Source organism: Ruegeria sp. AWH4_226 (genome assembly GCF_056159225.1).
In genome coordinates this window covers 1,931,686-2,040,988 of sequence record NZ_JBSWUU010000001.1, presented here as the reverse complement: position 1 = coordinate 2,040,988, position 109,303 = coordinate 1,931,686, and the positions used below count along the sequence as shown (strand labels likewise).

Below are 109,303 nucleotides of genomic sequence, written 5' to 3'. Positions count from 1 at the left end.
ACGACCTATCCCTCGGCGGATCAACGTATAGAGTTGGGAGAGGTAGGCGTGCACGCGGACGGAAATGATCTGGCCATCGTGACCTATGGCAATGGGCATTACTTGTCCAAGCAGGCGCTGCCTGAACTGGAAGCGGCCGGTATAAAAGCCCGCATTATCGACCAGCGCTGGCTTGCGCCACTGCCGGTTGATGCTCTGCGTTCGGCCATTAAGCCCTGCGCGCATGTTCTGATCGTCGATGAATGCCGACGAACCGGCAGTCAGTCCGAGGCGCTGATGACCTTCTTTACAGAAGAAAACCCATCGACCCCCATCGCGCGTGTCGTGGCCGAGGATAGTTTTATCGCAACAGGCCCGGCCTATGCCGCCCCGTTGCCCTCCAAGGACAGCATCGTCGCGGCCGCGCTCACGCTAACCGGAGGCCGCGCATGACCCGCACTGCCGTCATCATCTGTCCCGGTCGGGGCACTTACAACAAGCCCGAACTTGGCTATCTGCACCGGCATCACGCGCAGCGGATGGACCTGTTCCACAGCTTCGACGCCATCCGCACCGAGGCGGGGCAAGAGACCGTGACCGCGCTTGATGGTGCGGATCGTTACACGGTGAGCAAGTATTCTCGCGGGGATGTGGCCTCACCCCTGATCTATGCGGCATCGCTGGCGGACGCTCAGGCGCTGGGCGAAGATATCAATGTGGTCGCTGTCACGGGCAATTCGATGGGCTGGTACATTGCGCTGGCGGCGGGTGGTGCGTTGTCTCCGCAGGACGGGTTTCGTGTTGTGAATACAATGGGAACGCTGATGCAAGAGCAGTTGATCGGCGGGCAATTGGTTTATCCGTTCGTTGGCGACACGTGGCAGGCGGATGCCACCCGAAAGGCCGAACTTCTGGCACAAGTGGCGGATATTAACGCAACCGACGGGTGTGATCTGGCCTTATCCATTGATCTGGGCGGGATGCTTGTGCTGGCCGGGAATGAGGCGGGGCTGAAAGCCTTTGAGACCGCGCACCCCACGGTGCAGGATCGCTTTCCGATGCGGCTTGCCAACCACGCCGCATTCCACACCTCATTGCAGACCCCGGTTGCGGCAAAAGGCCGATCGAGGCTGAGCCCAGATATGTTTGGTCAGCCTGACCTTCCGCTGATCGACGGGCGCGGCAAAATCTGGTGGCCGGGCGCGACGGATACGCGGGCGCTTTGGGACTATACGCTGGGCCATCAAGTGACCGAAACATATGACTTTACGCGCGCCATTCAGACGGCCGCGCGCGAGTTTGCGCCAGACCTGTTCATCGTCACCGGCCCTGGCGCGACTTTGGGCGGGGCGGTGGCGCAGTCTCTGGTTCTGGCTGACTGGCGCGGGATGTCCGACAAACCGGCTTTTCAGGCGCTGCAACAGACAGAGCCCTTCCTGATATCGATGGGGCGCGAGGATCAAAGAGCCCTTGTCACCGGCTGATCCAGCCCTGATGATCCGCGCCAATTCAAGGAGTTCAGCGTGCCTGACCACGACCAATCCCTGTGGTTGAAAACCTGCCGAGAGCATGTGGAAAGCCACCCCCTGACCGATGATCTGACGGTTGATCTGGCCGTAATCGGCGGCGGCTACACTGGGTGTTCGGCAGCATTGACGGCGGCGCGCTCCGGAGCATCGGTATGTTTGCTTGAGGCGCAGGGTATCGGCCATGGCGGGTCAGGTCGAAATGTTGGCTTGGTGAATGCGGGGCTGTGGTTGCCGCCTGCCGATATTCGCGCACGTCTGGGTGATGAAGCCGGGGATCGGCTGATCGCCCTTTTAGCAGCGGCTCCGGCAGAGGTTTTTGACCTGATCGAACAAAACGGCATCGACTGCGCGCCCGTGCGCAACGGGACACTTAACCTAGCGCATTCCGCTTCAGGGCTGCGTGATTTGCAGAAGCGCCACGCGCAACTTAGTGCGACCGGCGCACCGGTTGAACTGCTGTCGGGGCCACAGGCGGCGCAACGTACTGGCAGCGCGGCATTCTACGGAGCGTTGTTCGATCCACGCGCCGGTACGATCCAACCGCTTGGCTACGTCCGTGGTCTGGCCCGCGCTGCTGCCGAGGCAGGGGCGAGAATTGTTTCGCAATGCCCCATTGAAACCATGCAATTCGACCAAGGGATTTGGACGCTAAAAACGCGTCAGGGCAAACTTCGCGCCAAATCCGTGATCCAAGCCACCAACGCGTATCATCGGAGTCTTGCGGCCTCATCCCCTGACTACGTGCCGGTCTACTTTTTTCAATTCGCGACCTCTCCGCTGCCGGAAAAATTGCGCGCGGGTATCTTGCCGGGGGGTGAGGGGTGTTGGGACACCGGGCTGATCATGACCTCTATCCGCTTGGATGCCGAAGGACGCTTGATAATCGGAGCCATGGGCGATCTGGGGCATGCAGGCCGCTCCGTGCATACGGCATGGATCAGGCGCAAACTCGCTGCGCTCTATCCACAGCTTGCAGGGCAGCCGCTAACCGAAGGCTGGCACGGGCGGATTGCCATGACCTTGGACCACATTCCCAAGATCACGCAAATCGGTCCCAATGCTTTGTCGGTGCACGGCTATTCCGGTCGCGGAATTGCGCCCGGCACCGCGTTTGGCCGATTGATGGCCGAAAGCCTGTTGCAAAACGACCTGTCCACGCTGCCTGTGCCTGCGGTATCAGAATATCGCGAAAACTGGACAGGCCTGCGCCGTGCCTATTTCGAAGCAGGCGCCACATTGATGCATTTTGTCAAAACGCGCTTCTGACTAGCCGCACGTTCACTCTTGAAGCGTGCCCGCGATAGCCTCGATCCGATTGCGCAACCAGCGATGGGCCGGATCATTGGCCGAGCGCTGATGCCACACCATGTAGATCGCAACGGGCTCACATTCGAACGGCAGAGGGGCACACTCCAGCGCCGCCAGCGGCCCGCGTTTCATAAGCGCCGTGTCGGTTGAGATCAGGTCGCTGCCTTTCACAAATGACGGGATGGCATTGAAATGTGGAAGAATGACGGTGGGTGGCCTGATCTGGCTTTGATCCACACCGCGCATTACCGCGCGGGAACTGCGCCCGTCGGCAAAACGCACCTCGACATGATCTGCCTGACAATAGGCGGGCCAACTGTCGGGCGGGCTGCGCTGATCGGCGTCGTAATAGATCATGAGTGGACTGATCAGAACGCGTTTCTGAAAGATATCCGGCCCGTCTGGTGGCAGCGGGGTCAACATCAACTGGCACCGGTCATTGCGCAGCAGGTCCGCATGGGGAACACCCGACGGAATAAAGCTCAACCGCAGCCGCACACCTTCGCGCCGAGTCGTTTGCAGCAGCGATGGAAAGATCAACTCGCGCGGCATGTCGTTGGCTGCGATCTGGATGTTGATTTCTTCTGCCAGCGGGTCGAACGGGCGGTCATCGGTCAGGCCCCGCATCCCGTCCAACACACTCTGTACTGGCTCTTGCAGCGACAAAGCGCGCTCGGTTGGCATCAACCCGTGACCCGACCGCACAAACAGGGGATCACCCAGCACCCGCCGCAACTTGGCCAGCGTGTGGCTGATCGCCGATTGCGTCACGCCAAGCCGGTCGGCGGCTTTTGAAACCGAGCTTTCCTGAAGAATGATCAGGAATGTGCGCAGGACCTTGCCGTCCAGGTCAGTGAAATCAGTTTTGCTCATATCGTATATGACTATTCATGAGTGGATTTACTGTTCATGGCGCATTAGGTGACATTCAGCAAGCAGGAGGCACGCGATGGGGGTCCGTTTTTTCTCGGACAAGAACCGGCCGGTCCATATGGGCCAGTATCCGTTGGAGCGGTTGGCGCGACAGGCCCATATGCGAGACCTGTCTCATGCGCGCGCCATGCCAGAGCTTAGTTTTCACCGACCGGATCAGCCGCACAGCATCGTCAACGCGATGGGTGAGTTTCAGGCGATGCTGGATACGATCCGCGATGGGTTCGTGAATCCGGTTGTCTCGGAGATTCCGCAAGACCCGTCCGAACGCTCCAATCACCTTAAGGCGTTTGGCTACTTCAACGACGCGTCCATGATGGGGTGCGGCCCCGTTCCGCCCCAGGCGCTGCTGTCGGAGCCGCGCCGCAACCCTGATATCGACCGTTTGGCGCACGCGTTGAAAACGCGGCAGACCAAAACGCTGGCCTCGGGGATTGATCTGATCATGGCCGACCTGAAGGAAAGCATGGAGGCCGCGCCCAGGCCGATGGACGCGCATAAGCATGCCATCGTCTTCCTGTACGAACACAACCGCGACCCGGACCCGGACGAGCCCGGAGTCGAATGGATCATGGACGCGCAGGATCACCGTGCCTGTTTGTTGGCCGCTGAAAATGCGGTGGTGATCGCAAACTATATCCGCTTACTGGGCTTTGACGCGCGGGCGCACACGGTGATGTCGTCCGAGGTTGATCTGGGGCGACTGGCTGTGGCGGCGGGTCTCGCCTCGGTCGAGGGTGGCGACATCGTCGCCCCGTGGCTAGGCAAACGGTTCGGACTGGCCGCTGTGTCGACCGAGATGGAGATCGCGCATGATCAACCTTTGCAGCCCATGGCGCAACAGCCGTGGTTTCGCACGCAGGGGCCGGCCTGGTGGGTGGGGGCAGGCTTTGCCAAAAACGCGCTGAATCGCGATCCCTATGCCAAGCGGCGCTATGTGGATGGGGCGCACCCGTTCGAAAAGCTCAAGCGTGTTGACAACCCAACAACCTATATCGACGAAGAAAATGTTGCGCGCGTCCCCAAGCGCGCGGACATGTTCGCCCGCGCGCAGTTCGGTGACATGGGCAAGCCGTTACAGAACGCCGCCAAGGGCGGGTATTACGTACGCAAAGCCGCCCCCAGTTTTGCTCAGCGCCGCGCGCTCGGCGCATTTGTTCTGTTGCAGGACGGAGAGAGTGCGGACACCACGCGCCCGTCGTCTGACGCCGAACGCAACGCGGCGAATATCAAGGCAGCAACCTATTTTCTGGGCGTCGACGCTGTGGGTCTCAGCCGTTGTCCGCAATGGGCATGGTATTCCCACGATGCCACGGGGGAAGAGATAATCCCTCCTCATGATCAGGCCATCAGCATGATCATCGACCAGGGGTATGAAACGATGGAGGGCGCCAGCGGTGACGACTGGATCAGCGTCGCCCAATCCATGCGCGCCTATCTGCGGTTCTCGCTTCTGGGCGGGGTGATCGCGCAGCAGATCCGCAACCTTGGTTACAAAGCCAAAGCTCATACCGTGATGGACGGAGAGGTATTGCAACCGCCCTTGCTGCTACTGTCGGGGTTGGGCGAGGTTAGCCGGATCGGAGAGGTCATCCTGAACCCCTATCTTGGCCCGCGCCTGAAATCCGGTGCGGTGACGACTGATATGCCGATGACCCATGACAAGCCGATTGATTTTGGGCTGCAAAGCTTTTGCGAAAGCTGCAACAAATGCGCGCGGGAATGCCCTTCTGGCGCGATCACTGCCGGGCCGAAGCTTATGTTCAACGGCTATGAAATCTGGAAGTCCGATAGCCAGAAATGCGCGACGTACCGTGTGACCACACCGGGTGGGGCGATGTGCGGCCGGTGCATGAAGACATGCCCCTGGAACCTTGAGGGCATCTTTAAGGAACGTCCCTTCCGCTGGGCGGCCATGAACATTCCGCAGGCTGCACCTGCTTTGGCGCGGCTGGACGACGCCGTTGGGAACGGTGGTCTGAACGACACAAAGAAATGGTGGTGGGATATCGAGCTTCAGCCAGACGGGTCATACCGCCCGACAACCCACCCACTGAACCGGCGTGATCTGCAAAAGGATCTGGATCTGAAATACGAGGACCAGACACTGGCCGTGTATCCCGCCTATCTGGCACCGCACCCGTGGCCCTATCCATTTGCCATGGACCGCGAGGCCGGGATTGCTGCGTATCAGGCGATGGTGTCAGCCGAGGAGTACAAAGCCCGTAAGGCAGCCGGGGACTTGTCGGTCATCCACCGCTATACCATCGCCGGGGACGCGCCAGTCATGAGGGTTGCCGTTTCCAAGGTCGACAAGATGACAGCGGATGTAACCAAGTACGAATTTTCGACCCTGGATGGCGCGCCCTTGCCCGTCTGGACCGCTGGAGCACATCTGGACGTGCTGGTTGCCCCGGAATTTCTGCGGCAATACTCTATGTCCGGCGATCCGTCTGATCCGTCCGTTTATCAAATCGGCGTCTTGCGCGAGGATGAAGGGCGCGGAGGTTCAGCCTTGCTGCACCGGATTTTCACTAAAGGGCGCAAGGTCTTCATCTCGAAACCCATCAACCATTTCGAGTTGGATGAGACGGCCACTAAGACCTTCCTGATGGGCGGTGGAATCGGCATCACCCCGATGATCGCCTTCGCCCACCGTTTGCACAGCTTGGGAAAAGAGTTTGAGCTGCACTACTCCGCCAGCACCCGCGCCGGCGCTGGCTATCTGGACGATCTGGCCGCGATGCCATGGGCAGATCGCGTGCACTTTCACGTCTCGGACGAGGGGACACGGGCCGATCTGGATCAAATCCTGTCGGGCTACAGGGCGGGTTGGCACGTTTATACCTGCGGCCCGGACCGTTACATGGACGGTGTGATGCAGGCTGCAGACCGGCAGGGCTTCCCCGAGGATGCGCGACATCTGGAGTATTTCTCGGTTCCGGAACAGCCGGATTATGAAAACCATCCGTTTATTCTGAAACTGGCGAAATCGGGCCGGGAATTGAAGGTGCCTGCCGACAAAGATGCGGCACAGGTCCTGAACGATGCAGGTATTCACGTGGATGTAAAATGCGCAGACGGTATTTGCGGTGTGTGCAAATGCGGTGTGTTATCCGGTGAAATCGAACACCGCGATTTTGTTCTGTCCAACAAGCAACGCGAAAGCGCAGTTATCCTGTGTCAGAGCCGTGCAGCGCAGCCGGATGGCGTGATTGAGCTTGACCTTTGACGCAAGGTTTGGAAACGACATTCTGTAACGCAAAATTTGGTCGTTCCTGCCATGGACGCCGGTAGCTTGCTGCTCTAACGTCCCCCTGGACCCAGTGAACCCTGATTAACAGGTGCGAGGAAATTCATGAACTATCACAGCCCAGCCAGCTTTGCCGAGGCGTCGGCTCTGGCCGCGAACGCGACGGGCATCACACGGTTTCTGGCGGGGGGCACAGATGTTCTGGTGCAGCTGCGCTCGGACGTTGTGACGCCTGATACGCTGATCGACATCAAGAAAATTGACGGTGTACACGACATCACCCGCAACGCCGATGGCAGTTGGACGCTGGGTGTTGCCGCCACTGGTGCCGAGATGACCGAGCATGCCGATCTTGGCCGTGACTGGCCCGGTCTGGTCGAAGCGATGGATCTGATCGGATCGACCCAAGTGCAGGGGCGCGCAACGCTGACCGGCAACCTGTGTAATGGCTCACCGGCGGCGGATTCGGTGCCCGCAATGATTGCGGCAGGCGTGACTGTCACGGTGACCGGGCCGAGCGGAGACCGTGAGGTGGCCGTAGAAGACATTCCAACTGGCCCCGGTAAAACGTCGCTGGCGAAAGGAGAGGTGATTTCCGCCGTCAACATCCCCGCGCGGGGCGAGAATGGCGGCGACGCCTATCTACGCTTCATCCCGCGGACCGAGATGGACATCGCCGTGGTCGGCGTTGGCGTGAACCTGCGCCTGGACGGGGACATAATCACCGAAGCCCGCGTCTCACTGGGGGCGGTTGCGCCGACCGTTCTGCTGGTTGAAGACTGCGCCAAGGCCATCATTGGCAGCGCATTGGATGACACGGCGCTGGATGCGTTGGCCGTCGCGGCCTCCGCCGCCTGCAATCCGATAGATGACAAGCGCGGCACGATCGCCTTTCGCACCGAGGTCGCTGGCGTTCTGGCCAAGCGCGCCGCGAAAATCGCCTATGCCCGCGCCAAGGGAGAAGACGCATGAGCAAGCTCCACGTATCCACCACCGTCAACGGCGACACGGTAGAATTCCTGTGCGATCCGCGCGAAACCCTGTTGGACTGCCTGCGCGACAAGCTGAACCTGACAGGCGCAAAAGAAGGGTGCGGCACCGGCGATTGTGGTGCCTGCTCGGTTACTGTTGATGGTCGTCTGGTCTGTTCCTGCCTGGTGCTGGGAGTCGAAGCGGACGGTAAGAGTATCGAAACCGTCGAGGGCATTGCGGACGGCGACATCCTGCATCCGCTGCAGAAGAAGTTCATCGAACATGCTGCGCTTCAATGCGGTATCTGCACGCCGGGTATTCTGGTTGCGGCAAAATCGCTGTTGGAAAAGAATCCCAACCCGACCGAGGAAGAAACCCGGTATTGGCTGGCAGGCAATCTCTGCCGCTGTACCGGTTATGACAAGATCATTCGTGCCGTGATGGAAACGGCGGAAGAACTGCGGGAGGCTTCGTAATGGCACTCGACGATCGCAAATCCGAATTCACGTTTGTTGGCACCCGTCCCGACCGTCCTGACGGGCTGGACAAGGTTACAGGCCGCGCCAAGTTCGGGGCGGATATGTCCGCGCCCGGTATGTTGCACGGTGCGATCCTGCGGTCGCCTCATGCGCATGCACGGATTGTAAAGATCGACATATCGAAGGCCGAGGCGCATAAAGACGTCAAAGCCGTCGTCACCCGCGCAGATTTCGCTGACGTGCCTTTCAAACCCGGTTTGGAAGGTGAGTTCTGGAATGTTCTGGAAAACGTCATGGCGGGCGAAAAGGCTCTGTATGACGGGCACGCGGTGGCGGCTGTGGCGGCATCCTCTGCGCTGGCGGCGCGTGATGCGCTAAAGCTGATCGAGGTTGAATATGAGGTCCTGCCGCACGTCACGGATGTTGACAAAGCGATGGCCCCCGATGCGCCGGTGATCCGCGAAGGTGCGGCTGATTACTCTGTCCCCGAAGGGATGCACCCAAACGTCGTTCGCTATCACGAAAGCGGCCACGGTGATGTTGAGGCGGGCTTTGCCGAGGCTGATCTGATCATCGAAGACAGCTTTATCACTGAGGCGACCCACCAAGGCTATATCGAACCACACGCCTGTCTCGGCATGTTGGGCAATGATGGCAAGGGTGAGCTGTGGTGCACCACTCAAGGTCATTGGATTGCGCAAAAAACCTGCGCTGCATTGCTGGGGATCGAGACGTCGCAACTGCGCGTGACCGCCTCGGAAATCGGCGGTGGCTTCGGCGGTAAGACAACCGTGTTTATCGAGCCTGTCGCGCTTGCGCTCAGCCGCAAGGCCAACCGTCCGGTCAAGATCGTCATGACCCGGTCCGAAGTCTTCCGGGCAACCGGCCCGACCGCGTCTGCCTCGATGGATGTCAAAATCGGCATGAAGAAGGACGGCACCATCTCGGCGGCTCAGGGCGTGTTCCGCCTTCAGGGTGGGGCGTTCCCGGGTGCGCCGGGTGACATGACCGCGATGTGTGCATTTGCGCCTTACAACCTGACCAACGTCAAGCAGATTGGCTATGACGTCATGTCTAGCCGGCCAAAACAGGCCGCTTACCGCGCGCCGGGTGCGCCCATGGGGGCGTTCGCGGTGGAATCCGTGCTTGATGAGCTGTGCAAGAAGCTGGGCCTTGACCCCGTTGACGTCCGCCTGAAAAACGCGGCTCATGAGGGTACAAAGGCCAGCTATGGACCGCGTTATGAGCGGATCGGTCTGGTTGAAACGCTTGAGGCCGCGAAGGCGCATCCCCATTACACGGCACCGCTTAAACCGGGGCAGGGGCGCGGAATCTCGTGCGGGTTCTGGTTCAACCACGGTGGTGAGACGTCTGTTTCACTGGCACTGTCCGAGGATGGCTCGGCGCAGTTGATGGTCGGCACGCCCGATATTGGCGGTTCGCGCGCCTCTATGGCGCTGATGGCGGCTGAGGTGTTGGGCATTCCCTATGAAAACATCCGCGTCACCATCGCAGACACCGCGACGCTGGGCTACAACGACGTCTCGCACGGCTCGCGCGTGACATACGCGTCGGGCCTGGCGACGATCAAGGCCGCGAAACACGCGGTTGAGAAGCTGTGCGAACGTGCAGCAGCCAAATGGGATATTCCGGTTGAAGCGGTGAAGTGGGAAAATGGATGCGCGGTGCCTTCTGGCCCCAACGCAGGCGATTTCGATCCGATGCCGCTGGCGGACATTACGGCCGATATGGGCCGCACCGGGGGTCCGATCTCGGGCCATTTTGAGGCCACCCCGGAAGGTGCGGGCGTGTCCTTTGGCACCCATATCGTGGATGCTGAGGTTGATCCAGAAACCGGCAAAACCTCGATCACGCGCTATACGGTGATTCAGGATGCAGGTAAGGCGATTCACCCGACCTATGTCGAGGGTCAGTTTCAGGGCGGTGCCGCGCAAGGCATCGGCTGGGCGCTGAATGAAGAATACATCTATGGCGAAGACGGTCGCCTGCAGAACTCGATCTTCCTTGACTATCGCATCCCGGTCGCGAGTGACCTGCCGATGATCGACACGGTTATTGTCGAAGTGCCAAACCCCGGCCATCCATTTGGTGTGCGGGGCGTGGGTGAGACGGGCATCGTGCCGCCCTTGGCTGCCATTGCAAACGCGGTGTCACACGCTGCGGGCGTTCGGATGAAGCAATTGCCAATGTCGCCGCCGCGTATTCTGGCCGCGCTCAAGGACAATGGTTGAGGTCCGCCTCTGGTCCGGTCTCCGGTCTTTGACCGGGGGCCAGCAGGTGGTGGAGGTTGAGGCCAAAACCACCGGTGAGTTGCTTCGCGAGCTGGTAAAGGCGCATCCGCAACTGCAAGGGCCGATTGATGCGGGCGTCTCAATAGCGATTGACGGTCGCGTTATCGCCAGCGGGCTGACGGAAACCATCCCCGAAGGCAGCGAAGTCTATCTTATGCAGCGGCTGCGGGGCGGCTAAGCCTTAGGCGACCACGGCTCGCGGCCGACCATACGGTCGGCTTCGGCGGTGATGTCGTTCATATGCTGTTCAAGGCTGAGACGCAGTTCTTCGATTTGCGCGTCGGACGCTTTGCGCGGAACGGTTTCCGTCCATTCCCGGCACAGAAAAACACCCTTGTTCCGCCACGGGCGTGGCATCAGCAGACGGTCCCATGTCCCCGCTTCTTTGGCATATTGCGCGGAAAAAGTGATCCCGAAGATGCGCTTGCCCGAGGTGCGCGCCCAAACCAGAGGCACGGTCGACAGCACCCGTTCAGGTCCGCGTGGTCCGTCGGCGGCAATACCGATGGAAATCCCCTCATTCATCTTGCCCAGAACTTCGCGCGACACGGCAATGTTGCTTTTGTGCTTGCTGGCCATGGCAATCGTGTCCATGCCGAACAGTTTCTGCACCCGCCCCACCATGCTGCCCGCGCGCGCGGATGAGGTGATCGAGCAGATGCGCCCTTTATCCAGCGGAAAGAAATAGGGCGACTGCGCCAGCCGCTGATGCCACAGCACCACGATGACAGGTTCACCCTGTTCGACAAGCTGGTCGAGGTCTTCGTAGCCGATGCGCTGCCAGCTGGTGTTGCGATTGACCAGCCGGATATAGCCCGCAATACGGCGCGCCGCCCAGTTCAGAACGGCTTCGCTGTCGGCGATCTTTTTGCGGATGCTCACAGATTGGTCCCTCTTGCTGACCGGACCGTGTCTTATAGAACTCAACGCGCGGCGCAACTTGTTTGTCACATGCAGAAGTCGGGCAGAATCTGAAAAAGCCTCTTGAGTCCGCCGCGCGGCTGGCATATCTGAGGCGCATCTTAGGGGTATAGCTCAGTTGGTAGAGCGACGGTCTCCAAAACCGTAGGTCGCGGGTTCGAACCCTGCTGCCCCTGCCATTTCAACCAATCACAAAATCGGTGCCAACCTGTCAACTCTCGAGGCTAGGCTTTTCGGCGGTGTGTGAGTGTCTTCATTGCCGCGCAATATTTATTCCATGGAGAAACCCGCAATGGTGTCAGCCTATAGGTCGATCTCGGTTTCCTACGGTGGCGGAATGACATATGGTTACGTGTATTACGAACACGCGTAAGAGGACCCATGTCGCGCTTCGATGGATATTTCCTGCGGCAATTGCTGATTCTGTTTGGCTTTTTCACCCTGGTTCTGGTCGGCGTGTTCTGGATTACCCGATCCGTCAGCCTGTTTGACCGCGTCATCAGTGGCGGACAATCCGCAATGGTGTTCCTTGAGTTTTCGGCGCTGACCCTGCCGACACTGATCCGGACCGTAATGCCCATGGCGGTTTTTGCCGCCGCTGTTTATGCCACCAACCGCCTGAGCCGCGAGAGCGAGATGACGGTGATGCTGGCCACCGGTTCCAGCCCCTGGCGTCTGGCGCGTGCGGTGTTTCTGTTCGGCCTTGTGGCGGGTCTGATGATGGCGGTCATCAGCGTCTTTCTACGCCCGGCATCGGTTGAGCAGCTTGAACAGCGGCAGGCCGAGGTTGCCGGGGACGTAACCGCACAATTGCTGAACGAGGGGGAATTCCTGCACCCTACCTTCGGCGTCACTGTTTATATCGGTGGTATAGATTTGGATGGCACACTGTCCGAGGTGTTTGTTTCGGATCGGCGGGACGCGCTGAACCCGGTCAGCTATTCCTCGAAAACGGCCTATCTGGTGAACAATGAAACCGGTATTCACCTGGTGATGCTGGACGGAATCGCATTGCGGCTGGATCGGCAAAGCCGCACCTTGTCGTCGACCCTGTTTGAGGACGCGTCTTATGACATTTCGGCGCTTGCGAACACGAACACCATGGCCGAGCGCAGCCTTGAGGCGATCCCAACCATCGAACTTCTGCGGGATCGTGATGCCATTAGCACGGCCGAGGGCTTCACCACGGGCGAATTGGTCGATGAATTGCATCAGCGGTTCTCATGGGTTGCCATTTGCGTCGCCGTGGCGCTTGCCGGCTACGCAACGCTGATGTTGGGAAGCTTTTCGCGCTTTGGCCTCTGGCCGCAAATTCTTGTAGCCTTCACCATTCTCGTCTTGCTTGAAGGCGTTCGGGGCTTTGTTTCCCCGGTCGTGATCGACGAACCCCAGCTATGGATGCTTTTGTATCTGCCAGCGGCTATGGGCATTGGCATCTCGTGCCTGTTTTTGCTGGTGGCCGGGCGGCCCTTGATGCGAAGGCGTCACCGGGACACGCAAGGCACGGTCGCGCAGGTTTAGGGTGGTGAACGCAGGTCGGTCAGACAGGTCAGGATATCGTTGCTGGTAGAACTGCCCCGTCGCGTCACGAGGTGAAGTGGCAGCATGAGGTCGACGCTGCCTGCCACGGGGATCAGATTGTTGGAGCGCAAGTGGTCTCTGACCACGTATTCGGGGAAATAGCCGGTGCCACCCCGCTGCAGAACATAGCGCAAAGCCATCAGGCAGTTCCCCAAGAACACGGTTTGGCCGGCTGCCTGCCGCGCGGCAGAGCGCACGTGGTCCTGATAGACCTCGCCCAGTTCCAGATTGACGAAAACGGGATCGTCCGTTGCCGGGGTTTTCACAAGCAACAGACGCTCAGGGTGCAGTTCATGTGATTCAATGCGCGAGTCATTTGGTTGTTCGTGAGTGAGAGCGGCATCAAGAACATGGGTGGCGACCGCGTCGATCATGTTCAGGTCGTGATCAAAGTTCAGCGTCAGCAGAAGTTGGCCCAGCTTTTGTTCAAACTGCACGGCAAGATCGACCAGCAATGGGTCCCAGATACTCAGTTGCGCGCCAAGGCGTAAAGCGACCCGGTTCTGCGTCTGCGCGGGCAGATCGCGTGCTGCAAAGGACCACAGCGACACCATTTGCTCTGCATAGGGCCGAAACTGCCTACCGAATTCGGTGAGGTTAGTACCGCCCGCGCCGCGGGTGAACAGGGGCTTACCGGTTTCTTCTTCGATCTGTCGGATACGTGCGCTGACGGCGGTCTGAGTTACGTTCATTTTGCGCGCGGCGGCGTGGAAGCCGCCCGTATCAGCGACGCAAAGAAAGGTTTCGATTGCTTTGAGTTGCATACTGAAAGTATTTTTTCATCGTTCTGATAAAATCAAATCATTTTTTTGAGTATTCGATCTGCATTATGCTGTCGCCAGCAGACGAGCCAAAGGACCACGCCATGCTAGACAAAAGCCACAAACCCACCTGGACCAGTTTTGAAGAGGCATCCAGGGCCGATTGGGACGCCGTGATGGAGTATGAAGAGGCTTACAATGCCGCTTTGCCCGATCGGATTCTGGACGCGATCCGGTCTTTGGATGAGGACTGGACGCCCTATCCGGTGAACCGATATCAACACAGCTTGCAGGCCGCCACGCGGGCCTATGAGGATGGTGCGGATGATGAACTGGTTGTCGCAGCCCTGATCCACGACACTGGCGACATTCTTTCGCCTTACAATCACGGCGAACTGTCGGCGGCGATGATGAAGCCGTATGTCAGCGAGAAAACCTATTGGATTCTCAAGCACCATTGCGTCTTTCAGGGGTACTACTACAACCATCATCTGGGCGGTGATCGCAACGCCCGCGACAAGTATCGCGACAGTCCTTATTGGGAGGATTGCCGCTATTTCTGCCATGAATACGATCAGAAAGCCTTTGACCCGAACTATCCAACCAAACCGCTGGACTTCTTCGAACCCATGTTGCGTCGCGTGTTGAGCAAGGGCGAGGGGCATATGGAGTTGAACGAAACGGCCGAAGATTAACAGGCGGCCATCAGGCGATACACGATTTGCGCCGCGGTAAAGTCCCAGGCGGCGTTGCCGTCGGGGGCCAATTCGACCACGTCAAAGCCCACACATGTGCGGCCTTTCAGAGCGTGTTCGACCAATCGCAGCGCCTGATAGTACCCCAATCCGCCCGGTACAGGGGTCCCAGTGGCGGGCATGAGCGACGGGTCCAAGCCGTCTACATCGAAACTGACATAAACCAGCTTGGGAAAGTCCTCGGGCAGGTCGATGGCATGGATGCCGCCTGTGACCAGTTCTTCGGCATCCACATGGAAAACATGGTTTTTCAGGCGGCTCTGTGCCTCTTCGGCGGAAAACGCGCGGACGCCGAACTGGGCGAGGCGGATGCCTTGTTCGGCCAGTAGATGCATCACCGATGCGTGCGAGTGTTTTTCGCCCTGATAAGCGTTGCGTAGGTCGGCATGGGCGTCGATCTGGACAATACCAATCGGTTGAGTCAGCGCACGCGCAACGCCCATCACCGCACCGTAGCTCAGCGAATGCTCTCCACCCAGTGTTACAGGGACTTTGCCCGCACGAACGGCAGCCTCGGTCCGCTGGGCGAGGCGCGCCATCACGTCGGGCATGGGGCCGATGCAATCCAGCGGTTTTTCGGTGAATATCCCCTCGACGCAGGGTTCAGCATGGCCGGTGATGCGTTCAAGTTCATTGCTGGCCTCGATGATCGCGCCTGGGCCTTTGGCGGTGCCAGACCCGTAAGAGACGGTCCGCTCAAGCGGCACAGGGATCACCCGGAACCGGGCGTCTTCGGTACGCTCAGATGCGGTCAGTTCACTATCGAGGAAGGTGTTCATGAGAGTCTGCTCTTAAAGTCGTCATAGCCGAATTGTTTGACGATTTTCAGTTCGTCCGTTTCGCTGTTCCACAGCGCGATGGTCGGCAATGGAACACCGTTGAATGTGTTGGTTTTGACCATCGAATAATGCGCCTGATCTAGGAAGGCAAAGCGCTGTCCGATTTCCAGCGGTTTGTCCCATGTGTAATCCCCGATCACGTCGCCCGCCAGACAGGATGGACCACCCAACCGATAGGTGTGGCCCGCGTCGGCCTCATCCATCAGGGCGGGGCGATAAGGGGCTTCGATCACGTCGGGCATGTGGCAGGTTGCCGAAATGTCGGTGATCGCAAGGTTCATGCCGTTGGTCGGCAGGTCGAGGATTTCGCCGACCAAGATGCCTGCGTCCAACGCGATGGCCTCGCCGGGTTCCAAATAGACCTCGACGCCGTATTTCTCTCGAATGGTCTGGATAAAGGCGACCAGCTCGTCGCGGTCATAGTCATCTCGGGTGATGTGATGGCCGCCGCCGAAATTCAGCCATTTCAACTGGCCGATGTAAGGCGCGATTTTGGGTTCAACGGCCGCCCACGTGCGCTGCAAGGGGTCAAACCCCTGTTCACAAAGCGTGTGCATGTGCAGACCATCCACTCCGTTCATGGCGTCGGCAGTTAATTGGCTAACTGGTGTGCCTAAACGCGAACAGGGCGCACAGGGATCGTATCTTGGAATCTCGCCCTCGGAATGTTCCGGATTGATACGCAGGCCGACCTGAACGCCCGCCGCATGCGCCTTGGCCAGAAAGCGAGCCTTCTGGGCCGGAGAATTGAAGATGATGTGGTCGGACAGCGAAAGGATTTCATCTATCTCGGCGTCTTTGTACCCGGCGCAAAAGGTTGCGACTTCGCCACCGTATTCTTCGCGACCTAAGCGAGCCTCGTAGATGCCGCTAGCGCAGGTTCCGTCCAAATACTGGCGCACCAAAGGGGCCAGCGAATACATCGAAAACGCCTTGAGCGCGCTGAGGATATGCGCACCGGATCGGGTGCCGACATCTGCAAGGATGCGTAAGTTCCGCTCGACAGCTTTCTCATTAACCACAAAGCAAGGCGAGGGCACGCGGCCAAGGTCGAAATTGCGGAAGGCACCGGCGTCTCCGGCCTGTGTTGTCATCATGTCGGACATGTCCGGCGTCTCCGATTGTTGAAAGGCCGGGGGGCTCTGCCCCCCGAACCCCCCGGGATAATTTTGGCCAGATGAAACAGAGCGGCCGTGCAGACCGTCCTGGGCGATCAGAATTCGACCGGGCCGTCGAGCTCGTGGACCTGCCAGGGCAGGCCATGTTCGTTCAGCATATCCATGAAGTCGTCGGGGTCGAGCTGTTCCATGTTCCACACACCTGGATCGGTCCAGTTGCCTTTCAGCACCTGAGCCGCGCCGATCATGGCGGGGACGCCGGTGGTGTAGCTGACCGCCTGGCTGCCGACCTCGGCATAGCATTCTTCGTGGTCGCAGATGTTGTAGATGTAATAGGTCTTCTCGCCTGACCCGCCCTTGGCCTGGCCAGTGGCGATATCGCCGATACAGGCCTTGCCCTTGGTTTCCGCGCCCAGATCGCCGGGATCGGGCAGCAGGGTTTTCAGGAACTGGATCGGGATGATTTCCTTGCCGTCATGCATCACCGGATCAATGCGGGTCATCCCGACATTCTGCAGCACTTTGGCGTGGGTGATATAGGCGTCCCCGAAGGTCATCCAGAACCGCGCGCGCTCGATCTCGGGGAAGTGGGTCGAGAGCGATTCCAGTTCCTCGTGATACATCAGGTACATGTTTTTGGGGCCGATGGCGGGGAAGTCGAACTCGACCTTGTGGGTCATGGCGGGGCTGTGATGCCATTTGCCACCTTCCCAGTGGCGGACCTCGGCCAAAACTTCGCGCAGGTTGATTTCCGGGTTGAAGTTGGTGGCAAACTCCTGATCGTTCGAGCCGCCATTGGCGTCCAGCACGTCGATCTGGCGGATCGTATCCAGCTTGTGTTTTTTCAGCCATTTGGCGAAGACGGATGTCACACCCGGATCAAAGCCCGACCCGAGGATGGCCGTCAGGCCCGCCTGCTTGAACTTATCCTGATAGGCCCATTGCCAGTGGTATTCGAACTTGGCCTCATCCTCGGGCTCATAATTCGCGGTATCTAGATAGTGGATGCCCGCCTCAAGGCACGCATCCATCAGCACAAGATCCTGATAGGGAAGGGCAAGGTTCACGAGGATTTCAGCGCCTGTGTCTTTGATCAGCTTGACCGTGTCGGCAACGTTGTAGGCATCCAGTTCGGCGGTCTTGATATCCACGCCCACGCGCTCTTTCACCGATTTGGCGATGGCGTCGCATTTTGCCTTGGTTCGGCTTGCCAGAGTGATTTCGGTAAAGATGTCCGAATTCATCGCCATCTTATGCACGGCGGCGTGCGATACACCGCCCGCGCCGACAACCAGTGTTTTACCCATGGGAAAAATCTCCTTTCACCGGGGGTTATTCGTAATAGGTGTAGCCGTTGATCGAGTCGCGATACGCGCCCATCAGGGTTTTGCGATCCTTGGCCATCAGAGTACCGGTCGAGATCGCCTCGTCCACCATTTTGCGGAAAGCCGCGACACAGTCCTGCGGGTCGAATTCGACATATGACAGGACCTGGCTTATCGTGTCGCCCTCTTGTTCGTGCAGCAGGTCAAAGCCACCGTCGGGGCGCAGGTCGATGGTGACAACGTTGGTGTCGCCGAACAGATTGTGCAGATCGCCCAGCGTTTCCTGATAGGCGCCGACAAAGAAGACGCCCATGAAGTAATCATCGTCTTCGGGCAGGGAATGCACCGGCAGGCTGGGCGACACACCGTCGGCCAGGATAAACCGGTCGATCTTGCCGTCGCTGTCGCAGGTGATGTCGGAAAGAACCGCACGGCGATCAGGTGTCTGGTTCAGATTTTGTAGCGGTACGATCGGGTGCAGCTGATCGATAGCCCAGACATCGGGCAGCGATTGGAACAGCGAGAAGTTGCAATGGTAGATATCGGCCACTTTCTCAAGCTGCTCGTCCACATCGGTTTCCAGACCATCAGTTGCAGCCAGCGCCTTGAGACGGGCCATGAGCGACAGGTAGATGCGTTCGGCGCGGGCCATCTGGCGCAGGTCCACGTATCCACGGCGGAACAGGGCGCGTAATTCGTTGCGATAGAAAGTGGCATCGTTCCAGCATTCCTGTAGCCGGTCGCTGCTGAGGTACCCATGAACAGCCGCCAGATCGGAAACAAGATGGTGATCTTCGGCCTCCACCCCAGGTCCGTTTGGTGCATCATAAAGGGTGCTTTCCAGCACGTTGAAGACCAGCATCGAAGATGTCGCCACCACAGCGCGCCCGCTTTCGGTGACAAGCGTGGGATGGTCCACTTCGGCCTCATCCATTGCATAGGCCACGGTTTCGACCACGTTGGCGCAGTATTCCTCGACCGTGTAGTTGATTGAGTTCTCGGCCGCCTTCTTCTCGCCGGTGTAATCGACACCCATGCCGCCACCAAGGTCCAGATGCGTCAGCGGTACGCCCTCGCGCGTCATTTCGGTGAAGTAGCGACAGGCCTCACCCACGGCGCGGCGCACATCGTTGACGTCCTGCACCTGAGACCCAAGATGTGAGTGCTGCAATTTCAGGCAATGCAGCAGACCTGCTGCTTGCAGCTTATCGATCGTGGCGACAAGCTGGTCTGTGTTCATGCCAAAGGCCGAACGGTCACCCGAGCTTTCTTCCCACTTACCGCTGATCTGGTTGGTCAGTTTGACCCGGACACCGATAAGGGGTTCGATGCCCAATTCATTATAAACCTCGATCACCGTGTCAGCCTCTTTCGGGCTTTCCAGAACGATGACCGTGTTGAAACCAATCTTGCGGCTGAGGATTGCCAGTTGGATGAACTCGGCATCCTTTACACCGTTGCACACGATCAGCGCCTCAGAGGCCAGACGGTGGGCCAACGCAACCACGAGTTCGGGTTTGGAACCGGCTTCCAGACCGTAATTGTACTTTTTCCCGAATTCGACGATGCGGTCCACGACCTGCGCCTGCTGGTTCACCTTGATTGGAAATACGCCGCGATAGCTGCCTTTGTAGCCGACGCGCGCGATGGCGTCGCTGAAGCTTTCGTTTAGATGTGCGATCTCGTGTTGCAGATAGGATGAAACACGTAAGACCATCGGTGCCTTGATGCCGCGCTGGTCCAGATCACGCAGGATACCGGGTAGGCTGATCGCCGCCGCTTCGGGTGCCATGGGATTGCGCAGACCGATCTCGCCCTGCTCCGTCACCTCGATGAGGCCTTTGCCCCATTTATCAACCCCGTAGATAGAATGCGGTGCGTCGGGCGTCTGTTTCAATCAAGTCAGTCCTTTAAGTGAGGGTACCAATTCAGCGCCCGCCAATACGGCAGCAGTTTGATTCGTCCAAGTGTAATCTATGTGACAGGATTTTCGGAATTTATATGGGAGTGCGAATTGGGATCAGGTGATTGTCCCATTGGCAGTCCGACCGGGCGGAAACGTGGACGCCGGACGTCAATGCTCCAACAAGTCCGGTCCCGGTGGTAAAAACGAAACCATCTGGACCCGGGCCGAGGCCACAAACGTCCTGCAGTGGATAAATCCCGGTCAATCGGCCATCTGCGACGTTGAACTGATGTAGTACATTGCCACGCGGACAGGTGATGGCAACAAAGGCACCGCTGCCGGAAAAAGCAATGCTGCCAGCATATCCTTGCAAGGTACTTTGGTCTGCGTCAGAGGCTGACAGCAGCCGAGGAGCCTCCCCTTGCTGGTGCAGGCCGAGCAGCGCAGGGTGGTGCGTCTTGTCCCCTTGCCATTGCATCGCAAATGCAACCAGACCATCGGGCCGGACGCTGAGATGCCGGATCGAGTTCTTATGCAGCGCATCTGCCAACTGAACTTGCTCAAGGACGTTGCCAGACAGATCCAGGTAGGACAGCAGTGGTTGCATCGTCGGCAAGTTTAGCTTTGTGCGCCCTGTCTCGGGGTGGGTTTCGATACCACCATTGGCCACGACAAGGGTTTGGCCGTCCGGCATCAGACGCATGTCATGTGGTCCGATCCCGCCCGAGGAAAACTCGCCGATGCGCGTGTAATCGTCGGTATTCCAGACGCCGATCACGCCCTCGCCTGCCTCATAGTTGTTTTCGGTGGTGAACAGGCGGGTGCCGTCCGTGGAAAAAACACCATGACCATAAAAGTGATGACCCCTCGGGGCGTTCAGCCGGATGACCTCGGTTCCCTCTATGCAGTCGATGACCACGGCGAAGGTGCCGGGGCGTCGGGCAAAGGCGACGGCCTGCGCGCGGTGCGGATGCGCTGCGGCAGCGTGTCCGCGGGCGGGCAGGGGAATCGAAAACAGGATATCTCCGCCTGTTTCCAGCCCGGCCAGACGATAACTACCGTCCGGGAACAACGCCGCGGCCAGATAATCCGGCCCGCCGACCGCAGCCCAGCCCCGGATCGGCGCAAGGCTGACGGCAGTCAGTCCAGCCAGGAAATGGCGTCGGCTGTGCATCGATCAATCCCCATCAAGTGAGTTGAAGCCCGCGCTGATACCAAGCGTCGGTCCAAGCTCGGTCGAGGCAATGGTACGGATGTTATTTATCGATTGCTGCAGTGCCTCTACCCGGAAACGACCCGCGGGAGTGGCCACCCCGGCAAAACTTGGATCCTCAAGCGATTGCGCGCGGGCAATTGCATCGTCGAATGCTCGGTCGAAATCGGCAGCGATATCGGGATTATCCGCGGATAAGCGCGCAGCAAGGTCCTGTAATGCGATTAGCGACAGTTCCACATGTCGAAGTGACCGTTCAGACCGGCGCGCCTCGGCCCGGTTGGGGCGGGGGCGATCAAATGTTCCCAACGGGCGGCCAAGCCGGGTATCGCCTGTAAACTCCAACCCGGTTGTCAGAGCCTTGTAAAGTTCCTGCATAGCCTCATCGCCGGACCGATACGGGCTGTTGCCGCCCGGCTGTGTCAGAAATATCGCATAGCTTTCCCAATCGGAGTCGATCGCGTTAGCGTTTCGATTAATGTCCGCGGTGACCGCCTGTATTAAATCACAACGATAGGCTGGGGCTCCCTGATCTGCGAACCGAGGGTCGTACAGCATCAATTCCAGAGCAAAAAACCCTCGGCCTGCAACCGAGGTTTCGGCAAATTCGTCAGGGTTTCGAACTGCGGTGTCCTCGATGTCGATCAACCTTGTCAATGCTTTTGGGGTATGCCCTTTTGGGTCCGGCCAGAATGCCATGGCAAAGGCGCGGTCATCTACCTCGGACGGTCCGATCCGGAGGTGGCTGACTGAGATCCAATCGTCAAATGCCGTATTGAACGCGTCGCGCAAGTCGGACGAGGTGGGTTCACAATCCTCTTGCGCCGCCTGCGCCAAAAGATCAGTTGATCCGGAAAGGGCTGCAAAGCCTGGCACGATATGCCCTTCGACTGCATCGGCCAGAATTGGTCCACGGTCCTTCGCAAAGGCGGACAGTGGCAGCAACACGGCAAGGGTATAGGCATGAATACGCATAGGTCAGAGGCTTTCTAAAAAACGGATAAGGGCGTCACGGTCGGGTTTTGGCATGGCAACCACCTTGTCGCGGGCTGCCTGTGCTTCGCCACCGTGCCACAAAATAGCTTCCAGCAGCGTTTGCGCGCGACCGTCATGCAGGAACTGGGTATGACCCGAGACCTGCTTGGTCAGCCCAATGCCCCACAGCGGGGGTGTGCGCCACTCGCGGCCTGTCGCGCGACCCTCGGGGCGGTTGTCGGCCAATCCTTCTCCCATGTCATGCAGCAACAGATCGGAATAAGGCCAAATCAGCTGAAAGCTGTGTTCGGACCGGTCCGGCATACGATGGGTGACAAAGGCGGGCGTATGACATGATGCGCAGCCTGTGTCGTGAAAAACCTGCTTTCCACGCAGCACCCGCGGGTCGTCCACATCACGTCGCGCCGGGACGCCCAGATTGCGGCTGTAGAAGGCGACAAGGCCCATCCCCTCATGGCCGATCTCAAACACGCGGTCATCACCATCGCCATGCACTGCGTCAACGCAGTCAATCTGCGCTGCGGTACAATCGCCATGAGCCGCAGGATAGAGCGGGCTGGAGATTCCGATGTCTCCAGCGAAAGCCGATGCGGATTGGTCCATTATCGTCGGCATTCCAGCCTTGTGTCCGAACCGCCCGATCATCGGCGCGCCATATTCGATCGCCCACACGATATTCGGACGACCTGATATCCCGTCACCATCCTCGTCCTCGGGGTCGGCATTGGCCAGCAAATCTTCAACCGGGATCGCCTCAAGCAATCCCAGGCCGATCATCTGAGGCGCCACGCGCGGGCTGAGCATCGCCTCGGGGTGCAGCGGGCCGTAGCCCAGGTCGGCCGCGGTGTAGGTCGGCTTGCGTAGTGTGACGACCTCACCATCTGAAAGGGTCACGGGCACGTCTTCGTACACGATGTCCAAACGGTATTCGGCCGGGTGGCCGGGCAGGGCCAAATCCTGCATTTGTCCGCCATAGGTCGGCTCGGGCTGTGTGGCGATGTAATCTTCGATCTCAGCGTAGTCTGCGCCACCGGGGATCGACACGCGCAGGAACATAGAAATTGCGTTGTCATTCGGGCCGTTGGGCGTGTGCCCGCGCCCGTCCTTTATATGACAGCGCTGGCATGATCGCGCATTGTACAGCGGCCCCAGACCATCCGAAGCCAGCGTCGATGCGGGAGAAGATACCCAAATTTTCTTGAACAATCCGTTGCCGACCTTGAAGTCCAGCTCTTGCTCAAAACTCAGGTTGGCTGAGGGTTGAGAGAACGCATCCGCATCGGTCCGGGCGCGGACGGTGGCGGCCCCTGCAGACAGTTCCTCGTATTGTTGCGGGGTGCTGAAATCGTCGGGCGCAGCGGTGACGCCGGCGATACGCGCGCGTTCATCCTTGGTGCGGGGTTCGAAATTCAGGTGGAGATCTTGCAGCTCGGCTGCGGGGGTTTGCGTGGCCGCAAGAGCGGCCACCGACAGAGCAACAAGACTACTCGCCCTCGTCCATTTTCGATGCGTTAAGTTGCGCATAATTGGCTTCGCCGATCCTTTCGTACAGGTCGAGCTGTGTTTCGAGGAAGTCAATATGGCCCTCTTCATCGCTGATCAGGTCCTCGAACAGGGACATCGATACATAGTCACCTGCCTCGCGGCAGTATTCGCGTGCCTCGACATACAGGGTTCGCGCGTCATGTTCGGCGGCAAGATCGCATTCAAGCGTTTCCTTGGGGGTCTGACCGATCCTCAGAGGGTCAAGTTTCTGCAGGTTGGGATGGCCTTCCAGAAAGATGATGCGTTCAATCAGCTTGTCTGCGTGCCCCATTTCTTCGATGGATTCTTCACGGCTTTTCTGGGCCATATGGCCTAGGCCCCAGTCCTCCTGCAAGCGATAGTGCAACCAATACTGGCTGACGGCTGTCAACTCATGCCGCAGAGACTTGTTGAGATAGTCTATGACCTTGGGATCGCCCTTCATCTGCACTCTCCTGTGATGCCTCGGTGCGCAACGCACGAAGCTGGATGGGTACTTCCAGATTATCGTTCGATCTCATCGTGTCCAGAAAAAGCGGCATGCATCCGCCGCAATCCGCTGATTTTCCAAGGGCATGGTAGATCTTGCCGGGCGTAATGATCGCCTCCGAGTCCGAGGTCCGCATCCAGTCGATTGCGGCCCGGATATCGTGATCAGTTATGTTTGTGCAGTGGCATACGATCATGGCGATTCGGTGCTCAGAATATTTCTTACTTAATTAGTCAGTTTTATAATCCGGGTCCAGTCGAAATTGCAGTGACCGGCAGGCCGGACGCATGATTTTGCTCATGCATCCGGCCTTAGTAGCGCCTACGTGGTCCTTACTGAAACACCGCGTCGGGATTATCGAGGCTGTCGGATCCTTCGAAGTCGATCTGATCCAGCTCCAATGCGTTCACGACGCGTTCGATGCTTCTGGTCTGGTCAACCAGACCGTTGACACCGCCCATGATCAATTGCTCGCCGCCTTCGTTGCCGCGCTCAAGCATCTGGTCATAGGCAAACCCGGCCTCAGCGGTTGATTTGATCCGTCCCAAAGCTTGCATCGTGTTGGCCAACTTGGTTTTCATTTCGGCGTCCAGAGCCGGGTCAGATGCGATCACCAGGTCAGACAACGAGGCACCGGACACCGGGGTGCCGTCGATACGCGTGTAACTTCCCAGATAAATGTTCTGAATGCCCAAGCCATCGTAGTAGTGGCTGTTATGGGTGTTGTCCGAGAAGCAATCATGTTCTTCCTCGGGATCGTTCAGCATCAGGCCAAGGCGCATGCGCTCGCCAGCCTGTTCACCATACGACAGTGATCCCATACCGGTCAGGATGGCCGAGACGCCCGCAGTTTCATCAGCGGTCAGCGCTGCGCGTGCTTCGCCGCCTTCGGCCCATTGCGCGGTCATCCACTCCAGATCGCTGACAAGCAGGTCGGTTGCGGCACTCAGGTACTGAGCGCGGCGATCGCAGTTGCCGCCGGTGCAGTCGTCACCCTGAACATAGTCGGTGTAAGGACGGTTGCCCGCGCCCGGTCCGTGGCCGTTCAGGTCTTGTCCCCATAGCAGGAATTCGATCGCGTGATAGCCCGTAGCTACGTTTGCCTCGATCCCGTCGGCCTCGTGCAGCGTCTCGCCCAGCAGTTCCGGGGTGATCTGACTGGCGTCGATAGCTACACCTGAAAGTTCGAACGAGGGGTTGGCGATCACGTTCAGCGCGGCGAATTCGTTTTCATCGGTCGGACCGCCATACGAGGCGTGTACATAGTCAATCAGCCCTTCATCCAGAGGCCATGCGTTCACCTTGCCTTCCCAATCATCGACGATTGCATTGCCGAAACGGTAAACCTCGGTCTGCTGATACGGAACGCGAGCGGCAATCCAGGCTGCACGGGCTGCATTCAGCGTGGCATCAGACGGCTCAGCGATCAGGGCGTTCACGGCTTCTTGCAGCGTTTTGGCCGCGATCAGGCTGTCATCGTATTTCGCCTCGGCGATGTTGGCGTAGGTGTTCAGAACATCAGCCTTGGACGGCGCATCCGCTGCACTGGCTGCAGAGGCTATGCCGAGTGTCAGAATGCTGGTGGCGGTAAAAAATCGGGTCATTTGGGTGACACCTTCCTGTCAGAAACAAATTCACAGTCGTCGATAACGACGCGTACGGCGCATTAACTGAGTGAAATAGTCAGTTATGTCAACCTAAGTTTTCTATTCGGAGCGACCTGCCCGATCGCTTTTCCCATATTTTGGCATTTCGGCCCAAATAGAGCTAAGGTTGCTCGAAAGAACCAAGAATGCGCGTGAACTTAAAATGCGTAGCATAGAGCACACGATTCCTTGTTGGGCGGTGTCAGACTATGAGAAGCCCTGCTGTCTATCTGGCCCTGATATTAGGGGCGCAATTGTTGTATCCCGATGAGGCTTTCGCGCAGGAAACTGGCGCGGGCCGCATGGAGATTTTCTTTTCTGATACGGCTTTTTCGGTGTCACTGAACTTGCCAGCTACAGAAATTCTTGGGGCTGAACAATCATCGGGAGACAAGGCAGCCCAGACGCCGATTGCGGTGGCGATTTCTGATCTGTCCGAACCGCTGAAACTTTTCGTGGTTGCTGATGAAGCGGGATGTTTCACTGCGGTGGTCAATGTCTCGCTGTCAGCCGTCGGGCTAGGGCAGACCACGGACAACGCGCAGGATTTACGTGGAAACCAAAACGATTTTCAGGCTGAATACCAGATACGATGCCAGAACATCCAAGCAGTCGAGACCATGCGTTTTGAATTCTTTGATCGCTTCCAGAATGTTGAAAAACTGGTTGTTTATTTCAATCGTTCCGGTCACCGAGGTTCTCAGGAAGTATCGCGGACTGCGCGTGATTTGTCGTTCTGATGTGCGCGCGCAACCACATCTGGCCAAATATCGAAGTTTTACGTGAACTATGCCGATAGTATCATGAAAAATCTTGGTGGAGCCTAGGGGAGTCGAACCCCTGACCTCTTGCATGCCATGCAAGCGCTCTCCCAACTGAGCTAAGGCCCCATTCAGGCACTGCCGCAGCAGTGGACGGACGTTTATGAGACGGCGGCTACGAGTGCAAGTACAAAAATGGTAATCCGCAAAACTTTCCGCAGTGCGTCCGTTGGTGGGTATGAGGCGACAAGCGCCGCCTCTGACCGTTTTTAGTTCTCGTCTTCCGACGACATGTCGGTGATATCCTCCAGCGAGACGTTGTCACTATCGTCATCATCATCGTCCAGCAGATCGTCGTCCAGATCGACGTCAACATTGTCGTCATCATCCAGAACCAGATCATCATCCGACGATTCTTTGCGCGCTTTGGCCGATGCGGCGTCTTCCGCGTCTGCGGCGATCATCCGGCTTTTGCCGGTCTCAAGCTCCACGATCTCGCCGGTATAGGGGCTGATGATCGGGTCCTTGTTCAGGTCGTAAAACCGCTTGCCAGTGGTCGGGCAAACGCGCTTTACGCCCCATTCTTCCTTGGGCATGTCAAATCCCCTTGATATCAGGTGAGTCGTAATAATGATTCAGGTCACGTGCCACATGCGGCGGGCACTGTCAAAGCCTTTGAGCAGGAGAAACAGGCATATGGGAGATCACGCATTGCCGGGAAAGCCTCCGGTGCCGCTGACGCTGCGTAAATCGGCGCGGGCGCGGCGGATCAGCCTTCGGATTTCCCAATTGGACGGACGGGTTACGCTGACCTACCCGCAAGGCGTTCCTGAGGCAGAAGCGTTGAGTTTTGCGCGCACGAAAGAAGAGTGGATACGCCAACATTTAGACGACCGACCCGACCCGGCGGTGGTTCAATTCGGTCAAACCATCCCCATTGAGGGTCTGGAGCGACGAATCGTTCCTGCACAGGGACGACGTGTCCAACTGCAAGGCGACGAGATTGCGGTTCCGAAAGGCGCAGAAGCGCGGCGTCTGGCACGCTTTCTTAAGGAATTGGCGCGGGACCGTTTGACCGGGGCCTGCGATGACTATGCGGCAATGCTGGGCCGGTCCTACTCTGGCCTGACCATCCGCGATACGCGATCGCGCTGGGGGTCTTGCAGCTCAGCCGGGGGGCTGATGTTCTCATGGCGTCTGATCCTGGCACCGTCCGACATCCTGCACTACGTGGCGGCGCACGAGGTCGCACACCTGATTGAGATGAACCATTCACCCGCATTCTGGGCGCAGGTCGAGCGGATTTTCGGCGACTACAGCGACCAGCGGCGATGGTTGCGCGACAACGGGGCAAAGCTGCATCAATACAGATTTGACGCGGTCATGAGTTGACCCTGCCGTTATTTGTGATCACATAAGCGGATGTTGACCACGCGCACTTCTGAATCCCAGACCGCCACGCATGACCGCGTGTATCGCACCCTGCGCGCCCGCATCATGCATGGTGAGATTGCGCCGGGGCAGGCGTTGACGCTGCGTGGGATCGGCAAGGAATTCGGCGTGTCGATGACCCCGGCGCGTGAGACTGTGCGTCGGTTGGCCGCCGAAGGGGCTCTGTTCCTGTCCTCCTCGGGCCGTGTTTCGACGCCAGAGTTGACCAATGACCGGATCGAAGAACTTGCCGCCCTGCGCGCGCTGCTTGAGGTCGAACTGGCCAGCCGTGCCCTGCCAAGGGCGCATATGGCTTTGATCGATCGCCTGCAAAGCATCAACGTAACCGTGGCTGAGATGGTCACTAAACGGGATGCCGTCGGCTATATCCGCAGCAATCTGGAGTTTCACCGCACGCTTTATCTGCGGGCGCAAGCCCCAGCGATGTTGGCGATTGCGGAAACTGTCTGGCTGCAACTTGGCCCCACGATGCGCGCGCTTTACGGCCGGTTGCGGCGTACTGAACCGCCGCATAACCATAAGCTGATCATTGCCGCCCTTCAGGCCGGGGATGAGCCCGGATTGCGTCTGGCGGTTCGTTCGGACGTGACACAGGGCCTGCGCTTGCTGGTCAGCTAGGCGGCTTGTTGCCGAAGCTCTGAGATTGCGTCTGTTTGGCGTCGTGGTTCTGGTTTGAAGGCCGGGTCTGCGCTACGCTGGACCAAATCAAAACAAGAGCAGATTTCAGCCATGATCAATCGACGGATTTTTTCTTTGGGCCTCGGGTCGACCCTGTTGGCCGCCTGTTCCACCGGAAGCTCAACCAATACGCCAGCTTCGCGGATGCAGGCCGTTCCCAACGCCGGATGGGACGCATGGGTGGCCGGGTTCAAGGGCCGAGCTGCGGCGCAGGGGATCTCGCAATCAACGATCAACACCGCCTTTCGGGGCGCTGGCTATTTGCCCGATGTGATCGAGCGGGACCGCAATCAGGTCGAATTCAAACGATCGCTTGAGGATTACCTGGCCATCGCGGCCTCGGATGAGCGGATCGAGACTGGCAAGCAAATGCTGGTGCGGCACGCCGGAACCCTGTCGCAGATCGAGGCGAAATACGGCGTCGACAAAGAGGTGATCGTGGCCGTATGGGGTTTGGAAAGCCGGTACGGCGCGCGGCGCGGGGATGTGCCTGTGGTGTCGGCAGTTTCGACGCTGGCTTATGACGGGCGGCGCGGTGCGTTTTTCGAAAAGCAGTTGGTGGCTGCCCTGAAGATCATTCAGGACGGAGACACCACCCCCGCGAACATGACCGGCAGCTGGGCCGGGGCGATGGGGCACACGCAGTTCATTCCGACGTCGTATCTGGCCTATGCCGTGGATTTCACCGGTGACGGGCGGCGCGACATCTGGTCTGAGGACCCGACGGATTCGCTGGCGTCAACCGCCGCCTATCTGTCCCGCGCGGGTTGGGTGCGCGGACAGCCCTGGGGGGGCGAGGTTGGTACGGTTTCGGGCACGCCTGCCGCGGTGTTGCAACCACAGAAGCCCGGGCCGCGCATTGCGGTGTTCCGTAATTTCCAGGTGATCAAGCGCTACAACAATTCGGACAGCTACGCGATAGGCGTCGGACATCTATCTGACCGCATCGCCGGTGGCCCGCCGTTTCAAGCCTCGTTCGGACCGGATGCGACGGGTCTGACGCTAGAGGATCGTAAAGACCTTCAGCGCCGCCTGACTTCGGCTGGCTATGACACACAGGGTGCAGACGGGGTAATTGGAAAAAACACCAAATCGGCCATCAGCGCCTATCAACGTGCCTCCGGTCTGCCGGTGACTGGCGAACCTTCGGTCGCGTTGTTGCGCAGCTTGGGCGGCTGACGGGTTACGCCGCCAACCCTTTTGAGCCGATATCCAGAAACTTTTGTCGGCGGTCCTTGATCAGGGCTGCCGCGTCTTTGCCGTCTAACTCTTTCAGCATCTGGGTAACTGCGTCTCGGACAGAGTCCATGGTGGCGGGGCGATCACGATGGGCGCCGCCCTTTGGTTCCTTGATGATAAGATCACAAACACCCAGCTTGTGCAGGTCTTGCGCGGTCAGGCGCAGCGCCTCGGCGGCTTCCCGCATTTTCTCGGCATCCTTCCACAGGATCGATGCGCAGCCTTCGGGTGAGATCACCGAATAGACCGAATGTTCCAGCATCGCGACACGGTTCGCCGTGGCAAAGGCCACAGCTCCGCCTGAACCGCCTTCGCCGATGATGACTGATACCAACGGCACACCGATCTTCAGGCACATCTCGGTCGAGCGTGCGATGGCCTCTGACTGGCCGCGTTCTTCGGCCCCTTTGCCGGGGTAGGCGCCTGCCGTGTCGATCAGGGTAATCACGGGCAAGCCAAAACGCCCGGCCATCTCCATAAGACGCACGGCTTTGCGATAGCCTTCGGGCCGGGCCATGCCAAAATTGCGTTCAATGCGCGATTTGGTGTCTGACCCTTTCTCATGTCCGATGACCATGACAGGTTGGTCATTGAACCGGGCCAAGCCGCCGATCACTGCCAGATCGTCGGCGAAGTTCCGATCGCCCGCAAGGGGCGTGAACTCGGTAAACAGCGCCTCGACGTAATCCTTGCAGTGAGGGCGTTCCGGGTGGCGCGCCACTTGGCATTTCCGCCACGGAGTCAGATCGCCGTAAAGCTCGTCCAGCAGCTTGGCAGCCTTGGCATCCAGGGCCGCAGCCTCTTCGGACACATCCATTTCTTCGTTGGCACGGGCCAGCGCGCGCAACTCTTCGGCCTTGCCTTCGATCTCGGCCAGGGGTTTCTCGAAATCCAGATACTGGGTCATGACGCCTCTTAACGCGGAATTACCCTGCTATATGACCTGACGTCGCCCGGGATGCAACTCAGCAAGATTTGTGGGCCTGGAATATGCCACCACAGTTGGGCAAAGGAAGGAAGGGATGCAAATGGCAACCAGCTATGAAGATCGCATTCTGCGCGTGTTAGCCTATATCCACGATCACCCCGCCGGGGATCTGTCGCTGGATGCGTTGGCAGACATTGCTGCTATGTCCCGGTTTCACTGGCATCGCGTTTTTCGCGCCCTGACTGGTGAAACCTGCGCTCAGGCAGTGCGCCGGATACGGCTGCACCGCGCTGCCGTAGGCCTTGTGCAATCCGACATGCCGCTGACGCAGATCGCGTCTGATGTTGGCTATCCCAATCAAAACTCTTTTGCGCGGGCCTTTTCCGAGGCCTACGGCAGCAGCCCTGCTGCTTTTCGAAAGGCGGGCCAGTTTCTGCCCGCACATCCACGTTTCAAAACCGGAGATTACCCAATGTATCCAATAACAACCCGCACCGAGCCCTCTCGTCGATTGATCGCCCTGCCGCATAAAGGAGCCTACGCAGAGATTGGAAAAAGCTTTGAGACTTTCGGTGCCTTATGTGAGTCCCGCCGGTTGTGGCCCCAGATCGGAGTAATGATCGGTGTCTACTTCGATAGCCCCGAGACGGTGCCCGTTGAAGACTTGCGCAGTTATGCCGGGGCTGAATTTCGGGGCCAGGAAGCTCCCGAAGGATTGGAGACCGTTAAAATGGCTGGCGGCAAAACGGCAATATTGACGTTCAAAGGCCCGTATTCGGGGCTTGAGGCCGCTTATCATAGTCTGTTTGGGAATTGGTTGCCGGATTCCGGTGAAGAACCAGCCGATCAGCCCTGCTATGAAATCTACCTGAACAACCCGCGTGACACCCCGCCTGAAGAACTGTTAACCGAAATCTGCCTGCCTTTGAGGTAGCTCAGTTCGGCAATACAACGGGATAGAGCGAGGCGACAAGCAAGGCGGCCATTGTCCAGTTGAAAGCCACCAACCGGCGCGGGTTCGTCAAGACCCGCGCCATCTGTTGCCCAAGCACAGTCCATGTGCTGACCGACGGCAGGTTCACTGCGCCAAAAACCACGGCCACAACAAAAATAGCCTGCAGCGTGTGATCCGGCGTATAGGCCGTGGTGGCAGTCAGCGCCATTGCCCATGCCTTAGGGTTAACCCACTGAAACGCAGCAGCTTGCAGAAAGGTCATAGGGTGGCCTGTTGTATCCGCGCCGCTTGCGGGGGCCGCATGCGCAATCTTCCATGCCAGGTACAGCAGGTAGACAACTGATACGACCTTAAGCACTGTGTAACTAACCGGATACCGGTCGAACATTTGCGCCAGTCCGGCACCGATCAGCAGGACCATGAAGCTGAACCCCAAACCGATACCCAGCATATGCGGGATCGTCCGACGGAAGCCGAAATTGGCACCAGACGCCATCAGCATCAGGTTGTTCGGCCCCGGTGTTATGGAAGAGACAAAAGCAAAGGCGATCAGGGCCAGGAGGATATCGTAGGTCATAACACGAATAATCACCCCTCGTCGGCCAAATGAAATTGCGTTTTCTTGCGCAATGACGATAAGTTCGCAACTAATGGCGAATATTGATCAAATTAATCACCAAATATTGCATGAACTTGCGCGTGACGGGCGTATCAGCAACCTTGAACTTGCGGATCGTGTGGGCTTGTCGCCGTCGGCCTGTTTGCGCCGGGTGCAGGAGCTTGAGCGTACAGGCGTGATCTCGGGCTATCGCGCGGTGCTGAACCCTGCCGCGTTGGGCGTGGGGTTCGTGGCCTATATTGGCGTTGGTCTGGGGGAGCATACCAAGGCCGCGCAGGAGGGGTTCGAACGTGCGTTGCAGCGTGCGCCGGAAGTGGTCGAATGCCACAACATCACCGGAACCATTGAATATCTGCTGCGCGTGGAGTGTGCTGATCTTCCCGCCTATAAAACCTTTCATACGGATGTGCTGGGTACGCTACCGCACGTGACCTCAATCACGTCGTATGTGGTGATGGACTCGCCAAAGGATATGCGGGCGTGAGGGCAGGGAGTGCAGGCTTATACCGACTTGCGGGCAAAATCCTCAGGTCGTACTGTCATCCCAAAGGGCTCGCAATAGGGGGACAAACCCCACCGTGGCCACACACAGGGAGGTTACCATGACACTTATTAGGTCCGCAGTGATTGCCACAGCCATGGCGTTGATGGCCGGGGCAGTTTTTTCCGCGCCGCTCAAACTGCAACCCGCCAATCCGCAACCTAGCCCAAAAGCCGGGTTGGATGTGAAGTACATCGGAAAGGGAACGCAGCGAAAAATCCGCGATCTAAGCCAGGCAAAGAGCCTTTTGGCTGACGCTAAGCCGGGGCAACCGCTGATTGGGCTGGACTACAGGGACACCAACAAGGGTGAGCCGGTCCTGACCTTCACTGACCCCTACAATGTCGCGGCAGAGATTACCGGTTACATGAAATTCGACTCCGCCGGGGTCTATGAAATTGAAACCTGGTCGAATGACGGGATCGAAGCATGGGTCGGTGGCCAGCAGATTGGCCTTGTCCGGGGCATTCAGGGGTGCGAAGCCAATCAAAGAACCGAGGTCGAGGTGCCGCAGGCCGGATGGTACCCGCTGAAAATATACTATTTTCAAAAGCTTGGAACGTCCTGCCTGATGATGAAGTCGGGCAAGAAAGGTGAACGCTTTACCTGGACACCAAACAACGTCTTCGGGCGTTAGAAGCAAGGCGCCCCGCAGGGCGCCTTTTTTCATCCATTTGCAGCAATCAGTTCGGCCTGTGCGACGATCACCTCGGCCTGCTTGATCGATGCGATATCGACCAGACGTCCTTTGTAGACGGTGGCACCTTCACCATTGGCCTTTGCCTGTTCCATTGCAGCGAGAATTTCGCGTGCTTCGGACACGGCCTCGTCCGATGGAGTGAAAACCTGATTAGCCAAGGCGATCTGTTTGGGGTGGATCGCCCATTTGCCGACCATGCCCAACGTGGCCGAACGTTTCGCCTGGGCGATATAGCCTTCATCATCCGAAAAGTCGCCAAACGGCCCGTCGACTGGCAGTACACCATGGGTCCGGCAAGCGGCGACGATGGCGGCTTGCGCCCAGTGCCATGGGTCGGACCAGTGTTTTTCACCTTCGCGCAGCATGTAGTAGTTCTCTTGCGTTCCGCCGATCCCGGTGGTCTGCATCCCCATCGAAGCCGCAAAATCAGCCGCACCGAGACTCATCGCCTGCATTCGGGGGGATGAGGCCGCGATTTCCTCGACATGGGCGATACCGGCGGCGGATTCGATGATGACCTCGAAGCTGATCGGCTTGGTCCGACCTTTGGCGCGTTCGATCGCGGTGACAAGCGCGTCAACCGCGTAGACATCCGCTGCGCAGCCGACCTTGGGTATCATGATCTGATCCAGACGGTCACCAGCCTGTTCCAGCAGGTCCACCACATCCCGGTACCAATAGGGCGTGTCGAGTCCGTTGATCCGCACCGACATGTACTTGGTACCCCAATCGACGTTGTTCAGTGCCTCGATCACGTTGGCGCGGGCGATGTCCTTGTCCGAAGGGGCGACCGAATCCTCAAGGTCCAGGTTGATCACATCCGCAGCCGATGCTGCCATTTTCGGAAACAGCTTGGTGTTGGATCCCGGCCCGAACAACTGGCAACGGTTGGGGCGCGCAGGTGCGGCGGGTTGAAGGCGAAAACTCATCTGGACCTCTTCCGGGACATGAAATTACAATTTTTTCACTCATTGAGGTATTAAATTGCGCGACCATGCGCAAGCGCCTATATGCAAGTGCGGCAATGCAACTGCAGCATTATCGGCAAAGTGAGTGTTTGACTGGTGATTAAAGATTAATCGCTCTGAAAACTTGAGAGAAAATTTCAAAAGGCTCAAATCTGACGCAAAATTTTCCTGCGTGACCCGGTGATGACAGAGGAAAACGCGAAACACTCGTCGGGTATGTCCCATAGGTTGCGATGGAAACAAAGGAGCAAACCGCGATGATCGAGACACCGTACCTGCTGTTTTTAGGCGATGCGCCCGACCAATTGGCGGCCAAAGTGGCAATTGGCATCAAGGACTGGCGTCCCGAAAATGCCGTTGGCCAATACAGAATGGACGGCTGCAAGGCTGATCTGGGTCTGACGGACATGTCGTTGACCGAAGCAAAAGAGGCCGGGGCAAAGACCCTAGTCATAGGTGTGGCCAATCGTGGCGGGGTCATCAGCCAGGAATGGAAAAAGGTTCTGGTGATGGCGTTGGAGGAGGGGTTCGATCTTGCCTCTGGCCTGCACAACCTGCTGCGCGATGAGCCCGATCTGGTTGCCGTGGCCGAGGCGACCGGCCGCAAGCTGCATGATGTTCGCGTTCCCGAAGTGGACTATCCGATTGCAAACGGCATCAAGCGCAAGGGCAAGCGTTGCCTTGGCGTTGGCACCGATTGCTCGGTCGGCAAGATGTACACGGCAATGGCGATGGATGCCGAGATGCGCAAGCGCGGCATGAAATCCACGTTCCGTGCCACGGGTCAGACCGGCATCCTGATCACCGGCGACGGTGTCCCGCTGGATGCTGTGATCGCGGATTTTATGGCTGGCTCGATTGAGTGGCTGACACCGGACAATGACGACGACCACTGGGACCTGATCGAAGGGCAGGGCTCGTTGTTCCACGTGTCGTTTTCGGGCGTGACCATGGCGCTGGTTCATGGCGGTCAGCCGGATGCGCTGATCCTGTGTCATGAGCCGACGCGAGAGCACATGCGCGGCCTGCCGACCTACCAACTGCCGTCACTGGAGGCGCTGCGCGACACCGCGCTAGAGTTGGCGAAAGTCGCCAACCCGGACTGTCAGGTCGTCGGCATCTCGGTTAACACTCAGCACATGAGCGACGAGGACGCGACCGCCTATCTGTCCAAGCTGGAATCGAACATGGGTTTGCCTGCGACCGATCCATTCCGCTTCGGGGCGGGCAAACTGGTCGACGCGCTGGCTGCGATGTGATGAAAAGGCCCAGCCCGACATGTGTCTGGCGATCCTTTGAGGGAATCATGAGGGAGCAGTTGTGTGAAGATTGATGTCACGCGTGATGTGTTCCGGCTGGCGCAGGTCTTTACGATCTCGCGCGGGTCGCGGACCGAAGCGAAGGTGCTGACCGTGCGAGTCTCAGATGGTGTGCATCAGGGGTGGGGTGAATGTGTTCCCTATGCGCGCTACGATGAAACGCTCGGGTCTGTCGAGGCCGAGATCGCAGGTTTGCCCGAAGAATTCACTCGCCAATCGCTGATGGATCTTCTGCCCGCTGGAGCCGCCAGGAATGCAGTGGATTGTGCGTTGTGGGATCTGGAATGCAAACGCGCGGGTAAGCGGGTGTGGGAACTGGCTGACCTGCCGGTGCCCGGCCCGGAGACAACTGCTTATACCCTGTCGCTGGACACGCCCAAGGCGATGCAGGCTCAGGCTGCAGCAAATGCAGATCGTCCCGTGCTAAAGATCAAGCTGGGCACACCGGACGACATGCCACGGCTCGAAGCCGTCCGCGCAGGCGCCCCCGGCGCCAAGATCATTATCGACGCCAATGAAGGCTGGTCGGCAGAGGTTTACGCCGATCTTGCGCCCCATCTTGTGCGGCTGGGTGTCGAACTGGTCGAGCAACCTTTGCCCGCAGGGGAAGATGACGCGTTGATCGGGATGGATCGCCCTGTGCCTGTCTGCGCCGACGAATCCTGCCACGACCGGGCAAGCTTGCCTGCTTTGAAGGGCAAATATGATGTGGTCAACATCAAGCTCGACAAGACTGGCGGCTTGACCGAGGCGCTGGCCCTGCGCAGTCAGGCGTTGGCCGAGGGCTATAAAGTGATGGTCGGATGCATGGTTGGCAGCTCCCTGGCCATGGCCCCTGCGACATTGTTGGCGCAGGGTGCGATGGTAACGGACCTTGACGGCCCGCTTCTGTTGGCCGAAGACCGCGACACCCCGCTGATTTTTGATGACGCCGGAGTGCATCCGCCAAGTGCGGCGCTCTGGGGCTGAGGAGACATACATGACCCGCACCGTTTACGTGAATGGTGAATACCTGCCCGAGACCGAGGCAAAAGTTTCGATCTTCGACCGCGGTTTCCTGATGGCCGATGCCGTTTACGAGGTCACCAGCGTTCTGGATGGCAAACTGATCGATTTCGATGGGCATGCGGTGCGCCTGAAGCGTTCGTTGAATGAGCTTCAGATGGCCGAACCCTGCAGCATGGATGAACTGCTGGCGGTTCACCGCAAGCTGGTGGAGCTGAACGGTATCGACGAGGGTCTTGTCTATTTACAGGTCACCCGCGGCAGCGACGGCGACCGGGATTTCGTGTTCCCACCTGCGGACACAAAGCCAACGATGGTTCTGTTCACTCAGAACAAACCGGGTCTGGCCGACAGCGCGGCGTCAAGAACGGGTGCCAAGATCATTTCGATCGACGATATCCGCTGGGGCCGCAGGGATATCAAGACAACGCAGTTGCTGTACCCCTCGCTTGGCAAGATGATGGCCAAAGCCGCCGGGTGTGACGACGCGTGGATGATCGAAGACGGCTATGTCACCGAAGGCACCAGCAACAATGCTTATTTCGTCAAGAACGGAAAAATCGTGACCCGTCCGCTGTCGAACGACATCCTGCATGGCATTACGCGTAAGGCTGTGCTGCGCATGGCAGCCGAGGCGCAGATGGAAATCGAAGAACGCCTCTTCACTATCGACGAAGCCAAAGAGGCCGATGAGGCCTTTACCACCTCTGCCAGCGCCTTTGTCATGCCTGTAATTGAAATTGACGGTGTCACGCTGGGTGACGGTGCGCCCGGCCCGATTGCCAAACGACTGCGCGAAATCTATTTGGACGAAAGCCGCAAGGCGGCGATCTAAAGAACAGGCCCGCCGGATCAGCGGGCCTTTTTTCTATCAGTGCTTCAGTCGGTTTTCCCGACATTCTCTTCAAATGCAACCTTAAAGGCGGCTTGCTTTTCCGGGCTGGCATCCGTTTGGTAATTGGCTTTCCAGTCATCCATGGTCATGCCATAGAAAATCTCGCGCGCTTCGTCTTTACCCATCTCGATGCCTTTTTCATTAGCAGCTTCTTGATACCAGCGGGACAGGCAGTTGCGGCAGAACCCAGTCAGATTCATCATGTCGATATTCTGCACGTCGGTACGATCTTCCATCAGGTGCTTTTGCAACCGGCGGAAGGCGGCGGCCTGAAGTTCAATTTCGGTTTGCTTGTCCATGGGCTGGCTCCGGGTGATTTTGCTAGGGTCTGCACCTGACCTAGCGGTCCGGCGGCGATGTTTCAACAAACAGCATGTCAGGCAAGCTTTAAGGCCAGCCAAGGCACGACGCAGAAGATCAGGGTCAGAATTTTATAGGTGGCAAGATATCGGAAATACGTTCGTCTTACATCGGAACGCTCCATCTGGAACATCCTGCCGTGAACATCTGCGATCCAATCGCGCATCAGCAAAATCATCACGGTGCTAAACAGCAGAACAGCGATGTTGAGCACGGCCATCCAACCAAAGAAAGAGGTTAGGTACTCTTGCGTCAAAGGAGCCTCCTTTGTTCTGATATCTGGGGAGCCTGGACCTGAATCTCAACAGTTCCGGCCTTGGCGGCACCTCGGCTTAAAGGCCGCTATCCGCCAAGGCGTCTTGCAGGATGACAGCAAGCCGCTCAGCCCAAGCGCGTTGTTGCGTATGGTCGGCGATCAGATCATTTCGCAGTTCGATCAAGGCATTCGGTCGCCCGTGGGCGGTGCAGTGCCGATCAATCGCATCCCCGGGCAGAACGCCTGTATAGGGTTCGTTGACGCCTACGCACAGATCGGGTTCAGCCTTTAGTCGGTTGACCAAAGGGCGCGAGAACCGTTCGTCCCGAGTGTGCAAAACCCCAACATGCCAAGGCCGTGGGTCGCGGCCGCGCAATTGGCGGGTGAAGGAATGCATTGAGACGATCACCGCGTGCGGCAGACCTGCCAGACGTTCCAGTTCCGCGTGGTAGGGGCGGTAGTACATGTTCAGACGCCGTTCACGCTCAACCGCATCGGCATGGCGATTGCCGGGGATGATCGAGCCGTCATAGAGTTTCATCAACAGGGTCGGGTCGTCTTCACCCCGGTTCGGATCAATCACGAGGCGTGAAAAATTGGCTGCGATCACAGGCGCATTCAAAATCTCGCCCAGATGCTTTGACACCTCATACGCACCCACGTCATAGGCAATGTGGCGCTCCATATCCTCGCGTGGCAGGCCAAGGTCTCCGCCATTGACTTCGGGTGGCACCGTGTTGGTAGCGTGGTCGCACGTGATGAGCCAACGCGAAGGGCGATCAGCCCCATGGATAAAAAACGGAGAATACGTCATAAGCCTGTCATCTTGTTTGTCGCAGGTTTAGGGCAGTTGCTTCGGAAAGGGAATTGCGCAATAAGCGGCCTTAACAAATGTTTGCGGTAACAATTTTGCAAAACCAAGAGACCACCCAAGGAGAGCACCGCTAATGCGACGCCTGAGAAATGTAAAAATCGTGGCGACGCTGGGACCGGCGTCCAATGACTATGACACCATTCGCGCCCTGCACGAGGCAGGGGCCGATGTGTTTCGCCTGAACATGAGCCACGGTAGCCACGACGAGATTCGGGAACGTCATCGGATCATTCGGAAGGTGGAAAAGGATCTCGACAGCCCAATTGCGATTCTGGCGGACCTTCAGGGACCTAAACTGCGTGTGGGTGTTTTTGCAAATGACGCGGAAGAATTGGAAGAGGGCGCTGTTTTCCGTCTCGACCTTGATCCGGCGCCGGGTGACGCGGGTCGTGTGTGCCTGCCGCACCCCGAGATTTTTGCAGCGCTGGAGCCGGGTGCGCGTCTGTTGGTCAACGACGGGAAAATCCGCCTGATCGTTCAGGACTGCGGCCATGACTTTGCCAGCTGCACGGTTGAGGTCGGCGGAACGATTTCGAACCGCAAAGGCGTGAATGTTCCGGATGTCGTATTGCCCTTGGCAGCGCTTTCGTCCAAGGACCGCGACGACCTTGAGTTTGTCTGCCAACTGGGTGTTGACTGGCTGGCGCTTAGCTTTGTTCAGCGCGCCAAGGACGTTTTCGAGGCCCGCGCGCTGGCTGATGGCCGCGCCTCGATCTTGTCCAAGATCGAAAAGCCAGCAGCGGTTGAGGCGTTTGACGACATCCTAGACGCATCGGACGGGATCATGGTTGCGCGGGGCGATCTGGGCGTTGAGTTGCCGGTCTCTGCCGTGCCTCCGATCCAGAAACGACTGGTCCGCAAGTGCAGAAGTGCCGCCAAGCCCGTTATCGTGGCCACTCAGATGCTGGAAAGCATGATCGAAAGCCCGATGCCCACACGGGCCGAGGTTTCGGACGTGGCGACCGCCATCTACGAGGGCACCGACGCCATCATGCTCAGCGCCGAGTCTGCGGCCGGTGCCTATCCGATTGAGGCCGTGCAAACCATGAACAAGGTCGCGATCGAGGTCGAGGCTGACCCGACCTACACGCAGATCATCGCGGCGTCCCGGACGGCACAGGGGACAACGATCGCAGACGGCATTGTGGCAGCGGCGCGCGAGATCGCGGAAAAGACCGACATCAAGGCGATTTGTTGCTTTACCCAAAGCGGCACCACGGCGTTGTTGACTGCGCGGGAAAGGCCCGGTGTGCCGATCATCGCAATGACGCCTGCCATCGGAACTGCGCGGCGTCTGTGTTTAAGCTGGGGATGTCATTGCGTGATGACGCCCGAGCTTGAGCGTTTCAAAGGCGCCGTGGTGAATGCTGCCCGCGCAGCCCGTGCCGGCGGGTTCGCGGCCGAGACCGACCAGATCGTGGTCACTGCCGGTGTGCCGTTCAACGTACCCGGAACGACCAATATTCTGCGCATCGCGCCATGCGATGAGCGCCTGATCTATAACACTGATCCGGGTTGATCCGGGTCAGTTTGGTTTGATGAATCTTGGCTGAGATTAAAATTTAGGCATAATAAAAACAATAATATCAATAAATTATGATGTTAGTGGGTGAATTCTTCAGATTTACCTCTATTTTTTGGCGTTTTTCCCCGATACTGACGCCATAGGGGCAGTCTACTCAACAAGTTCCAGGTTCCGGCTGCCCCGCCGGAGTGCGGGCTCCGGTATAATCTACAAAAACGGAGGAACGTCATGACAACCAAGATTGTCATTGGACTGGACGGGACAGAAACCGGGGAACGCGCAATCGCATTTGCCAAGGACTTGGCCGGGCGCATCAGCTCATGTGAGTTGCTTGTGGTTTATGTGATTGAATGGTCTCCATTCACTTTCCAGACACCCGAAGAAAACGCGCAGCGGCACAAGCGGCGCGAAGAAGAAATCGAACTGGCTACAACGCGCATCGTTACCCCTGCGGTGGACGCATTGAACGCCGCCGGTTTCACGGCGCATGGCATTGTACGTCATGGCGACGTCGCCGAGACGCTGAATGCAATCACGGTGGAAAATGGCGGCAACCAGATCGTCGTTGGGCGCGCCTCGGCAGACGGTTTCAAGAAACGTCTGTTTGGCAGTTCAACCCAGAATCTGGTGATGCACGCTGATGTACCCGTCACAGTCGTGAATTAAGGGGAGGGACAAGAATGACTATGTTTCGCAATCTGAGCCTTGCTGCCATCGCGTCCATGTTCGCCAGCCCCGTGCTCGCGCAAGACGCGGCGGGTCTGGACGATAGGATCAATCAGGCCTTCGCCGATTTCACCGGGCCGTTTGTCAGCTTTATCTTTGCCCCGTTTCCGGGCACCGGCTTTCCGTGGATCGTCGGGTGGCTGGTCGTCGCGGCAACCGTTTTTTCGCTGTACTTCGCTTTTGTTCAGTTCCGCTTTTTCGGTCACGCCATCAGCCTTGTAAAAGGCGATTATTCCGATCCGAATGACGCCGGAGAGGTCAGCCATTTCCAAGCTCTTGCCACGGCGCTGTCGGGCACTGTCGGTCTTGGCAATATCGCCGGTGTGGCAGTGGCTGTCGGCATTGGTGGACCAGGTGCCACCTTTTGGATGATCGTCGCGGGCCTGCTGGGCATGGCGTCGAAATTCACCGAATGTACGTTGGGTGTTAAGTACCGCAACGAATATGAAGACGGCACCGTTTCGGGCGGACCGATGTATTACATGTCCAAAGGCTTTAATGAGCTGGGCTTGCCGGGCGGCAAGATTCTGGCCGTCCTGTTCTCGATCTTCTGTATCCTTGGCGCGCTCGGCGGCGGCAATATGTTCCAGGCGAACCAGGCGCATCAGCAGATTGCTGGCATAGTTGGAGATTTTCCCGGCTGGATCACTGGTCTGGTTTTTGCGGCTATCGTCTTTGCGGTGATCGTAGGTGGTTTGAAATCCATCGCGCGTGTTACTGAAAAAGTCGTGCCGTTCATGGGCATCATGTATGTGTTGGCCGCGCTGGTGATCATCATCATGCACGCTGATCAGATCGGGTGGGCATTCGGTCAAATTTTCGAAGGTGCCTTCACAGGTTTGGGAGTTGCTGGCGGCATGGTCGGCGCACTGATCCAGGGTTTCCGTCGCGCGGCGTTTTCGAACGAGGCGGGCGTTGGCTCAGCAGCTATTGCACACTCGGCCGTTCGGACCAAAGAGCCGATCACCGAAGGGTTCGTGTCACTGCTGGAACCGTTCATCGACACGGTGGTGATCTGTACGATGACGGCACTGGTGATCATCATAACGCAACAGTTGATCGTTGATCCGGAAACCGGCAATTACATGCTGAACGAAGCGGGCAACGCGATTGCCACCGTCGATGGTAACTCAGGTGTTAGCCTGACCTCGGCCGCTTTTGCCAGCGCCTTTGGCTGGTTCCCCTATGTGCTGGCTGTCGCGGTCGTCTTGTTCGCATTTTCGACCATGATCAGTTGGTCTTACTATGGGCTGAAGGCCTGGACCTACCTGTTTGGCGAAGGTCATACCACCGAACTGGTGTTCAAGGTCATCTTCTGCGTCTTCGTGGTTATTGGTGCGGCGGCCAACCTTGGTCCGGTGATCGATTTCTCGGATGCGGCGATCTTTGCAATGGCGGTTGTGAACGTCTTTGCGCTCTACTTCCTGATGAAAGTGGTGCGGCAAGAGCTGGCCAGCTATGCAGCGCGGCTGAAAAGCGGCGAGATCCGCAAATTCAGCCACTAGAACAATCTACCGGGGCAGCCATGGTTGCCCCGGTGCCTGACCGCAGTGCGAAAAGCGCAGATTCCGGTCGAAACCCCCTTGCCAGTATGAACGAACTTGCGTAAACGGCGCATCTGATCGCGTGACCGGCCGAGATGGCATGCCGAGTCGCGTTTTGTACCGAACCCTGAAAGGAGACGGAAATGCCTAAGATGAAGACAAAGTCGAGCGCCAAGAAGCGCTTTAAGGTGACTGCAACCGGTAAGGTCCTTGCTGGCCAGGCCGGCAAACGGCACGGCATGATCAAGCGGACCAAGAAGTTCATCCGCGATGCCCGTGGCAACACCACACTGTCCGCCCCCGACGCAAAGATCGTCAAGGGCTACATGCCCTACGACCGCTAAGAGGAGATTAAGAGATGTCCCGCGTTAAAGGTGGAACCGTAACTCACGCCCGTCACAAGAAGATCATCAAAGCCGCAAAAGGCTATTATGGTCGCCGTAAAAGCAACTTCAAAGTTGCGACACAGGCCGTCGACAAGGCAAACCAATACGCAACTCGTGACCGCAAGAACCGCAAGCGCAATTTCCGCGCACTGTGGATCCAGCGGATCAACGCAGCTGTGCGTAGTCATGACGAGGCTCTGACATATTCCCGCTTCATTAACGGCCTGAACCTGGCCGGTATCGAAGTAGACCGCAAAGTTCTGGCAGATTTGGCCGTGCACGAACCGGAAGCGTTCGGCGCGATCGTCGCCAAAGCACAGGCCGCCCTGGCTGCCTGATCCTCTGAAAAGAGACAGTGAAAGAAGGGCCGTCCCGATTGGGGGCGGCTTTTTTTGTTCGATTTCGATTGGTTCAAACAAGGCCCAAGTTCGGCTATCTGAGGCCAATTTGTGGCTGCATGTTTAAAATGTTTTGCGTATTGGGCTCCGACGAAATCGTTTCTCAGAGCAGCGACGCCAGCGGGAGAAGTCCAAGCCGCTACTGGGCGGGTGCAGGCCGCAAAGAGCTTCTTCGACCCATGCAAGGGTTCTCGACGAAAACCAGCAAGACCAGAGCGTGTGCGAGGCTTACGCCTACATAAAACACCCAAAATCCAAGTTCGCCGAGATCAAGACACTTGGTCAGGAAAATGCTCAGTGGGATCAGCGGAAAATGCACCAGGTAAAGCGAATAGCTGATCCTTGCGCCAATGCGAAACAGGGGTTCAAAACGGGTCTTGACGGATTTCATGCCAATTGCCGACACCAAAAGCACCGAAAAAATCAGAGTTAAGACCATGGGTTGAACAGCAGCATCCCATAAATCAATGTGGTCTAGAAACTCCTTAGAACCCAAAAACAGCAAGAGAACAGCGAAGGCGGAGCAGAAGGTTAATGAGTTTGCTTTTGCAGTCATGTTCAGTGCGCGACGCTGCTGCAAGATGGCTATTAGGAAGCCTAGGGCAAAGGGCTCCAAGCATGCGTAGAAAGGACTGCGCAATGTACGCCAGAAGGTATGGTAGTCGGGGATGTCGCTGGACGTGAAGATTAACCATCTTAGTGCTGGTGCGAAAAGAGCTGCCAAGATGCCGATGTAGATCACAGGCCGCCAACTCGGTAAGTGACGCAATGCTAAAAGCAGGACCGGAATGGCGGCATAGAATTTGGCTTCCACGCCCAAGGACCAAAACACGACATTGATGTCACTTGGAAAAATATCCTGCATAAAGAGCAAATGGTATGCAGTGCGCCAAGTCAGGTTTTCTTGAGAAACCTGAAAGAATGGAAAATACCCAGCTAAAACAAGGCCAAGGACACAGAAATACGCGGGTACGATTCTACGGATGCGCTTTGTTGCGTAGGCCCAAAAGTCGATTTTGCCGCGCTTGCTGTATTCTCGCAGTAACCCCGATGTGACCAGATAGCCACTTAGCAAAAAGAAAAGGTCCACGCCCGCCCAGCCGTTGATACTGATTACTTCGAGGATCGTGGCGTCTGACCCAATATAAAAAACACGCTGGCCATGCCGAAGGACGACCAGCGCTATCGCAACAGTTCTCAGGCAGTCCAGCCACGTGTTGTCAGATGGGTTGGGCGCAAAAGCGCTTGCCAATCTAGTTCTTATGCCAAGCGAGTTTTGCACCCAGGTCATGTTTCAGCTGTCAATTTGAAGCGTCTTCTGAAGCTTGGGCTTCCGCAACTTCCAGATTTTCGTGTCAATCAAATAGTGGTGAAAATTGACGATCTGATAGAGAACAATTGTTGCCGAAAGTCCGGCGAAGAACAGCCAGTCGATAGCTCTAAGTACACCCCAGTAAATGACACCTGTGATCGCCAGACACGTCAGCATGTAAAGCCACATACGTCCATTCTGCGAAATGTACGACAGAAACTTTGCATCCGGATCAATGCCCCCGCTGAACCTCTTATTGTTGTACATCCAGACAAACAGAATGTACTGCGCATTGTGCCAGATATTGATCATTAACCAGCCCAATGTGATGTCTCTGGTCCAGAGATATCCAAGATAAAATATGGCAAAATGCGACAGCATGTACATTGTGTATACCACCGCAAGCTTGCCATTCATCGCGGCGCGAACGCGGGCCAGCAGCCAATAGGCTAGCAGAGTGATCGCAACGTACCCGGATATCTCAGCTATCTGAGGCGGTACGGGAAACGACCATAGCTCCATCCCGATGAAGGTGGAGTGTTGTTCCGCAGATCGGCTGATGATGCCTAGAACAGGAACGGAGTAGAAAATGGCCTGATCCAACCAGCCGTCCTCATAGCTCGCATCCTTGTCTTTGCCACGATACGAGCGCGATATTCCCCAGCTCTGACGGGTATAGTGCCACCACTGCCAGTAAAAATAGATGGTCACAATGGTCCAAAGCCCGAAAATCCAGACGATGCCAAGAGTGCCAACTATAACAATGGGCAATAGCCCGACCATCAGGAATTTGTGCTCCTTAAAGCTCTCTTTATCGAAGCAGACACGCGTAAATGTCGAGATTACATGGTGGTAACCCAGAAACCACAAGTCAATTACAAGAATTGGATAGAACAGAGTTGGTTCCCAGAGGATCACTATGCCGGTCAGGAAGGACAATGCTACCAAGCCAACGATGAACACCATATCGAATTTTGCGTTTCTGAGCCAGGCTAGCTCTGAAAACACGTGGGTAGGTTGTTCCGAATACGCCATTTACACTGTCCTCAAAAATTCTTTTGGCCTGCAAAGCAGGACAAAATGGCATTAATTTGACGCTTGATCGCAGTGCGGCACCGATTGTGACGCTAATAGCGCCTTGGACGGCACACATCTTTTGGCCGGGGACAGTTATTCATGAAAACGTGGTGCCAGTTCTGATGGCGCCCGGTTCATCCTACTATGAATGTTCAACAAAAAAACCGGCGCTGTGAGCGCCGGTTTTCGTGGCTTTGGTAAAGTGCGTCAGTCGAACACACGACCCAGCGCACCATCGACTGCGTCGGTGATCTGGTCGATATCATCCGCCGTTGCGATCAGCGCGGGTGAGAAGCATAGCGTGTTGTTTTTACCGGGAACCGATCGGTTGGTTGCTCCGATGATCACACCCTGCGCCATGCAGTCGGCAACAACAGCCTGCGCCATCTTTTCGTCCACCGGTTCTTTTGTCGCACGATCCATCACCAGCTCAGCCCCAAGGAACAGGCCCTTGCCGCGAACGTCGCCGATGACCTTGTGTTTCTCCATCAGCGCCTGCAGGTTGCCGACCATTCGGTTACCCATATCGGTGCAGTTTTGCAGCAGGTTCTCATCCTGAATAATGCGCATATTCTCGATCGCCGCGGCCGGACCGGCGGTGCAACCGCCGAAGGTCGAGATGTCGCGGAAATAGTTCAGCGGGTCTGTCGCATCATCCTTGAACATGTCAAAGACTTCTTCGGTCGTCACCATGCAGGCAATCGCCGCATATCCTGAGGCAACGCCCTTGGCCATGGTCACGAAGTCGGGTTTGACGCCATAGTGTTGATAGCCGAACCAGGTGCCGGTGCGGCCCACGCCACAGACGACCTCATCAATATGCAGCAGGATATCGTATTTCTTGCAGATCTCCTGCACACGCTGCCAGTAGCCCTCGGGTGCTTCGATCACACCGCCGCCTGCTGTGACCGGCTCAAGGCATAGAGCACCGACGGTATCGGGACCTTCGCGCAGGATGACCTGTTCGATCTGATCTGCGGCCCATTCACCAAAGTTTTCTTCGGGCGCACCGTCCAGCTCGTGCTTGCGGTACTCCATGCAATGGGGCACGCGCACAAAGTCTGGCGCGAACGGTCCGTATTGTGCGTTGCGTTCATCCTGACCGCCTGCCGACATGGCGGCCAAGGTCGACCCATGATAATCGCGGTCACGGTACAGAATCTTGGTCTTTTTACCGCCATACCGCTTGTGTGCGATCTGACGAACCATCTTGAACGCCTTCTCGTTGGCCTCGGACCCCGAGTTCGTATAGTAGACGCGGCTCATCCCCGGCATTTTTTCGATCAGCATCTCGGCAAAGATAGATCCGGGGATCGAGCCAGCAGAGTTGGCGAAATAGCACAGCTTCATCAACTGGTCATAGACCGCCTTGCAGATCGATTCGCGGCCATAGCCCACGTTCACAGTCCAAACCCCGCCAGATACGGCGTCCAGATGCTCTTTGCCCTTCTGGTCCCAAACACGCATGCCCTTGCCTTCGACAATGATGCGGGGATCATTGGTTTCAAAGGGTTTATGCTGGATCAGGTGGTGCCAGACGTGGGCGCGGTCGGCTTCGACCACACGGGAAAGATCGTTTTCGTTGAACGTGCCGTCCATGACATGTCCTTTCAGTCAAATGCGGTGCGCGGAATGCGGGTACAACCCCGATCCGGCAGGTGTTTTCGATGGCACAGATCACCGCGAATGGCCTGCCGGAGATAGGGCCAGATTGCATCATCCCGTATAACCAGTCCATCCCTGCGCCGTATTAATACGGATTTGTCAGCCGCGCATCTTTATGATCAAGTCGCGCACAGCAAAAGTTGGGAGGATCGGCGGATGGGAGCCACGCAGATTTACGAGCGTCATCTGGACAAATGCCGCGCAAACTATACGCCCTTGACGCCGCTGAGTTTTATTGAGCGAACGGCGCAGGTGTATCCGGATTACCCTTCTGTCGTATACGGGGATCGCCGCTATAACTGGGCGGAAACCTATAGCCGGTGTCGGCGACTAGCCGGCGCGTTGGCGGCGCGGGGTATCGGGCGGGGCGATACGGTGTCGATCATCGCTGCAAACATCCCTGAACTGTATGAGGCCCATTTTGGCATCCCAATGGCCGGGGCTGTTCTGAACGCGATCAACACGCGGTTGGACGCGCCAATTATCGCCTTTATTCTGAAACACGCGGAATCCAAGGTTTTGTTGGTCGACCCCGAGTTTTCGGGCGTTGTGAAAGAGGCATTGAAAGAGGTTGATCACGACCTTTTGGTGATCGACATCGAAGATTCCAGCTTTGAGGGAGGCGAAAAGCTGGGCAGCCTGACCTATGATGCGCTGCTGGCAGAGGGTGATCCGGATTTTGCATGGTCTTTGCCCCAAGATGAATGGGACGCGATCACGCTGAACTACACCTCGGGCACCACGGGCAACCCAAAGGGCGTGGTCTATCATCATCGTGGGGCGGCGCTGAACGCTCAGTCCGATCTGTTGGACTGGGACATGCCCAAACACGCCGTCTATCTGTGGACGTTGCCGATGTTCCACTGCAACGGCTGGTGTTTTCCCTGGGCGATGGCGGCCAATGCGGGTGTCTCGGTCTGTTTGCGCGCGGTGCGCGCCGAGCCGATTTATGCAGCGTTCCGCGATGAAAAGGTAACTCATTTCTGCGGCGCGCCGATCGTGTTGAACATGCTGGCCCATGCACCGAACCACCTGAAAGACTTCGACCATCAGATAAAGGTGATGACAGCCGGTGCTCCGCCGCCCGCTGCCGTTATCGAAGCGATGGAGGCGATGGGGGTCGAAGTGACCCACGTCTATGGCCTGACCGAAACCTATGGACCCTCTGTGGTCTGCGCCTGGAAGGATGAGTGGAACACTAAGGACGCGAAAGAGCGTGCCGCGCTGAAAGTCCGGCAGGGGGTTCCTTATTCCGCCCTGTCCGGTCTGATGGTGGCAAACCCCGAAACGATGGAGCCCGTGCCTGCGGATGGCGAAACCATGGGTGAGATTTTCATGCAGGGGAACGTCGTCATGAAGGGTTACCTGAAAAACCCTGACGCAACGGACAAGGCATTCAAGGGCGGGTGGTTTGCGTCTGGTGACCTTGGGGTGATGTATCCGGATGGCTATATCGCGCTTAAGGACCGGTCCAAGGATATTATCATTTCAGGGGGCGAAAATATCTCATCGGTTGAGGTTGAAGGCATCCTGTACAAACATCCTGCCGTGATGGAGGCTGCGGTCGTGGCCCGCCCAGACGACAAGTGGGGCGAAACCCCATGTGCCTTTGTTGAACTCAAGCCAGAGGCGACTGTGACAGAATCCGAGTTGATTGCCTTTTGCCGGGACAACATGGCCCATTTCAAAGCCCCGAAAACAGTGGTGTTCGGGACATTGCCCAAAACATCAACCGGCAAGGTTCAGAAATTCGTTCTGCGGGATCAGGCTCGGGCGCTGACTTAGGCGCCCATCTTGTCAAATATTGACAGATTCAGCTCCAGCATCTCACCCATCCAAACGGCCCGGTCCCGGTGATCTTCAAGATGTTCGCCGGTCTCGGGGTGGGTGAAAATCGTCAGCCCACGGCGGTTTAACATCAGCCACGGCAGGACCTGATCCAAGGCGTCGGGCGCAAAGGCCAATTGACAACTCCAGCGCGGATGCGGACCGACATTGCGTTCGTGCACACGGCCCATCTCAACAGGGAACAGATGTGCAGCCTCGGTACACACCTGTCGCGCCAGATCAACTGTGTCTGCGTCAAAGTAAACATGGGCGTGATAGCCAGTGATTTCGGGCATAGCGACCTCATCAAACCGTTGTGAATGACCTATGCGTAGCTTACAGCCATTCCGCGCAAGATGCTTCTGCGATTTCTGCAACCAGACCTTCCAACCAGCAAAAACCGCAGCGTTCACAAGTTTGATCAAGGTAACCGCGCTATGTGTCGCGAAGGGTTGCCAGCTTTACTGCCTGATCCAGAACATCCGCGTCGCCGATATGGTTGGCCAGCACAAACACCAGGCGCGCGTTCAACGCATCGCTGTCTGATTTCTCCAACCCGTCATGGGCCGCCAGCAGGCTTGCATAAAACCCATCGGCATCGTCGAGATTTGGGATGAGGGTCAGTTCAGCCATATCACCTACTCCTTACCGGTGGCCCGACGAATGGCCTGCCGAAATGCGTTTTCTTCGTATGTATCGCGACGCGCGGCGACATGCTGATCCGGCCGGATCAGATAGACCGCGCTGGTTGCATCTCCCAGATACCGCCGCTTGAGGTCCAGTGTCAGGTCATCTTTGACCGAAAGAGCAAGCCGGGTGGCTTCGACACCGTCTTCCTCGATCCGGTCAGGCGCGTCGGCGTCAATTGTCAGCAAGGTGAACTTGCCTGCCAGTTTCGGCAAAAGGAACTCGTTACCCAAGGGCGCATCAGGGCAGGCTGAACCGGGGCGTGTGATCTCTGGCCCGTTCAGCGCATCCGCTGAGTTCAGGGATGACCGCTGGTAGGTACACGGTGTGCTCAACCGTCCGGAATTAACCAGAGGCCTGGCGAACTCATGCCGCGCACTAAGGTCAAGAACCGCGTCACGAAGAAGCTGGGACATTTCGGATTTCGGAGTGATGAAATTCGTGGACTGGCTGGATTTCGTGATGTTCTCATCCGCAGCCTGCGTCCGTTCAAGGCTGTAGCTGTCCAACAGCAGTTCGGGCGCTTTGCCATCGATAACCAGCTTCAGTTTCCAACACAGGTTGTCAGCGTCCTGCATGCCAGAGTTTGCCCCCAACGCCCCGAACGGGCTGACCTGATGGGCGCTGTCGCCTGCAAAAAGCACACGCCCTTGGCGGAAACGCTCCATCCTGCGGCACTGGAAGGTGTAGATCGACACCCACTCCAACTCAAAATCCACGTCGTCGCCCAGCATAGCCTTGAGGCGAGGAATGACATTCTCGGGCCGTTTCTCGCGTTCCCTGTCAATATCCCAGCCCAATTGAAGATCAATCCGCCAGACATTGTCGGGTTGTTTTTGCATCAACGCCGACTGACCGCGATTGAAGGGCGGATCGAACCAGAACAGACGCTCGGAGGGGAAATCAGCTTCCATCACCACGTCCGCGATCAGGAAATTGTCTTCGAAGACTTGCCCTTCGAAATCCAGCCCAAGCATCCGTCGCGTGGGCGAACTTGCCCCATCGCAGGCAATCAGCCATTCAGCCTCGATGTTGTACGGACCTTCGGGTGTTTCGACCTCAAGCGTGACGTGGCTGTCATGCGTGCCGATGGCTTCTACCTTGTTACGTCCACGAATTTCGATCGACGCGCCATTGGCCTGCAATTCGCGTACTCGGTCGACAAGCGCCATTTCAAAGTAGTATTGTTGCAGGTTTACGAATGCCGGATGTGCATATCCGGTATCCGGTTGCAGATCGAACTCATAGATCTGACGGTCGTGGAAATAGATCTTGCCCTTGTCCCATTGCACACCCCGACCCATCATTGGCTGTACAGCGCCCAGACGATCGGCGATATCCAGTGTACGTTGCGAGAAACAGATGGCACGGCTGCCGAAACTGACCTTGTCATTATCGTCCAGAACGACGACCTCGACACCTTGCTGGGCAAGGTCAATCGCCGTGGCCAGCCCAATTGGGCCTGCGCCGATCACGATTACCTTGTGGCGTACGGCGCTGGCCGAATCCTGATCTGGACTGCGCCCATAAGCGTAAGCCGCGACTTCGAATACTTTGTTCATCGGTCCCTCCGGATTTTCCGGCGCTGGGAAGGCGCAAGATCTTGGCAGCCTTTCGCCAGAGGTTTTGCCTATAATTTCACCGAAAAATCCGCCGGAAAACGATCTGGATCAAATGCGACGGAATGTCTCTATCCTTAAGGGGCGACGTAAATTCCGAAACTCGGTTTTCTAATCGTCTGTCGATGCGCTTTGCCCGCCAACCCCGCGCGTGCAATCGGGCGCGCGGGGTTGCCAGGGCGTCCACGCCTACAGATGCGAATGCTTGACCAACGGCCAAGTTTTGTTTCATTTGGGGAGTAATAGCGGGATAATCGCGACACAAATCGATGAACCTGCGCGTCTGCGCGAAACCAAGATCAGCCGTGCTGCAAACAAGCTACAAGCGAGGCCTACCGGCGGTGCACAGGACGGCCGGGTCGAAAGACTAACCGCCCAGCTTGGCGCAATTGAAGATGTTGTGCTGAACAGAATTCTGCGTCAGCTGACGCGCATGGGGTGAGCACTGGTAATTCCTGCACATTGCCCCCAGATGACACCCTGAGCGGACACTGGAAAAGAAAAAAATGACAATCCCTACTGCCAGAACGGCGAAATCAATTGATCTGAGTGACTGGCTGGTGACACGCGGCCTTGAAGGTGCCACGAAAGAGGAGCTTCTGGATGGGTATTGCAACAAATTGTTGGATTTGGGTGTGCCACTAATGCGCTTCCATGCAGCGCAATCCGCATTGCACCCCGTTTATGGGGGCACAGGGTTTAGCTGGTACCAGGGTCAGGGGGGCGAAACCGAGGCTTTTGAATATTCTGACGAGCCCGTCGAACAGTGGCGGCAAAGCCCGCTTTACGCAATCCTTAACGACGATGTAGAGATCATTCGCGAACGCCTGATCAATCAAAACGAGGCCAGCCGCTTTCCACTGCTGAATGACCTGCGTCAGATCGGCGCCACTGATTACTACGCGACCGGGGTCAGTTTCGACGTCCCCACGCACAATGAACCCAAGGACGCAAAAAAAGCCGTGGACGGCGTGCTGCTGTCGTGGACGTCTAACGCGCCCGATGGGTTCGCGGATACGGACCTGGACCTTATCAATGCAGCTCTGCCGCATCTGGGTCTAGCGCTGAAATCTGCTGCAAGTGCGCGGGTGTCAAAGGACTTGATGCGGGTTTATCTGGGTCGGGACGCGGGGCGGCGGGTATTGTCGGGGGAAATCCGGCGTGGCTCGCTACAACAAATTGATGCGGTGATGTGGAACTTTGATCTGGAAGGTTTCACCAGCCTGTCAGAAGAGCTTCCGGGCAACGAAATCATCGACATGTTGAACGACTATCTGGCTGTGGCTGTCAGTGTCGTGCATGACCATGATGGCAATATTCTGAAATTCATGGGTGACGGGCTGATGGCGATGTTCGATGTCGGTGACATTGATGAAGACGCTCGCGCCGCGCTGAAGTCGGTGCCGGTGCTGCAGCAGCGGATGGAGGCGCTGAATGCTAGGCGTGAGGCCGCGGGTCTGCCGGTGGCCAGCTTTACCCTTGCCTTGCATGCAGGGGAAATTCTGTACGGCAATATCGGGTCGGAAACCCGGTTGGACTTCACGGTCATCGGCCCCGCAGTAAACCAGACCGCGCGGATTGCAGGCATGCACCGGACGCTGGGGCAGCGCATCCTGATTTCGGATGACGTGGCGCGCGCGGCCCAGCCTTGTGCTCAGGACCTGATCTCGGTCGGGCGCTATATGCTACGGGGCGTGCAGGAACCGAAAGAGCTGTTTACAGTGTATAACGGCCAGCAATAAAGGAGAAAGCACTTGTCTTTGGCGCAAGACGTCGAGGACAGGCTTAGTCTGGGGGTTACTTTAGCATTTGCAAGCGACCGATGAGCCAAGCGGGTGCTTAAAAGTCAATCTCCACGCCCGGCAGGTTCAATTCTTTCATCATGTCGCGCAACTCTTGCCGGGCAGCGATGTTCGAGATGTTCAACTGCTTAACGCCGATATCCTTGAGATCCAGCAGGGTCAGGCCCCGAGGGAACAGTTCGCGGAAGATAACCCGTTCGGAAAAGCCCGAGGCCACGCGGAAACCGATGCGCTGCGACAGCATCTCGATCGCGCGCTGCATCTTTTCCTTGTTGACCATACGCTGTGTGCCGACACGGTTGCGCACCACCACCCAATCGATCGGTTTCAACCCCGCCTGCGCACGCAACTGGCGCGCGTTCCAAACCATTTCTGAATAAACCGAGGGTCCAAGTATTTTTTCGCCCTTCGAGTCGATCCGTGCCAGCAGGTCAAAATCAATAAAGCTGTCGTTAAGCGGTGTGACCAGCGTGTCCGCCAGCGAATGGGCCACCTGGCTGAGACGAGTATGGGACCCGGGGCAGTCGATCAGGATAAAGTCGCTGTCGCTTTCCAGTTCGGACACGGCGGCAGACAGGCGATGGTCATAGATATTCTCGCCCGGTTTCAGCTTTGTCGCATCAATTTCGGGTAGGTCGTGGTGGCGGGGGCTCGGCAGGTTCAGGCCCGAGTTTTTGAGGAAATTGGCGCGGTTCTCAAAATACCGACCAAGGCTGCGCTGCCGCAGGTCCAGATCCAGTGTGCTGACCTTGTGCCCCAATCGCGCCAGTGCCGTGGCCACGTGCATGGATACGGTCGATTTGCCTGCGCCGCCCTTCTCGTTCCCCACTACGATGATATGTGCCATGCCTGTATTCCCATGTCCCGCCGTGTTTATCCACACGTTGTTGTGAGCCACTATATGTTGTGTAGGCCGGGAAGGGAAGAACCTCAAACGGTGATCTCAGGTTCTTAAGTGCAAAACCAAGGCCCGGAACCGGGTTTGGCTGCATGTATGACACACAGGCAGAGTTGTTTAATGCTGGGTGCAGGAGGGTGGAGCTGGAGCACCGGTTGGAGCTTTTGGCAGCGATCGATCAGAAAACTGCCACACTCCTGATGCTGATACGTCCTCACTTTGAGGTAGGTCTGTGCCTCGGATCGGTTTGCGTTATCCCCCAAGGTAGACCCCGTCTTTAGGGCGATAGAACACCTTCTGATCGTGCAACTTGCCCAGAAGCGCGTGAACCTGGCGTAGCGTATCTTCGCGCTCGGTCCTGTTTTCTTCCGTTTCGTTTAACACCTCCAGCGATAACGACGCTGCGGTTTCTCGCAATGCGGTTTCGATCAGGTCCATATCCTCAACAGAAAGCTCGAACATATCATTGTACCTAGGCATCTTCAGGATCTCCGTGAGGCTGAGGGGATGGTCGAGGCCAGTGTAGCATCCGACGCACCATGGTGTCGCGATAGGATTGGGACATAGTATCCACGCCAGCATTCAAATTCTGAACGGGAACGATGCACAAAAGAAAAAGGCCGCCCACAAGGACGGCCTTTGGCATTTGAACCACGTCAGGCTTAGAAGCCCAGACCCTCGTATTTCTTCTTGAACTTCGACACGCGACCGCCAGCATCCAACAGGCGGGACGAACCACCAGTCCAGGCGGGGTGCGAAGAGGGGTCGATTTCAAGTGACAGCGTGTCACCTTCGCTGCCCCATGTCGATTTCATCTGAACCACGGTGCCATCGGTCATTTTGACGTCGATGAAGTGGTAGTCGGGATGGATGTCTTTTTTCATCTTTCCGCTCCTTACGCCTCGGCGCCAGCCTTGGGCTTGTAGTTGGTAACCTCTGCGATACGCGCGGATTTACCACGGCGGGTGCGCAGGTAGTAGAGTTTGGCGCGGCGGACTTTACCGCGGCGGACAACGGTGATGCTGTCGATGTTGGTCGAATGCAGCGGGAATACACGCTCCACGCCTTCGCCGAACGAGATTTTGCGGACGGTGAACGAACCGGCAATGCCATTGCCGCCTTTGCGCGCGATACAGACACCTTCGTAGTTCTGCACACGGGTGCGCGATCCTTCGGTCACTTTAAAGCCGACACGGATGGTGTCACCGGCTTTGAAATCGGGGATGTCTTTCCCCAGGGCGGCAATCTGTTCCGCCTCAAGCTGTGCGATCAGGTCCATCGCAGTTACTCCTATCTGCTCGTGGTTTGTCCACGAAGTTAAGCACGGCCTGAGAGCTCTTGGTCTTCACCGGGTCCTGCGAACAGCCCGCCAGAGGTCAGATCGAATGTTCCTTTGGTTCGGTTTGCCCTGACACGCGGTGGCTGAAGAAAGCCGAGCGTTGTGTCATTGTTCAAACCAAAACACCGGAGTCGCGTCTCGCGGCACCGGATTGCGCTGCTTTACGGGGTTTGCAGTCAGGGATCAAGACAAAATTGCCATGTTTATTGGGCTTGGACGGTGGGATTTCGCCGTTCAAAATCTAAAGCGTTGCCTTATTGAGACGATCAGGCATTCTGGATGGTAATTAAATTATAAGAGCAGACATTTTAAACAGGAAAAGCTCATGCGTATGGCATTGATGCTGGCCGTCATGGCCGTTGCGACGCTGTCCTGCGGTCGCGGCACCCCTCCGCCACAACAGGTCGAGGCCAAAGCGTTTCTGCGCACCACGTCCCCTGCAGTTATTTACCCTGCCTTCGGTGATGCTGATCCGCACGACTGGGATGGGCGGCACCCCGGCCATTACCCGGTTCACGGGTTGGACGTGTCGCGATGGCAGGCGCCAATCGACTGGCGCAAGGCCAAAGCCTCGGGTGTCAGTTTCGTGTTCATCAAAGCAACCGAGGGCGGCGACGTTGCTGATCCCATGTTCGATCATCATCGGCGTGGCGCACAGGCCGCCGGGGTGCCTTGGGGTGCATACCACTATTACTATTTCTGCCGCCCTGCGCATGAACAGGCGCGGTGGTTCATAAAGAACGTACCCAAGGGCGCAGATCTGCCCCACGTGCTTGACATGGAATGGACGCCGCACTCCAAGACCTGCCGGCTACGCCCTGACGGGGCAAAGGTCCGCGCCGAAGCAAAGCGGTTCCTCGATATTCTCGAGCGTCACTACGGGCGCCGTCCAATTGTCTATACGACCGTGGATTTCCACGCTGACACAGATATTGACCGTTTGCGTGGAACCGAATTCTGGCTGCGATCAGTTGCAGGGCATCCGCGCAAAGTCTACCCCAAGGCATCCTGGCGTTTCTGGCAATATACCGGCACCGGGCTGGTGCCGGGCGTGCAGGGCAGGGTGGATATCAACACGTTTAACGGGCAGCCCGAGACTTGGGCGCGCTGGAAAGCGGGGGGCTAGCCCCGCGTTTTGCGATAGCTTTCCCAAAGATCAGGCCGTCTTTCTCGGGTGATCTGTTCCGACATCTCGTGCCGCCACTCGGCGATGCGGCCATGATGACCGGACATCAGGATGTCAGGTATCGCGCGGCCCTTCCAATCGGCGGGGCGGGTGTATTGCGGATGCTCAAGCAGGCCCGAGGAAAAGCTTTCTTCTTCCGCAGAGGCCTGATTGCCCAGTACACCGGGGATCAGCCGCACCGTCGCGTCAATCAGTGCCTGGGCCGCAATCTCGCCACCGGTCATGACGAAATCCCCAAGCGAGACCTCCTGAACGCCGTAATGTTCCAGCACCCGTTCATCGACGCCCTCGAACCGGCCGCACAGCAGGGTCATGCCGTCACAGCGCGCAAGGTTTTGCATCATGGGCTGGTCCATCCGGCGGCCACGCGGGCTGAGATAGATCAGCGGCCAATTCCCCTGCACACCGGCCATCGTGTGTTCGATCGCTTCGCCCAAGACATCCGGACGCAAGACCATGCCCGCGCCTCCGCCCGCAGGGGTGTCGTCCACGTTGCGATGCTTGCCGATGCCGAACTGGCGCAGATCGACGGTTTCCAGCTGCCACAGCCCCTCTTGCAGCGCCTTACCGGTCAGGCTTTCGCCAAGGACCCCGGGAAAGGCTGACGGGAACAGGGTGATGACCTTCGCTTTCCACACGCCATGCAAGTCTGGTGTGGGGGTCAGCAGCTCACGCGGTTTCAGGGTCGGGCGGATCGCCTTGCGACCGTGGGATTTGCTGGGCTTTTCTGTCATGTCGTGCCGATCAGCGCCTTTTTTGCGCGTTCAATTGTCGCCGTCTTTTGCGCGATCAGGGCGGCCTCGTCCAGACGCGAACGGTTCAGATCCAGCAGTTCTTGCAGAACGTCTTCGGGCAGGCGGGTGTTGACCTTGGACGGCGGCACCAAAAGTCTGGCTTTGTCGCGCGGCAGGTTCAAGAATTCGGCAAACGGCGTGCCCGTGCCAAAGCGCTGCAATTGCAAGTCTTCAAGCCAGCCTGTTGTTACGGTAACGGTGGGCAACCTGTCGCGGATCTGATCCACCGTGTGTTGCAGGGAGGGCAGATGATCCATGCGCAACCTGAACGTCTCAAAATCCAGCACCTGACGCATGCGTTGCAGATCATGTGCCCAAAGACTGCGCAGCCAACTGCCGCGCTGGCGCAAAGACAGGTAGATGGTGATCTGAACCTCTTGCCGCGCAAATCGATGTCGGACCGCATCAACCAGACAAGCGGCAAGCTCTGGGGTGGCGGCATAGCCCTGTTCGATGTTGCGGCTGGGACGTAGGCCCGCGAAGTTTTCCTCGCTGACGATCAACCCGCGCCGGGTGGCGAAATCCAGCGTGTCGAAAAACGAGCGCAGCCGCGCGCCGAACTCGGACAGGGTGCCAACCGTACCATAGATGGAATGGCTGATCGCCGCTTGCGACAGACCGGACTTTCGGGTGCGATAGGGCAGTGCCAGCGAAAAATGCGGCCAGATAAGTTCACGATTGTCGTAGAGGAACGATTGCGCCGCAGTGGTGCCGGTTTTGTGCAGCCCCAAATGCAGCAAAACCCGCCGCATCAGATCAGCCCTTCTGGCGGGTCGGCGATGATGCGGCCTGTGTCCAGATCGACCGTTGGCACGGCGTCTCGTGTGAAGGGCAACAACACCGTGGCTTTCATACCCGGCCCATGCAACTCCAGCAGATCCGCCGCGCCATGGTTCTGCACCGATTTAACCCTGCCCAACAGGGTGCCGCCAGTGTCATAAACCTCAAGCCCGATCAGGTCGGTGTGATAGAATTCGTCATCCGGCAGCGATGGCAGTTGCGCGCGACGTGCGAACAAGCGCAACCCTTTGAGGGCGTCCGCCTCTTCTTTGGTTTCAACGCCGCCCATCCGAGCGGCAAAGCCGTTTTTGATCGGGCGGGTCAAAACCAGAGGATAGCGTTCGGCCCCGCTTTCATCCGTCAGGGGCGAATAGGCTTCGATATCCTCCGGGATCGCGCAATAGCTTTTGAGACGTACTTCGCCGCGCACACCGTAAGAGCCCGCAATGCTGCCCACGCAAATCAGATCACTCATTTGGCTTGTCCACCGTCACACATAGCCCATCTTGCCAATAACCGCGCAGCTCGCATGCTTCACGTTGGTTCGAGCGTTCAAAGAACACGCCCACAATAAATGCGATCATCAGTAGTATGGGAAGTCGAATAAGGCCAAACATCCTTAACGCACCTCGATCGGCAGCGCGTCTTCACGGTCTTCCCAGCCGACACGTTCCAGTTCCGGCGTGTTGGAAAAGTCTTCGGGCCAGCCAATGCAGAAATAGCCAATTAGGCGCCAGCTATCGGCTACGCGCAGGTCACGCGCCAGCTGTTCGGGGTTCAGAATGGACACCCAGCCAAGCCCCAGCCCCTCTGCCCGAAGGGCGAGCCAGAACAGAGTTACGGCACAAACGACTGAGTAGTGCCGCATCTCGGGCATGGTTTCGGCACCCAAGCGCTGCCCCTTGTCAGTGGCATCGTCGCAGAAGACTGCCAGCTGCACCGGTGCTTCTTGCATGCCAGATAGCTTCAATTGGCTGTAAAGTTTTGCTTTTTCGCCTGAATACCCATCCAAAGCCTGCGCGTTTGCGGTTTGGAAATTTTCAAGCGCCGCAGCACGAGCGTTTGGGCTATCGACGCGAATTACGCGCCACGGCTCGCTGAGTCCTACGGACGGGGCCAGCCGAAACGTGTCGAGGCAGCGCATCAGCACAGCCTCGTCCACGGGATCGGTGCGGAACCGGCGCACGTCGCGCCGGAGCCGCATCAACAGATTGAACTGCGTACGGAAATCGTCGGTAAAGGTCTGACCCTGCACGCGCCCGCCTGTTTATTCTTCTGCCGCTGCTTCTTCAGCAGGTGCAGCCGCCGCTTCGGCAGCTTCAGCAGCCTTTGCAGCTTTTTCTTCAGCGCGTTCCTGCGCCTTCTTGCCTGGGGTGCCTTTCTGCGGGTTGTTACGCTCGGCCTTGTCGCGGGTGCCGGCGGCTTCCAGCATACGTGCGATCCGGTCGGTCGGCTGTGCGCCCTGATCCAACCAGTACTGAATGCGCTCCATGTCCATTTTCACGCGCTCTTCGCTGTCTTTCGGCAGCAGCGGATTGTAAACACCCAGTTTCTCGATGAAACGGCCATCGCGCGGCATGCGGCTGTCCGCCGCTACGATGCGATAGAAAGGACGTTTTTTCGAGCCGCCGCGGGCGAGACGAATTTTCATTGCCATGGTGGTATCTCCTTTGAATGGCGTGACCGGTCGCAGACCGGGTATTCTTGGTATTCGTGGAAACGACGGGTTATTCCTGATGTTTCCTGTGGTGACGGATGACTTCCTGAATGATGAAACTCAGGAAAGCTTTGGCGAAATCAGGGTCCAGATCGGCCTGTTTCGCCAGGTCTTCTAACCGAGCGATCTGCGCAGCCTCGCGCGTGGGATCGGACGGGGGAAGGTCGTGTTCGGCCTTGAGCTTGCCTACGGCCTGCGTGTGCTTGAACCGCTCGCCCAGCGTATAGACAAGGATCGCGTCCAGCCGGTCAATGCTTTCGCGGTGGTCTTTCAACAGCGTGGCAGCATGTGTCACGGGGTTGGTCATTGGCCGGTCCTCTCAGAGATCAAAGCAGGTTCGGGAATGTCGATCTTGGGATGCCGCCAGACTTGGCAGGGCTTGCCTACAACTTCGCCTTCGCGTTCGTAGGTTGCGCCCAGCCGCTCGGCCAAACTACGCGACCGGACATTTGAGTGCGCGATATAGCTGATCACGCCATTCAGACCCTGAATGCGCGCGGCATAGTTCCGCGCAGCGATTGCTGCCTCGAACGCCAACCCCTTGCCTTCGGCCTCATCCATTACGGTCCAGCCGATCTCGGGCTCATCCCAACCTGGAACATCGATAATTCCAGCCCAGCCTGCAAAGGCTCCGGTTGCCTTGTCGCTCAGGTGCCACAATCCATAGCCCTTCAGCATCCAATGCCCCAAGCGACGGCTAAGCGAACCCCACGCCTCGGCCGCGTCTAGCGGCCCACCGACAATATGGCTGCGTTCTGACGCGTAAAACGCAGTCATACGCGGCAGGTCATCCGCATGAGGTGCCCGCAGGATCAGTCGTTCGGTTTCAATGGTCGGGATGGTGAACGTGGTCATGCGTATGCCTCGATCCCGCCATTTACCAGATCGGACGGGGCAGGGTGCCGCCAGATTTCCGACTTACCAAACTTCGGGTGGTCATAGTGATACTCGAACTGCGCACCCAAACGCTGCGCCACGGCCTTGCTGGCGTGGTTGTTCAGATCGATCAGCGAGATTGCCGTTTTCCAACCCAGAATGTCATAGGCATGGGCACGCGCAGCCAGTCCGGCCTCGGTCGCATAGCCTTTACCAGTGGCATCGTTCATCAGTGTCCAGCCGATTTCGGGCTCGGGCCAGCCTTCGGGGTACCACAGACCGACATGGCCTACATAGGTGCCGGTTTCCTTTTCTTCGACGCCCCAGAACCCATAGCCGCGCAAAGCCCAGTGACCCAGCAGCGTGGCAATTGCCCGCCAAGTCTCATCCCGGCGCAGAGGTCCGCCGACAAAGCGCGATGCCTCGCTGGCAAAGAACTCTGCCTCGGTGTCCAGATCAGCCTCGGACGGTGCGCGCAGGATCAGGCGCTTGGTTTCCAGCTTAGGTATATCCAACGCATGTGTCATGCCAGCACCTCGTCATAGCGCCAGACATGCTGATCCGGGCCAAGTGCCTGTTCTGCATCTGTGTCACGCGATGCGCCCAACCGTTTGGCAAGCGCATTCGAGCGGGCGTTTGATGCTGAAACGTAGCTGACAAAACCACCGGATCCGAGCAGCTCAAAACCGAAATTACGAACAGCTGTGCATGCCTCGGTGGCATAGCCCTGCATGCGATGATCGGTGGAGAATAGATAGCCGAGTTCGGGTTCCCGATCGTCCCATTCCAGACCAAGGAAAACGAAGCCAATGACCTGATCATCCGATTTCAACGCGACCGAGAAAAGGCCATGACCATGCAAAAGCCAACCGGACGCATAGTATGAAAACTCGGTCCAGGCGTCCTGATCGGTATCGCCGAAGCTGTCTTTGAAGATCGACGTCCACAGCGGCAGATCGTCCAGAGTAGGAGCACGCAGTTGCAGCCGTCGGGTCTCAAGAACCGGCAGAGCCGCGCGATATTGCGCTGCCGCCATCGCCGCCTTTCCAGACGGGGGCTGAGTGCAGCGTGCTGTCGTCACTTTTTCTTCCCGAACCCGCTGAGGCCCGGAGGCAGGGCCATGCCGCCACCCAGACCCGGCAAACCGCCACGTCCACCCATTGCCTTGGCCGCCTGTTCCAGCGCCTTGGGGTCCATACCTGCGGCCATGTCTTCGGGCGAAGGGCCGCCCTTGCCGAACATACCTTTCATGGCCTGTTTCAGCATCTTGCCTTTGCCCATCTTGCCCATCTTCTTCATCATGTCCGACATCTGCCGGTGCATCTTGATCAGCTTGTTGAGATCGCTGACTTCCATGCCCGAACCTGCAGCGATCCGTTTTTTCCGGCTTGCTTGCAGCAGTTGCGGGTTGGCGCGTTCTTTCTTGGTCATGGACTGAATCATGGCAATCTGCTGGCGCAGGATCTTGTCATCCAGACCCGCCTGATCCATCTGCTTTGCCATCTTGCCCATGCCGGGCATCATGCCCATCATGCCCTGCATGCCGCCCATCTGGATCATTTGCTCCAGCTGCATTTTCAGGTCGTTCATGTTGAACTGACCTTTGACCATGCGCTTCATCATGCGCTCGGTCTGTTCCATCTCCATCGTTTCCTGGGCCTTTTCGACCAGGGCAACGATGTCGCCCATGCCCAGAATACGACCGGCGATCCGGTCCGGCTCGAAGGTCTCCAGCGCGTCCATTTTCTCACCCAGACCGACAAAACGGATCGGCTTGCCGGTGACCGCGCGCATCGACAGAGCCGCGCCGCCGCGCCCGTCTCCATCCATCCGGGTCAGGACCACGCCCGAGATGCCGACCTTGGCGTCGAACTCCTCGGCCACTTCAACGGCGACCTGACCGGTCAGGCCGTCGACGACCAGCAGGGTTTCGCGCGGATCAACCGCGTTGCGGACCTGCTCAACCTCGTCCATCAGCACTTCGTCAATGTGCAGACGGCCCGCGGTGTCGAGCATATAGACGTCGTAGCCACCCAGCGTCGCCTGTTGTTTGGCGCGCTTGGCGATATCGACGGGTTTCTGACCGGGAACGATCGGCAGCGTATCGACGCCGACTTGCGTGCCCAACACAGCAAGCTGATCCATCGCCGCCGGGCGGTAAACGTCCAGCGAGGCCATCAGGACCTTCTTGCCCTCTTTCTCTTTCAGGCGCTTGGCGAGCTTGCCGGTTGTGGTCGTTTTACCCGATCCCTGCAGACCGACCATCAGGATCGGAGCGGGCGGGTTATCGATCTTCAGCTTGCCGGGGTCTTCTTCCCCACGCAGCACGTCAACCAGCGCGTCATGCACGATCTTGACGACCTGCTGGCCGGGTGTGATTGACTTGGTGACAGCCTGACCAGTGGCCTGATCCTGAACCTTCTTGACGAATTCGCGCGCAACCGGCAGCGAGACGTCAGCCTCAAGCAACGCTACGCGAACCTCGCGCAGGGCGGTCTTTACGTCTTCCTCGGACAGCGCGCCTTGTTTGGTCAGCCGGTCAAAGACGCCAGAGAGGCGTTCGGATAGATTTTCAAACATGCCTTCGGCCTCCTTAGCCGGTTATCTCGTGGCACTTCCTAGGTAGGAAATACCGGTTAAATGCACAATTGCCCCTCCCACAGAATTAGACGTGGGGTAAAGCCAAATGGAATTGCCCCCACGGGCGAAACTCGCTGGTGGGGGGCGATCCCTGAACGACTCAAGGGACCGGAAGATCAGACACTTCCGGATGTTTGAGGGGTCTCTAGGCGGGATCGGTGTCAGAGTCAACCATGTGCGCTGCAGCCTGCTTGCATCGCGGCCGCGTATTCGTCATGGCGACCGCAACGCGCAGGAGGTTCCCATGGACGCATCATCGACTTTTCAGGATACATTGCCGCTCAGTTCGGATGCGCTGCTGGCGCAGTTGGATAGCTGGGGGCTGGCCTACCGCCTGCACACCCATGTTCCACTGCGCACAGTTGAAGAGTCGAAGGCGGTCGAAGATCAGTTTATGGTGCCGGGCGAAAATGCCCTGCGCCTTAAGAACCTGTACTTGCGAGACAAGAAAAAGCGGAACTACCTCGTGACATTGGAGCAGAGCCGCGAGATTGATCTCAAGACGCTGGGTGCTGAACTCGGGGTGGGCAATCTATCGTTTGGTTCGGCGGATCGGTTGATGCAGAACCTTGGTATTCGTCCCGGCGCGGTCAGCCCGCTTGCCATGATCAACGGGGTGCAAAACGACGTCAGCTTCTTCATGGACGCGGCAGCGCAGCAGGCGGATGTCATTTACATGCACCCCCTGGTCAATGACCGCACGGTGGCGTTGGCGCGCACAGACCTACTGGCATTTTTTGACAAGATCGGCTGCGACGTTCGCTGGCTGCATTGATCAACCCTGAAGTGATTCTTTCAGGGCGGCTGCGACATGAGCCGCCGATGGATTGACGAAAAGATGCCCGTCAGCCTCGAAAACCGGGTCGTCCAGATGATCCGGAAACGCCAGCGGCAATTCTGTGCAGGCTAGCAGAATGGCGGTTCCCGGCTCTGCATGTCTGTTGCAATAGGCCAGCAGCCTGTCGCGCGCAGCCTCTGAGGCACCGCCATAGAAATCACTGTCGATCATGGCCTGCATTTCGGCGATCTCAGCCGCGGGTAAGCGATCATTGGCTGTGATGCACTCTCGGGCCAGTTGGTCGGCGTAGTCGGTCGCCTGCATCGTGATGGTTGTCCCCAAGACCAGCGCTTTGGACGCGCCCGTTGTGGCAGTAACTCGGGCCGTGGCGTCGAAGATGCTGAGGATCGGCATCGAAACACCCTGCCTGATCGCATGCAGCCTGGCATGCGGGGTATTCGAGGCGATTATTCCGAAATCACATCCGGCACGTTCCAGTGTCAGCAATGCGTCGCGAAAGACGGCGTCAAACCCGGCCCAGCTGTCCTCATCCCCGGCCACGCCGCGCAACGCACGGGTTTTGGCTTGTGTTACGGATTCGATGGTCATCGGCGGGACAGGCAGCGGAGACCCATGCCCGCGTTCAGCAAAGTACTGGCCTGCGCCCTGGGCGATTGCCCGATAGTAATCCACGGTTGAGGCCCAGCCCACGCCGCCCAGAATGCCAATTTTCTTCATGATAAACGCCCAGCCTGCGAATTCTGTTTCAGACGCAGACTGGACGTTTCCCGGCGCAAAGGCCAGATTTCGTTTAGGCAGCCAGTTGGGTCACGGCCTTATGAGCGTTGCTCAGCGCGGCTTCGGCGTCTATCGCCATCGAGTCTGCGGCAACAATTTCAATATCGGTGATACCGATGAACCCCAGCATGTGACGGACATAGCCGGTGGCAAAGTCGATCTCGGACCCGACTGCCGTGCCGCCCGATGCGATGGCGAGAACCACGCGCTTGCCCTCCAACAGGCCTTTGGGGCCATTTTCACTGTACGAGAATGTCAGACCTACGCGAGCGACCAGATCAATCCAGGCTTTGAAAGCCGCAGGAACCGAGAAGTTGTAGATGGGCAAGCCAATGACGATCGTGTCGGCGTCTTGAAGCTCATTCACCAGGCTATCGGACAATGCCAGCTGGTCGCGTTGCGCATCGCTGCGTTGATCCGCCGGCGTGAAATTGGCGTTGATCCAGTCCTCGGTCAGAAGGGGCAGCGACTTTGCCAGATCGCGGCGGATGATGCGACCGGCGCTCAGATGCTTGACGATACGGTCAGTCAGGTCACGGCTGGTGGAACCTTCGCGGCGGGCGGAGGCGTCGATATGCAGGATTGTTTTGGTCATCTCTTCGATCCTTGGGTTAACAAAACTTGCTCTATGGTCGTATATGAATATTGCGCGATTGAACAAAAGTCGGATATATCAACAGGTATTGTTGGAAATTGCACAGTGTTGGTGATGGCGTGGACAATTGGGATGAAGTGAGAACCGCGTACCAAGTGGCCCGCATGGGAACCGTTAGCGGCGCGGCCGAGGTGCTGGGTGTTCACCACGCTACCGTTATCCGCCATATCGACTCGATCGAGGCGCGGTTGGGCGTCAAGCTGTTCCAGCGTCATGCCCGTGGTTACACACCCACCGAAGCTGGTGAGGATCTGCTGCGCGTGGCGCAAGCAACCGAAGATCAGTTCAACCAACTTGTTGGACGGATGAAAGGGCGGGGAGATGATGTTGCCGGTGAGCTGGTCGTGACTTCGCTTTCTTCGCTGGCGCCTTTGGTCGTACCGGTGCTAAGCGAGTTTCAGAAGCTGCACCCAAGTGTCATCGTGCGCTATCTGACAGGTGATCGGCTGTTCCGCCTGGAATACGGTGAGGCTCATGTGGCGATCCGCGCCGGGGCTGCACCGGATCAGCCGGACAACGTTGTTCAACCGTTCTGGACCCAACAGATGGGGCTATACGCCAGCAAAGACTATATCAAGCGGCACGGCGTTCCTTCGAGCATCGAAGACTTCGCCAACCATCACTTCGTCGGAAATGACGATGAAAACAGTCGGGCTCCGTTTTCTCGCTGGCTGCGTGAAAATGTGCCAGAGAGCGCGATTACCTTCCGATGCTCGAACAATTTTACGATGCGGCAGGCGGTGTTGGCGGGGGCAGGTATCGGGTTCATGGAACGATGGGAGGCAGCCCGCAGTCCCGACTTGCAAGAGGTAATAGACAGTTTGCCTGAATGGTCAGGTAAGCTGTGGCTGGTGACGCATGTCGACCTGCATCGGACCACAAAGGTGCAGGCGTTCCTGACGTTCTTGAAAACCCGCGTGAAAGAGTGGGTGGTTTGACACCTCAAGCTCAGGGCCATTTGGCGATGCTGGTCTTTTCGGCACTGGTTGCCGGCAGCTTTTCTCTGGGATCATTGATCGCCAACCAGATCGCGCCCGAAGCGATCACGGCAGCGCGGTTCCTGATCGCCTCGGTTGTGATTGGGGTGGCTGCCGGGATGACCACTGGTCTGCCCCGCAGTGCGGCAAAGGCACCGTGGCGATACGTGGTGCTTGGTGGGCTGTTTGCCAGTTACTTCGTGCTGATGTTCCACGGATTGAAAACCGCGCCACCCGTCAGTGCGGCGGCTGTGTTTACTCTGACCCCGGTGCTGTCCGCCGTGGCGGGTTGGGTGCTGCTGCGGCAAATCACGACACCAAGGATGGCTTTGGCATTGACCGTTGGCGCGATTGGTGCGCTTTGGGTCATTTTCCGTGCAGATTGGCAGGCGTTTGTAGCGTTCGAGATCGGCGGCGGAGAGATCATCTATTTCTGGGGCTGCGTGGCCCATGCGATCTATACGCCGATGGTGCGCAAACTGAACAGGGGTGAACCGGCTGTCATATTTACGTTTGGAACGCTGGTCGCGGGGTGCGTGTTGCTTACCCTTTATGGCTGGTCCGATATACGGGCGACCGATTGGACAAACCTGCCGCTGATCGTCTGGGTCGGTCTTTTTTACGTCTCGATCTTTGCCACGGCAGTCAGCTTTGTCTTGGTTCAGTTCGCGGCATTGCGCCTGCCTTCGGCAAAGGTGATGGCTTATACCTACCTGACGCCCAGTTGGGTGATCCTCTGGCAGGTCGGACTGGGTCAGCAGTGGCCAAGCTTGACTGTTTTCATTGGGGCGCTTTTGACCGTTATTGCTCTTGCTCTGCTGTTAAAGTCGCATGATCCAACAAGAGCCACAGCAGATCCGGTGCGGGACTAAACTCGTCCGTTGAGGCAGATCAAGGTCGCCTTTGGCAAAGTGCCTTAGGTCTGGATCAAGGAGGATTTCGCCATGTACGCCCATATCATGTTCCCTGTTGACCTGCATCTGCCGCCCGAAGTTCGCAAGGCAGCCGATGTCGCGGCCGAAGTTGCCAAATGGCAGGGCGCCAAGATTACTCTTGTCACCGTGACCGGCACACAGCCCGGTGATCCAGCCCTGACGGACACGGCGATAAGCGAAGCGTTGAACGCGTTTGCCGATCAGCTTGCTGAAAGCAGTGGAGCCGAAGTTAATTTTCGCAATATCCATTCGGTCGATGTTGCGGTTGAGGTGGACGGTGACCTAAAGCGCACCGCCGAGGAAATCGGTGCTGATCTTATTGTCGTCGGAACACACGCCCCGCGGATCACCGACTATATCTTTTCCAGCCACGCAGGGTATCTGGCCAATCATGCCAGCGTTTCGGTTTTCGTTGTGCGTTGATTTGGGCTAAGGGTCGTCTGAGGCGGGCAGTTCGATTTCAAGAAACCGTTCGAACGCGTCCAGATTGACCGGTTCGAACTGGCCGAAGCCCTGCATCCAGACCGAGGCCGCGCGCAGGGCATCAGGTTCCAGCTTGCACCATTTCACACGACCTCGTTTTTCCTGAGAGATCAGCCCTGCCTTGGTCAGGATCACCAGATGCTTCGAGATCGCCGCCAGCGACATCTCGAACGGCTCGGCCACGTCTGTAACGGCCATGTCATCCTCAAGCAGCATCGCGAGGATGGCGCGGCGCGTGGGGTCGGCGAGGGCTGCGAACACGGTGTCGAGATCATTGGACATGCAAACGCTGAACCACAGCGTCCCAGTTTGGTCAACCATTTGGTTGAATATGCTAAATCCTGTCTTTCAGGCAATACCCCTGCGGTTGACCTGGTTCATGATTGGGCAGTTATGGAATAAAATGTATTAAAATCAAAGTCTTAACCCGCGGCATTTCCAACATTCAAGGCCGTTGACTCTGTGCGTCTTGCCCCTTAGCACCTAGCGCAAGACTGTGCGAGGGAAACGCCCGTGACTGAGGATGACCAAAAGCAGCGCCTGACGCAGCTTGAGGCCAAGATCGACGCGGCGAAAAAGGCCAAAAAGCCCGAGACCCGCGCAGATGCTGACGTGTCCGGGGGCGAGCTTGCCTGGCGGATGGTCATCGAAATGGTATCCGGTCTGGGGATCGGATTTGGCATCGGATACGGGCTGGACAGCCTGCTCGGGACGATCCCGATCTTTCTGGTGCTATTTACATTGCTGGGCCTTGTCGCCGGAGTGAAGGTTATGCTCCGCAGCGCCAAAGAGGTTCAAGAGAAACAAGCGGCGGCGACGGCTGCCGAAAAGGACGAGAGGGACTGAACGTGGCAACCGAGACCACCGCAGCAGAGGGCAGTAGCCTGGTTTTCCACCCGATGGATCAGTTCATCGTTAAGCCGTTGTTCGGTGACGGTGCGGTGGGCATGTTCACGATCACCAATGTCACCCTGTGGCTATTCCTGGCGATTGTGGCCATTGTGCTGTTGTTGGTCTGGCCGACCTCAAAGCGCGCGATTGTTCCGACCCGGATGCAGTCGGTGGCTGAACTTGCCTATGGCTTTATCTATAAAATGTTGGAAGACATCTGCGGCAAAGAGGGCGTCAAGTATTTCCCGTATGTCATGACCCTGTTCATGTTCATCGTCTGCGCGAACTTCCTGGGCATGATCCCCATGTCGTTCACCACCACGTCGCATTTCGCTGTGACCATCCCGCTTGCACTGGCCGTGTTCCTGACCGTGACTGTTCTGGGCTTTGTCAAAAACGGTGCCGGGTTCCTGAGCCTGTTCTGGGTGTCGAGCGCGCCGCTGGCGCTGCGCCCGATCCTGGCGATCATCGAGCTGATTTCGTACTTTGTACGTCCTGTCAGCCACTCCATTCGTCTTGCTGGTAACGTCATGGCGGGACACGCGGTTATCAAGGTGTTCGCAGGCTTTGCCGCGGTTGCCGTGATCTCGCCCGTGTCTGTTCTGGCGATCACCGCAATGTATGGCCTTGAGGTCCTCGTGTCTTTCATCCAGGCCTACGTTTTCACCATTCTGACCTGTGTTTACCTGAAGGACGCTTTGCATCCGCATCACTGATCAGGGGCGACCCTGAGCACAGGAACGATAACCCAACATCGAAACTTCCAATTCGTAAGGAGAAACATCATGGAAGGCGATCTCGCACATATCGGCGCAGGCCTGGCAGCAATCGGTTCCGGCGCAGCCGCAATCGGGGTGGGCAACGTTGCAGGCAACTTCCTGGCCGGCGCCCTGCGCAACCCTTCTGCGGCTGCGTCGCAGACCGCAACTCTGTTCATCGGTATCGCGTTTGCAGAAGCTCTGGGGATCTTCGCATTCCTGGTCTCGCTGCTGCTGATGTTCGCCGTCTAATCTGCGGAACCTGATCCTTACGCGCAGGTGGGTCCAAGCCATAGCGGCCCACCTGTTGTAAAGACAAGTTTCCGACGGAGGATATCATGGCGACTGAACCCATTACAGAAGAAGTAGCCGGCTCGTGTGTCGACTCTTATGGCTCTGCCATCGGGATGCCACAGCTCTGCTTCGATTGGTTCCCCAACCAGATTTTCTGGCTGGTCATCACGCTGGTCGTCATCTTTCTGGTCCTGTCCCGCGTGGCCTTGCCCCGCATCGCGGCAATCCTGGCTGAACGTCAGGGGACCATTACAAATGACCTGGCTGCGGCCGAAGATCTGAAGGCCAAAGCGGTCGAGGCCGAAGAGGCCTATAACAAGGCGCTGGCTGATGCCCGTGCCGAAGCGCAACGCATTGCAGCCGAAGCCCGCGCTGAAATTCAGTCTGATCTGGATGACGCGATTGCAAAGGCTGACGCGGAAATTGCTGCAAAGGCGGCTGAGTCGGAGAAGGCCATTGCCGAAATCCGTGCTGGTGCGCTGGAAAGCATTCAAGTGGTTGCCAAAGATACGGCGGCTGAACTGGTTACTGCACTCGGGGGCGAGGCGGATGCCAAAGCCATTGACGGTGCCGTTGACGCGCAGATGAAAGGATAAGTGACATGCGGAACACTCTTGCCCTTATCCTGACCTTTGGCGCAGCCAGCCCAGCCTTGGCAGCCAAAGGCCCGTTCTTCTCGCTGGCCAATACAGACTTTGTCGTCTTTCTGGGTTTCATCGTCTTCATAGCGGTCCTGTTCTACTTCAAGGTTCCGGGTATGATCAGCGGTGCGCTGGACAAACGCGCCGAAGGTATCAAATCCGAACTGGACGAGGCCCGCGCCCTGCATGAAGAGGCCCGCAGCCTGTTGGCGTCGTACGAGCGCAAGCAGCGCGAAGTTCAATCCCAGGCAGATGCCATTGTGGCAGCTGCTAAGGAAGATGCTGTTCTGGCGGCGGAACAGGCCAAGGCGGATCTGGAACGGTCCATCGCACGGCGTTTGGCCGCAGCACGGGATCAGATCGCGTCAGCCGAAGCCTCGGCCGTGAAGGAAGTGCGCGATCAGGCTGTAACCGTGGCTGTTTCGGCAGCAAACGCGGTGTTGGCAAAGCAAATGACAGCCGCGCAGGCAAATAAGCTGATCGATGCGTCCATCGAAGACGTAGGCGAAAAGCTGCATTAAAATATAAAGTGCAAAGCGGCACCTGCCTTGGTGTTTCAATGACGCTTTGCATGGCTCGAAAGGTTTCGAATTAGGCGAGGGTGCGTGCATTCTCGCCTTTTTACTATCGTTTTGATTGTGGACTTAATTTAAGATACCACTTCAGCTCATACCTATGACAAAGAGCGAAGTATGCCTGAGTTGCCGCTGATAAGTCTCGTGATCCCCAATCTGAATTGCGCCAAGTTCATAGAGCGCACAATACGGTCAGTCCTTGACCAAACCTATCCCAATCTCGAACTGATCCTGTCCGATGGCGGCAGCACGGATGGATCACTCGAAATCATCGAAAAATACCGGCCACACTTCGCGAACATCATCTCGGGGCCGGATACCGGTCAGGCCAATGCTATAAACAAAGGTTTTGCCCGTGCGACCGGCGAGATCATGGGGTGGATCAATTCGGACGACATATTGCTCCCGGGCAGCTTGTCGCTTGTCGGGTCTTTGTTCGCGCTCAACCGCGAGACGGAATGGTTGACCGGCCGCGTGACGATTATCGACGAAGAAGACCAAGTCCAATGTGTCGAACGCCCTCGACCCCTGACACATAACCGGTTCTTGGCGGCGGACTATCAATGGATACAGCAGGAATCGACCTTTTGGAGGCGCAGTCTTTGGACCCGCGCGGGTGGTTACCTGGACGAATCCTTGACTCTTGCCATAGATGGTGAGCTTTGGCTGCGCTTCTCACGATACGCTCAACTGATGCCAGTTCACAAACAAATCGGCGCATTTCGGGTACGCAATGGGCAAAGGTCGCAGGAAATTGAAAAGTACCACGCTGAGATGCTGTCGGTCATCGACCGCGAAAGACGTATCGCAACGGAAACGCATAACTTGACCAGGGCGGTCTTGGATGCGCCCCTCAAGCTGCGCCGGCGGAGAGAGGCCGAAGCCGCCTTTCCGGGCTTAAAGAGTTTCGATCCAAAGCCGTTCAAGCAATCCAAACTCTGGAGACATGCGCTTTTACGGCAAATGCACCACATCTGAAGGAATCGGAACTAGCTGTTCCCAACCTCATGGTGCAGACGCTGCCGTGCGACGGCTTCGTTGCGCTCGGCCTTTTGGTGATCTTCCATGCAGCGCTGAACATAGTCCAAATGTCGGTGGATTGCGCTGCGTACACCTTCCGGGTCTCGGGCTTGAAGGGCCGAGTTAATGTCGCGATGCTGATCCAGAATTGCGCTGCGCGTCGTGTGTTGCTGAAACATCATTTGACGATTGTAGAACACGCCTTGTTGCAGCAGATCGAACATCGAACGCATCATGTGCAGCATTACGACGTTGTGACTGGCCTCAATAATGGCCATGTGGAACTGAGCATCCAGTCGAGCTTCATCTTTGGTTTCGTTGCCCTCATGCGCGGCTTGCATTTTGTCGAAAATCGCCTGTACGACCTTCAGATCGCTGTCCGAACCCAGCCGCGCGGCGCGCGCTGCAGCCAGCCCTTCCATGTCCCGCCGGAATGAAAGATAGTCGAACACCGCCTCCTCATGGCTACCGAACAGGCGGACCAATGCCGGGGAAAAGGCTGATCCCAAAACCTCGGCTACATAGATGCCGGACCCTGCCTTGGCGGTCAGTAACCCTTGGCCCTGAAGGTCCGAGATCGCCTCTCGCAGTGACGGGCGCGAGACGCCCAGCCGTTCGGCCAATTCGCGTTCGGCCGGTAAGCGCTCACCCGGTCGCAGGATGCCACGCAAGATCAGCAGTTCGATCTGCTTCACGACCGCGATAGACAGCTTTTCGGTCCGGACTTTCTGAAAGGGCATGTGTGATTTTCTCGATTTGGTCAAATCATATGACCACGTATCGGTGGTTAGCTCAAGGAAGCGGATACCGCTTTTAGCAAGAAGGTCAGTATTATTGACATTTGTACACTGCCGGCTAAGCTGACGATGTGAAGGCGGAGGAGACCCATGTCGACAAAAGACCTGTTCGCAACCCGGACATCGCGAATGAAGGCGTCCGAGATACGCGAGCTGCTCAAACTGCTGGACCAGCCTGGCATCATTTCCTTTGCGGGCGGTATTCCGGACCCGACCTTGTTTCCGGCAGAGGAGTTTGCCGCAGCCTTCCAGCGCGCGCTTGGGTCCGACGACCGTAGCATGGCGCTGCAATATTCTGTTAGCGAGGGGTATCTTCCGCTTCGCGAATGGTTGGTCGACCACATGCGGCAGATCGGCGTTGAGTGTGGCATCGACAACGTCCTGATCACCTCGGGATCGCAACAGGCGCTGGATTACCTTGGTAAATTGTACTTGTCTCCGGGTGATACCGCGCTGGTTGGGTGGCCCACCTATCTGGGCGCGCTGGCCGCATTTAACGCTTATGAACCGCGTTTTGACCGGCTCCACATAAGTGGTAATCGGGGAGCGTCTGAATATGCTGCGGCAGCGGGTGAAGGCACGGTAAAATTCGCATATCTGTCACCTGATTTCGCCAACCCAACCGGAGAGACCGTAGACATACGTGGTCGCGAAGACCTGTTGGATTTGGCGGACGATTTAAACTGTGCGGTGATCGAAGACGGAGCCTATCAGGCACTGCGTTATGATGGCGAGCCGAACCCGCCGGTGCTGGCGCTGGAATTGGCACGCAAAGGTTCGATAGATGACTGCCGGACTGTGTACTGCGGCAGTTTCTCGAAAACCCTATCGCCCGGATTGCGCGTGGGCTGGGTTGTGGCTGCGAAGCCCGTCATCTCACAATTGGTTTTGATGAAACAAGCCGCAGATCTGCACTCGGCCACGATCAACCAGATGGCAATCAACGACGTGGCGCGTGCTTGCTTTGACACGCATATCCCCAAGCTGCGCCGCGTCTATGGCGCACGTCGTGACACAATGCTGGGCGCGCTGCAGCGGCACATGCCGGACGGAGTGGAGTGGACCCGACCCGAGGGCGGTATGTTCATCTGGGTGACCCTTCCCAAAGGCGTGAACGGAGCCAATCTGTTGGAAAAGGCGCTTGAGACGGTCAAAGTGGCCTTTGTTCCCGGCCAGGCATTTTTTCCGGACGCCTCCGGGTCCGATACGATCCGCCTGAGCTTTTCGAACTCGGATGAGGATACGATCCGTGAGGGCATCCGCCGGTTGGGGGATGTCTTGCGGGCCCGAGTAACGGAAAGGATCTGTTAACCAATTTGCGGCTAAGCTGTTGGCATGATCCGCTTTCTGTTCCTCCTGTTGGTGCTGGCCGGGTGTTCGGCTGGCACCCCTTTCTTTCGCGACGTACCTGCGACTCGTATCGCAATAAATGGCAGCGTTTTTGATGTGCGCGTGCGCGGACATCTGGCTGAGGCCGTGCGGATCAACACCCAATATGCACCGCGCCTAGGTCCGATCCGGGACAGGGCCGGATTGGCGATGGCGCAGGTTTCTGGCTGTCCCATTCTGGACGTGCTTGGGGATGCTGCGGTGACGGTCGGTGTGTTGGGGTGCGATCGTGAGGCTGGCGAACGTCTGTTACTGACCGCGATTTCAACCCCGAACTACGAATGTGTCGACTATGGCGTTTATGACAACCTGGGGCATGGCTACGGCTATCAGGTGTTTGAATGTACACCTTACTGAGCTACGCAAAATTCCGCGTATTCGGGCAAGATATTGTGGATAAATTGGCCTGATGTCCCATATCCTGCGTAACTCCGTTGACTCAGGCCCACTCCGTTGCGCAGACTTGCGATACGTAGGAATCACGGGACCCGTCACCTTTGCGCTTCAGCAAGCTCAAACTCACCGGCTTTAAAAGCTTTGTTGATCCAACCGATCTGATCATCGCGGATGGGTTGACCGGTGTGGTGGGTCCGAATGGCTGCGGGAAGTCCAATCTTTTGGAAGCCTTGCGCTGGGTGATGGGGGAAAATCGCCCCAAATCGATGCGCGGCGGCGCGATGGAGGATGTGATCTTTGCGGGGGCCGCCACGCGCCCGGCCCGCAATTTTGCCGAGGTTGTCCTGACCATGGACAATTCCGAGCGTCTGGCGCCGTCCGGGTTTAATGACACCGATCAGTTGGAAATCGTAAGGCGCATTACGCGCGACGTGGGCAGTGCCTACAAGACCAACGGCAAGGACGTGCGCGCCCGTGATGTGCAGATGCTGTTTGCGGATGCCTCAACCGGGGCGCATTCGCCCGCGCTTGTGGGGCAGAACCGCATTGCCGAGTTGATTAACGCCAAGCCTCGCGCCCGCCGCCGTATTTTGGAAGAGGCGGCTGGAATCTCGGGTCTCTATCAGCGCCGGCATGAGGCTGAGCTGAAACTCAAGGGCACCGAATCCAATTTGACACGTGTCGATGATGTGCTTGAACAGTTGGGCACGCAACTGGCGCAGCTTGCCCGTCAGGCCCGTCAAGCCGCGCGCTATCGCGAGATTGGAGAGCAGTTGCGCCAAGCCGAGGGCATGCTGCTTTATCGCCGTTGGAAAGAAGCTGACATCGCCCGTCAGCAGGCCGAAGAAAAGCTGCGCGACAGAACGACCGAGGCGTCCCGCGCCGAGGCCGAAGCCCGCGCCGCTGCCGCCAGGCGCGCCGAGATAGAAGAGGCTTTGCCGCCCCTGCGGGAGGAAGAAGCCATTGCCGCCGCCGTGCTGCAACGCCAGCAGGTGCAGCGCGATCAGCTTTCGGATCAGGAAACCCGAGCCCGCCAGACGATAGAAACACTGACCAACCGCATTCAGCAGTTAAGCAACGATATCGAGCGTGAAACCGGATTGAATCGCGATGCAGGTCAGATGATCGAACGTCTGGAATGGGAAGCGCGCGAGCTTGCCAAGGCCGCCGAAGGGCATGGTGACAAGGTGGCCGAAGCCGCCGAGATCGCGCGCGAGGCTGCCTCGGTCCTGAAGGACCGCGAAGATCTTCTTTCGCAGGAAACCGAGGACATGGCACGCCTCGTCGCCCGGCACCAATCCGCGCAGCGTTTGGTCGAGGACAGTCGCAAAACACTGGCCCGGTCAGAGGCCGAAGAGGAAAAAGCGCGCGGCGCAGTGGATCAGGCGCGCGAGGCGTTGAATAACGCCAGCGACGCTTTTGAGGCCGCGCAAGAGGGTGAAGAAGAAGCCCGCGAAGCCGCTGAAGCTGCCGAGGAAGCCCTGGCCGCCGCAGACGAATTGCGCAACGAAACCCAAGCGCGCGAGGCCGAGGCACGCGCGCAAAGGTCCGAGGCCGAAGGTGAGCTTGGGGCGATCCGTGCGGAAACCTCTGCTCTGGCCAAGCTGGTCGAACGCGATACTGCCGAAGGAGGTCAAGTTCTGGATCTGCTGCGCGTTGAGCCGGGTTATGAAAAGGCGCTGGGTGCAGCACTGGCTGATGATTTACGCGCGCCTCTGGTCGAAGGGGATGGTCCGTCAGGCTGGGTTCAGGTGGCAAGCTACGACTCTGATCAGCCGATGCCGGATGGGGTTGAACCTCTGGCTTTGCACGTGTCCGGCCCTGACCGTCTGAGCCGCCGGATCGCGCAAATCGGTCTGGTTGACCCGGATCAGGGCGCCCGCCTGCAATCCCTGTTGAAGCCGGGGCAGCGTCTGGTGTCACGCGCGGGCGACCTGTGGCGCTGGGATGGATACCGCGCCTGGGCCGAAGACGCGCCGAGTGCCGCAGCCTTGCGTCTGGAGCAGTTGAACAAGCTGGAAGCTTTGAAACAGGAGCTTTCTCAGGCCGACGCGCGGGCCGAAGGTGCCCGTGCCGCGCATGAGACGCTGTCGCAGCAACTGGCCGATGTGACAGAGGCCGACCGCCGCGCGCGTGAGGCACGCCGGGCCGCGGATCAGCGCATGGCCGAAACCGCGCGCCAGTTGAGCCGGGCTGAGGCTGATCGCAATTTGGCAGAGGGCATGCTGGAAACCCTGACACTCGCCGTGGATCGCCATAAACAGGACGCGATGTCAGCCCGTGGGCAATTGCGCGAGGCCGAAGGCGCATTGGCTGGGTTGGGTGATCTCGACACAGCCCGTGCGCAGGTTGAAGACATTAAGCAAACGGTCGAGGCCGCGCGGATCACCATGCTGACCCATCGCTCGACCCATGACGAACTGCGCCGCGAAGGCGAGGCCCGGACGCGACGCGCGCAGGAGGTGACCAAAGACCTCAGCGGCTGGAAGCACCGTTTGGAAACAGCCGAAAAGCGGATCGCAGAACTGGTCGAGCGCAAGGAAAGCTCGGAAGAGGATCTGTCCGAAGCCATGGCCACCCCCGGCGAGATCGCCGAGGCGCGCGAAGAACTGAATGAGCTAATCGAAACCGCCGAGGCCCGCCGCGCCGAGGCAGCCGACAAGTTGGCCGAAGCTGAATCGCGGCAACGCGAGGTTGTGATGGCCGAACGCGACGCCGAACGGCGAGCCTCGGAAGCCCGCGAAGCCCGTGCAGCGGCCGAAGCGCGTTGTGATGCCGCGAAGGAAAGCGTGACAGCTGCAGCTGAGCGGATTGCCGAGGATCAGCAACTGACGCCCAATCAGCTTTTGAATCGATTGGATGTAAACCCTGATCAAATGCCCGCAGCGGATGCTTTGGAGGCCGAGGTAAACCGCCACAAACGTCAGCGCGATGCGATGGGGGCGGTCAATCTGCGGGCCGAAGAGGATGCCAAAGAAGTTCAGGAAGAGTTTGACACGCTCAACTCGGAAAAAGCTGATCTGGAAGAGGCGATCAAAGCGCTGCGCAGCGGAATAGCCAGCCTGAACCGCGAAGGGCGCGAGCGTCTGCTGACCGCGTTTGAACAGGTGAACTCGAACTTCGCGATGCTGTTCAAGCATCTGTTTGGCGGCGGTGAAGCAAATCTGGTCATGGTCGAAAGCGATGACCCGCTGGATGCCGGGCTTGAAATCATGTGTCAGCCGCCGGGTAAAAAACTGTCCACCCTAAGCCTGCTGTCGGGTGGCGAGCAGACCCTGACGGCAACGGCGCTGATCTTTGGCGTTTTCCTTGCCAATCCCGCACCTATCTGTGTGCTGGATGAAGTTGACGCACCGCTGGATGACGCCAACGTCACCCGTTTCTGTGATTTGCTGGATGAAATGTGCCGCCAGACCGACACGCGGTTCCTGATCATCACGCACCACGCGGTGACGATGGCGCGCATGGATCGGCTGTTTGGCGTGACAATGCAAGAGCAGGGCGTCAGTCAGTTGGTATCGGTCGATCTTAAAAAGGCCGAGCAGATGGTCGCCTGATCCATCACCGGAACGTGACACCTGTTTCTGCACCAACTAGAGTAAGCTGCCACCATGATCAGATTTGTTATTCTTGCGTTTCTGACGGCCACCCCTGTCGCGGCTGCCGACTGGCCTATGAAACCCGGTGATACCCGCCTTTCGCCCCAAGAGTTGGACGCTTTGGCCGGCCAGACACTGACTTTCTATGATGATGGGCAGTCCAAATTTTCGGTCGGCGGGGCTTATTCCTATACCTATGCAAGCGGGGAGTCCGCGTTTGGGACGTATTCCATCGCCGAGGATGGCAGCGTCTGTATAGCCTATCGAAACGGGTTCAGCCGCTGTGACCTGTACGTTCATAGTGGTGAGCGTCTTATTTTGATCGATCAAAAGGGGGATCGCTATCCCGTCAGGCCTGATTAGGGCTTTTCCGGCGGCGGGATACGTCTTTCAGGATTGCTAGCTGAATTTTCGGTGCTGGATACTGAAGTCATTTTCACGTTTATGACTATCACCTAATCCCTTGCGATTGTCTTCGGTTTATCGATAGTTATTTCGCCTGAACCGCAACAGCCCTGTGTTGCATTCGAGCTGCGTGACGCAGCGCGCCTCGTAAGGGGCTTTGGTCAGAACAAAAGGCCTATCCCGCTCCACACCACCAAAATCCCAACCGCAAGTCCCCAGACGGTCCACAGCATGTCACATGCGCTGAAAACCTCTTCCGCGCCGATTTCCCGGCGGGCCGCGCCATTAACCCAGGCCAGATCGCGGACCTGACCATCATAGCTTCGCGGGCCTGCAAGGGCCACATTCAGGGCGCGCGCCATCGCTGCCTCTGGCCAGCCGGCGTTAGGAGAGATATGGCGGCGCGCATCTGCCACTATGTTGGACCAGCTTGCCCATTGGCCGGACAGACCCAAGATCATAATGCAGGTCAGGCGTGCCGGGATCAGGTTCAGCACATCGTCCAATCGGGCCGCAGCCCAGCCGAACTCACGGTATTTTTCGTTGCGGTATCCAATCATGCTGTCCGCCGTGTTGACGGTTTTGTAAATCAAAAGTCCCGGCAACCCGGCGACCAAAAACCAGAAGGCCGGCGCGATGACGCCATCGCTCAGGTTTTCGGCAGCACTCTCGATGGCGGACCGCGCGACCTGTGCCCTTGTCATATCGCCTGTGTCTCTGGATACGATCATCGCGACACTGGCGCGACCTTCCGACAGGGATCGGAGCAGTCCGTGGCCCACATCGCGCACATGCGAAACCAACGATTTTTGCGCAAGCAAGATGGCGCAGACGAAGATTTCTACCCATGGCCCAAGCAGAGCCAGGCCCCAGCCCAAAACAAATGCACCAATCACCAGCAGCACGAGCGCGACCGTCCCTTTCAGGCGCCGACGGACCCCGTGGTTTAGGAGCTTGTCCAACCATCCCACAACGTTCCCAATCATCACAGCGGGATGGCGAACACGGGACCAAAGCCAATCCGGCTCTCCCAGGGCTGCGTCCAGACACATGGCGCAGACCAGCAGAAATGGGGGGCTCACAATGCGGCCTCCAATCTGTTCCAGCCCGTCGCGGGCGGCAGTCCCAGTCGCAGAAATGTTTTGGAGTAGGGAAAAACACGGCTCCAGATGTGGGCGCGGGCCAGCCGGGCCAGCCAGTCAGAGGCATTATCCACGTCATAGAGCCGGAACAGAGTGGTTCCCCCAACAAGATTTGCCCCCCTTGTCGTCAAAAGCTGATCCAAGCGCTTTGTGTCAGCGCTCAACCGTTGGCGGGTTGCATTGGCCCAGTTGGTGTCGCACAGCGCCCGTTCACCGATCTTGAGCGCCGGACCTGAGACCGCCCATGGTCCGATCAGGTCGTTCAGTCTGGCGATGAGCTCGGGCTGGCCGATGGCAAAGCCCAGCCGCAACCCCGCGAGACCCCAGAACTTACCAAAGCTCTTCAGGACGATCACACCGGGTCGAGCGGCGAGATGTATCAGCGAGGCTTCGGGAGTGACATCGCAAAAGCTTTCGTCAATCACGGTCAGAGGGGCGTTTGCATCCGCTTCCTTCCAAAGCCGCCCGTCGGGGTTGTTCGGGTGTACGATCACACGCGCCTCTGCCGGGCTGTCTGCCTGAACGCTCCAGCCCTGCGCGGCGAAGGCAGCGGCGTGCTCGTTATAGGTGGGTGTGGGGATTTGAACGCGGCCCGGCGCGGCCAGCGCTGGAATTCGGGCGATAACAGCCGAGGCACCGGGCGCAGGCAAAATGGCCGCCCCCTCGGGCACCGCCCAAAACTGGCGGGCGGCTTTGCTTAGTCTTTCGAACGCACCATGATCGGGCAACTCAGACCAGTCCGAGGACGTCAAACCTGCTACTTCGTAAGGTTGGGGATTGATCCCCGTGGACAGGTCCACCCAGTCTGAGCGCGCGCCGCCAAAACTTGCCACCGCACCGTCCAGACCACCGCCGTGGTCGCGCGCGGCGCGGGGGCTCAAGTTGTTGTTTTGACCCGCCATCGGACCCTCATCGGAATTGCCTGTTTAGGCTCTTTTCAAGCGGATTTTCGCCGTCTACACAAGCAAATCCGCGTGATCGAGATAATGCCATTCGGCCGCGTTAACGCTTTGTTAAGGAAATGACGTGATCACGGAAAAAGGGAAAGCTCATTTCCTTCTCTAACAAGTGCCCAGGTTATTACGATGAATGTATTGATAGTTGAAAGTAATCCCGACCTCGGTCGGGTTTGGAAGCGGCATCTGGAACGGTACGGCGCCCAAGTGACGCTGGTGACGGGACAAGAGGCTGCCATTCTTGCGCTGTACGGGCAAGACTTTGAGATTATCGTGCTGGACTTGGTTCTGGAAAAAGGCAGCGCACTGGCAGTGGCGGATTTCGCCAGCTATCGAAGACCCGAGGCGCGGGTGATCTTTGTCACCAACACAACCTTTTTCTCGGACGGGTCTATCTTCGCCCACAGTCCAAACGCCTGCGCCTATGTTCAAAGCGCAACGCCGCCAGAAGATCTGGCGGCGATGGTTCAGCACTATGCGGCGGGTCGTTGATTGCGCCCGTGCGGCTCCATGTAGTCCAGCACAGGGTTTACTGGAATGATCCGGTTGGGATTGATCGTGTCATGGCTATAGTGGTAGTGGCGCACGATGTGGTTGATATTCACCGTCTCGGCGACGCCGGGCCACTGATAAAGCTCGCGCGTATAGGCCCATAGGTTCGGGTAGTCGATCAATCTCCGTTTGTTGCATTTGAAATGCAGGTGGTAAACGGGGTCGAACCGGATCAGTGTGGTGAACAACCGCCAGTCGGCTTCGGTTACGCGATCACCCATCAAGTACCGGTTGTGGACCAGTCGATCCTCCAGCCAGTCGAGGGTCTCGAACAGGGGGTGTACGGCGGCGTCGTAGGCCTGTTGCGACGTGGCAAATCCGGATTTGTAGACGCCGTTGTTGACATTGGAGTAAATCCGCGCGTTGACCTCTTCGATTTTGTCCCGCATCGCTTCGGGCCAATAATCGTCGGTGTTTCCGGTAATGCCGTCAAAGGCCGAGTTGAACATCCGGATGATTTCGGAACTTTCGTTCGAAACGATCGTTTCCTGCTCTTTATCCCATAGGATCGGAACGGTGACGCGGCCCGAATAGCTTGGATCAGCTTTGGTATAGATCTGGTGGGCATAGTCGAGGCCGAACAGCGTGTCGCCGGTCGCACCGTGCTCATCCGTCTTGAAGGTCCAGCCCTTGTCCAGCATGTCGGGATGTACAACTGAGACTGAAATCAGATCGCTCAGCCCCTTCAGCTTGCGGAATATCAATGTTCGATGTGCCCACGGGCAAGCGAGGCTGACATAGAGGTGATAGCGGCTCGATTCAGCCTTGAAACCCGCTTTGCCAGACGGACCGGCACTGCCATCGGCGGTCAACCAGTTGCGAAACTGGGCAGTGCTGCGTTTAAAGGCGCCACCAGTGGATTTGGTGTCGTACCAGGTGTCATGCCATTTGCCGTCGACCAACAGGCCCATTGGGTGTCCTCCGCATTGCGATTTCTTCAAACATAGGAGGTTGCACGTCGCCTTCCCACATCAGGCACCGCGCATTGGGTCTGCACCTGCGCACAGAGGGGCCTGAGATTTCGATGCAACAGGTTCGATATGCGCAAATCTATGTGGCCGACTTTACTGGATTTTTACAATCCGGACTTCACAATAGAGTCCGTTGCCCGGGGAATTGTGCCATGACGACTTATATTTCAAAGGAAATAAGCGCCGAGTTAGTTGCTGCGCGAATCGCGGGGTTGAAAAAGACCAGCCGCCTGCGCGTCGAGTTTGGCGACAATACATTTAAAATACTCAGATTGTGGAAAGACGGCTTTACGGTAGAGGCTGAAACGACACCGCAATTACGCGGCCTTGTGGATATCTACGACGGGGCGCGCCACCTTTACCAATGCCTGATCATCGCCGATGAGGAAGAGGCTGGTGAGATGCGGTACGAATTCAAGCGCAGTACAGCCGCGGCCGACACGGCTCCGCTGGATTTCTATCGCGCACCCGATGCGCCGGTTGCGTTGCTGGGGTACGAAGACTAGGCGTAGATTTCCCATACGGTCATTTTGGTCGTTTGTGAGCGGTCTGTGAAATGCTGATTGGCGATCACAACTTTCGTCTGTTCGTAGAACGTACGAAGCTTGGATATCAGCCAAAACGTGCTGCGCCGGGCGAAAGCGGAAGACGGATTTCAGCAAAGCCCAGCGCGCGACTGTCATTGAAGATCGGAAAACGCGTGTTTCAAACGCTTGCAAGCCTCTTCTACCCGTGCGTGTTGCGTCGCAAGATTGAACCGTTCAAAGGTTTCTCCGCCAGTGCCGAAGCCCGGGCCGGAGGTTGTGGCTATCCGGGCATCATTGCGCAGACGCTTTACAACCTCGTCATGCGTCATTCCAGTTCCCGAGAAATCGACCCAGGCCAGAAAGGTGGCCTGCAGGGGCATTGACCAAAGTCCCGGAATTTCGGCAATGGTTGCGTCGAACAGTTTGCGGTTGCTGTCCAGATGCGCCATTTGTGCATCGACCCAGTCGGCGCCTTCGGGTGAATACGCCGCAGTTATCATGGTGACACCCAACATACTGGGCATGTAATCCAGTGTTTTCAGCCGATGCCGCATGGCAGCGCGCAAGGAGTCATCAGGGATAATTATATTTCCCGTGCGCTGCCCCGCGATGTTGAATGTCTTGGAAGCCGCAGTCAGCGTCACGGTAAAGGGCTGCGCTTCGGGCGCGGCCTTTGCCATAGGCACGAAAGTTTGGCCGGGATAAACAAGATCCTGGTGAACTTCGTCCGATACGAGGATCAAGCCATTTCGCATGGCGAATGCAGCGACAGCACGCAATTCTTCCTTCGTCCACACTCGGCCCGAAGGATTTTGGGGCGAACACCACATCAACAGTTTTTCCGACCCGTCCAACCGCGACTGCGCGTCTTCGAAATCAATGCCATAGCTGTCGCCATTCCGAACCAGCGGGCATTCCACAACCCGTCGTCCGGTCTTGTTAATCTTCTGAGCGAATTCGTGATAAACGGGGCTGAAGATTACGACGCCATCACCGGGATCGGTCCAGACATCCAGACACAGGGCAATTGCATTGCCCAACCCTTGCGAGGTCAGAACCCAGTCGGTGTCGATCGACCAATCATGGCGGTGCTGCATCCACCACTGGACCGCGGCCAGATACGCCGGATGTTCCCAGGAATAGCCGAAGACACCGTGATCAGCTGCGTTGCGAACCGCCTCTCTTACGCAGGGCGCAGTGGGGTAGTCGGAATCTGCGGTCCACATGGCCAACCCGTCTTTTGGCGAAACGCCATACAGGTCCTCCATCTTGTCCCATTTTGAACTGTTCGTCCCCCGGCGGTCGATCACGTCATTGAAAGTCATGTTTTCTCCATCTGTCCGCTGCGAAGCTAGTCACAATCGCGGCAGGTGCAAGGGGGGCGTTGCGGCGGGGCGCGGGATGGCCTAAATCAACCCTATGAAACGCAATATCCTGATCCATCCCGACCCCCGTCTGAAAAAGGTCTGTGCCCCTGTAGCCGACATGTCGGATGAGCTGCGCAATTTGGCCGATGACATGCTTGAGACAATGTATGATGCACCCGGCATTGGGCTGGCCGCGCCACAAGTCGGCGTTCTGGATCGGCTGATCGTGATGGACTGCGTCAAGGAAGAGGGTGAGGCGCCGCGCCCGTTGGTCATGTTCAACCCCGAGGTCGTTGCCTCGTCTGACGAAACCAATGTCTACGAAGAAGGTTGCCTGTCGATACCTGAGCAATTTGCCGAGGTGACGCGGCCCAAGGTTGTTGATGTGACCTGGCTGGACCGCGACGGCAACTTGCAGCAGGAAACATTTGACGGGCTATGGGCGACGTGCGTTCAGCATGAGATTGATCACCTGAACGGCAAGCTTTTTATCGACTACCTCAAACCGCTGAAGCGTCAGATGATCACGCGCAAGATGCAAAAGCTGAAACGCGAGATGGCCCGCGCATGACGGTTCGCCCCTGCCTGCCATGGCCCGATAAACGCTTGCGGACCAAAGCAGAAGATGTAGCTGAAATCACGGATGACATTCGCACCATCTGGGATGATATGATCGACACGATGGAGGCGATGCCCGGTGTTGGTCTTGCCGGGCCGCAGATTGGTGTCATGCTGCGGTTGGCGGTTGTTGATGGCTCGACCGAGCGCGGCCGGGCGGTGCGCATGGCGAACCCCGAAATCCTGCACAGCTCGATTGAATTGCGTGAACACGACGAAGCCAGCCCGAACCTGCCCGGTGTTTCGGCCAAGGTAAAACGTCCTCGTGCTGTGACGGTGAAGTACCTGAACGAAAAAGGCATTGTGGATCGCCGTGATTTTGTTGGGATTGAGGCCACCAGCGTGCAGCATCAGATCGATCATCTGAACGGCAAGATGTATTTTGACCGGCTGAGCAAGGTGAAGCGCGATATACTGCTGCGCAAAGCCAGAAAGCAGGGTTAGGGATGCGCGTCGTTTTCATGGGCTCACCGGAGTTCTCGGTTCCAGTGTTGGACGCGCTGGTTGAGGCCGGGCATGAGATTGCTGCAGTGTATTGCCAACCACCCCGGCCTGCCGGGCGCGGCAAGAAAGACCGACCAACGCCGGTGCACGCACGGGCCGAGGCGTTGGATCTGCCCGTCCGTCATCCGGTGTCGCTAAAGTCGTCTGAGCAGCAAGAGGCCTTCGCCGCGCTGAATGCTGACGTTGCGGTGGTCGTGGCCTATGGTTTGTTATTGCCACAGCCCATTCTGGATGCGCCGACGAACGGGTGCCTGAATATCCATGCAAGCCTTTTGCCGCGCTGGCGCGGGGCTGCGCCGATCCACCGCGCGATCATGTCGGGGGATGCAGAGACCGGCATTTGTATTATGCAAATGGAGGCCGGGCTGGACACTGGTCCTGTTCTATTGCGTCAGGCCACGGATATCGGGCCTGAGGAAACCACCGCGCAGCTGCACGATCGTCTTTCGCAGATGGGCGCGGACCTTATCGTCGAGGCGCTGAGACGTCTTCCCGATCTGACGCCCGAGCTGCAGCCCGAAGATGGCGTGACCTATGCGTCGAAGATCGACAAGGCCGAAGCCCAGGTGGACTGGACCCGCCCTGCGGTTGAAATCGACCGACAGATCCGTGGCCTTTCCCCGTTTCCCGGGGCCTGGACCAAAATAGGCGGTGAAAGGGTCAAGTTGTTGGCCTCAAAACAAGCCGATGGAGAGGGTACACCAGGGACGGTCCTGAACGGCACGCTTCGCGTGGCATGTGGTACGGGCGCAGTCGACCTGTTGCGCCTGCAACGGGCCGGCAAGGGCGCACAGGACACGGAAACCTTTTTGCGGGGCTGGCCGGTCGATGCCGGAACCTGCCTGAGTTCGGAGTAGGCCAGATGTTCTTGGTTCTGATGGGCACTGTCGTGATCGCCGGGATCGTTGGATACCTCTCCGAAAAAACCGGCTTCACTCATAACGGATATGTGCCTTCGATCATCATTTGTGTGGGTGGCGCGTTCTTGTTTTACTTTGTGAGAATCATGTTCGGCATCAGCTTTGGCCCTCCGGGTTTGGACGCCGTCCTGTCATCCATTGGTGCGCTGATCATCGTGCCGACGCATTGGAGGAAGTGATTCAAGTGTGGTCAGGGCCGCAGCCGGGTGAAAGTTTGCCAGTCGATGGTAACTGGTGATCAACGTATTGGCGCGCTGCCGGACGGCTAAGTGCTTAAAACGTAAACCTGCCAAACAAAAAAACGTAGACAAGTGTGTCAGTTCAAACGCTATGTCTTACTGATTGCGAGGGGGGCGGCTTTTGTAGACCGGCAGTTTCCAACCAAACAACAACGATCCGGCCCGCAAAGCCCAGCAAACCAGCGCGCACGCCCCCAAAGTGATCAATTCATCGAACCCGAGGCGGTGCACGACAACCGCGGTCATGGCGCCGGCGAAAGCGCATGAAACGTAGAGCTCACCTTGTTTGAGGACCAGTGGCACTTCGTTGCAGACCACGTCGCGCATCAATCCGCCCAGACACCCCGTGCAAATGCCCATCAGCACCACGATTGTACCGGATTGCCCGAGCGACAAGGCGACACCAGTGCCAGCGGCAACTGCGATAGACAGGGCGAAACTATCCAGCCAGATCAGCCAATTGTACCGGCTTTCGACCAGGTGGGCGGTCAAGAAGACAAGCACCGCCGCACCGGTTCCGATCAGGATGTAATCCGGTTGACCGACCCAAAACACCGGATGCCTGTTCAGCAACAGATCGCGTACCGTGCCGCCGCCCAACGCCGTGAGACAGGCGATGAAAGCAAACCCCACCAGATCAAGCTGCGCCCGGCTGGCCACCAATGCTCCGGTCAAGGCAAAAACCAGAACCGAGGCATAATCCAGCAGGGCAAGACCGCTCACGATTTTGCCTTTTGAGGTTTAAACGGAGCCATGCCGGCGCGGGCCAGTTCATCTGCTTTTTCGTTTTCGGGGTGACCTGCGTGGCCTTTGACCCATTCCCAGGTTACGTTGTGCCGGATCTGCGCCTCATCCAGCCGCTGCCATAGATCGACATTCTTGACAGGTTTCTTGTTCGAGGTCTTCCAGCCGTTCCGCTTCCACCCGAATATCCATCCCGTCACACCGTTCTTAACATAGGCGCTGTCGGTGACGATGGTGATTTCCGAGGCACGCTCAAGAGTTTCCAGCGCGCTGATCGCGGCCAGCAGCTCCATGCGGTTGTTGGTCGTGTTAGCCTCACCACCGTTCAATTCGCGTTCTTTCAGAACGGTGTTGCCATCCATCGCGCGCAACAAGACGCCCCAGCCACCGGGGCCGGGGTTGCCAGAACACGCGCCGTCGGTATAGGCGAATAGCTCAGGCATGGGCCATCACCAGGATAAAGCCGTCATAGGATCCGGCCAGCCCTTTGCCCATGCCGGTTGTAATACGGTCGATTGAGAACCCCGTCTGTGCCAGCGCGTCCTCGATCTCGGTCTGCGAGAAGTAGGTATAGGAGCGGTCCAGTTCGTCGCGGTGTTCGCCGCTTCCCAGTTTCAGGCCAAGAAAAAAAATGCCATCCGGTTTCAGCGCCTTGTGGATGGCGGCCAAATGGCGTGGGAAGGCCTCGCGTGGGGCGTGTAGCAAGGAAAAGCTGGCGTAGATGCCGTCATACGTGTCCACTTCGGTCACATCGTCGAAAGTGCCCAGATGTGCGTCCACGCCATTGTTACGCGCATGTTCGACAAATTCTGGCGTTGCGTCCAGCGCCCGCACTGTCAGCCCCTCACGCATGAAAAAAGCACTGTCTGATCCGGGGCCAGAGCCTAAATCCAGTACAAGCCCAGCACCGACCGCTTTGGCAAACGCCTGACGGACTTTGATCTGCTCCGGCGGTAGAGGGATTTTCAGGTAATCCGCCACGCGGGTGGAATAGGCTTTGATCGTTCTTTCGTCGGTCACAGATACACCCCCACAGCCAGACAGGCCAACACGATGGCCGTCAGTAACACACGCAGGCGTAACCACCAGGTCGGGGTCAACCGCCAGTATGAAAAAATGGCATCAAGCACCAAAAGGCCGGTAAATCCATAAATCAGGTTGGTACCCGCACTCACCGGTCCTCCGCCAGTTTGTACAAAAGCCCAAAGCGCGGGAAGCACGGACAGGGCATAGCAGGTCGCGGCCTTACTGCCCGACGTCTTGGTGGCGAAGCCCCACAGAACGCCGGACATGAAGCTGAGGATGACCGAACCGTAGAACAGTTGGACATACGGCCCCACAAAACGCGATCCGAACGCCTGCGTCCCCCATGCGTGCAGGTCGTCATTCAGGTAAGTGAGCGCACCCCAGATAAAGGGGATCAACCCAGCTAGCCCAAGGAACAGCGGAGCCCTTGGTATACCGCTCATGCGGGGGCTCTCAGGACGCGCGGGACCTTGAATTCAACGTTTTCCACGGCGGTTTCCACCAGTTCGACGGTCACGTCGTAATGTTCGCGGAAGGCGTCGATCACCTCATTCACCAGTATTTCGGGGGCCGAAGCACCCGCCGTGACGGCAACCGACGAAATCCCTTCAAGCGCGCGCCAGTCAATCTCAGTCGCACGCTGCACCAGTTGCGCGTAGTTGCACCCAGCGCGCGAGGCGACCTCGACCAGGCGACGCGAGTTGGATGAGTTCGGCGCACCTACAACCAGCAGCGCATCCGATTTCGGAGCCACGGCTTTCACGGCTTCTTGCCGGTTGGTGGTGGCGTAGCAGATATCTTCCTTATGCGGCCCGACGATGGCAGGGAACCGTGCCTCAAGCGCTGCTATGATATCTTTAGTGTCGTCAACAGAGAGGGTGGTCTGCGTGACAAAGGCCAGCTTTTCCGGGTCACGCACCTGCACCGTCGCGACGTCCTCGACGGTTTCGACCAGCAACACCTCACCCTCAGGCAGTTGGCCCATGGTTCCGACAGTCTCGGGGTGACCCTTGTGACCGATCATGATCATTTGCAGACCAGCATCGGCGTGGCGCTGTGCCTCAACATGCACTTTTGAGACCAGCGGGCAGGTGGCATCGACGTAGATCATCTCGCGCGCCGCGGCCGAGGCAGGCACGGATTTTGGTACGCCATGTGCGGAAAAGATCACCGGCCGATCATCGGGGCATTCGTCCAGTTCCTCGACAAACACCGCGCCTTTGGCGCGTAACCCGTCGACGACGAATTTATTATGCACGATCTCGTGGCGCACGTAGACAGGTGCCCCCCATTTCTGCAGCGCCATTTCCACGATTTTTATAGCACGATCAACCCCGGCGCAGAATCCGCGTGGGGCAGCAAGGTAAAGGGTCAGGCGTGGCTTGGTCATGTCGTGAACTCCATAGGCCACAGGTAAGTCTTTTCGTGGCCTTGGTCCAGTCGCGACCGCGTCATTTGCCTGACACGAATCGATGCTAGCCATTAGGTGTTTCAGCACCTGTGTATTGGTATAGCAAAGGCGCGGTCAGACTATACTATCTGGCCGCGCCGAATTCTTGCCCTGGTTTGGTGCGAGGCCGGGCCTTATTGACCGCCGGCGGCGGCGACGCTGCGCGGCTCCATGGGCATTTCGCGCGGAGGCCGCCCGATCACGTCGCGCAGATCTTCCAACTCGATGAAGTTGTCAGCCTGACGGCGCAATTCATCCGAAATCATTGGCGGCTGGCTGCGGATGGTTGAGACAACCGATACACGCACGCCCTGTCTTTGAAGGCTGGCAATCAACGGGCGGAAATCCCCATCGCCCGAAAATAGCACGATATGATCGACGCGCGGCGCCAGTTCCATGGCATCGACGGTCAATTCGATATCCATGTTGCCTTTGACTTTCCGACGCCCCATGCTGTCGGTGTATTCCTTTGCCGGTTTGGTCACCATGGTAAAGCCGTTGTAATGCAGCCAGTCGACCAAGGGACGGATCGGCGAATACTCGTCGTTCTCCAAAAGCGCTGTATAGTAAAAAGCACGAAGCATCTTTCCGCGGCGCATGAATTCCTGACGCAGCAGTTTGTAGTCGATATCAAACCCCAGTGCTTTTGCGGCTGCATAAAGATTCGAGCCGTCGATGAACAGCGCTAGCCGTTCGTCTTTATAAAACATAAATAGATCCTTCCGGTACAAACCAGCGGCGCCGAGTGGTAGGTGAGTGAGCTAGTGAATGAGCAACACGCTGATATGCCCATAATTAGGGCAATTTAAACGTATCGCAAGCAGTCAATTTGTCAAATATGGGGTGAAAAATGCGCAAATCTTCGTCAGAAGCAGTGATTGCATTAGGTGCAAATCTCAGTCTGATCGCATCAAGACCCAAGGTGACACTTGAAAGGGCGATTGACGCAATTTCGCGTCAGGGGTTTGTGATTCGCGCTACCAGCCGCTTCTTCGAAACCCCTTGTTTTCCTGCCGGAGCCGGGCCGGATTATGTGAATGCGGCTATCGTGGTCGAAACTGACAAATCCCCGCGCCAGGTGCTGACCATGCTGCACGACGTCGAGAATGAATTCGGTCGCGAGCGGGTGCAGCGCTGGGGCATGCGCACGCTCGATCTGGATTTGATTTGCTACGATGATCTTGTCCTGCCGGACACGGCCGAGTACGAACGATGGCGGGTCTTGCCGCTTGACACGCAGAAACAACAGGCGCCGCAAGAGCTGATCCTGCCGCACCCACGCCTGCAGGACCGCGCCTTTGTGCTGGTCCCGATGGCGGACGTGGCCCCGGATTGGCGTCACCCGGTTTTGGGGCGCACTGTCACCGAGATGCTTGCAGAACTGGACGCTGATGAGATCAAGGCCGTCACCCCCGTGTGATGGATGCCATTTCCTGCTTGTCAAGCCGGGGATTCGCGCATAGATAAACGTCTTCCTGACATGGACTCAGTAACGGAGAGCGCCCAATGGCCCGCGTGACGGTTGAAGATTGCGTAGACAAGGTTCCAAACCGGTTCGAACTGGTGATGCTCGCGGCCCATCGTGCGCGCGAGATTTCTGCCGGTGCGCCCATCACCGTTGACCGTGACAATGACAAGAATCCGGTCGTGTCGCTGCGCGAGATCGCCGATGAAACGCAAAGCGCCGATGAACTGCGCGAGCGCCTGATTGAAGCGAACCAAACACAGATCGAGGTCGATGAGCCGGAAGAAGACCAGATGGCTCTTCTCATGGGAGCGGAGTCGGACAAGCCTGTCGAAGATGACATGTCCGAAGAAAAGCTGTTGCGCGCTCTGATGGAGGCTCAAGGCCAGGGGTAACCCAAGCTTACACAAGGTGCGGACCGGATGATTTCTGCTGACGACTTGATTGCGCTGGTCCGCAACTACAACCCGAAAACCAACGCAGACCGCATTGCCCGCGCATTTGAATTTGGACGTCAGATGCACGAAGGGCAGTTCCGCCATTCTGGCGAGCCGTATTTCACTCATCCCGTTGCCGTTGCCGCCATCCTGACCGAACAGCGTCTGGATGATGCCACCATCATCACTGCACTTCTGCATGACACGATCGAGGATACCAAAGCCAGCTACGGCAAGGTGGCCGATCTGTTCGGGGATGAGGTCGCCAAGCTTGTTGATGGCGTAACCAAGCTGACCAACCTGCAACTTTCCAGCCGAGAGACCAAGCAGGCCGAAAATTTTCGCAAGCTATTCATGGCGATGTCCAAGGACCTGCGGGTTATCCTGGTTAAACTCGCCGACCGTTTGCACAACATGCGCACGATCAAGGCGATGCGCCCGGAAAAGCAGATTCAAAAAGCGCGCGAGACGATGGATATCTACGCACCGCTCGCGGGCCGCATGGGTATGCAATGGATGCGAGAGGAGCTGGAAGACCTTGCCTTTCGGGTGCTCAACCCCGAAGGGCGTCAGTCAATCATTCGGCGTTTTATCACACTGCAGCGCGAAACCGGCGACGTAATCCACCGCATCACGGGCGATATGCGGCACGAGCTGGAAAAGGCCGGGATTGACGCAGAGGTCTTCGGACGGGCCAAGAAACCGTATTCGATCTGGCGCAAGATGCAGGAAAAGGATCAGGGCTTTTCGCGCCTTTCGGATATCTACGGTTTCCGCATCATCACTCAGACCGAAGAAGACTGCTATCGCACGTTGGGCGCGATCCATCAGCGCTGGCGCGCCGTTCCTGGGCGGTTCAAAGACTACATAAGTCAGCCGAAATCGAACGGATACCGCTCAATTCACACGACGGTTTCTGGACGAGATGGCAAGCGGGTCGAGGTACAGATACGTACTCGCCAGATGCACGACGTGGCCGAAACGGGCGTGGCGGCGCACTGGTCGTATCGCGATGGTGTGCGTTCAGAAAACCCATTTGCCGTGGACCCGGCCAAGTGGATCGCGAACCTGACCGAACAGTTCGACAGCGAAGAGGATCACGAAGACTTCCTCGAAGCTGTCAAGCTTGAGATGTATTCGGATCAGGTCTTCTGTTTTACGCCCAAGGGCGACGTGGTGAAACTGCCGCGTGGTGCGACGCCGATTGATTTCGCCTATGCCATCCACACGCGGATCGGGCACGCCTGTGTGGGTGCCAAGGTTGACGGCATCCGCGTTCCGCTTTGGACCCGGATCAAGAACGGGCAATCGGTGGACATCATCACCGCAGATGGGCAGACCCCGCAGGTCACGTGGCTTGAGATTGCGGTGACAGGAAAGGCCCGGACTTCCATCCGCCGCGCGCTGCGCGAGGTCGACCGCGAGCGATTTATTAAGCTTGGCAAGGAACTGGCCCGGTCGGGCTTCGACCACGTGGGTCGCAAAGCCACCGACAAAGCCCTGGATACTGCCGCCAAGCACCTGCGGCTCAAGGATCGTCACGAGCTGTTGGCGCGCCTTGGAAGTGCCGAATTGACGGCGCATGACGTGGTCAGCGCGGTCTATCCCGAACTGACACAGGATGACGGCGATGCCATTTCCCCGCGCCGTGCGGTGATCGGTCTGGAACCCGGACAGAAATTCGAACGCGCACCGTGCTGCCAACCTCTGCCTGGTGAGCGTATTGTCGGTATTACGTATCGCGGCAGGGGCGTGGTGGTGCACGCAATCGATTGCGATCGACTGTCTGAATACGAAAGCGAACCTAACCGCTGGGTCGACCTGCACTGGCATTCCGGCACGCACCCGGCGGTGTATGGTGTGACGCTTGATCTAACCATCGGAAATGACGCTGGGGTACTGGGGCGTATTTGCACATTGATTGGCGAGAAAAAGGCCAATATTTCGAACTTAGTATTCGTTGACCGCAAACCGGATTTTTACCGCCTTCTGATCAGTGTCGAGCTGCGCGACCTTGAACAGCTGCACTCGCTGATGCTGACACTTGAGGCCGAAAGCGACGTCGCCGCGGTTGATCGGTATCGCGATAAGGAAAAAACCGCTGTAGCGGCTGTTTGAGAGAGGGTGATCAGGAGTGGTTTTTAAGCGCCGAGACCGACGCTCACCCATTCAGATCGCTTCGGAGTTCGTTTATCCGCGCGGCGGATGGACCCGTGCCTTTCACTACGTCAAACACCGTATCCGGCGCCTGCCCGATTCACCTGAACGTATCGCGCGCGGCGTTGGGGCAGGGGTGTTTACTGCGTTCACGCCCTTCTATGGGTTTCATTTCTTTATCGCAGCGCTGATCAGCCGATTGATCAACGGCAACTTGCTGGCTTCGCTGAGCGGCACATTTTTCGGAAACCCCCTGACTTATGTTCCCATCGCCGTGGTCTGTCTGCAAACGGGCCATTTCCTTTTGGGGGACGATTTTGAAGAGGGTGAAACACACGGCCTGACGGACAGTTTCGTTCAGGCGCTCGGCGATCTGAAGAACAACTTTATGGCCATGTTCACGGATCGCGTCGCCGATTGGGGCGGGTTGAGTATTTTTTACGACGAGGTGTTTTTTCCCTATATGATTGGGGGCATCTTTCCGGGACTTATTGCCGGGTTCGTCTGTTATTATCTCAGCCTTCCGGTGGTCCGTACCTATCAGCAACGGCGTCGTGCGCGGATCAAAGCGAAATTCGAAGAAATCAAACGTTTGGCCGAAAGCAAACCTGCCGTTCCGGTATCAAACCCTCTAGGCTCGGGCCAGAGTTCGGGAAAGGAATCAAGCGATGTCTGAAAACCACCTGCGTCTGGGCGTGAATATCGACCATGTCGCTACCGTGCGGAATGCGCGCGGTGGAGACTATCCCGACCCGTTGCGCGCCGCCAAACTGGCGGAAGAGGCCGGGGCAGATGGAATTACTGCCCATTTGCGTGAAGACCGCCGCCACATCTCGGACGCGGATATCGATGGTCTGATGGAAGTTCTGTCGGTGCCGCTGAACTTCGAAATGGCCGCGACGCCGGAAATGCAAAAGATCGCCTTGCGCCATAAACCGCATGCCGTTTGCATTGTCCCGGAAAAACGCGAAGAGCGTACAACCGAAGGCGGGCTTGAGGTCGCGCGTGAAGAAAACAAGCTGGCCCATTACATCGCGCCGCTGCGCGAGGCGGGGTGTCGCGTGTCGATCTTCATTGCAGCCGACCAGCGCCAGATTGAGGCAGCGCACCGCATCGGTGCCGAAGTGATTGAGCTGCACACAGGCGCTTATTGCGACGCTCATGCCGAAGGCCGGGTGGATGAAGCCGCAACCGAACTGGAAAGCCTGCGCCAGATGTCCGCTTTTGCCCACTCACTGGGTCTTGAGGTGCATGCTGGGCACGGTTTGAACTATGAAACGGTGCAACCCATCGCGGCTTTCCCTGAGGTGCGCGAGTTGAATATCGGCCATTTCCTGATTGGTGAGGCGATTTTCCGTGGTCTCACCCCGGCAATAGCTGAAATGCGTCGCCTGATGGATGACGCACGGGCCTGATCAGGTTGCGCGACGCATGCAGGATCAAGAGGGGACGCCATGAAGGCAATCACTTATCGTAGCTTTGGCACTGCAGAAGACGTGCTTGAACTGGTCGACATGCCTGACCCCGTTGCTGGACCGGGTGAGGTCGTGGTTCAGGTGAAGGCCACGGGGATCAATCCATCGGATGTCAAACTGCGCGGTGGCGCGCGCCCCGGGGCGGTCATGCAGTATCCTGTTGTCATTCCACATTCGGATGGTGCTGGGGTTATCGTGGCCGTCGGTACGGGTGTCGATCCGGCTCGGGTCGGCAAACGGGTCTGGATCTGGAATGGCCAATGGCAACGCGCGTTCGGAACCGGTGCAGAGTATATTGCCTTGCCGTCCGAGCAGGCGGTTTTTCTGCCGGAGACGACCAGTTTTTCCGAAGGGGCTTGCTTTGGAATCCCGGCGATGACCGCGTGGTACGCGCTGTATGCTGACGGGCCGATTGCGGGCAAGACGGTTCTGGTGACCGGGGGTGCGGGAACCGTGGGGCGTTACGCCTGCCAGATGGCCGCGCTTGGTGGTGCGCGGGTCATCACAACGGTGAGTTCTCAGGAAAAGGCCGCGCATTCCGGCGCGGATGAGTTTGTGAACTACCGCACTCAGAATGTGACGCAAGCTGTGATGGACATGACCGATGGCGCCGGTGTTGACCGTATTGTCGAAGTCGATTTTGCAGCTAATCAGGAAGCCTCGCTGGGTTTGATCCGACCGGGCGGCACCATCGCGAGCTATTCATCGGTGTCGAAGATGCGCCCAGAGCTTGATTTCTACGGCTTCATGTTCAAGAACATTCGCCTGCACATGCTGATCGTCTATCAGTTGGACGCCGTCGCACGGCGCAGGGGCGAAGCCCAACTGACGGAATGGTTGCAGCAGGGCGTTTTGAACCATGCGGTCGTGCCTGCGGGGCATTTGGCCGATGCTGCGGCAGCTCACAAGATGGTCGAAGCCGGTGAGAAGATGGGCACTGTGGTTCTGGAGGTGTGATGTGATCCTTGGCATCGGCACGGACCTCGCGAATATCGAACGCATTCAAGGTACGCTCGACCGTTTTGGCGACCGGTTCCGCAATCGTGTCTTCACAGAAACCGAGCAGAACAAGGCCGAACGCCGGGCCGACGCCGCGGGAACCTACGCCAAGCGCTGGGCGGCGAAAGAGGCTTGCTCAAAGGCTTTGGGCACCGGTTTGCGCATGGGCATTTCGTGGCGGGATATGGCGGTCACTAACCTGCGCACGGGTCAGCCCGTGATGCATGTCACCGGTTGGGCCGCCGAGCGTTTAAAAGAGATGACGCCTGAGCGGCATGAGGCAATCATCCACGTCACTTTGACTGATGACCACCCATGGGCGCAGGCCTTCGTTGTGATTGAGGCCCGCCCGCTTCAAGATCACGCCGCTCAGTCTTGACTTGCCCCCAACGGCCCCGCATGTAGCACCCCAACAACCCAAGGACCGGAGAGCAGTATGGCCGAGGACGTCAAAACCGGAAATCCCATATTGGAGACGATCAAAACCATCGTCTACGCCCTGTTGATCGCAGGCGTTTTCCGTACCCTGTTCTTTCAGCCGTTCTGGATTCCTTCCGGTTCTATGAAGCAGACCTTGCTGATCGGTGATTTCCTTTTCGTCAATAAGATGGCCTATGGCTATTCCTATGCGTCCTGCCCCAGTCTGATTATCCCAAGTGTTGGTTTGAACATTGATGCCGAAGATATCTGCGGCTGGATACCAGGAGGAGACAATTCCCGCATCCTGGGCGGAGAGCCCGATCGCGGCGACGTCATTGTTTTTCGTCATCCGGTCACCGGGCGCGACTATATCAAGCGTCTGATCGGCATGCCGGGTGACCGTATTCAGATCCGCGAAGGACAGGTTATCCTGAACGGGACCCCGGTGCCGCAACAACCAGATGGCGTCTTTACTGAAACCGCCGAACCGCAGGGGCCGCAAAGACTGCGCCCGCGCTGTGAAAACGGCCCCGTCGGCATTGGTGGTGCCTGCGAAAAATCCCGCCTGATCGAGACCTTGCCCAACGGGGTGTCCTACGATGTCTTGAACATCGGCAATCAGGCTTCGGACAATACGGGCATCTACATGGTACCCGAAGGCCACTATTTCTTCATGGGTGACAACCGCGACAATTCAAGCGACAGCCGTCTGCCGCAATCCGCCGGTGGTGTTGGTTATGTGCCGTATGAAAACCTGATTGGTCGTGCGGACCGGATCATGTTCTCTTCTGCCGGACGATCGATGCTGTTCTTCTGGACATGGCGCAGCGATCGCTTTTTCAAGGCGATCAATTGAAGCTATCGGCCGAGATAAAGGCATTCCAGCGGCGTCTTGGATATGAGTTTTCTGACCCGGAGCTGCTGGTGCGGGCGCTGACCCATGGCTCGGTCTCATCGGCAACGCGGCCTGATAACCAGCGTCTTGAGTTCCTCGGCGATCGCGTATTGGGGCTTGTCATGGCCACAGCGCTGCTGGAGGCCGACAAAAGGGCATCCGAGGGCCAACTTGCCCCGCGTTTCAATGCGCTGGTCCGCAAAGAGGCTTGCGCGGACGTCGCCCGTCAGATCGATCTGGGTGCAGTGCTCAAGCTCGGCCGGTCCGAGATGCTGTCTGGCGGCCGCCGCAAGCAGGCTTTGCTGGGCGACGCGATGGAGGCCGTCATCGCCGCGATCTATCGCGATGCAGGGTTCGAAGCTGCACGAGATGTCATTCTGACGCTTTGGGGCGATCGCATCCACAAGGTCGAAGCCGATGCGCGCGACGCAAAGACCTCGTTGCAGGAATGGGCGCAGGCGCGCGGGCAAAAGCCGCCGTCTTACGTCGAACTTAAGCGCAGCGGCCCCGATCACGCGCCCGTTTTCACTATCGCTGCCCGCTTGCAGGACGGTGCAGAGGCGCAAGCCACCGCCGGGTCCAAACGGCAGGCTGAACAGGCCGCGGCCAAGGCGTTGTTGGATCGGCTGGGCCCCACAGCTTAGGGGGCGGGTGGCAAAACCCCCTCAGCCTGCAAAACCTTCAGGATGCTCACGATTGTCTTGGTGCTGACGTCGACCGACCCTGTCAAGCTGATGCCGATACCGCCATCACCGATCTCGGTTGTCCCGCCGCCATCGTAACTCGGAGCGATTGAGGATAGCTCCGGCGGCAACTCCGGGCAGATTGGTGAGCGCTTAAGAAGGGCCGAGCTGCCTTTCAGGAATATCGCGCGGGCCTCCTGCAGCCACGCCTTCTGTTCCTCGGACACGAGGTCTTGATCCGCAGGTTGGACTTCGACGCCCTGCAGCCCGAAATACACGCAATTGTCCCGCACCGTGGCCGAGGCGGTTGCGGCAAATGTTACGCCAAAATGGGCGATCTGTTCTTGCCGCACTGGCTCCTGTCCCAGTTTGCGGTCGCATCGGTACGTGTTCATCCCGAAACGCCCCTGCGCTGAAATTTCGGAACCTTTGGCTTTGGCGTCCACTGAGTCCAGATGAATCTCGACCGTGCAGCCCTCGGCAAAGCTGGTTCCGGCAAGAGCCTTTGGCAGTGCCGCCTGGACCTCGCGCATGTCCAGCAGTGCCTCGACACCGATACGGGTTGGCGATACATCGGTCAGCTTCATGCTCAGCCGGTAAGGTGCTTCGGTATCGGCCAAAGGCAGGGACTGTTGAAATTCCAGCGTCACCTCCTTGGCAGCAACAAAATATCCGCTGAACAACAGGCACGCCGTGGCAAGGATCAGAGTTTTCATTCGATCACTCCAATTCCGCGCTTATCCTGCAGCAACTCGACAAGGTCCAATATCGTTGACGAACTGGTGTCAACCGAACCGACAAGCGCAACACCGACACCGCCCTGACCGATCTCGCGAATGCCGCCGGAATTAAAATATGGATCAAGCCCGGCCAATTCCTCGGGCAGTTTCGGGCAGATCGGGTGCTCGGCCAGTATTTCGGCCCCTTTTTTCAGGATCAGTTCGCGGACCTTTTCCGTTACGCCGGTAAGGTCTGAAACCGTGCCGATAAAACCTTGCAGGTCCAGTTCCAGATCGACCAAACGAAGGCGGACACACTTGCCCTTGACGTCGGCTGCTGCCTGAACAACTGCATCCACGTTCTGGCCAAACAGCAACACGCCCCGGTAATAAACCTCTGGATCATCCGTGTCGCAGGCATGAAACTTGGCCTGCACCTGTCCGCTGGCAAGGATCGTGTCGCCCTGCGCCCTTGCCTCGGAAACTGCCAGCGAATATTTTTGCTTGCAGGTATCTTTCAGAACATTCGAAAAAATCCACGGCGCGTTTTTTTGAAGCGACCTGAGGTCCATGAACGCCTCAATACCCAGCCGTGTTTCCGAGCTGTCTTCAGCCGACAAGTAAAGAGAAAAGGGCAGCTGCTTTCCCTTCACCGGAAAACTGTTGGAAATCTTGAATTCCACACTGTCCGCTGAGGCCCCACTTGCAAGCAGAGCCTGCAACAACAGTGCCGCGCAGGTTCCAAACCACCCAAATCCGCGTCTTGGAATGCTCCAGCCTCGATCTTTCTGGTCCATCCACCCCCCCCCTGAATTTGTTTCAGTTTAATAGCATAAGTATTTTGGTACGAAGCTGAAAATCGGGTTTATTCTTTTGCCTCTTGCTTGCGTCTGTTTCAGGCGCAGCTGAGCCGGATGCACGGCCGATTTGCGACAAATCCCTCTGGCCCGTCGGGTGTTTCTGCTATAGGGGTGCGCACTTGCTAACAGGATCGCAACACACATGAGCACACGCGCCGGATTTATCGCCCTGATCGGAGAGCCCAACGCAGGCAAATCCACCCTTTTGAACCGCATGGTCGGGGCCAAGGTCTCGATCGTGACGCACAAGGTGCAGACCACCCGCGCGCGCATCCGGGGCGTCGCGATGGAAGGCGACGCGCAGCTAGTCTTTGTGGACACGCCCGGCCTGTTCAAACCGCGCCGCCGACTGGATCGCGCCATGGTCGCCGCAGCGTGGGGCGGGGCTGCAGATGCCGATATCGTCGTGCTGATGGTAGAGGCCCATCGCGGCATCACCGAAGGGGTCGAACGCATTCTTGAGGGGCTGCAAGAGATCGGCCAGGGCCGCAAGATCGCGCTGGCGATCAACAAGATCGACAAGGTTCCGTCCGAGAAGCTGCTGGCCCTTACCAGCGAGTTGAACGCGCGATACCCTTTTGCCGAAACCTTTATGATTTCGGCGGAAAAGGGCCACGGCGTCGACGATCTGCGCAAGTGGCTGGCCGCGGAACTGCCCGAAGGCCCGTGGCTTTACCCCGAAGACCAGATTGCCGATCTGCCCCTGCGCATGATTGCCGCCGAGATGACGCGCGAGAAACTGACCCTTCGCCTGCATCAGGAGTTGCCCTATCAATTGACGGTCGAGACCGAGAACTGGGAGGAACGCAAGGACGGTTCAGCCAAGATTGATCAGGTGATCTATGTCATGCGCGATGGTCACAAAGGTATTGTTCTCGGCAAACGCGGTGAGACGATCAAGGCTGTCAGCCAGGCGGCAAGGGCCGAACTGGAAGAATTCCTTGACCGCAAGATCCACCTGTTCCTGCAGGTCAAAGCCCGGCCCAACTGGTTGGAAGAGTCCGAGCGCTACTCGGAAATGGGTTTGGACTTCAAAGACGGCAACGCATGACCCGCCTGACGGCCGAGTTCTGGGTTCACGCCTATCTGGCGCGGCTGCGGTTTCAGCAAATCCCGGCCTTTGTCGTGACCCACGGCGACGATACGGCGGGTGCGGTACTGGTCAAGCTGAACACGCTGGACGGGCAGGCGATTGCCTTCCAGCGCAGCTTTGACTTGATGAGCGGTGAACGCAAATGGGTCGAGCTTTCTTCTGGCCCCGAGCCCGAGGTGGATCAGACTATCCAGCGCCAGCGCAGTTTTGATCCCGATCTTTGGGTGATTGAGGTCGAGGACAGGCAAGGGCGTCACCTTCTTGGCGACGAAGGGTTAGACTGATTTTTAGCCCTGGTTGACACAGTTTAGCATTCTATTTCTGCGATACGTTCTACCGTTCGCACCGAAGTGTTATCTGTCCTTGTAACCCGCCCTATTGAGGTTGAGCTTGATGAAAACGATTGCCCGACTATGCTGCGTCGCTGCGATGATTTCTGCTTTATTTGCGTCCCCTTCGCTTGCGCAGCCCCGGTTGGGATGGGGTTATCAAATCGATGGTCTCGCCGCGTATCAGGGTGACGCAGATTTGAGTGAGGGTGGTGAGTTTTCTGCAAGCCGCATTTTCCTACGCACCACAGCGCTATATACGTTTCAAAATGACACGTCGCTTGGGGTGTCGGCAAGCTTTGGCCGGTTGGACTACAATTTCAGTCAGGCCAATAACCAACCATGGGAAGACATTCGGGACATCCGCGTTGCGGTACCGCTTCGGTTTGGTGTTGGGAGTGCGACCACGGTTTTCATCTCTCCGCAAGTTAGGTGGGACTATCAAAGCGGGGCCGAGGCCAGTGATGGTAGAACCTATGGCGTTTTTGCGGGCGTCGCCTGGAAACTGAACGAGCGGCTGACCATAGGCCCGGCTTTTGGGGCATTTTCGCAGATCGAAGACAATGATATCGACTTTTTTCCGGCTCTACTTGTTGATTGGGACATCAATGACCGCTGGAACCTGAATACGGGCTCGGGGATTGGGGCCACGCAGGGGCCGGGTCTGACGCTCAGCTATGCGCTCAACGACACGATGAACCTTGCCCTGTCGGCCCGGTATGAGCGTATTCGCTTCCGACTGGACGATGATGGGCTGGCGCCAAATGGCGTGGGCGAAGACAAAAGCATCCCCGTGGTGATCTCGTTCGGGTATAACCCCAATCCCGGTTTTTCGCTGAATGTCTTTGCAGGGGCCGAACTTGAAGGGCGTTTGACGCTGGATGACGCAAATGGAACAGAGCTGAGCCGCCAGAGCTATGACACAGCCCCGCTGGTGGGTGCGGCCTTCAGGCTCAGGTTTTAAGCGCGCGAAATTCTGTCTGTCACAGCCCTTGCGGATGCTGGCGCCTTGCGATCTGTTGCGGGCAACGGGAAACCCGCAGGCAAAAGGAGCCTAATTTGGACTGGCGTGATCATGGTATCCTTTTGACCACGCGTCGCCATGGGGAGACGGCGGCAATCATTGAGGTTTTCACCGAAAGCCATGGCCGCCATGCCGGTGTTGTCCGGGGCGGGACCAGCCGCAAGATCGCCCCGATCCTGCAACCGGGGGCGCAGTTGGATGTGCTTTGGCGCGCCCGGCTTGAGGAACACATCGGAACCTTTCAGGTTGAACCGCTGCGGTCGCGTGCTGCGGCGGCATTCTCTGGCCGATTGGCCCTGGCAGGATTGAACGCAGTTGTTGCGTTGCTGACGTTCTGTCTGCCAGAGCGGGAGCCTCATCCGGCGATTTATATGCAAACCGAACGGTTGATGGACTTGCTCGGGCAGGACGAGATTTGGCCGCTGGCTTATCTGCGGTGGGAGTTGGCGTTGCTGGAAGAGCTGGGGTTCGGTCTTGATCTTTCGTCCTGTGCAGTGACCGGTTCAACCAGCGGTTTGGCCTATGTCTCACCCAAAACCGGCCGCGCGGTCAGTGCCAAGGGGGCAGGGGAATGGGCAGACAGGCTGTTGCCACTGCCCCCTTGCTTGCGAGGAGAGGGGCGCGCACCCGACGCAGAGATTGCACTTGGCCTTCAGACAACCGGATATTTTTTGACACACCATCTGGCCCCGTCGCTGGGGAATCACCCTCTGCCCGAGGCACGGGCGCGTTTTGTGGATCAGTTTACTCGACGGCTGTGAACACCATCTCGTGCCCGGCATCATTGCGCAGGATCAGAACGTTACCGGACACCTCGGACTGGGTCATGGCCATTAGGGCCGCAAAGTAGAACCCTTCGGCTTCAAGCCCGGCGCAGGCGGCGCGGGTTGCCGTCAGATCAGCGATTTCGAACCATGGGTAAGGTGCTGTCAGGGTGCCGCTATAGCTGTTGCAAGGGGCATTGCCTTCGATCTTGTTTTGTTCAGGAAAGCGTAGCAGGGCGCTGGCCTTGTAAGGCTGCCCATCGATTTCCTGCAGCGCCCAGGTCGTGTCGGCCGCGCCATAAGCGGCGACGGTCTCGTCCCTGTCGCATTGAAACAGGGCCAACATCGGCAGGGTCAAGATCAGGCGTATCATGTAACCGGTTTAACCCACGGAACGTAAAGACGGAACCGCACCTATAAAGGCAACTCACCATTCAGCAGCTCTTGCCGCACTTCCAGTCGGGGGCGCCAGTTGTACTTGGTGTCTTCCTGTACGGGTGCCCATGTCAGTGCACCGCTGGCCCGCCAGGGATCAAGGATTATCCCGTCATACATCGAGTCGCCATCTGCGCTGATCAGGGCCGAGTGATGGATGATCCTGAATTGGGTGGGTGGCGATGTCGCCCAATGGATATCCAGCGTGCGAAAATCTTCCTGCCTCAGGCGCTTGGTCATGGCTTCGGCCCAGTCATTGCACAAACCGCGCTCACGAAAGCCATTGATAACCTTGGCATTATGGATGATGGCCGTGTCAGTGACATTCCAGTCCTGCTTTAGCTGCTGTGAGTAGGTATACGAGATGGAAGCGGCCGTTCGCGCTTCGACCGGATCGACATCGGGTCCGAGGGATTGGATCGCATATGCCAGGGTGTCGATATCGTTTTGGCTTGCGGTCGGCTGTTCGGTGGCGCAGCCGCCCAGAATAAGGGCAGTCACAATTGCCCAGGCTGCGAATAGTCTTTTGGTCATTCCTGCTGCGATCCTTTGTATCGGGGCCAGTAGGTGATCTATCGGGGATCAGGGCCAAGTTCAAAGGTGAAATTCACTTGTCGGAGGATCACCACCGACGCTTGAGCCCCCATGCCCGTCATTTGTGCAATTTCAATTTCGCAAGAAAAAAACCCGGCGCGCTGGCCGGGTTAGTTGGGGAAACAGGAGTGCCGAATTCGGTCACCCAAGCAAACGTCGGGCTATGACCTGTGCCTGAATTTCGGCTGCTCCCTCGAATATGTTCAGAATGCGCGCGTCACACAGGACGCGGCTGATCTTGTATTCCAACGCAAACCCGTTGCCGCCGTGGATTTGCAGGCCATTATCCGCAGCGGCCCAAGCCACGCGCGCGCCCAGCAGCTTGGCCATTCCGGCCTCAAGATCACAGCGGTGCCCATTGTCCTTCTCGCGGGCCGAGAAATAGGTCAGCTGGCGGGCGATCATGATCTCGACCGCCATCATTGCCAGTTTGCCCGACACGCGGGGGAAGTTGATCAGGGATTTGCCGAATTGCTTGCGGTCCTGTGCGTATTGCATGGCGATGTCCAGCGCGCTTTGCGCCACACCGATGGCACGCGCGGCGGTTTGGATGCGGGCGGATTCGAAGGTCTCCATCAGTTGTTTGAAGCCTTTGCCCTCTTCTCCGCCCAGCAGGTTTTCCGCCTTCACGTGGAAGCCATCAAAGCCCAGCTCATATTCTTTCATTCCGCGATAGCCCAAAACTTCGATCTCGCCGCCGGTCATTCCCGGGGTGGGGAAGGGGTTTTCATCGGTTCCCGGCGTTTTTTCGGCAAGGAACATGGACAGGCCACGGTGATCGGTGCTGTCCGGGTTGGTGCGGGCCAGCAGGGTCATCACATGAGTGCGCGCGGCATGGGTAATCCATGTCTTGTTTCCGGTGATGGAGTAATCGCCGTTTTCATCCTTCACGGCCCGCGTTCGCAGGCTGCCAAGGTCAGAACCGGTGTTCGGTTCTGTGAAAACAGCGGTTGGCAGGATTTCGGCGCTGGCCAGTTTTGGCAACCAGTTTGCTTTTTGCTCTTCCGTGCCGCCTGCAATGATCAGTTCCGCTGCGATTTCCGAGCGTGTGCCCAGCGAACCCACACCGATATAGCCGCGCGAAAGCTCTTCCGAGACCACGCACATCGAGGCTTTGGACAAGCCAAACCCGCCAAACTCTTCCGGGATCGTCAGGCCAAAGACGCCCATTTCAGCCAGTTCTTCAATGACTTCCATCGGGATCAGTTCATCCTTCAGGTGCCATTCATGCGCGTTCGGCTCGACCTTTTCCTGGGCGTAACGGCGAAACTGGTCGCGGATCATTTCCAGTTCTTCGTCGAGCCCCGAAGAACCGAACATGGTGGCCCCGGCCTGATCCTCCATCAGCGCGACAAGGCGGGTGCGTGCGGCCTGAGTATTGCCGTTTTGGGTCAGAGCCATGACCTCGGGCGCCATCAGGGCGCGCATGTCGTCCTGACTTAATCCAAGATCCTGAAGGCGGACGATTTCCCCCTGGTTCATCTGAATGCCGCCGTAAATCTGCCAGAGATATTCGCCAAAGGCGATCTGATGCAGCAGCTGCTCCATCTCGCCAAACTTGCCGTCGGCATCCAGCGCTTCAGCCCAGTGTTGCATCTGTTGCAGCGATTGGGTGTAGGTCGCCAGCCATGCCAGTCCATGAGCGGCCGTTTGATGCGCCTCAATCAGCGCTCCAGATACACGTCCATCATCGGAGACCGTATTGCGCACGGTCGCGCGGGCGCGACCAAACACGCTTTCGACCGCCGGGATAGCCGCACGGGTCAGTGCCAGAAGGTCGGGCAGAATTGCGGATGGTGTCATCTGGGTAACATCTTGTCCGTCAGGGGCCATGAATCACGTCCTTTTCTGGTGTCGTCTGGTCATATCATGCTGCACATGCAGCGCAAGAAAAATGCGAATTATCAAGCAAAATAGTTCTAAAATTGCTTTGTCAATTTTGCAGTGCAGCGCGCGTCAATAGTGGTATCACGGGGCCATGACACTGCTTTCCTTGCTTAACCCAAACGAATTGTTTTTGGCCGCTGGCGTTGCGCTTGTGGCCGGTTGGGTCAAAGGTATGGTCGGATTTGCCATGCCGATGGTCCTGGTTTCGGGGCTCAGTATGTTCCTGCCGCCGGACTTGGCGCTTGCCGGGTTGATTTTACCGACTTTGGTAACGAATGGCTTTCAGGCCCTGCGCGAAGGTATTCCGGCCGCAGTTTCGGCGATGAAGGCGTTTCGCGTGTTCCTGGCCGCAGGGCTGGTGTTCTTGTTGATCGGGGCGCGGGTAGTCAGTTCGCTGCCCGCGTCAACGTTTCTGTTGATGATCGGCATCCCGGTTTCGTTTTTTGCCCTGATTCAGATTTTGGGGGTGCAATTGGTCCTTCGCAATCCGTCACCTCGGATTGAATTGGGCATTGGTTCGGTTGCGGGTTTTGTCGGAGGAATGTCGGGCATCTGGGGGCCGCCAACCGTTGCGTATCTGACTGCGCTGAATACTCCAAAAGCAGTGCAAATGCGGGTTCAGGGGGTGATCTACGGCTTGGGGGCCGTTGCCCTGATGGTGGCACATCTGGGGTCGGGGATATTCCGGGCCGAAACGGCCCCGTTCTCGGCTGCTTTGGTCATACCTGCGGTCATCGGGATGTGGATCGGCTTGCAATTGCAATCGCGGATCGATCAGGCGCTGTTTCGGAAAGTGACTCTGTTGGTCCTGCTGGTAACTGGATTGAACCTGCTACGACGGGGCTTGATGGATTAACCACGCGTGTCGGCAATACGAAACGCGAAATACAAAGCCAGCATCAGGAAGAAAAGCCCTGATATATCACCGATTAAAAAAGCGAAATACTCGGCGCGTGCGCTACCGAAAGCCATGTTGGTCAGACCTGAGACAAGAAAAGACGTGATGATCCCCACCCCCATAACACAGGCCCAACACGGATTGCGCTCAGGTCGGGGGAACAAGTCCCAACCGACCCATTTGCATATGTAGAACACCGCCGGAACGGTCGTGACTGCAATGAAAATGGCCATCAAGCGGCTTGGAAGGAAAACATCACTGCCACCCAAAAAGGCGAAGACCACAAACACGCCGGGCAAAAGCGCAAACACCGCCCGCCACCCCAGCAGCCAGGCTGCCAAAACCCGCACACCATGCGGCAGGAACAGCAGGCTGGCCCGGCTGGGATATTCGGGGAAGAACACGTTTTGAAGAGGCGTGAGAACTTCGAATGTCAGCAGCGATGCCAAGACATAGGCCAAAGATGCGAAGAACGTGTCCGTAGCCCACCTGCGCACGAGTTTCAGCCAAGGTTACGCGGGTTTGCGGTGTTACTTTGGGGCATGAACGATGTACCGCCCTCGGTTTGCGGTGCCGCTTTGCGACAGATACCCTTTTTGAACCAGCGATTTCAGCGCCCGAAAAAAGGTCGGGCGCGAAACGCTTCGCACCAAGGTATGCTCGATCAAACCGAATGTGCGCACCTCGTCGTCTGACTTCGAAAGCTCTTCGGCGGCGTAGTAGATGTCGCGCTCCACCGGAGACAGTTGCTCAAGGCCCAGCGTGTGTTCCATACTCTGCATGAGTTTGCGCAGTTCGGTCAGTTTTGAGATTTCCGTCATAGTCTACCTGTCTTTACTTGTGCCAACCGTTGCCGCCCCGCGGCACGACCAGAGATGCCAATTCTTTGGCGGCGTCCAAAAGGTCGCATGTTGACACTCATCCCCTCTGTCGCAGACGTATTTTGTCATTGGGTGGCAAATGTGTTGATTTGAGAGTTTGCCCGAGCGACCCAACAGTATTTACGTCCCGCCCAAAGAAACGGCTTCGGGCTTTTTTTATATTTCGACAAATGTAGAGGCTAATCGAATAGCGCATGCCCGGCAACGCGTTTTGCCCAGATAGCGCGACATACAACTATATTGTGATGTCGTTGGGGTTTTTCGCGATGTTGGCCGGTAAGCAGCCCAAAATGAAACTGGGGGCAAAGATGCCCCCAATGTCAGATCATCCGATTGCGACAGCTTTGATATCTTCGTCGATGAAGGGCAGGTACTGCTCAAAATTCTCTGCGAACATCTGCACCAGCTTATCGGCCTGTTTGTCAAAGGCGGCCTGATCGTCCCAGGTGCGGCGCGGGTCCAGAAGAACCTCGGCTACGCCGGGCACGGCCACGGGCACGTCAAACCCGAAATTGGCATCCTTGCGGAACTCGGCGTCGCGCAGCGACCCATCCAGCGCAGCGGTCAGCAGCGCGCGGGTCGCCCGGATTGGCATCCGCGATCCGACACCGTAGGCGCCGCCGGTCCAGCCGGTGTTCACCAGCCAGCAGGTTGCACCGTGCTGAGCAATCTTTTCACGCAAAAGGTTGCCGT

At 57.7% G+C, this 109,303-nt stretch carries 124 protein-coding genes and 2 tRNA genes (2 of these 126 running past the window's edge); 63 read left to right on the top strand and 63 right to left on the bottom strand.

The genetic code is table 11. From position 1 onward, the window contains the following. The 3 genes in view from ACXAET_RS10010 to ACXAET_RS10000 are tightly spaced (at most 39 nt apart) and all read left to right on the top strand, a layout consistent with a single transcriptional unit that may run on beyond the window. Positions 1-432, top strand: partial view of a dehydrogenase E1 component subunit alpha/beta gene (locus ACXAET_RS10010; protein ID WP_475184188.1) — the 3' end only. Its footprint begins 1,761 nt before the window's first position; 432 of the gene's 2,193 nt are visible here — the last part of the coding sequence; its start codon lies off the left edge, out of view; its stop codon occupies positions 430-432. After that, positions 429-1,463 (top strand): ACP S-malonyltransferase, encoded by a 1,035-nt coding sequence (locus tag ACXAET_RS10005; RefSeq protein WP_475184186.1) that lies wholly within the window; start codon positions 429-431, stop codon positions 1,461-1,463. The genes ACXAET_RS10010 and ACXAET_RS10005 overlap by 4 nt, the downstream gene beginning before the upstream one ends. 39 nt (positions 1,464-1,502) lie before the next feature. Next, entirely contained in the window at positions 1,503-2,774 is a 1,272-nt protein-coding gene (locus ACXAET_RS10000) for an NAD(P)/FAD-dependent oxidoreductase (protein ID WP_475184185.1), read from the top strand. A gap of 12 nt (positions 2,775-2,786) precedes the next feature. Here ACXAET_RS10000 and ACXAET_RS09995 read toward each other — a convergent pair whose 3' ends face one another. Continuing rightward, on the bottom strand, positions 2,787-3,689 hold the full coding sequence (locus ACXAET_RS09995) for a LysR family transcriptional regulator (protein ID WP_475184183.1): 903 nt from the start codon (positions 3,687-3,689) through the stop codon (positions 2,787-2,789). A gap of 76 nt (positions 3,690-3,765) precedes the next feature. Here ACXAET_RS09995 and ACXAET_RS09990 point away from each other — a divergent pair, with 76 nt between their 5' ends. From ACXAET_RS09990 to ACXAET_RS09970, 5 genes are all read left to right on the top strand, one after another. After that, positions 3,766-6,981 carry a reductive dehalogenase gene (locus ACXAET_RS09990; protein WP_475184181.1) on the top strand — a complete coding sequence of 1,072 codons (3,216 nt, stop codon included), beginning with the start codon at positions 3,766-3,768 and terminating at the stop codon, positions 6,979-6,981. A gap of 126 nt (positions 6,982-7,107) precedes the next feature. Further along, a complete protein-coding gene (locus ACXAET_RS09985) occupies positions 7,108-7,974 on the top strand; it encodes an FAD binding domain-containing protein (RefSeq protein WP_475184179.1) in 867 nt (288 codons plus the stop codon). Beyond that, positions 7,971-8,450: a (2Fe-2S)-binding protein gene (locus ACXAET_RS09980; protein WP_068339347.1), complete on the top strand. Its 480-nt coding sequence runs from the start codon at positions 7,971-7,973 to the stop codon at positions 8,448-8,450. Before ACXAET_RS09985 ends, ACXAET_RS09980 begins: the two co-directional genes overlap by 4 nt. Next, complete coding sequence (locus ACXAET_RS09975; RefSeq protein WP_475184177.1) at positions 8,450-10,705, top strand: xanthine dehydrogenase family protein molybdopterin-binding subunit; 2,256 nt, start codon at positions 8,450-8,452, stop codon at positions 10,703-10,705. The genes ACXAET_RS09980 and ACXAET_RS09975 overlap by 1 nt, the downstream gene beginning before the upstream one ends. Beyond that, complete coding sequence (locus ACXAET_RS09970; RefSeq protein ID WP_475184175.1) at positions 10,698-10,943, top strand: MoaD/ThiS family protein; 246 nt, start codon at positions 10,698-10,700, stop codon at positions 10,941-10,943. The genes ACXAET_RS09975 and ACXAET_RS09970 overlap by 8 nt, the downstream gene beginning before the upstream one ends. Here the strand turns inward: ACXAET_RS09970 and ACXAET_RS09965 are convergent. Then, complete coding sequence (locus ACXAET_RS09965; RefSeq protein WP_475184172.1) at positions 10,940-11,647, bottom strand: lysophospholipid acyltransferase family protein; 708 nt, start codon at positions 11,645-11,647, stop codon at positions 10,940-10,942. The genes ACXAET_RS09970 and ACXAET_RS09965 overlap by 4 nt on opposite strands. A gap of 142 nt (positions 11,648-11,789) precedes the next feature. On the opposite strand from ACXAET_RS09965, the gene ACXAET_RS09960 reads away from it, so the two are divergent. Together ACXAET_RS09960 and lptF are read left to right on the top strand one after the other, a co-directional pair. Continuing rightward, positions 11,790-11,865 (top strand) — tRNA-Trp (locus ACXAET_RS09960). Positions 11,866-12,067: 202 nt separating this feature from the next. Next, a complete protein-coding gene (gene lptF, locus ACXAET_RS09955) occupies positions 12,068-13,207 on the top strand; it encodes an LPS export ABC transporter permease LptF (RefSeq protein ID WP_475184170.1) in 1,140 nt (379 codons plus the stop codon). Here lptF and ACXAET_RS09950 read toward each other — a convergent pair. Beyond that, entirely contained in the window at positions 13,204-14,031 is an 828-nt protein-coding gene (locus ACXAET_RS09950) for a LysR family transcriptional regulator (RefSeq protein ID WP_475184167.1), read from the bottom strand. The genes lptF and ACXAET_RS09950 overlap by 4 nt on opposite strands. A gap of 101 nt (positions 14,032-14,132) precedes the next feature. Here ACXAET_RS09950 and ACXAET_RS09945 point away from each other — a divergent pair, with 101 nt between their 5' ends. Further along, entirely contained in the window at positions 14,133-14,723 is a 591-nt protein-coding gene (locus ACXAET_RS09945; protein ID WP_475184165.1) for an HD domain-containing protein, read from the top strand. Here the strand turns inward: ACXAET_RS09945 and speB are convergent. The 10 genes from speB to ACXAET_RS09895 all read right to left on the bottom strand — a co-directional run bounded on the left by speB (position 14,720) and on the right by ACXAET_RS09895 (position 25,798). After that, positions 14,720-15,562 carry an agmatinase gene (gene speB / locus ACXAET_RS09940; protein WP_475184164.1) on the bottom strand — a complete coding sequence of 281 codons (843 nt, stop codon included), beginning with the start codon at positions 15,560-15,562 and terminating at the stop codon, positions 14,720-14,722. The genes ACXAET_RS09945 and speB overlap by 4 nt on opposite strands. Then, positions 15,559-16,728, bottom strand: a complete 1,170-nt coding sequence (gene nspC, locus ACXAET_RS09935; RefSeq protein WP_475184163.1) for a carboxynorspermidine decarboxylase — start codon at positions 16,726-16,728, stop codon at positions 15,559-15,561. The genes speB and nspC overlap by 4 nt, the downstream gene beginning before the upstream one ends. A gap of 107 nt (positions 16,729-16,835) precedes the next feature. Next, positions 16,836-18,047, bottom strand: coding sequence for a saccharopine dehydrogenase family protein (locus ACXAET_RS09930; RefSeq protein ID WP_475184161.1), 1,212 nt, complete (start codon positions 18,045-18,047; stop codon positions 16,836-16,838). A 25-nt stretch (positions 18,048-18,072) separates the two neighbouring features. Continuing rightward, on the bottom strand, positions 18,073-19,962 hold the full coding sequence (gene speA, locus ACXAET_RS09925; protein WP_475184160.1) for a biosynthetic arginine decarboxylase: 1,890 nt from the start codon (positions 19,960-19,962) through the stop codon (positions 18,073-18,075). Positions 19,963-20,062: 100 nt separating this feature from the next. After that, the gene (locus ACXAET_RS09920) at positions 20,063-21,145 is read right to left on the bottom strand and encodes a DUF1513 domain-containing protein (RefSeq protein WP_475184159.1); all 1,083 of its coding nucleotides are present in this window, start codon (positions 21,143-21,145) and stop codon (positions 20,063-20,065) included. A 3-nt stretch (positions 21,146-21,148) separates the two neighbouring features. After that, positions 21,149-22,159 (bottom strand): imelysin family protein, encoded by a 1,011-nt coding sequence (locus tag ACXAET_RS09915; protein ID WP_475184157.1) that lies wholly within the window; start codon positions 22,157-22,159, stop codon positions 21,149-21,151. Positions 22,160-22,162: 3 nt separating this feature from the next. Continuing rightward, positions 22,163-23,704, bottom strand: coding sequence for a di-heme oxidoreductase family protein (locus ACXAET_RS09910; RefSeq protein WP_475184156.1), 1,542 nt, complete (start codon positions 23,702-23,704; stop codon positions 22,163-22,165). After that, entirely contained in the window at positions 23,664-24,149 is a 486-nt protein-coding gene (gene bfr / locus ACXAET_RS09905) for a bacterioferritin (protein ID WP_068339295.1), read from the bottom strand. Before bfr ends, ACXAET_RS09910 begins: the two co-directional genes overlap by 41 nt. Next, positions 24,097-24,390, bottom strand: a complete 294-nt coding sequence (locus ACXAET_RS09900; RefSeq protein WP_082677527.1) for a (2Fe-2S)-binding protein — start codon at positions 24,388-24,390, stop codon at positions 24,097-24,099. The genes bfr and ACXAET_RS09900 overlap by 53 nt, the downstream gene beginning before the upstream one ends. 136 nt (positions 24,391-24,526) lie before the next feature. Beyond that, positions 24,527-25,798, bottom strand: a complete 1,272-nt coding sequence (locus ACXAET_RS09895; protein ID WP_475184153.1) for an imelysin family protein — start codon at positions 25,796-25,798, stop codon at positions 24,527-24,529. Positions 25,799-26,097: 299 nt separating this feature from the next. Between ACXAET_RS09895 and ACXAET_RS09890 the strand changes: the two genes are divergently transcribed. Then, positions 26,098-26,580: a ZrgA family zinc uptake protein gene (locus ACXAET_RS09890; protein ID WP_475184152.1), complete on the top strand. Its 483-nt coding sequence runs from the start codon at positions 26,098-26,100 to the stop codon at positions 26,578-26,580. Positions 26,581-26,654: 74 nt separating this feature from the next. On the opposite strand, the gene ACXAET_RS09885 is transcribed toward ACXAET_RS09890, so the two are convergent. Together ACXAET_RS09885 and ACXAET_RS09880 are read right to left on the bottom strand one after the other, a co-directional pair. Next, positions 26,655-26,730 (bottom strand) — tRNA-Ala (locus ACXAET_RS09885). A gap of 140 nt (positions 26,731-26,870) precedes the next feature. Next, on the bottom strand, positions 26,871-27,197 hold the full coding sequence (locus ACXAET_RS09880) for a TIGR02300 family protein (RefSeq protein ID WP_475184150.1): 327 nt from the start codon (positions 27,195-27,197) through the stop codon (positions 26,871-26,873). Between the two features lie 100 nt (positions 27,198-27,297). On the opposite strand from ACXAET_RS09880, the gene ACXAET_RS09875 reads away from it, so the two are divergent. The 3 genes from ACXAET_RS09875 (at position 27,298) to ACXAET_RS09865 (ending at position 29,910) form a co-directional block, all read left to right on the top strand. Then, on the top strand, positions 27,298-27,993 hold the full coding sequence (locus ACXAET_RS09875; protein ID WP_475184149.1) for a M48 family metallopeptidase: 696 nt from the start codon (positions 27,298-27,300) through the stop codon (positions 27,991-27,993). A gap of 30 nt (positions 27,994-28,023) precedes the next feature. Further along, the gene (locus tag ACXAET_RS09870; protein WP_068339278.1) at positions 28,024-28,671 is read left to right on the top strand and encodes a GntR family transcriptional regulator; all 648 of its coding nucleotides are present in this window, start codon (positions 28,024-28,026) and stop codon (positions 28,669-28,671) included. 111 nt (positions 28,672-28,782) lie between these two features. Beyond that, positions 28,783-29,910: a lytic murein transglycosylase gene (locus ACXAET_RS09865; protein WP_475184147.1), complete on the top strand. Its 1,128-nt coding sequence runs from the start codon at positions 28,783-28,785 to the stop codon at positions 29,908-29,910. A gap of 4 nt (positions 29,911-29,914) precedes the next feature. Here ACXAET_RS09865 and ACXAET_RS09860 read toward each other — a convergent pair whose 3' ends face one another. After that, the gene (locus ACXAET_RS09860) at positions 29,915-30,877 is read right to left on the bottom strand and encodes an acetyl-CoA carboxylase carboxyltransferase subunit alpha (protein WP_475184145.1); all 963 of its coding nucleotides are present in this window, start codon (positions 30,875-30,877) and stop codon (positions 29,915-29,917) included. 121 nt (positions 30,878-30,998) lie between these two features. Between ACXAET_RS09860 and ACXAET_RS09855 the strand changes: the two genes are divergently transcribed. Further along, the gene (locus ACXAET_RS09855; RefSeq protein ID WP_475184143.1) at positions 30,999-31,832 is read left to right on the top strand and encodes an AraC family transcriptional regulator; all 834 of its coding nucleotides are present in this window, start codon (positions 30,999-31,001) and stop codon (positions 31,830-31,832) included. A gap of 1 nt (position 31,833) precedes the next feature. Here ACXAET_RS09855 and ACXAET_RS09850 read toward each other — a convergent pair whose 3' ends face one another. Next, on the bottom strand, positions 31,834-32,430 hold the full coding sequence (locus ACXAET_RS09850; RefSeq protein WP_475184141.1) for a LysE family translocator: 597 nt from the start codon (positions 32,428-32,430) through the stop codon (positions 31,834-31,836). A gap of 73 nt (positions 32,431-32,503) precedes the next feature. Here ACXAET_RS09850 and ACXAET_RS09845 point away from each other — a divergent pair, with 73 nt between their 5' ends. Together ACXAET_RS09845 and ACXAET_RS09840 are read left to right on the top strand one after the other, a co-directional pair. Then, the gene (locus ACXAET_RS09845; protein WP_475184140.1) at positions 32,504-32,956 is read left to right on the top strand and encodes an Lrp/AsnC family transcriptional regulator; all 453 of its coding nucleotides are present in this window, start codon (positions 32,504-32,506) and stop codon (positions 32,954-32,956) included. Between the two features lie 118 nt (positions 32,957-33,074). Further along, entirely contained in the window at positions 33,075-33,650 is a 576-nt protein-coding gene (locus tag ACXAET_RS09840; protein WP_475184138.1) for a PA14 domain-containing protein, read from the top strand. A 29-nt stretch (positions 33,651-33,679) separates the two neighbouring features. Here ACXAET_RS09840 and ACXAET_RS09835 read toward each other — a convergent pair whose 3' ends face one another. Further along, the gene (locus ACXAET_RS09835; protein WP_475184136.1) at positions 33,680-34,642 is read right to left on the bottom strand and encodes an L-malyl-CoA/beta-methylmalyl-CoA lyase; all 963 of its coding nucleotides are present in this window, start codon (positions 34,640-34,642) and stop codon (positions 33,680-33,682) included. Positions 34,643-34,938: 296 nt separating this feature from the next. Here ACXAET_RS09835 and dgcN point away from each other — a divergent pair, with 296 nt between their 5' ends. From dgcN to ACXAET_RS09820, 3 genes are all read left to right on the top strand, one after another. Continuing rightward, entirely contained in the window at positions 34,939-35,940 is a 1,002-nt protein-coding gene (gene dgcN, locus ACXAET_RS09830) for an N-acetyltransferase DgcN (RefSeq protein WP_475184134.1), read from the top strand. Between the two features lie 63 nt (positions 35,941-36,003). Continuing rightward, positions 36,004-36,969, top strand: a complete 966-nt coding sequence (gene dgcA / locus ACXAET_RS09825; RefSeq protein ID WP_475184132.1) for an N-acetyl-D-Glu racemase DgcA — start codon at positions 36,004-36,006, stop codon at positions 36,967-36,969. Between the two features lie 10 nt (positions 36,970-36,979). Beyond that, entirely contained in the window at positions 36,980-37,840 is an 861-nt protein-coding gene (locus tag ACXAET_RS09820) for a D-amino-acid transaminase (protein ID WP_475184130.1), read from the top strand. A 44-nt stretch (positions 37,841-37,884) separates the two neighbouring features. Here the strand turns inward: ACXAET_RS09820 and ACXAET_RS09815 are convergent, their stop codons facing one another. From ACXAET_RS09815 to ACXAET_RS09805, 3 genes are all read right to left on the bottom strand, one after another. Further along, positions 37,885-38,199 (bottom strand): DUF1244 domain-containing protein, encoded by a 315-nt coding sequence (locus ACXAET_RS09815; protein ID WP_475184128.1) that lies wholly within the window; start codon positions 38,197-38,199, stop codon positions 37,885-37,887. A gap of 77 nt (positions 38,200-38,276) precedes the next feature. Further along, positions 38,277-38,516, bottom strand: a complete 240-nt coding sequence (locus ACXAET_RS09810; protein WP_475184127.1) for a DUF6868 family protein — start codon at positions 38,514-38,516, stop codon at positions 38,277-38,279. Positions 38,517-38,592: 76 nt separating this feature from the next. Further along, the gene (locus tag ACXAET_RS09805; protein ID WP_475184125.1) at positions 38,593-39,330 is read right to left on the bottom strand and encodes an N-formylglutamate amidohydrolase; all 738 of its coding nucleotides are present in this window, start codon (positions 39,328-39,330) and stop codon (positions 38,593-38,595) included. A 133-nt stretch (positions 39,331-39,463) separates the two neighbouring features. Between ACXAET_RS09805 and pyk the strand changes: the two genes are divergently transcribed. The 5 genes from pyk to rplT all read left to right on the top strand — a co-directional run bounded on the left by pyk (position 39,464) and on the right by rplT (position 43,909). Further along, positions 39,464-40,909, top strand: a complete 1,446-nt coding sequence (pyk, locus tag ACXAET_RS09800; RefSeq protein WP_475184123.1) for a pyruvate kinase — start codon at positions 39,464-39,466, stop codon at positions 40,907-40,909. Positions 40,910-41,143: 234 nt separating this feature from the next. Next, positions 41,144-41,581, top strand: coding sequence for a universal stress protein (locus ACXAET_RS09795; protein WP_224891753.1), 438 nt, complete (start codon positions 41,144-41,146; stop codon positions 41,579-41,581). Positions 41,582-41,595: 14 nt separating this feature from the next. Continuing rightward, a complete protein-coding gene (locus ACXAET_RS09790; protein ID WP_475184120.1) occupies positions 41,596-43,146 on the top strand; it encodes an alanine/glycine:cation symporter family protein in 1,551 nt (516 codons plus the stop codon). Positions 43,147-43,328: 182 nt separating this feature from the next. Next, complete coding sequence (gene rpmI / locus ACXAET_RS09785; protein WP_010443552.1) at positions 43,329-43,529, top strand: 50S ribosomal protein L35; 201 nt, start codon at positions 43,329-43,331, stop codon at positions 43,527-43,529. Between the two features lie 14 nt (positions 43,530-43,543). After that, on the top strand, positions 43,544-43,909 hold the full coding sequence (rplT, locus tag ACXAET_RS09780) for a 50S ribosomal protein L20 (protein ID WP_039523695.1): 366 nt from the start codon (positions 43,544-43,546) through the stop codon (positions 43,907-43,909). A gap of 199 nt (positions 43,910-44,108) precedes the next feature. On the opposite strand, the gene ACXAET_RS09775 is transcribed toward rplT, so the two are convergent. From ACXAET_RS09775 to ACXAET_RS09765, 3 genes are all read right to left on the bottom strand, one after another. After that, on the bottom strand, positions 44,109-45,260 hold the full coding sequence (locus ACXAET_RS09775) for an acyltransferase family protein (protein WP_475184118.1): 1,152 nt from the start codon (positions 45,258-45,260) through the stop codon (positions 44,109-44,111). Between the two features lie 3 nt (positions 45,261-45,263). After that, complete coding sequence (locus ACXAET_RS09770) at positions 45,264-46,316, bottom strand: hypothetical protein (protein ID WP_475184116.1); 1,053 nt, start codon at positions 46,314-46,316, stop codon at positions 45,264-45,266. A 249-nt stretch (positions 46,317-46,565) separates the two neighbouring features. Beyond that, complete coding sequence (locus ACXAET_RS09765; protein WP_475184115.1) at positions 46,566-47,957, bottom strand: aminotransferase family protein; 1,392 nt, start codon at positions 47,955-47,957, stop codon at positions 46,566-46,568. 222 nt (positions 47,958-48,179) lie between these two features. Between ACXAET_RS09765 and ACXAET_RS09760 the strand changes: the two genes are divergently transcribed. After that, a complete protein-coding gene (locus ACXAET_RS09760; protein ID WP_475184113.1) occupies positions 48,180-49,808 on the top strand; it encodes an acyl-CoA synthetase in 1,629 nt (542 codons plus the stop codon). Here ACXAET_RS09760 and ACXAET_RS09755 read toward each other — a convergent pair. From ACXAET_RS09755 to ACXAET_RS09745, 3 genes are all read right to left on the bottom strand, one after another. Further along, positions 49,805-50,146: a DOPA 4,5-dioxygenase family protein gene (locus ACXAET_RS09755; RefSeq protein WP_475184111.1), complete on the bottom strand. Its 342-nt coding sequence runs from the start codon at positions 50,144-50,146 to the stop codon at positions 49,805-49,807. The genes ACXAET_RS09760 and ACXAET_RS09755 overlap by 4 nt on opposite strands. 139 nt (positions 50,147-50,285) lie before the next feature. Continuing rightward, a complete protein-coding gene (locus ACXAET_RS09750) occupies positions 50,286-50,483 on the bottom strand; it encodes a DUF2783 domain-containing protein (protein ID WP_475184109.1) in 198 nt (65 codons plus the stop codon). A gap of 5 nt (positions 50,484-50,488) precedes the next feature. Continuing rightward, positions 50,489-52,099 (bottom strand): FAD-dependent oxidoreductase, encoded by a 1,611-nt coding sequence (locus tag ACXAET_RS09745; RefSeq protein ID WP_475184108.1) that lies wholly within the window; start codon positions 52,097-52,099, stop codon positions 50,489-50,491. Positions 52,100-52,662: 563 nt separating this feature from the next. On the opposite strand from ACXAET_RS09745, the gene ACXAET_RS09740 reads away from it, so the two are divergent. After that, entirely contained in the window at positions 52,663-53,898 is a 1,236-nt protein-coding gene (locus ACXAET_RS09740) for an adenylate/guanylate cyclase domain-containing protein (RefSeq protein WP_475184106.1), read from the top strand. Between the two features lie 97 nt (positions 53,899-53,995). On the opposite strand, the gene ACXAET_RS09735 is transcribed toward ACXAET_RS09740, so the two are convergent. The 4 genes from ACXAET_RS09735 to rplS form a co-directional block, all read right to left on the bottom strand. After that, positions 53,996-54,805, bottom strand: coding sequence for a division plane positioning ATPase MipZ (locus ACXAET_RS09735; protein WP_475184104.1), 810 nt, complete (start codon positions 54,803-54,805; stop codon positions 53,996-53,998). 303 nt (positions 54,806-55,108) lie between these two features. After that, positions 55,109-55,336 (bottom strand): hypothetical protein, encoded by a 228-nt coding sequence (locus tag ACXAET_RS09730; protein WP_475184102.1) that lies wholly within the window; start codon positions 55,334-55,336, stop codon positions 55,109-55,111. Between the two features lie 182 nt (positions 55,337-55,518). After that, positions 55,519-55,740, bottom strand: a complete 222-nt coding sequence (rpmE, locus tag ACXAET_RS09725) for a 50S ribosomal protein L31 (protein WP_475184100.1) — start codon at positions 55,738-55,740, stop codon at positions 55,519-55,521. Positions 55,741-55,751: 11 nt separating this feature from the next. Beyond that, positions 55,752-56,135, bottom strand: coding sequence for a 50S ribosomal protein L19 (gene rplS / locus ACXAET_RS09720; RefSeq protein ID WP_068339209.1), 384 nt, complete (start codon positions 56,133-56,135; stop codon positions 55,752-55,754). Between the two features lie 385 nt (positions 56,136-56,520). On the opposite strand from rplS, the gene ACXAET_RS09715 reads away from it, so the two are divergent. After that, positions 56,521-57,321, top strand: a complete 801-nt coding sequence (locus tag ACXAET_RS09715; protein ID WP_475184098.1) for a glycoside hydrolase family 25 protein — start codon at positions 56,521-56,523, stop codon at positions 57,319-57,321. Here ACXAET_RS09715 and trmD read toward each other — a convergent pair. From trmD to ffh, 10 genes are all read right to left on the bottom strand, one after another. Beyond that, a complete protein-coding gene (gene trmD, locus ACXAET_RS09710) occupies positions 57,318-58,115 on the bottom strand; it encodes a tRNA (guanosine(37)-N1)-methyltransferase TrmD (RefSeq protein ID WP_475184096.1) in 798 nt (265 codons plus the stop codon). The two genes, ACXAET_RS09715 and trmD, sit on opposite strands and share 4 nt — an antisense overlap. Further along, the gene (locus ACXAET_RS09705) at positions 58,112-58,927 is read right to left on the bottom strand and encodes a hypothetical protein (protein ID WP_475184094.1); all 816 of its coding nucleotides are present in this window, start codon (positions 58,925-58,927) and stop codon (positions 58,112-58,114) included. Before ACXAET_RS09705 ends, trmD begins: the two co-directional genes overlap by 4 nt. After that, positions 58,927-59,430, bottom strand: a complete 504-nt coding sequence (rimM, locus tag ACXAET_RS09700; protein ID WP_068339196.1) for a ribosome maturation factor RimM — start codon at positions 59,428-59,430, stop codon at positions 58,927-58,929. The genes ACXAET_RS09705 and rimM overlap by 1 nt, the downstream gene beginning before the upstream one ends. 144 nt (positions 59,431-59,574) lie before the next feature. Then, positions 59,575-60,210: a 5,6-dimethylbenzimidazole synthase gene (bluB, locus tag ACXAET_RS09695; protein ID WP_475184091.1), complete on the bottom strand. Its 636-nt coding sequence runs from the start codon at positions 60,208-60,210 to the stop codon at positions 59,575-59,577. Positions 60,211-60,222: 12 nt separating this feature from the next. Then, on the bottom strand, positions 60,223-60,612 hold the full coding sequence (gene rpsP, locus ACXAET_RS09690) for a 30S ribosomal protein S16 (RefSeq protein ID WP_068339193.1): 390 nt from the start codon (positions 60,610-60,612) through the stop codon (positions 60,223-60,225). Positions 60,613-60,682: 70 nt separating this feature from the next. Next, positions 60,683-60,979: a chorismate mutase gene (locus ACXAET_RS09685; RefSeq protein WP_475184088.1), complete on the bottom strand. Its 297-nt coding sequence runs from the start codon at positions 60,977-60,979 to the stop codon at positions 60,683-60,685. Continuing rightward, positions 60,976-61,527, bottom strand: coding sequence for a GNAT family N-acetyltransferase (locus tag ACXAET_RS09680; protein WP_475184087.1), 552 nt, complete (start codon positions 61,525-61,527; stop codon positions 60,976-60,978). Before ACXAET_RS09680 ends, ACXAET_RS09685 begins: the two co-directional genes overlap by 4 nt. Further along, on the bottom strand, positions 61,524-62,075 hold the full coding sequence (locus ACXAET_RS09675; protein ID WP_475184085.1) for a GNAT family N-acetyltransferase: 552 nt from the start codon (positions 62,073-62,075) through the stop codon (positions 61,524-61,526). Before ACXAET_RS09675 ends, ACXAET_RS09680 begins: the two co-directional genes overlap by 4 nt. Next, positions 62,072-62,629 (bottom strand): GNAT family N-acetyltransferase, encoded by a 558-nt coding sequence (locus tag ACXAET_RS09670; RefSeq protein WP_475184084.1) that lies wholly within the window; start codon positions 62,627-62,629, stop codon positions 62,072-62,074. The genes ACXAET_RS09675 and ACXAET_RS09670 overlap by 4 nt, the downstream gene beginning before the upstream one ends. Beyond that, on the bottom strand, positions 62,626-64,128 hold the full coding sequence (gene ffh, locus ACXAET_RS09665) for a signal recognition particle protein (RefSeq protein WP_475184082.1): 1,503 nt from the start codon (positions 64,126-64,128) through the stop codon (positions 62,626-62,628). Before ffh ends, ACXAET_RS09670 begins: the two co-directional genes overlap by 4 nt. A 304-nt stretch (positions 64,129-64,432) precedes the next feature. Between ffh and ACXAET_RS09660 the strand changes: the two genes are divergently transcribed. Further along, positions 64,433-64,963, top strand: coding sequence for a prolyl-tRNA synthetase associated domain-containing protein (locus ACXAET_RS09660; RefSeq protein ID WP_475184080.1), 531 nt, complete (start codon positions 64,433-64,435; stop codon positions 64,961-64,963). On the opposite strand, the gene ACXAET_RS09655 is transcribed toward ACXAET_RS09660, so the two are convergent. Next, the gene (locus tag ACXAET_RS09655; protein WP_475184078.1) at positions 64,964-65,704 is read right to left on the bottom strand and encodes an aspartate/glutamate racemase family protein; all 741 of its coding nucleotides are present in this window, start codon (positions 65,702-65,704) and stop codon (positions 64,964-64,966) included. A 73-nt stretch (positions 65,705-65,777) separates the two neighbouring features. After that, positions 65,778-66,359 carry an FMN-dependent NADH-azoreductase gene (locus ACXAET_RS09650; protein ID WP_475184076.1) on the bottom strand — a complete coding sequence of 194 codons (582 nt, stop codon included), beginning with the start codon at positions 66,357-66,359 and terminating at the stop codon, positions 65,778-65,780. 119 nt (positions 66,360-66,478) lie between these two features. Between ACXAET_RS09650 and ACXAET_RS09645 the strand changes: the two genes are divergently transcribed. From ACXAET_RS09645 to ACXAET_RS09635, 3 genes are all read left to right on the top strand, one after another. Beyond that, a complete protein-coding gene (locus tag ACXAET_RS09645; RefSeq protein ID WP_224891776.1) occupies positions 66,479-67,357 on the top strand; it encodes a LysR family transcriptional regulator in 879 nt (292 codons plus the stop codon). Next, positions 67,354-68,268 carry a DMT family transporter gene (locus ACXAET_RS09640; RefSeq protein ID WP_475184074.1) on the top strand — a complete coding sequence of 305 codons (915 nt, stop codon included), beginning with the start codon at positions 67,354-67,356 and terminating at the stop codon, positions 68,266-68,268. Before ACXAET_RS09645 ends, ACXAET_RS09640 begins: the two co-directional genes overlap by 4 nt. A 72-nt stretch (positions 68,269-68,340) precedes the next feature. Beyond that, positions 68,341-68,754, top strand: coding sequence for a universal stress protein (locus tag ACXAET_RS09635; protein ID WP_475184072.1), 414 nt, complete (start codon positions 68,341-68,343; stop codon positions 68,752-68,754). Between the two features lie 6 nt (positions 68,755-68,760). Here the strand turns inward: ACXAET_RS09635 and ACXAET_RS09630 are convergent, their stop codons facing one another. After that, positions 68,761-69,096, bottom strand: a complete 336-nt coding sequence (locus tag ACXAET_RS09630) for an ArsR/SmtB family transcription factor (RefSeq protein ID WP_068339528.1) — start codon at positions 69,094-69,096, stop codon at positions 68,761-68,763. Between the two features lie 231 nt (positions 69,097-69,327). Here ACXAET_RS09630 and ACXAET_RS09625 point away from each other — a divergent pair, with 231 nt between their 5' ends. From ACXAET_RS09625 to ACXAET_RS09600, 6 genes are all read left to right on the top strand, one after another. Then, positions 69,328-69,660, top strand: a complete 333-nt coding sequence (locus tag ACXAET_RS09625) for an AtpZ/AtpI family protein (RefSeq protein ID WP_475184070.1) — start codon at positions 69,328-69,330, stop codon at positions 69,658-69,660. A 2-nt stretch (positions 69,661-69,662) separates the two neighbouring features. Next, entirely contained in the window at positions 69,663-70,421 is a 759-nt protein-coding gene (locus ACXAET_RS09620) for a F0F1 ATP synthase subunit A (protein ID WP_475184069.1), read from the top strand. A 69-nt stretch (positions 70,422-70,490) separates the two neighbouring features. After that, positions 70,491-70,715, top strand: a complete 225-nt coding sequence (locus ACXAET_RS09615; protein WP_005981269.1) for a F0F1 ATP synthase subunit C — start codon at positions 70,491-70,493, stop codon at positions 70,713-70,715. Positions 70,716-70,801: 86 nt separating this feature from the next. Next, positions 70,802-71,353, top strand: a complete 552-nt coding sequence (locus tag ACXAET_RS09610) for a F0F1 ATP synthase subunit B' (protein WP_475184067.1) — start codon at positions 70,802-70,804, stop codon at positions 71,351-71,353. A 5-nt stretch (positions 71,354-71,358) separates the two neighbouring features. Then, the gene (locus ACXAET_RS09605) at positions 71,359-71,919 is read left to right on the top strand and encodes a F0F1 ATP synthase subunit B (protein ID WP_475184065.1); all 561 of its coding nucleotides are present in this window, start codon (positions 71,359-71,361) and stop codon (positions 71,917-71,919) included. Positions 71,920-72,090: 171 nt separating this feature from the next. Continuing rightward, entirely contained in the window at positions 72,091-72,951 is an 861-nt protein-coding gene (locus ACXAET_RS09600; protein WP_475184064.1) for a glycosyltransferase family 2 protein, read from the top strand. Positions 72,952-72,962: 11 nt separating this feature from the next. Here ACXAET_RS09600 and ACXAET_RS09595 read toward each other — a convergent pair whose 3' ends face one another. After that, entirely contained in the window at positions 72,963-73,733 is a 771-nt protein-coding gene (locus tag ACXAET_RS09595) for an FCD domain-containing protein (protein ID WP_475184062.1), read from the bottom strand. Between the two features lie 147 nt (positions 73,734-73,880). Between ACXAET_RS09595 and ACXAET_RS09590 the strand changes: the two genes are divergently transcribed. From ACXAET_RS09590 to ACXAET_RS09575, 4 genes are all read left to right on the top strand, one after another. Beyond that, the gene (locus ACXAET_RS09590) at positions 73,881-75,101 is read left to right on the top strand and encodes an aminotransferase-like domain-containing protein (RefSeq protein ID WP_475184060.1); all 1,221 of its coding nucleotides are present in this window, start codon (positions 73,881-73,883) and stop codon (positions 75,099-75,101) included. Between the two features lie 24 nt (positions 75,102-75,125). Then, positions 75,126-75,536 (top strand): hypothetical protein, encoded by a 411-nt coding sequence (locus tag ACXAET_RS09585; RefSeq protein WP_475184059.1) that lies wholly within the window; start codon positions 75,126-75,128, stop codon positions 75,534-75,536. Between the two features lie 140 nt (positions 75,537-75,676). Further along, positions 75,677-79,132 carry a chromosome segregation SMC family protein gene (locus tag ACXAET_RS09580; RefSeq protein WP_475184057.1) on the top strand — a complete coding sequence of 1,152 codons (3,456 nt, stop codon included), beginning with the start codon at positions 75,677-75,679 and terminating at the stop codon, positions 79,130-79,132. Positions 79,133-79,186: 54 nt separating this feature from the next. Continuing rightward, positions 79,187-79,537, top strand: a complete 351-nt coding sequence (locus tag ACXAET_RS09575) for a hypothetical protein (protein WP_475184055.1) — start codon at positions 79,187-79,189, stop codon at positions 79,535-79,537. Between the two features lie 203 nt (positions 79,538-79,740). Here ACXAET_RS09575 and cbiB read toward each other — a convergent pair whose 3' ends face one another. Together cbiB and cobD are read right to left on the bottom strand one after the other, a co-directional pair. Continuing rightward, positions 79,741-80,661, bottom strand: a complete 921-nt coding sequence (gene cbiB, locus ACXAET_RS09570; RefSeq protein WP_475184053.1) for an adenosylcobinamide-phosphate synthase CbiB — start codon at positions 80,659-80,661, stop codon at positions 79,741-79,743. Then, positions 80,658-81,623 carry a threonine-phosphate decarboxylase CobD gene (gene cobD, locus ACXAET_RS09565; RefSeq protein WP_475184052.1) on the bottom strand — a complete coding sequence of 322 codons (966 nt, stop codon included), beginning with the start codon at positions 81,621-81,623 and terminating at the stop codon, positions 80,658-80,660. Before cobD ends, cbiB begins: the two co-directional genes overlap by 4 nt. A 183-nt stretch (positions 81,624-81,806) precedes the next feature. Here cobD and ACXAET_RS09560 point away from each other — a divergent pair, with 183 nt between their 5' ends. Then, the gene (locus ACXAET_RS09560; protein ID WP_475184050.1) at positions 81,807-82,169 is read left to right on the top strand and encodes a response regulator transcription factor; all 363 of its coding nucleotides are present in this window, start codon (positions 81,807-81,809) and stop codon (positions 82,167-82,169) included. On the opposite strand, the gene ACXAET_RS09555 is transcribed toward ACXAET_RS09560, so the two are convergent. Beyond that, entirely contained in the window at positions 82,151-83,140 is a 990-nt protein-coding gene (locus tag ACXAET_RS09555) for a glutathione S-transferase family protein (RefSeq protein ID WP_475184049.1), read from the bottom strand. The two genes, ACXAET_RS09560 and ACXAET_RS09555, sit on opposite strands and share 19 nt — an antisense overlap. Before the next feature lie 212 nt (positions 83,141-83,352). Here ACXAET_RS09555 and ACXAET_RS09550 point away from each other — a divergent pair, with 212 nt between their 5' ends. After that, positions 83,353-83,706: a hypothetical protein gene (locus ACXAET_RS09550; protein ID WP_475184047.1), complete on the top strand. Its 354-nt coding sequence runs from the start codon at positions 83,353-83,355 to the stop codon at positions 83,704-83,706. A gap of 173 nt (positions 83,707-83,879) precedes the next feature. On the opposite strand, the gene ACXAET_RS09545 is transcribed toward ACXAET_RS09550, so the two are convergent. Continuing rightward, entirely contained in the window at positions 83,880-85,052 is a 1,173-nt protein-coding gene (locus ACXAET_RS09545) for a MalY/PatB family protein (protein WP_475184045.1), read from the bottom strand. A gap of 94 nt (positions 85,053-85,146) precedes the next feature. On the opposite strand from ACXAET_RS09545, the gene def (ACXAET_RS09540) reads away from it, so the two are divergent. From def (ACXAET_RS09540) to ACXAET_RS09525, 4 genes are read left to right on the top strand one after another with little or no spacing between them, the layout of a single operon-like run. After that, positions 85,147-85,665, top strand: coding sequence for a peptide deformylase (gene def, locus ACXAET_RS09540; RefSeq protein ID WP_475184044.1), 519 nt, complete (start codon positions 85,147-85,149; stop codon positions 85,663-85,665). Next, on the top strand, positions 85,662-86,156 hold the full coding sequence (gene def, locus ACXAET_RS09535; protein ID WP_475184042.1) for a peptide deformylase: 495 nt from the start codon (positions 85,662-85,664) through the stop codon (positions 86,154-86,156). Before def (ACXAET_RS09540) ends, def (ACXAET_RS09535) begins: the two co-directional genes overlap by 4 nt. Positions 86,157-86,158: 2 nt before the next feature. Continuing rightward, positions 86,159-87,073, top strand: coding sequence for a methionyl-tRNA formyltransferase (gene fmt / locus ACXAET_RS09530; RefSeq protein WP_475184040.1), 915 nt, complete (start codon positions 86,159-86,161; stop codon positions 87,071-87,073). 5 nt (positions 87,074-87,078) lie between these two features. After that, entirely contained in the window at positions 87,079-87,315 is a 237-nt protein-coding gene (locus ACXAET_RS09525; RefSeq protein ID WP_475184039.1) for a hypothetical protein, read from the top strand. 156 nt (positions 87,316-87,471) lie between these two features. Here ACXAET_RS09525 and ACXAET_RS09520 read toward each other — a convergent pair whose 3' ends face one another. The 6 genes from ACXAET_RS09520 to ACXAET_RS09495 all read right to left on the bottom strand — a co-directional run bounded on the left by ACXAET_RS09520 (position 87,472) and on the right by ACXAET_RS09495 (position 91,305). Beyond that, complete coding sequence (locus ACXAET_RS09520; RefSeq protein WP_475184037.1) at positions 87,472-88,098, bottom strand: trimeric intracellular cation channel family protein; 627 nt, start codon at positions 88,096-88,098, stop codon at positions 87,472-87,474. After that, on the bottom strand, positions 88,095-88,562 hold the full coding sequence (gene rnhA / locus ACXAET_RS09515; protein WP_475184035.1) for a ribonuclease HI: 468 nt from the start codon (positions 88,560-88,562) through the stop codon (positions 88,095-88,097). The genes ACXAET_RS09520 and rnhA overlap by 4 nt, the downstream gene beginning before the upstream one ends. Beyond that, positions 88,555-89,139 (bottom strand): class I SAM-dependent DNA methyltransferase, encoded by a 585-nt coding sequence (locus ACXAET_RS09510; protein WP_475184033.1) that lies wholly within the window; start codon positions 89,137-89,139, stop codon positions 88,555-88,557. Before ACXAET_RS09510 ends, rnhA begins: the two co-directional genes overlap by 8 nt. Further along, positions 89,136-89,588, bottom strand: a complete 453-nt coding sequence (locus ACXAET_RS09505; protein WP_475184030.1) for a DUF3429 domain-containing protein — start codon at positions 89,586-89,588, stop codon at positions 89,136-89,138. The genes ACXAET_RS09510 and ACXAET_RS09505 overlap by 4 nt, the downstream gene beginning before the upstream one ends. Continuing rightward, positions 89,585-90,535, bottom strand: coding sequence for a 4-hydroxy-3-methylbut-2-enyl diphosphate reductase (gene ispH, locus ACXAET_RS09500; protein ID WP_475184029.1), 951 nt, complete (start codon positions 90,533-90,535; stop codon positions 89,585-89,587). Before ispH ends, ACXAET_RS09505 begins: the two co-directional genes overlap by 4 nt. Positions 90,536-90,729: 194 nt before the next feature. After that, positions 90,730-91,305 (bottom strand): LabA-like NYN domain-containing protein, encoded by a 576-nt coding sequence (locus ACXAET_RS09495; protein WP_058283597.1) that lies wholly within the window; start codon positions 91,303-91,305, stop codon positions 90,730-90,732. Between the two features lie 140 nt (positions 91,306-91,445). On the opposite strand from ACXAET_RS09495, the gene folK reads away from it, so the two are divergent. The 9 genes from folK to rnc all read left to right on the top strand — a co-directional run bounded on the left by folK (position 91,446) and on the right by rnc (position 99,087). Continuing rightward, entirely contained in the window at positions 91,446-92,015 is a 570-nt protein-coding gene (gene folK, locus ACXAET_RS09490) for a 2-amino-4-hydroxy-6-hydroxymethyldihydropteridine diphosphokinase (RefSeq protein ID WP_475184026.1), read from the top strand. 86 nt (positions 92,016-92,101) lie between these two features. After that, on the top strand, positions 92,102-92,455 hold the full coding sequence (gene rpoZ / locus ACXAET_RS09485; protein WP_475184025.1) for a DNA-directed RNA polymerase subunit omega: 354 nt from the start codon (positions 92,102-92,104) through the stop codon (positions 92,453-92,455). A 27-nt stretch (positions 92,456-92,482) separates the two neighbouring features. Beyond that, the gene (locus ACXAET_RS09480) at positions 92,483-94,615 is read left to right on the top strand and encodes a RelA/SpoT family protein (protein ID WP_475184023.1); all 2,133 of its coding nucleotides are present in this window, start codon (positions 92,483-92,485) and stop codon (positions 94,613-94,615) included. Positions 94,616-94,631: 16 nt separating this feature from the next. After that, positions 94,632-95,330: a DUF2062 domain-containing protein gene (locus ACXAET_RS09475; RefSeq protein WP_475184021.1), complete on the top strand. Its 699-nt coding sequence runs from the start codon at positions 94,632-94,634 to the stop codon at positions 95,328-95,330. Next, a complete protein-coding gene (locus ACXAET_RS09470; protein WP_475184020.1) occupies positions 95,323-96,069 on the top strand; it encodes a pyridoxine 5'-phosphate synthase in 747 nt (248 codons plus the stop codon). Before ACXAET_RS09475 ends, ACXAET_RS09470 begins: the two co-directional genes overlap by 8 nt. Before the next feature lie 39 nt (positions 96,070-96,108). Then, positions 96,109-97,086: an NADPH:quinone reductase gene (locus ACXAET_RS09465; RefSeq protein ID WP_475184018.1), complete on the top strand. Its 978-nt coding sequence runs from the start codon at positions 96,109-96,111 to the stop codon at positions 97,084-97,086. Between the two features lies 1 nt (position 97,087). Then, complete coding sequence (acpS, locus tag ACXAET_RS09460) at positions 97,088-97,507, top strand: holo-ACP synthase (protein WP_475184016.1); 420 nt, start codon at positions 97,088-97,090, stop codon at positions 97,505-97,507. A gap of 57 nt (positions 97,508-97,564) precedes the next feature. After that, positions 97,565-98,404: a signal peptidase I gene (gene lepB / locus ACXAET_RS09455; RefSeq protein WP_475184015.1), complete on the top strand. Its 840-nt coding sequence runs from the start codon at positions 97,565-97,567 to the stop codon at positions 98,402-98,404. Further along, on the top strand, positions 98,401-99,087 hold the full coding sequence (gene rnc / locus ACXAET_RS09450) for a ribonuclease III (protein ID WP_475184013.1): 687 nt from the start codon (positions 98,401-98,403) through the stop codon (positions 99,085-99,087). Before lepB ends, rnc begins: the two co-directional genes overlap by 4 nt. Here the strand turns inward: rnc and ACXAET_RS09445 are convergent. Then, a complete protein-coding gene (locus ACXAET_RS09445; RefSeq protein ID WP_475184011.1) occupies positions 99,084-99,842 on the bottom strand; it encodes a hypothetical protein in 759 nt (252 codons plus the stop codon). The two genes, rnc and ACXAET_RS09445, sit on opposite strands and share 4 nt — an antisense overlap. Further along, positions 99,839-100,642 (bottom strand): hypothetical protein, encoded by an 804-nt coding sequence (locus tag ACXAET_RS09440; RefSeq protein WP_475184010.1) that lies wholly within the window; start codon positions 100,640-100,642, stop codon positions 99,839-99,841. The genes ACXAET_RS09445 and ACXAET_RS09440 overlap by 4 nt, the downstream gene beginning before the upstream one ends. A gap of 205 nt (positions 100,643-100,847) precedes the next feature. On the opposite strand from ACXAET_RS09440, the gene era reads away from it, so the two are divergent. The 4 genes from era (at position 100,848) to recO (ending at position 103,912) form a co-directional block, all read left to right on the top strand. Then, positions 100,848-101,756, top strand: a complete 909-nt coding sequence (gene era / locus ACXAET_RS09435) for a GTPase Era (protein ID WP_475184008.1) — start codon at positions 100,848-100,850, stop codon at positions 101,754-101,756. Further along, the gene (locus ACXAET_RS09430) at positions 101,753-102,082 is read left to right on the top strand and encodes a DUF1491 family protein (protein ID WP_475184007.1); all 330 of its coding nucleotides are present in this window, start codon (positions 101,753-101,755) and stop codon (positions 102,080-102,082) included. Before era ends, ACXAET_RS09430 begins: the two co-directional genes overlap by 4 nt. 109 nt (positions 102,083-102,191) lie before the next feature. Then, positions 102,192-103,091 (top strand): hypothetical protein, encoded by a 900-nt coding sequence (locus tag ACXAET_RS09425; RefSeq protein ID WP_475184005.1) that lies wholly within the window; start codon positions 102,192-102,194, stop codon positions 103,089-103,091. A gap of 95 nt (positions 103,092-103,186) precedes the next feature. Continuing rightward, entirely contained in the window at positions 103,187-103,912 is a 726-nt protein-coding gene (gene recO, locus ACXAET_RS09420) for a DNA repair protein RecO (RefSeq protein ID WP_475184003.1), read from the top strand. Here the strand turns inward: recO and ACXAET_RS09415 are convergent. The 3 genes from ACXAET_RS09415 to ACXAET_RS09405 form a co-directional block, all read right to left on the bottom strand. Beyond that, positions 103,896-104,288 carry an META domain-containing protein gene (locus ACXAET_RS09415; protein WP_475184002.1) on the bottom strand — a complete coding sequence of 131 codons (393 nt, stop codon included), beginning with the start codon at positions 104,286-104,288 and terminating at the stop codon, positions 103,896-103,898. The genes recO and ACXAET_RS09415 overlap by 17 nt on opposite strands. A 41-nt stretch (positions 104,289-104,329) precedes the next feature. Beyond that, complete coding sequence (locus ACXAET_RS09410) at positions 104,330-104,884, bottom strand: hypothetical protein (RefSeq protein ID WP_475184000.1); 555 nt, start codon at positions 104,882-104,884, stop codon at positions 104,330-104,332. Between the two features lie 201 nt (positions 104,885-105,085). Next, positions 105,086-106,777 (bottom strand): acyl-CoA dehydrogenase family protein, encoded by a 1,692-nt coding sequence (locus ACXAET_RS09405; RefSeq protein ID WP_475183998.1) that lies wholly within the window; start codon positions 106,775-106,777, stop codon positions 105,086-105,088. A gap of 145 nt (positions 106,778-106,922) precedes the next feature. On the opposite strand from ACXAET_RS09405, the gene ACXAET_RS09400 reads away from it, so the two are divergent. Next, positions 106,923-107,687, top strand: a complete 765-nt coding sequence (locus ACXAET_RS09400) for a sulfite exporter TauE/SafE family protein (protein ID WP_475183997.1) — start codon at positions 106,923-106,925, stop codon at positions 107,685-107,687. Here the strand turns inward: ACXAET_RS09400 and ACXAET_RS09395 are convergent. The 3 genes from ACXAET_RS09395 to ACXAET_RS09385 form a co-directional block, all read right to left on the bottom strand. Then, positions 107,684-108,226, bottom strand: a complete 543-nt coding sequence (locus ACXAET_RS09395; RefSeq protein WP_475183996.1) for a hypothetical protein — start codon at positions 108,224-108,226, stop codon at positions 107,684-107,686. The genes ACXAET_RS09400 and ACXAET_RS09395 overlap by 4 nt on opposite strands. A 33-nt stretch (positions 108,227-108,259) precedes the next feature. Continuing rightward, positions 108,260-108,550, bottom strand: coding sequence for a hypothetical protein (locus ACXAET_RS09390; RefSeq protein WP_475183994.1), 291 nt, complete (start codon positions 108,548-108,550; stop codon positions 108,260-108,262). A gap of 385 nt (positions 108,551-108,935) precedes the next feature. After that, positions 108,936-109,303 carry the 3' portion of a phosphoenolpyruvate carboxykinase gene (locus ACXAET_RS09385; protein ID WP_475183992.1) on the bottom strand. Its footprint extends 1,231 nt past the window's final position, so the window shows 368 of its 1,599 coding nt (coding positions 1,232-1,599); the start codon falls outside the window, past its right edge; the stop codon is at positions 108,936-108,938.

What these genes read in the sequence shown, in the direction of transcription:
- ACXAET_RS10005 (WP_475184186.1), top strand. Translation starts at nt 429, where the DNA reads ATGACCCGCACTGCCGTCATCATCTGTCCCGGTCGGGGCACTTACAAC.
- ACXAET_RS09995 (WP_475184183.1), bottom strand. Translation starts at nt 3,689, where the DNA reads ATGAGCAAAACTGATTTCACTGACCTGGACGGCAAGGTCCTGCGCACA.
- ACXAET_RS09990 (WP_475184181.1), top strand. Translation starts at nt 3,766, where the DNA reads ATGGGGGTCCGTTTTTTCTCGGACAAGAACCGGCCGGTCCATATGGGC.
- ACXAET_RS09985 (WP_475184179.1), top strand. Translation starts at nt 7,108, where the DNA reads ATGAACTATCACAGCCCAGCCAGCTTTGCCGAGGCGTCGGCTCTGGCC.
- ACXAET_RS09980 (WP_068339347.1), top strand. Translation starts at nt 7,971, where the DNA reads ATGAGCAAGCTCCACGTATCCACCACCGTCAACGGCGACACGGTAGAA.
- ACXAET_RS09975 (WP_475184177.1), top strand. Translation starts at nt 8,450, where the DNA reads ATGGCACTCGACGATCGCAAATCCGAATTCACGTTTGTTGGCACCCGT.
- ACXAET_RS09970 (WP_475184175.1), top strand. Translation starts at nt 10,698, where the DNA reads ATGGTTGAGGTCCGCCTCTGGTCCGGTCTCCGGTCTTTGACCGGGGGC.
- lptF (WP_475184170.1), top strand. Translation starts at nt 12,068, where the DNA reads ATGTCGCGCTTCGATGGATATTTCCTGCGGCAATTGCTGATTCTGTTT.
- ACXAET_RS09950 (WP_475184167.1), bottom strand. Translation starts at nt 14,031, where the DNA reads ATGCAACTCAAAGCAATCGAAACCTTTCTTTGCGTCGCTGATACGGGC.
- ACXAET_RS09945 (WP_475184165.1), top strand. Translation starts at nt 14,133, where the DNA reads ATGCTAGACAAAAGCCACAAACCCACCTGGACCAGTTTTGAAGAGGCA.
- speB (WP_475184164.1), bottom strand. Translation starts at nt 15,562, where the DNA reads ATGAACACCTTCCTCGATAGTGAACTGACCGCATCTGAGCGTACCGAA.
- nspC (WP_475184163.1), bottom strand. Translation starts at nt 16,728, where the DNA reads ATGTCCGACATGATGACAACACAGGCCGGAGACGCCGGTGCCTTCCGC.
- ACXAET_RS09930 (WP_475184161.1), bottom strand. Translation starts at nt 18,047, where the DNA reads ATGGGTAAAACACTGGTTGTCGGCGCGGGCGGTGTATCGCACGCCGCC.
- ACXAET_RS09920 (WP_475184159.1), bottom strand. Translation starts at nt 21,145, where the DNA reads ATGCACAGCCGACGCCATTTCCTGGCTGGACTGACTGCCGTCAGCCTT.
- ACXAET_RS09915 (WP_475184157.1), bottom strand. Translation starts at nt 22,159, where the DNA reads ATGCGTATTCATGCCTATACCCTTGCCGTGTTGCTGCCACTGTCCGCC.
- ACXAET_RS09910 (WP_475184156.1), bottom strand. Translation starts at nt 23,704, where the DNA reads ATGCGCAACTTAACGCATCGAAAATGGACGAGGGCGAGTAGTCTTGTT.
- bfr (WP_068339295.1), bottom strand. Translation starts at nt 24,149, where the DNA reads ATGAAGGGCGATCCCAAGGTCATAGACTATCTCAACAAGTCTCTGCGG.
- ACXAET_RS09900 (WP_082677527.1), bottom strand. Translation starts at nt 24,390, where the DNA reads ATGATCGTATGCCACTGCACAAACATAACTGATCACGATATCCGGGCC.
- ACXAET_RS09895 (WP_475184153.1), bottom strand. Translation starts at nt 25,798, where the DNA reads ATGACCCGATTTTTTACCGCCACCAGCATTCTGACACTCGGCATAGCC.
- ACXAET_RS09880 (WP_475184150.1), bottom strand. Translation starts at nt 27,197, where the DNA reads ATGCCCAAGGAAGAATGGGGCGTAAAGCGCGTTTGCCCGACCACTGGC.
- ACXAET_RS09875 (WP_475184149.1), top strand. Translation starts at nt 27,298, where the DNA reads ATGGGAGATCACGCATTGCCGGGAAAGCCTCCGGTGCCGCTGACGCTG.
- ACXAET_RS09870 (WP_068339278.1), top strand. Translation starts at nt 28,024, where the DNA reads ATGTTGACCACGCGCACTTCTGAATCCCAGACCGCCACGCATGACCGC.
- ACXAET_RS09865 (WP_475184147.1), top strand. Translation starts at nt 28,783, where the DNA reads ATGATCAATCGACGGATTTTTTCTTTGGGCCTCGGGTCGACCCTGTTG.
- ACXAET_RS09860 (WP_475184145.1), bottom strand. Translation starts at nt 30,877, where the DNA reads ATGACCCAGTATCTGGATTTCGAGAAACCCCTGGCCGAGATCGAAGGC.
- ACXAET_RS09855 (WP_475184143.1), top strand. Translation starts at nt 30,999, where the DNA reads ATGGCAACCAGCTATGAAGATCGCATTCTGCGCGTGTTAGCCTATATC.
- ACXAET_RS09850 (WP_475184141.1), bottom strand. Translation starts at nt 32,430, where the DNA reads ATGACCTACGATATCCTCCTGGCCCTGATCGCCTTTGCTTTTGTCTCT.
- ACXAET_RS09845 (WP_475184140.1), top strand. Translation starts at nt 32,504, where the DNA reads ATGGCGAATATTGATCAAATTAATCACCAAATATTGCATGAACTTGCG.
- ACXAET_RS09840 (WP_475184138.1), top strand. Translation starts at nt 33,075, where the DNA reads ATGACACTTATTAGGTCCGCAGTGATTGCCACAGCCATGGCGTTGATG.
- ACXAET_RS09835 (WP_475184136.1), bottom strand. Translation starts at nt 34,642, where the DNA reads ATGAGTTTTCGCCTTCAACCCGCCGCACCTGCGCGCCCCAACCGTTGC.
- dgcN (WP_475184134.1), top strand. Translation starts at nt 34,939, where the DNA reads ATGATCGAGACACCGTACCTGCTGTTTTTAGGCGATGCGCCCGACCAA.
- ACXAET_RS09820 (WP_475184130.1), top strand. Translation starts at nt 36,980, where the DNA reads ATGACCCGCACCGTTTACGTGAATGGTGAATACCTGCCCGAGACCGAG.
- ACXAET_RS09815 (WP_475184128.1), bottom strand. Translation starts at nt 38,199, where the DNA reads ATGGACAAGCAAACCGAAATTGAACTTCAGGCCGCCGCCTTCCGCCGG.
- ACXAET_RS09805 (WP_475184125.1), bottom strand. Translation starts at nt 39,330, where the DNA reads ATGACGTATTCTCCGTTTTTTATCCATGGGGCTGATCGCCCTTCGCGT.
- pyk (WP_475184123.1), top strand. Translation starts at nt 39,464, where the DNA reads ATGCGACGCCTGAGAAATGTAAAAATCGTGGCGACGCTGGGACCGGCG.
- ACXAET_RS09795 (WP_224891753.1), top strand. Translation starts at nt 41,144, where the DNA reads ATGACAACCAAGATTGTCATTGGACTGGACGGGACAGAAACCGGGGAA.
- ACXAET_RS09790 (WP_475184120.1), top strand. Translation starts at nt 41,596, where the DNA reads ATGACTATGTTTCGCAATCTGAGCCTTGCTGCCATCGCGTCCATGTTC.
- rpmI (WP_010443552.1), top strand. Translation starts at nt 43,329, where the DNA reads ATGCCTAAGATGAAGACAAAGTCGAGCGCCAAGAAGCGCTTTAAGGTG.
- rplT (WP_039523695.1), top strand. Translation starts at nt 43,544, where the DNA reads ATGTCCCGCGTTAAAGGTGGAACCGTAACTCACGCCCGTCACAAGAAG.
- ACXAET_RS09775 (WP_475184118.1), bottom strand. Translation starts at nt 45,260, where the DNA reads ATGACCTGGGTGCAAAACTCGCTTGGCATAAGAACTAGATTGGCAAGC.
- ACXAET_RS09770 (WP_475184116.1), bottom strand. Translation starts at nt 46,316, where the DNA reads ATGGCGTATTCGGAACAACCTACCCACGTGTTTTCAGAGCTAGCCTGG.
- ACXAET_RS09765 (WP_475184115.1), bottom strand. Translation starts at nt 47,957, where the DNA reads ATGGACGGCACGTTCAACGAAAACGATCTTTCCCGTGTGGTCGAAGCC.
- ACXAET_RS09760 (WP_475184113.1), top strand. Translation starts at nt 48,180, where the DNA reads ATGGGAGCCACGCAGATTTACGAGCGTCATCTGGACAAATGCCGCGCA.
- ACXAET_RS09755 (WP_475184111.1), bottom strand. Translation starts at nt 50,146, where the DNA reads ATGCCCGAAATCACTGGCTATCACGCCCATGTTTACTTTGACGCAGAC.
- ACXAET_RS09750 (WP_475184109.1), bottom strand. Translation starts at nt 50,483, where the DNA reads ATGGCTGAACTGACCCTCATCCCAAATCTCGACGATGCCGATGGGTTT.
- ACXAET_RS09745 (WP_475184108.1), bottom strand. Translation starts at nt 52,099, where the DNA reads ATGAACAAAGTATTCGAAGTCGCGGCTTACGCTTATGGGCGCAGTCCA.
- ACXAET_RS09740 (WP_475184106.1), top strand. Translation starts at nt 52,663, where the DNA reads ATGACAATCCCTACTGCCAGAACGGCGAAATCAATTGATCTGAGTGAC.
- ACXAET_RS09735 (WP_475184104.1), bottom strand. Translation starts at nt 54,805, where the DNA reads ATGGCACATATCATCGTAGTGGGGAACGAGAAGGGCGGCGCAGGCAAA.
- ACXAET_RS09730 (WP_475184102.1), bottom strand. Translation starts at nt 55,336, where the DNA reads ATGCCTAGGTACAATGATATGTTCGAGCTTTCTGTTGAGGATATGGAC.
- rpmE (WP_475184100.1), bottom strand. Translation starts at nt 55,740, where the DNA reads ATGAAAAAAGACATCCATCCCGACTACCACTTCATCGACGTCAAAATG.
- rplS (WP_068339209.1), bottom strand. Translation starts at nt 56,135, where the DNA reads ATGGACCTGATCGCACAGCTTGAGGCGGAACAGATTGCCGCCCTGGGG.
- ACXAET_RS09715 (WP_475184098.1), top strand. Translation starts at nt 56,521, where the DNA reads ATGCGTATGGCATTGATGCTGGCCGTCATGGCCGTTGCGACGCTGTCC.
- trmD (WP_475184096.1), bottom strand. Translation starts at nt 58,115, where the DNA reads ATGACAGAAAAGCCCAGCAAATCCCACGGTCGCAAGGCGATCCGCCCG.
- ACXAET_RS09705 (WP_475184094.1), bottom strand. Translation starts at nt 58,927, where the DNA reads ATGCGGCGGGTTTTGCTGCATTTGGGGCTGCACAAAACCGGCACCACT.
- rimM (WP_068339196.1), bottom strand. Translation starts at nt 59,430, where the DNA reads ATGAGTGATCTGATTTGCGTGGGCAGCATTGCGGGCTCTTACGGTGTG.
- rpsP (WP_068339193.1), bottom strand. Translation starts at nt 60,612, where the DNA reads ATGGCAATGAAAATTCGTCTCGCCCGCGGCGGCTCGAAAAAACGTCCT.
- ACXAET_RS09685 (WP_475184088.1), bottom strand. Translation starts at nt 60,979, where the DNA reads ATGACCAACCCCGTGACACATGCTGCCACGCTGTTGAAAGACCACCGC.
- ACXAET_RS09680 (WP_475184087.1), bottom strand. Translation starts at nt 61,527, where the DNA reads ATGACCACGTTCACCATCCCGACCATTGAAACCGAACGACTGATCCTG.
- ACXAET_RS09675 (WP_475184085.1), bottom strand. Translation starts at nt 62,075, where the DNA reads ATGACACATGCGTTGGATATACCTAAGCTGGAAACCAAGCGCCTGATC.
- ffh (WP_475184082.1), bottom strand. Translation starts at nt 64,128, where the DNA reads ATGTTTGAAAATCTATCCGAACGCCTCTCTGGCGTCTTTGACCGGCTG.
- ACXAET_RS09660 (WP_475184080.1), top strand. Translation starts at nt 64,433, where the DNA reads ATGGACGCATCATCGACTTTTCAGGATACATTGCCGCTCAGTTCGGAT.
- ACXAET_RS09655 (WP_475184078.1), bottom strand. Translation starts at nt 65,704, where the DNA reads ATGAAGAAAATTGGCATTCTGGGCGGCGTGGGCTGGGCCTCAACCGTG.
- ACXAET_RS09650 (WP_475184076.1), bottom strand. Translation starts at nt 66,359, where the DNA reads ATGACCAAAACAATCCTGCATATCGACGCCTCCGCCCGCCGCGAAGGT.
- ACXAET_RS09635 (WP_475184072.1), top strand. Translation starts at nt 68,341, where the DNA reads ATGTACGCCCATATCATGTTCCCTGTTGACCTGCATCTGCCGCCCGAA.
- ACXAET_RS09630 (WP_068339528.1), bottom strand. Translation starts at nt 69,096, where the DNA reads ATGTCCAATGATCTCGACACCGTGTTCGCAGCCCTCGCCGACCCCACG.
- ACXAET_RS09615 (WP_005981269.1), top strand. Translation starts at nt 70,491, where the DNA reads ATGGAAGGCGATCTCGCACATATCGGCGCAGGCCTGGCAGCAATCGGT.
- ACXAET_RS09610 (WP_475184067.1), top strand. Translation starts at nt 70,802, where the DNA reads ATGGCGACTGAACCCATTACAGAAGAAGTAGCCGGCTCGTGTGTCGAC.
- ACXAET_RS09605 (WP_475184065.1), top strand. Translation starts at nt 71,359, where the DNA reads ATGCGGAACACTCTTGCCCTTATCCTGACCTTTGGCGCAGCCAGCCCA.
- ACXAET_RS09600 (WP_475184064.1), top strand. Translation starts at nt 72,091, where the DNA reads ATGCCTGAGTTGCCGCTGATAAGTCTCGTGATCCCCAATCTGAATTGC.
- ACXAET_RS09595 (WP_475184062.1), bottom strand. Translation starts at nt 73,733, where the DNA reads ATGCCCTTTCAGAAAGTCCGGACCGAAAAGCTGTCTATCGCGGTCGTG.
- ACXAET_RS09590 (WP_475184060.1), top strand. Translation starts at nt 73,881, where the DNA reads ATGTCGACAAAAGACCTGTTCGCAACCCGGACATCGCGAATGAAGGCG.
- ACXAET_RS09585 (WP_475184059.1), top strand. Translation starts at nt 75,126, where the DNA reads ATGATCCGCTTTCTGTTCCTCCTGTTGGTGCTGGCCGGGTGTTCGGCT.
- ACXAET_RS09575 (WP_475184055.1), top strand. Translation starts at nt 79,187, where the DNA reads ATGATCAGATTTGTTATTCTTGCGTTTCTGACGGCCACCCCTGTCGCG.
- cobD (WP_475184052.1), bottom strand. Translation starts at nt 81,623, where the DNA reads ATGGCGGGTCAAAACAACAACTTGAGCCCCCGCGCCGCGCGCGACCAC.
- ACXAET_RS09560 (WP_475184050.1), top strand. Translation starts at nt 81,807, where the DNA reads ATGAATGTATTGATAGTTGAAAGTAATCCCGACCTCGGTCGGGTTTGG.
- ACXAET_RS09555 (WP_475184049.1), bottom strand. Translation starts at nt 83,140, where the DNA reads ATGGGCCTGTTGGTCGACGGCAAATGGCATGACACCTGGTACGACACC.
- ACXAET_RS09550 (WP_475184047.1), top strand. Translation starts at nt 83,353, where the DNA reads ATGACGACTTATATTTCAAAGGAAATAAGCGCCGAGTTAGTTGCTGCG.
- ACXAET_RS09545 (WP_475184045.1), bottom strand. Translation starts at nt 85,052, where the DNA reads ATGACTTTCAATGACGTGATCGACCGCCGGGGGACGAACAGTTCAAAA.
- def (WP_475184044.1), top strand. Translation starts at nt 85,147, where the DNA reads ATGAAACGCAATATCCTGATCCATCCCGACCCCCGTCTGAAAAAGGTC.
- def (WP_475184042.1), top strand. Translation starts at nt 85,662, where the DNA reads ATGACGGTTCGCCCCTGCCTGCCATGGCCCGATAAACGCTTGCGGACC.
- fmt (WP_475184040.1), top strand. Translation starts at nt 86,159, where the DNA reads ATGCGCGTCGTTTTCATGGGCTCACCGGAGTTCTCGGTTCCAGTGTTG.
- ACXAET_RS09525 (WP_475184039.1), top strand. Translation starts at nt 87,079, where the DNA reads ATGTTCTTGGTTCTGATGGGCACTGTCGTGATCGCCGGGATCGTTGGA.
- rnhA (WP_475184035.1), bottom strand. Translation starts at nt 88,562, where the DNA reads ATGCCTGAGCTATTCGCCTATACCGACGGCGCGTGTTCTGGCAACCCC.
- ACXAET_RS09505 (WP_475184030.1), bottom strand. Translation starts at nt 89,588, where the DNA reads ATGAGCGGTATACCAAGGGCTCCGCTGTTCCTTGGGCTAGCTGGGTTG.
- ispH (WP_475184029.1), bottom strand. Translation starts at nt 90,535, where the DNA reads ATGACCAAGCCACGCCTGACCCTTTACCTTGCTGCCCCACGCGGATTC.
- ACXAET_RS09495 (WP_058283597.1), bottom strand. Translation starts at nt 91,305, where the DNA reads ATGTTTTATAAAGACGAACGGCTAGCGCTGTTCATCGACGGCTCGAAT.
- folK (WP_475184026.1), top strand. Translation starts at nt 91,446, where the DNA reads ATGCGCAAATCTTCGTCAGAAGCAGTGATTGCATTAGGTGCAAATCTC.
- rpoZ (WP_475184025.1), top strand. Translation starts at nt 92,102, where the DNA reads ATGGCCCGCGTGACGGTTGAAGATTGCGTAGACAAGGTTCCAAACCGG.
- ACXAET_RS09480 (WP_475184023.1), top strand. Translation starts at nt 92,483, where the DNA reads ATGATTTCTGCTGACGACTTGATTGCGCTGGTCCGCAACTACAACCCG.
- ACXAET_RS09470 (WP_475184020.1), top strand. Translation starts at nt 95,323, where the DNA reads ATGTCTGAAAACCACCTGCGTCTGGGCGTGAATATCGACCATGTCGCT.
- ACXAET_RS09465 (WP_475184018.1), top strand. Translation starts at nt 96,109, where the DNA reads ATGAAGGCAATCACTTATCGTAGCTTTGGCACTGCAGAAGACGTGCTT.
- lepB (WP_475184015.1), top strand. Translation starts at nt 97,565, where the DNA reads ATGGCCGAGGACGTCAAAACCGGAAATCCCATATTGGAGACGATCAAA.
- ACXAET_RS09445 (WP_475184011.1), bottom strand. Translation starts at nt 99,842, where the DNA reads ATGAAAACTCTGATCCTTGCCACGGCGTGCCTGTTGTTCAGCGGATAT.
- ACXAET_RS09440 (WP_475184010.1), bottom strand. Translation starts at nt 100,642, where the DNA reads ATGGACCAGAAAGATCGAGGCTGGAGCATTCCAAGACGCGGATTTGGG.
- era (WP_475184008.1), top strand. Translation starts at nt 100,848, where the DNA reads ATGAGCACACGCGCCGGATTTATCGCCCTGATCGGAGAGCCCAACGCA.
- ACXAET_RS09430 (WP_475184007.1), top strand. Translation starts at nt 101,753, where the DNA reads ATGACCCGCCTGACGGCCGAGTTCTGGGTTCACGCCTATCTGGCGCGG.
- ACXAET_RS09425 (WP_475184005.1), top strand. Translation starts at nt 102,192, where the DNA reads ATGAAAACGATTGCCCGACTATGCTGCGTCGCTGCGATGATTTCTGCT.
- ACXAET_RS09415 (WP_475184002.1), bottom strand. Translation starts at nt 104,288, where the DNA reads ATGATACGCCTGATCTTGACCCTGCCGATGTTGGCCCTGTTTCAATGC.
- ACXAET_RS09410 (WP_475184000.1), bottom strand. Translation starts at nt 104,884, where the DNA reads ATGACCAAAAGACTATTCGCAGCCTGGGCAATTGTGACTGCCCTTATT.
- ACXAET_RS09405 (WP_475183998.1), bottom strand. Translation starts at nt 106,777, where the DNA reads ATGGCCCCTGACGGACAAGATGTTACCCAGATGACACCATCCGCAATT.
- ACXAET_RS09400 (WP_475183997.1), top strand. Translation starts at nt 106,923, where the DNA reads ATGACACTGCTTTCCTTGCTTAACCCAAACGAATTGTTTTTGGCCGCT.
- ACXAET_RS09390 (WP_475183994.1), bottom strand. Translation starts at nt 108,550, where the DNA reads ATGACGGAAATCTCAAAACTGACCGAACTGCGCAAACTCATGCAGAGT.